The following is a 115,343-nucleotide window of genomic DNA, read 5'->3' on the forward strand; positions in this document are numbered from 1 at the left end:
GATCGCCAGCGACAGCAGCGGGCTGCGCGAAGCAGCTGGCGGCTACATCTCGTCGCGCCTGGTCCCCGCCGGAGACGCGGAAGCGATCGCGGATGCACTCGTCGCTATCGTCGACACCTGGGGAGAGGCAGGCGCAAGCACTCAGGAGGACCGAGCGGAGGCGCTGCGTCGGCATGCACCTTCGACTTACCGCGCGTCCATCGTCTCCGCGGTCCTCGGCGAGGGTCAGCCCCGGCGCTGAGGCTGCTCGATCGAGGCAACATGCGCCTCAGGTCCGCTGTACGCGTCGGCGAACATCGACACGGCGTCCGACAGGGTCCGATAGACCTCGTCGTGCGTGCCGGTGTCCCCGATGTGGGCGTCCGGGATCGCGATTCCGTACTGCGCGCGGAGAGGGGAGAATCGGCGACGGCGGCGGACCGGCGGGAGGTCGACCATCCCGCGTTGCGCGTGCATGCGCGCTGCGAGCTCAGCGAGCGAGATGCCTCTCGCGTCCGCTCCGAGTGTTCGAGCGCTGTGCGCCGCCTCGACGAGTGTGAAGACGCGGGGACGCGCGTATGGGTCGAGGCCAGCGACCGCCGAACGCTCTGCCGCCGAGGCGGTGAGAATCAGATCGGCCGAGGCGACGCTCTCCGCATCGAGACGAGCCGCCCGGTGTTCAGAGGCGAACGCCTCCCCGTCCGGCAGCGCCGAGATACGCTCTTCTGTGAAGCGGCACAGTGGATCGCCGTCTCGAGCTGTTGCGCCGAGACTGCTGACGGACATATCGGGGAGCGCCTGGCTGAACAGAAAGGCGGCGAACGGCGACCGGCAGACATTGGCGGCGCAAACGATCAACAGGGAGCCGTCGGTTGCTTCAGACACAGCGGAGACTCCAACTCGGCTAGAGTATCGACAGGGGATACGGGGCCATCTTAACAGGCCCGTTTTGGAGGGGGATATGACGGTCGGGGACTATCTGCGAGCCATCGTCCGCAGTTGGCTCGTCGTCGTCATCCTGGCGATTCTCGGAGTCGCAGGCGGCTACGGCTTCGCGAAGTTCACACCGGACACCTACCGGTCGACCGGGGCGGTGCTCGTGACGAGCGATCGCGGCGACAGCACCTCAGAGCTCGTGCAGGGCAGCGCCTATGTACAGAACCTGGTTGCCACCTACGTCCTGCTGGCGCGATCGGAACTTGTCCTTCAGCCGGTCATCGACGAGCTCGACCTCGACACCACCCCTCGGGCACTCGCGTCGACGATCACCGCGTCCTCCCCGCTGAACTCGGTCGTGATCGAAGTCAGTGCGACGAGCGGATCGCCCAGGCTCGCGCAGAAGATCACCGAAGCCGCGATCGAGAGTCTCGCGACCGTCGTCTCGAACGACGTCGCCCCTCAGACCGACGGCCAGCCCACGGTGCGGCTCACGGTCATTCAGAACGCCGATCAGCCGCGGTTCCCGTTCGCGCCCAGTACGCGTAACTACGCTCTCTTCGGCGGCCTGATCGGCCTCGGGCTCGGGATCGCCTTCGCGGTGCTCCGGGCTTTCGCATGGCAGACGGTCCGCAGCCGCGCGGACATCGGACGCCTGACGAGTGTTCCGGTGCTCGGAGAGGTCGTCGAGACCCGTCGCGGTACTCGGCTCCCCGCAGCCGTGTTGAAGGACCGATTGGGCATCGAGGCCGAATCCGTGCGAGCGGTTGCCGCGAACCTCAACTTCCTCAAGGTCGACGGCGGTCTGAAGTCTCTCGTCGTGACCTCGGCCGCCTCCGGCGAGGCGAAAAGCTCTCTCGTGATCGCGCTCGGCTTGATGGTGGCCGAGTCCTCCCGTCGCGTTCTGCTCATCGACGCTGATCTGCGCAGCCCATCGCTCGCCGACTACACACAGCTCGACGGCGGCGTCGGGCTCACCAACGTTCTAATCGGAGAGGCCTCCCTCGCGGAGGCCGTGCAGGAGTGGGGCGCCGAGGGCCTTTGCGTCCTCACCAGCGGAGCCGACGCCCCCAATCCGAGCCAGCTCCTCACTAGCCAGCGCATGACGGATCTGCTCGAAGAGGCTCGAGCCGAGTTCGATTTCATCGTGGTGGATTGCGCGCCGTTGCTCGCTGTGACCGATGCCACGTGGCTGGGAAACCAAACGGATGGCGCGCTGCTGACCGTGCTCTACGACAAGACCAGGACACACAATCTCGAGAAGGTCGTGAACGCCGCGAGCGTGGGCGGTCTGAATCTCCTCGGGGCTGTGCTGACGCGAGTGCCCCGCCGCGGAGTGAGCCGCTACGGGGTCGGCAGCTATGGTGCTCGCACACCCTCGGAAGTCGAGCGGCTGCGGCGCAGACTGGACCCGCGCGAGCGCTCCCGCACCACCTCCTGACCCCCTCCCCCCAGGGGACGCACAGCGTTTGTGGAGCCGATGTTCAGGTGTGTCCCCGCGCGATGGTGCTAGGTTCGGCGGTGGCAGGGGGACCCGATATGCGGAACTGCTCAGGAATTTCATGCTCTCTCACACCCATACGTATCCCTTTTTTCGACGCCTCACCCGAATCCCGACCGTCCTAGCCCTGGCGATCGCGGTCATTCTCAGCACCGCAGTGCTGGCCACGCCGGCGCGCGCCGAAACCGGCTCCGACGCCTTCGCCGAGGATCATTTCGATCGGTCGACGAGCGGAGGCTGGGGAACCTCCACGACCGGCGGCGCGTGGTCCAGCAGCAACTCGTCGGCGCTCGGAGCGGATGCCGGGTCGGCGGCGTTCCGCCTGCTTCCGTCGTCATTCGCGGTCAACACCCTCGCCTCGTTCCCGGAACGGGACTCCGCCGTGGAATTCACGTTCTGGCCGTCCACCCTTCCCACGAAGGGGAACGGCGTGACCACGTCCGCCGTGCTCCGTGCCGCCGACGGACACTCGTATCAGGCCCGCGCGAGAATCGCGCCGTCCGGTCGGGTCACCATGACGATCAGCCGCTACGACGGAAGCACCTCGAAGGAGTCCGTCCTCGTCAGGGACACCGTGGTCATCTCCTCCGTCACCGCCTCCGACCGTTTCTCGCTCGAGTTCTCCGCGACCGGCGACTCCCGGGTTCTGCTTGCGGCGCGGGTCTGGAAGACCGGGACGGCTGCGCCGGACTGGCAGCTCACCCACACCGACAGCTCGGCCCAACGTCTGTCCGGAGCGGGTGCCGTAGGAGTCGGCGCGTACCTCTCCTCTGGCACGTCCGCCCTCGACCTCCGCGTCGACGACTTCACGGCGCGCCACGTCAAAGAACCGGCACCGACGCCCGAGCCCGAGCCTCAGCCGAACCCCCAGCCGAACCCGAACCCCCAGCCGAACCCGAATCCCCAGCCGAACCCGGGCCCCCAGCCGGGGGAGCCGACCCCCACCGCTCCCCCGGCATCCTCTGCGGGATCGGCGGCGGTCGGGTCGACGACTTACGCCGTGCCGTCCGACGCCTTGTTCGTCAAGGCCGGAGCGGCGCCGACCGGCTCCGGCTCCTCATCAGCGCCGTACGCCACGCTCGCGCAAGCGGTGGCGAAGGCGCCGTCCGGGTCGACGCTCGTGATCCGCGCCGGCACCTATCGCGAGAGCGTCACGATCCCTCTCGGCAAGAAGCTGACGATCCAGTCCTACCCGGGCGAAGCAGTATGGCTCGACGGCGGCACGACCGTCACGGGTTGGCAGAAGTCCGGCGCGACCTGGGCGGTCAGCGGCTGGAAGCACGCCTTCGACCGGAGCGTCTCATTCAGCAAAGGCCGGGATGACACCTCACGCTGGACCGACTCCACCAATCCGTACGCGGGATATCCGGACCAGGTCTGGATAGACGGGGTCGCCCAGCGCCAGGTGGGCAGCGCCTCGCAAGTGCAGGCGGGTACCTTCTTCGTCGACACCGCTCAGAGGAGACTCGTACTAGGGTCCGACCCGACCGGCAAGACCGTGGAGGCGAGCACCTTGCAGAAGGCCCTGACGATCGCCGGCAGCGGTACGACCGTGCGGGGTCTCGGGATCCGTCACTACGCGACGACCGTGAACCAGATGGGCGCGGTCACGGCGGAGGTGCCGAGGATCACCCTCGAGAACCTCGTGATCACCGAGAACGCAACGATCGGCCTCTACGCCTGGGCGGCCGACCACAGGTTCCGCAACCTCACGGTGACGGAGAACGGCCTCATGGGCATCGGAGCGAACAAAGCAGATCGGCTGTCGCTGACGAACTCGCGCGTCGATCACAACAACGTCGAGCACTTCAAGCCCGCGCCCGTCTCGGGCGGCATGAAGATCACGGCGTCTGCCGACGTGATCATCGAGGACAACTCGTTTTCGCGCAACACGACGGCGGGTCTCTGGTTCGACATGTCGGCCTACAACTCGACGATCATCGGGAACACTTTCGACGGCAACGGCCACTACGGCCTCGAGTACGAGGCGAGCGACAAGGCGGTTGTCGCGGACAATGTCTTCGCGAACGCCGGCCACACGGCGCTGATGATCTACAACTCCGGCAACGTACAGGTGTGGAACAACACCTTCACCGGCAACGCACGAAGTGTGTGGTTCATGCAGGATGAGCGTCGGCAGACTGATTCGTCGCTCGTCTCGCGTATTCCCTGGGTAGTGCGGAACGTCACCGTAAAGAACAACGTCATCTCGTACGGCTCCGGCTCGTGCCCGATCCTCACGCAGGATCTCGAGCGCAAGTGGGACGGGAACGACTTCGGCATCACGATGGACTCGAACATCTACCATCGGGCGAGTTCGACGTCGCCGAGCAACTTCGCCTGCTGGGCGAATGGATCCGCCGGGACGAAGAGCTTCAAGACGCTCGACGAGTTCCGCTCGCATACAGGCGGAGACGCGAAATCCACGTTGCTGCAGGGAACGAGCCCGCTGACGGCGACATTCCAGCTCACTGGCGCCACCGCCGACTTGGCGGCGCAGGTCGCGAGCCCGCTCCCCTCCGCCATCGCCTCTCGGATCGGCGGGGTCCTCGGGATGCCGATCGGGAGGATAGTGATAGGCGGCTGATGACCCCTGCCCGACGGAGAGCCGTCATTGGTAGGCTTCAATCGCCACGCACGAAGCGTGGGACTGCTGGGGCGGTGGGAGGTGATGACCGGTGGCGTCTGCGCCCGTCTTCTCCTCAGCGCCTCCGTTCCTGCCTCGAAATGAGGTTCGATCGCCCGTTGCCCAGGCCGTCGCCCTCGCCGTCACCGTCATCATCGCGATCCGCGTCGATCTGCAGTTCTCGCTGACAGTCGGCGGAGCCGCCGCGCTCGTGCTCCTCCCTCTCTGGTTCGGCACCGCCGTCCGCAACCGATGGGTGCGGCTCATCGCGGTCCTCGCGGTGACCGCCACCGCATCGGGCGTGCTGCTGACCATGATCAATGCGGCGAATCACACGCAAGTCGCATTCGACCTCGCCGCGCGTGCGGTGTCGATCCTCCAGCTGGCCGCGGTCATCGGCTTCCTCGTCTGGGCTCACCACGTGACCTCCCTGGCCAAGACCTCGGTCGCGTTCGCCTTGGGCCTCGCAATCTCCATCCCCTTGCACGTCAGCGACGACCCGAACCTTTGGCGTTTCACGCTCTCGGTGCCGCTCGGCGTATTCGTGCTCGCGCTGTGCTCGCTCACCGATCGATTGATGCTCACGCTCGGCGTGATCGCCGGCCTTGCTGTGATCGGTCTTCTGAACGACTCGCGATCGAACTCCGCATTCCTTCTCCTCACGGGCGTTGTGCTGATCTGGCAGCGCCTATCGGTTGTCGGTTCGAAACGGACACGTGGGTGGGGTGGCGTGCTCTCGATCGCGGCAGCGGGCGGGCTGATCGCGATGCTGCTCCAGAGCGCGATCCTCGAAGGCTACTTCGGTGAGGTGACACAGGCGCGCACGGCCGAGCAGATCCAGCGGGGTGGTAGCGTCGTGGTGGGCGGTCGGCCCGAGCTCGCGGCGAGTCTCGCCCTGATCGCCCGCTATCCGTTCGGGCTCGGCTCGGGAATCAAAGCGAGCTACGACGACATCCAGGCCGCCAAGTCAGCGATGGCCGGCATCGGCTACGACCCCAACAACGGCTACGTCGAGCGTTTCATGTTCGGTAGCGGGATCGAGGTGCATTCCGTCATCGGCGACTACTGGATCTGGTACGGACTCGCGGGAGTCGCCGTCGTGTTGGCCGTGCTCATCCTGCTCGTCTCGGCCATCAAACGCGGCTACGTCGCCGGCGCACTGACCCCTCTGCTCGTGTACCTCGCAGCGCGCGCCTTCTGGGACCTCGCATTCAGCCCGTTCGACTCGGCGCTGCGCTTGTGGCCCCTCACCATTTCGATCGCGATCGCTTACGCGACCTACTCTTTCAGTCACCAGCGCGCCGACCTCGACGTGATCGCCCCGACGAGAGGGGTCCGGTCACAAGCGGTGATGAGCCCGTGAACGCGCAAGCCAAGCCGCGAATCGACTGGGTCGACGCAGGCCGCGGATCAGCCATCGCGCTGGTGGTGCTCTTCCACTCCACGAACTGGCTCGGCGAGGCAGGATTCGGCGTAGCCGGCTGGGAATTCTTCGACGAGACAATCGCGTCGATCCGTCTGCCGCTCTTCTTCACGATGTCCGGGCTGTTCGCCGTGAAGTGGATGCGTGCGAGCTGGGCCGATCTGTGGCGCTCGAAAGTCTCCCTCTTCGTGTGGGTCTTCGCGGTGTGGAGCGTGATCGCGACATTCTCGTTCATGCTGGGGCTCAATGTGCAGGGGGCCGAGGGCAATTATCTGGGCCAGCTGAAGAATTTGCTGTGGGCCCCGTTCCTCCCGCGATTCGAACTATGGTTCATCTGGGCTCTGGCGCTGTTCTTCGTCGTGGCCAAGCTCATGACCCGGCTCCCTCTTGCGATACAGCTAAGCCTCACGGGTGTGCTCTCGATCGTGGCACTCTCGGACGCGTTCGTCGGTAACGCCGGCGTGACGGGGAGTGCGAAGTACTTCTTCTTTTTCCTCTGCGGGATCCTGCTTCGCGATCGCATCATCCGCTGGAGCAACTCGTCTGGGCCGATACCGCTGACAGCAGTGTTCGCCCTCTGGGTCGCCCTGGCGCTCGGCGGTACGGCCCTTGGCCTGCGCGCGTTTCCCGGCTACTACTTCGTGTGCTGCGTCGTAGGCGTCTTCGCCGGTGTCGCGGTCAGCCGGATGCTCGCGCGAATCCCGGGACCGCGGTACCTGGGCACCCGCACGCTGCCGGTGTATCTCACACACACGACGATCATTCTCGTCGTAGTGTGGATCCTGGCGCGCACGCTTCCGATGCCCGAATTGGCGCTCCTCGGCGCGGTCCTGCCACCGATCCTCGCCGCGGTCGCAATCGCGGCCTCGCTGGGACTCAGTCGCCTGGTCTCGCGTGATCGCGTGCTGCGGTACATGTACGTGCAGCCGGCGTGGTTCGCGCGGCGGCCGAGCGACGCGGAGTCGACCGCGCGTCACTGAACGACGGGCTCAGAATCAGCCATGTCGAGGCGACGGCGACGTACGTCGAGTCGCACGTAGACCAGGTTCGGCACCACCTGGCAGATCGCAACCGCGAACGAGACCGCGATGAGGTTGCCGGCCGCCCCGAGCACGGGGATGAGCAACCATGAGCCGCCCAGAGCGATCGGGATCATGACGATCGTCGGAAGCACCTGGAAGCGCAGACCCGCCAGATCCGTCATGTACATGCCGACGGGGTATTTGGCGGACTGCAGAGCCACGAACACGACGAAGGCGGTGATCAACGCCCAGGGCAGATCGATCTGGCCGTCGGAGATGACCGAGGCGAGCCAGGGGGAGATGACGGCCATGCCGCCGGCGATGACGAGTCCTCCTCCGAGGAACCAGAATGTGGGCACCCACGGGCTCTCGACTCGCCCCGCCGCCCGGGCTCGGGCGAAGATCGGCCACAGGGCGACACCTGCAGCCGAGATGGTCTGCAGAGCGATGCCGAAGATCTGGTAGCCGAGGTTGTACGCCGCGAGCTCGGACACCCCGCCGAGATGACTGACGAGGATGCGCCCCGTCTGCATCGCCACGGGTAGGGCCAACAGCTGCACGAGCATCGGCCACGCCATGTTCACCACGGGCACGCCGGGGGCCTTGCGCGGCTGCACGACCTCACGGACCAGGATTCCGAGCTGCGGCGAGATGAGTCGAGCGGCGATGGCCAGAGCGATCGCAGCCACGACCGTGGAGGCCAGGTAGGCACTGACGGCGAGGTACTGATCGGCCGGCACCCCAAACAGCACGCAGGCGCCGATGAGGACGAAGATCAGGGGGGCCGTGATGACCTGAGTCGCGATCTGAGTGGTGTTCCGCCCTAGTCCGATCAGGATCCTCGGCCCAAGCGTGAGGGGGAGACTGATTCCGAAGAGGGCCAGACAGATCCCGGCGACCACATTGCCGCCTGGGAGTAGGCCATCGCCGAGTATCACCGGCCAGGCATCGAGCAGCGTCAGGAGAAAAGCGACTGCGACGACCACCGCGCTGGCCGTCAGCAATAGCCGAACGGTGCTCACTAGCGCGCGCCGCATCTTGGGATCCCGCCGAGGATCATCCGACTCAGCCACCGCGTTGATGACGACAGCCGCGAGACCGAGGTCGGCGAACGGGAGGAGCGTCGGCAGACTGGCGAGCAGACCGTACTGCGCGTAGGCCTCGATGCCATAGCTCTGAATGATCATGCGGCTGGTCACGAGTCCGATGAGCCCGGTGATGCCCATCACGGCGACCTTCACGACCGCCGCCGACCCGACGTTGCGCCACATGCTCACGCGGGCGTCCCCGGACGAACGATCCAGCGTTCTGCCTCAGCTCTGCCATCGTCCTTCGGCAGATCGGCGAGCACCTGCGACGGCGAGCGGTCGCTGTGCAACGCCCTCACCATCGCGGCGGCGAGGTCATTCACGTCAGCCGACGCAGGAACGACATGGTGTCCGTGCTCGCCGAGCCACTCGGCGAGGCCTGTCTCGTCCGAGGTCACGATGAGGCATCCGTTCCCCAGTGCCTCGACGATCGGGAGCCCGACCTGCTCGCGCCAGCGCGGACGAGGTCGCGAGGGGAGGGTGACGACTTTGCTCTCCCGCAGAGTCTCGAAGATGGTCGAACGCGGCGGGTCGATCTCTACCCGCACCCTGCAGTCGCTCGCCCCGAGTGCTCGTGCGACTTCGGCGCCCTCGCCCTTTCCGATCAGCACCAGACGCGCCTCCGGCACGGCCCTTGCGACGACGGGCCACGCCTCGACGACGAGCGGGAACCCTTTGCGTTCCGAGAACTCGCCGAGAAAAGTCAGCACAGGGTTGCGGGGCATGGAGCCGAAGGCGGTGTTCTCAGCCACCGGTAGGGCAGGAATGAGGCGTTGGACGGCACGCGTCTCACCGAGTAGCCGTCGATAGAGCGCCTGCGCCTGCGACGTGCCGAACGCGACGCGATCCAGCCGCGTCCACACGCCGCGTATGAACAACCGTTGAGCCGAGAGCTTCAGCTGTGCCCTGAGCGGCAGGCGCAAGAGGCCTTCGCGCGGGTCCTTGTTCTCGATCGCATACGAGACGACGGCCGTCTTGGTGCGACGGAAGCGGGCACGGATCCTGGCTCCGACGATTGCCGCGAATGATCGCGGAGCCGCTCTCACGAGCAGGGGCTCCGCGATCTCGAGAACATCAATGTCGTGCGTCAGCGCGTACCAGAATGCGCCGACCGTCCCCACCTTGCGGGCTCCGACCTCGGACGCCAGCGCCGCGTCGAAGTCGTAGCGGTGCTGAGAATACAGGATGATGGTGCTCTCGCCCGATCGGACTATCCGTTCGAAGTGGGCCGTGCGTGCCACGTCGTACAGTTGCACATGTCTGACGCGACGCATGGCCTGCTTCTCGAGTCCTTCCCCCGTCACTGTCCGGCGGTCGGGTCCTTGACGGTGATTGAATCGAACGATACCCCACCTCCGGCAGTGGTGCTGGGCACGTAGGTGAACACCGAGATCGCACCGGGGGCCTGCAGCGCGGCGAGCGAGTTCGTTCCTTCGCGCTGCCACGTCGCAGGTTCTGCGTCAGACTGCTTCCACAGCTTCGCCTTCACTGTCGTCGGGTTGGTGCCTGTGACTTCCATGCTCAAGACGTACTTCTCGCCGGGCACGATCGTCACGGGAACCTGCAGCGCCGGTGCGATCGAAGTCGCTCCGTCTTGTAGGAGATAGAGCTTGACCCCGCCGTCGGCCTGCATGCGCAGGCGAGCGATGTAGTTGGTCGTGCCAACGCGACGACCAACGAGCGCGACGTACTGTCCCTCGACGAGCGAGTCGACGCTGAAGACCGAATCGATGCGCGTGTTGGTACTCGACACTCCGTTCAAGTCGGCGTACACCGTGTTCGCCGCGGACGCCGGCAGAGCGATCTTGCCGAGTCCTCCGTTCACCGAGAAGCGGCTCGCGGTTCCCCGAAGCGTCCACGCGCCGCCGAGGTCCGCCGTTCCCCAGCCGTTCGCGACCGTGCGGTCGAAGGCGTCGGAAGCGATGAGGCCCACCACGGTCTGCGCCACCGTCACCTGGGCGTTCTTCGTCGCCGTCGCACCGTCATCATCGGTCACCGTCAGCTTCACCGTGTAGGTCCCTGGCGCACCGTACGTATGCGTCGCCGCAGCCGTCGTGGCAGTGCCGCCGTCGCCGAACTCCCATGCGTACGATGCGACGGTGCCGTCAGGGTCGGTCGACGCGGAGCCATCGACCGACACGGTCAGACCCTGCGACGCGGGAGCGGCGAACTGCGCGGTCGGAGCCTGATTCGGAATAGGCGCCACTGTGACCTGGGCCGTGGTGGACCCCGTCGCTCCGTCGTCGTCGGTCACGGTCAGGGTCACCGTGTAGGTGCCGGCCGCGGTGTACGACTTCGACACCGAAGCGCCCGAACCGGTCGTGCCGTCCCCGAAGTCCCACGCGTAGGAACCGATCGTGCCGTCGCTGTCTGCGCCCGTTCCCGCAAACGCGACGTCGAGTCCGTTGACGCTCGGAGCACCGATGCTCGCCGTCGGCGCGACATTCGGCATGGCGCCGGTCGTGCCCACGTCGTAGTGCGAGCTCACACGTTGCGCCGAGAGAGCCTCGTTGTACACGGCGACCTCGTCGATCGACCCTTCGAACTGCACGCTCGATGGACCGTTCGGCCAGCCCCCGAGGTTGTCGTTCCCGATCCGCCAGTAGCCTTGGTAACCCTGAGCGGTCGTCGTGTCGGTGCGCTGCGCCTTCAGGTCGCCATCGACATACAACTTCATCCCGTCAGCCCCCAGCGTCGCGACGACGTGGTGCCATTGCCCATCACGGTAGGACTGCGATGTGTTGATCGTGCGCACCTCGCCGGGGTACACGCCGAAGTAGATCTGCCCCGAGTTGGACATGTACACCTGACGGTCGTACGATCCGGAGTTTCCGGTCTGCGAACTGCCGAAGCCGATGATCTTGCCGCCGCTAGTCGTGGTGGTCTTGATCCAGCTCTCCACCGTGAAGGTGTTGGCACCCTGCTCCCGCACCGTGGAGTAGCCATTGCCGTCGTTCTGGCTCGCGTTGCTGCTGGTGTTGAAAGTGATCGCCTTGTCCGCGTCGTTGGCGACCGCACCGGACTGCCCCCGAGTCATGCGTCCATCGAGGTTCAGATTGGAGCCGCCGATGAGATCGGCGGATGCGCCGGATGCCTCGCCGAGACGCCAGAGGTGGGCGATGTCGTCCGTGGCGACGTTCTGCAGATAGGGCGACGCCGTCCCGCTCGCCACGGTCGCACTGACCCAGTCCGACTTGAACGTGTTGCCGTACGGGTCACTCACTACGGCTCTGACCTGATGGGACGATCCTGCGGCGAGGCCCGTGATCGTCGCGGACAATGTCTTGTATTGCCAGAACGGCGTGTCGAGCTTGAACTCCTTCACGAGCCCCGAAGCGTTCTCGGTGTCGAGGTACAGGCGGTACGTGAGGTCGGTGTCGTCCCGATCGAACACCGTGGGGAAGGACGCGCGAAGAGCGCCAGGGAGGGCAGCACTCACCTTCGGCGCCCACCATGCACTGAACGACAGGTTCGCGTCGTGCGCCTCTCGTTCCTGCTCCTGAGAGGGGCGAGGGCCCTGTTTGTTCGGCGCGTTGGACTTGACCGTGTAGCGGACGAGTCCCTGCTGATTCCCGCCGTTCACCGACGTGAACTCGCCGCCGTAGACCACATACTGCTCATTGCCGTCCACCGTCCAGACAGCCTGGTTCTTGCCGGTGTAGGTGCCGGACGGTGTGTACGGGAACCAATACGTCAGCTGCGGGTGAGGGGTACCGGGGTGGTCCGGGTAGCCGTACGGATCGGAGGTGTTGGTGCCGGATACCGCCTTGGTCCAGGCCGTGGAGTGATAGAACGTCCAGCCCCCTTGATCGACCTGAGAGAATCCGCCGGAATTGCCGCAGTAGTGGTGGTGGGACGCCGAGTACACGAGATTGCCGACGGACGCGATGTCGTAGTTGTCACCGTGGCAGTCCTCGATCCAGTTGAGATTGCCGCTCGTCCAGTCGATGGAGAAGGCGCCCTCGATCGTGCCGTTGCTGCCCCAGTGCCCACCCGTGCCGTAGGCGGAGGTGCTGTCGGAGGTCAGGGAGAAAATCCACGCGTTGCCGCCGGCGTTGCGCACGGCGCTGTTCGCAGGGAGAGTGATCGCACGGGAGCCGTCGGCCGCGTCGAACATCGCGATGCCGTAGCCCTGTGAATTGCCGTCACGACCATTAGCGACGCTGTATGCGGTGCCGGTTCCGCTCGCGAACGCGGCGCGGGTGAAGTTGCCGGCGGCCATAACCTTCGTACCGTCGTTGTTCACCGTGAGAGCGAGCACCTGGTTGTCGGGGATGGTCGGCTGGCGGACGCCGTCGGCGTCGTTGAATCGGGTGCGGAAGGCTGCGACGATGTTTCCGTTCGTGAGACGGATCGCCCCGAGCCGGGCGCTGCTCTCACCGTTCACGGCACTGAAGTAGCCGCCGACGTACGCAACCGTGTTCGTGAGCGCGACGGTACTCGCAGGGCCGTTGAGCTCCGGTGTCTTGGAAAGGCTGGCGAGTTGCCCCGTCGCCAGATCGAACACCGCGATGCGGTTGCGGGTCTGGCCGTTGACCTGCGTGAAGTTGCCCACGGCGACGAGCTTCGTGCCGTCGGGAGTAACAGCGACGTCTTTGACGACCGCATTGAAGGTCGGTGCGAACGGCAGCAACTCGCCGGTCGTGACGTCGAAGGTCAGGAAGTTGCTGCGGGGCACCTCGTTGACGCCGGGAGCGGCACCGGCGGGCCGGGCGGTGCTGAACTCGCCGACCGCGTACGCGACGTTACCTGAGACCTTGACGCCCCAGATCACGCCGTTGCCGATCTGGACAGTGGGCAGCGCGTCAGCGGAGACCGGCTCCGGCCAGTCCTCCCGGGGGAGCTGATCCACCCAGGTCGCGGCATTCGCGGTGACCGGCACGACTGCAAGCAGCGTTCCGACGAATGTCGCGACGACGACGGTTGCCAATGACTTCCAGAACGGCTTGTTCGCGCGCATGGACGTATCCCCAAATGCCATATAGCCGCTGAGCGGCCAATCCCCAGTAAGAATGCACCATTCCCCAACGGTGCAGGACTGACTCTAGAGCCAGAACTTCCTCTTGTAAAGCTCGGGTTCGCGTGCCAGGACTCCGAGGTTCGGATCAGGCGACGGCACCCTCGAACAGGATCACCGGGAGATCGAGGGACAAGTCGAGTTCGACGAGGATCTGACCGTGAGCATCCGCTGGAACACTGAAGGCGTACACGCCCTCCGCCGTCTCGCGGGGAGCGACGGACAACGGAAGGTCTCTACGCGGTTTGACGAGGATGTTCGCGGGGGTCCGATCGGGACCGTAGTACACGTTCACGATGAGAGTGTCGGTCAGCGCATCCTCGTGGTTGGTGTTCTCGACGTTCACGGTGACCTGCAGGGCTGGCCCGTCGACTTCGCCAGGAACGGACGCCTGTCCTTCGATCGCGGTGATCGACGCGAGTGTCACCCGGATACCCGCTGCAGGCTCGGCGGTCCCGTCCAAGGGCACAGGCGCAGAGGTCTGCCGGGGTTCTGAGGGGGCTGGTGCCCCGTCCTCGGAGTTCGACGCCTCACTCTCGGAGGGGTCAGGAGTTGCAGCGCTCGAATCGCTCGCAAGCGGCGTCGGGCGACCGCCTCGCTCGGAGTCCCCGTCGGAGTTCGCGCCCCAACCCGTGGCCAGGCCGATCGCCACGACGAGGGCGACGACCACTATCACAGCGCCGACGAGCCACCACACCTTCCGGTTCTTCGAAGGATCCCCACCGGTCGTCTCTTCGCTCGTCACGTCTCTCCCTGCCGGTCATCCCACGCGGGACGTCCCTTCCGGAACCTTACCGTCGCCCGAACGGTTCGTCACTGAGGCTGTCGCCTACGCCCCCGCGTCGCTAACGACAAGCGACGACCGTCGCGGACGCCGCGGTAGGCGGCTACAAGCGCCGCCCACGGGCGAAGGAACTGGCGACGCCCTCCGCGCAGGAGAACCTCCCTTGCGGATCTCCATGCTCCGCGCCGCCACCGGCGGACGCCTTCGTCGTCGAGCTGCTTGGCAGCGAACAGTAACCGATTACGGATGTTGAAATAGTAGTAGCCGAACGATTTCGCGCGATCGGAGGGATCGCGTCCCTGAGTCCCTCCCTCGTCGTGCACCGCCGTCGCCTCATGGGCGACGACCAGCGTCCCTCCCGCCGCCACCACTCGACGTGAGAAATCGACGTCTTCCCAGTAGAGGAAGTACTCGTCGTCGAAACCTCCTGTCCGGCGCCAGATCTCGGCCGGGATCAGAAGGCATGCGCCCGACAACCATTCCCAGCGCTCCTCGTCCGGGCGCCGGTCACGTTTGCTCGCGCCCATGGTCCGGCCGTCGGAGAGGTACAGGTCCGCGCCGTCGAACCAAACGTCGCCGGCGCTGTCGACGATGCGCGGAGCCACCACCGTGAACCGCGACTCGGCGACGATGTCCTGGAGTGCGCGAACGGCATCGTGGGTGATCGTCGCATCGGGGTTCAGCAGGAGCAGGTCCTGCGCCCCGAGATCCAGCGCGCGCTCGACACCCGCATTCATCCCGCCGCCGAACCCGAGGTTCGTGGACGGCTCGACCAGGTGCCAGCGCGCTGACTCGGCGAGTAGTCGAACCGATGAGCGCTCTTCGTCAGAGGAGAGGTTGTCGACGACCACGACGATATCGGGATCAACGGAGGCGCAGGTGCGCACGAGATTCTGGCGCAACAGCGCGGACGAGGCGTAGTTGACGACGACGACGGCGAGACGCATCCGCACGTCAGAGACTCTTCATCTCGCGGAACCACTTCACCGACGCGAGCGCGAGGAACGCGAGCGCCGCGAACGCCAGCAGCGCGTACAGGACGATGAAGCCCTCGGTCCAGCCCCAGAGCAGGAAGATCAGACACACCACGCCGAAATCCGTCGGCAGCAGGACTGTCGACCTGAGCAGCGTGCCGCCACCGCGCGAGTGCGTGGATGCCACGCTCCGCGACGCCTTGAGAAGGTCGTTCAAGAGCATCCCGAAGAAGGTGACCGTCGAGGTGGCTGAGAACACCAGCGGAACCAGAAGCCATGCGTTGTCCCGCAACGGCGTGTGCAGCCAGAGCCCCACGAGAACCGCGAGGTGCAGAAGAGAGAGCTTGGCGGCGTCGACGAAGTGATCGAGCCATTCGCCGGCGACGCTGCCGCCTCCACGGAGCCGCGCGACTTGGCCGTCGGCGGAGTCCCAGGCGTAACCGAGGGCGAGGAGCACACCGATCAGCAGGCCGGACCACCACGACGGCGGTAGCGCGACGATGAGCGCGATCCCGACGAACGTGTGCGCCGCGCTGATCGCCGTGACCTGATTCGGGCTCCACCCGCGCGTATGCGCGAACGCGGCGAGCACCCGCCCGATGCGCCGATTGACGTACACCGAGTAAGCCGGTGCGCCTCGCGCATGCCCCTTCTGCGCCGCCTTGAGGCTCGCGAAAGCCTCGCGGAAACTCGTCGACTGCCCCTGCATCCGCCCCACACTCCCTCTGTCCGCGGACTTGTCCACGCCCACCCCCGCGCCGCAGACGGCTAACGGATCCCGCCACCACCGTATAGCTCCCGGGTACGGTTGCCCGCCCCGGCGATACTTCCGCGTCCCCGTGCGCGGGCCTTGGCACCTGTCGCCCTCAGGCCGTCGGCTCGCAAGATCTCCCCCGCGAGACCGCGGACCGCTCCGGCGAGCCAGTGCGCCGCACCGGCAGCGAAGCCCCTGGCACGAACGATCAGTCGTCCCGCGGAGGTATCGGCGAGCGCGAGCTCGACCCTGACCCCGGCGTTCGCCATGCCTGCCGTGCGCTCCACGGCGTGAAGACGCGTGCGCCGCTCGACGGGGAGGTGGTCGAGCACGGTAGCCTCTGCGCACCACACCATGCGTGCTCCTCGACTGTGCAACTGCGAGGTGAAGAGCGAGTCCTCTCCGCCGGTGCGAGCGAACCGCGGGTCGAAGCGGACGCCCGACATCTCGACGAACCGACGGTCGAGGAGGAGATTGTTGGTGGCCGCGCGAGTCACGGACGACCCCGTCGACAGTCCCGCGCGGTGAGCGCGGTCGAAGAAGCCGCCCGCCACCACCCAGGGATCCAGCGGCTCATCCGTGATGGTGCGCACCGGGCCCGCGACGACGTCGGCATCGAATTCAGAGCGCGCAGCGAGTAGCCGTGCCAGCCATCGAGGCTCGGCCGGGGTCTCGTCGTCGTCGATGAAGACGATGACATCGCTGCCCGATGCCTCGTCGAGAGCGCGGTTGCGCACCGCGACGACCCCGCGCTCGCGCTCCACGACGTAGCGGATGTCTAGCCCCGACGCCGCGACGACGGCGCGGGCGCTCTCTGCATCGTCGTTGTCGATCACGATGATCGCGACCTCATCCGCCCGCTCCTCGAGCCGAGCGGATGCGACGACCTCAGGCAGCGTCGCCAGCAGCCTCGAGAGGTCGCCCGGCCTGCGGAACGTCGGTATGCAGATCGCGACAGACACGGCATCCATCGCCCTCTCGCGGCGCGTCGGCATCCGTTTCCCTCCGGCTGTGACCGGGAGAGCCGAAAGCTCTTCCGCGTCGACGGGTATGACTTAGTAGTATTCAACAGGTTCAGGTGCCTGGGGAGGCCGCGAGCCATGGGGACCAACAAGGTAGGGGAGCTTGATGGATTCGGGAGTCCGTCCTGAGGGGCCGAGACGCAGACGTGTGCTGATCGGCGGATATGCGTGCGGGCCCGTCGCCGAGCCGGAGGCGCGAGCGGGATGGGAACTCGCGGTCGCCGCGACCCGCGACCACGACGTCCGGGTCATCACGCGCCACCGCTTCCGCGATGCGATCGACGCGGCACTCGCGGCCGATCCTATCCTCGCCTCACGGTTGCACGTGCATTACCTCGACCTGGCACCGCGACTTCTCAACCGGAAGCGTCACTCCTGGGACCTCTACTGGTACTACGCGCTGTGGCAGCGCGCACTCGGCCGCCGGGCCACTGAGCTCCACGCGAAGCACCACTTCGATGTGCTGCACCACGTGTCCTTCGCCAACGACTGGATGCCGTGCGGTCTCACCGCACTCGCCGACGCCCCCCTCGTGTGGGGTCCTGTCGGCGGCGCCAGCACGCCTCCCGTCTTCAAGATGTCGCGCTGGCTCGGCGTCCGCGGCACCCTCACCGAGATGCTGAGGGGCTCGCTCACCGCTTTGGTGCGATCCGCCGTAGGTGACCGCATCGCCCGTCGCGCCGCACTCGTCGTCGCGCAGAATCAGCAGGGGGCCGACCACTTCAGTCGCAAGAACGCCGCAGTGGTCGTCGAACCGAATGCGACGCTAGACAGGCTGCCGGCACGGTCAGACGAGATCATCCCCCGCCGCGCAGTGTTCGCGGGGCGGCTCATCGCGCTCAAGGGCGCCTCCCTCGCCATCGACGCGATCGCGCGCACCGACGACTGGACTCTCGACCTCTACGGTGCAGGCTATGAGGAGAGACGCCTACAGTCCAGGGTCCGCAGGCTCGGACTCGACGGCCGCGTGCGGTTCCTCGGCCATCAGCCGCGCGACCGTGTGCTGTCGGCGATCGCGAGCGCCGAGGTGTTCCTGTTCCCCTCGATGCGGGACCAGGCGGGCTGGGTCGTGGCAGAGGCCAGCACGATCGGCTGCCCGGTGGTGTGCCTGCCGCTCGGAGGTCCGCCCGCCCTTGCCGGCTCGAACGGGCACGTCGCAGCCCTCGACGGCGACATCGTCGCCAGCCTCGTGGAGAAGCTTCACGAGGCCGCCGAAATCGGCGGACACCCGACCGACCGCTGGTCGATCGCACGCCTCCCGGGCCTGGTGTCCGCATGGTACGACCGCGCGATCCAGACGCAGGGGACGCATCCATGACCGCTCGGGCCGCGCGCCGTCTGCGCATCCTAGAGTCCTTCCGGCAACCCAAGAGCACGACGAACCCGTACATCACGCAGTTGTTCGACTCGCTGAACGAGGTTGCCGATGTGATCGCCTACCGGCCGGCGGCCGCCCTTTTCGGCAGGTACGACGCGGTGCACTTGCACTGGCCGGAGCTTCTCGTCGGCGGTCATAACTGGCGAGGACGCTCCGTGCGGAGAGCCGTCACGTCACTTCTCGTCCTGCGCTGGCGCCTCACCCGAGTGCCGATCGTTCGGACCGTGCACAATCTCGAACGCCCCACGAACATCAACGCTTTCGACAACCGCGTCCTGGATCGGATCGATCGGATGACAACACTCGACATCCGGCTCAACGATCAGACGCCGCCACGTGCCGGCATCGACGGGGTCACGATCCCGCACGGCCACTACCGTGACTGGTTCGCTCCGCACGCGGGAGGGTCAGCGGTGTCGGGACGGCTCGGCTACGTCGGCCTCATCCGGCGGTACAAGGGCGTGGAGGACCTCGTCGCTGCATTCGTGCGCCTCGATGACCCGACGGCGTCGCTGCACATCTCGGGCAAACCGTCGACATCCGAGCTCGTCGCTGTGCTCCACGACGCGTCGAACGGCGACCCTAGAGTCACCATCGACCCCCGCTTCCTCGATGACGAGGAGCTCGTGCACGCGATGACCGAGGCGGAGCTCATCGTGCTGCCCTACCGGCACATGCACAATAGCGGCACTGCGCTCGCGGCTCTGTCGGTGGACCGTCCGGTGCTCGTGCCGGACAACGAAGTGAACCGAGCGCTCGCCGAGGAGGTCGGCCGCGGCTGGGTGCTGCTGTTCGACGGCGACCTGACAGCTGACACGTTGCGGCGAGCGCTCGACGAATCGGCAGCGCGCGCGGGTCGGCCCGACCTCTCAGAGCGCGAATGGTCGGTATCGCGCGACAGGCACCTCGCTGCATTCCAGCGCGCTATCGCGATCGCGCGCCCATCCGGTCGCCGAACCCGTCGCGCAAACAAGACCGTCCTCCGCATCGCCGGCGAGGGCACGACCTCGGCCCCCGCAGAGACGGCGGCCCAACACCAAGGAGCATCGTGAAGCTTTCCGTCATCGGCTGCGGCTATCTGGGAGCGGTTCATGCCGCGGCCATGGCGTCGATCGGCCACGAGGTCGTGGGCATCGACGTCGACGAACGAAAGATCGCCGCGCTCTCGGTCGGCGAGGCGCCGTTCTTCGAACCGGGCCTTCCTGAGATCCTCCAGCAGGGCATCGCCTCGGGAAACCTCCGATTCACCACGGACATGTCCGAGGCACGCGGCGCCAAGGTTCACTTCGTCGGCGTCGGCACCCCGCAGCAGAAGGACGGCTACGCGGCCGATCTCACCTACGTGAACGGCGCATTCGAAGCGCTAGCGCCCTATCTGTCCCCCGGTGATGTGGTGGCCGGGAAGTCCACCGTTCCCGTGGGCACTGCCGCCGACCTCGCCCCGCTCGTCGAGCGCACGGGGGCGACACTCGTGTGGAACCCGGAGTTCCTGCGCGAGGGATTCGCGGTGAAGGACACGATCGACCCCGACCGTTTGGTCGTCGGGGTCCCCCAGGACGAGTCGGGCGAGATCGCAGCAGACGTGCTCCGGGAGGTCTACCACCCCGCGGTGGCGAAGGGCACGCCGTTCCTCGTGACGGACCTCGCCACCGCGGAGCTCGTGAAGGTCGCGGCGAATGCTTTCCTCGCGACGAAGATCTCGTTCATCAACGCGATGGCCGAGATCGCCGAGGCAACGGGAGCGGACGTCACCCAGCTCGCCGACGCGATCGGACACGACGTGCGCATCGGACGCCGATTTCTGGGTGCCGGAATCGGGTTCGGCGGCGGCTGTCTGCCCAAAGACATCCGGGCGTTCGCCGCCCGCGCCGAGGAGCTCGGACGAGGAGAATCCGTCGGATTCCTGCGTGAAGTCGACGCGATCAACCTGCGGCGTCGCGAACGCGCGGTGACCCTCGTTCTCGACGCGCTCGATCACGACATCGTGGGGAAACGGGTCACTGTGCTGGGAGCTGCCTTCAAGCCGCACAGTGACGACATCAGGGACTCGCCGGCACTCGATGTCGCCGTGCGCCTGCGCGGGCTCGGCGCCGAGGTCACAGTGACCGATCCGCAAGCCATCGAGAACGCGCGCAGACAGCATCCGCAACTCACCTACGTCGCGGACCGTGACGAGGCGCTGCGCAACGCAGACGCGGTGATCCTCGTCACGGAATGGGACGAGTACCGCCGCAACCTGTCACCCGAGCACGCGGCGACACTCACCACGGGCAGGATTATGATCGACGGCCGCAACGGCCTCGACGCCGCGGCGTGGCGCGCCGCAGGGTGGACCTACGTCGGGATGGGACGCCCGTGAACGCTTAGAGCTCGCCCGGCTTCATCGCCTCCGCGTCGATCGCCCTGATCACCCGCAGCGTTGCGGTATCCGGCTTCGGCTCGGATGCCGCGTCGGCACCCCTCGCCCGCCTCGGCGCGTAGACGACGAGCGAGTGGAACAGGAACCGCGCGAAGAAGGCGACGATGAGCGAGAGCCCCGTCGCGAGCACGCTCGAGATGTGCCAGGTCTCCACCATGAGCGCCATGAGCGGGATGCGCAGCGCCGCTTCGACGTTGTTGAATCCGAACGACGCGGCGAACCGGAGTCCGAGCGCCCGGGCGTCGGTGCGCATGTCGGCGAAGACGAAGCGCTCCTGCAGCAGGAAGTTGCCGATGATGGTCGCCTCGGCCCCGATGATCGCGGCCCAGATGTAGGGCACGCCGAGGATGGTCAGCAGCCACATGATCCCGAGGTTCGCGACGGCTCCGATAGCGCCGATCAGGGCGAACAGCGACATCTTGCCGAACCGCAGCCGGGCGAGGTGCGCGATGAAGGTGGTGCCCTGGCGCAGGCTGGCCTTGGACGTGCCGTGCCGACGCTCGCCGAACTCCATCGGCACCTCGGCGATGCGCAGGTCCGTGCGAGCGAGGATCTCCAGCAGGATCTTGAACCCCTGCGGCTTCAGCGTCGAGAGGTCGAGGCGGCTGCGGTCGACGAGGAAGAACCCGGTCATCGGGTCGGTGCTGCGCGAGAGACGGATCGGGAACATCGCGCGCGTGAGCCAGGTCGCGGCACGCGAGACGCCGAAGCGCACCGCGGTCCCCAGCCCGCTCGTATCGCCGCCGCCGACGTATCGTGACGCCGCGACGACGTCCGCCCCGCCCTCCGCATGCCGCGCCAGGAGCACCGGGAGCAGCTCGGGCGGATGCTGCAGGTCGCCGTCCATCACGATGCACAGGTCGTGTGCCGCGGCCCCGAGCCCCACGACCACGGCCCCGCCCAGACCACCGGTGTTGTCGTCGCGGTGGATGACCCGCACCGGCAGAGGGGCGTCGGCGGCGACCCGGGCGACCTCGGCGGCGGTGTCGTCGGAGCTGTCGTCGACGAACACGATCTCGGCGTCGCACCCGGCGAGCGCGCCAGCGGTGCGTGCCACGAGCTCCGCGACGTTGTCGCGCTCGTTGAACGTCGGCACGATCACTGTGACCGCTGTATGCACCGGCTCCCCCTTCGACGCGACGGCGTCGCTCTGCGGCATCCATCGTTCCACGGCTTCCTGTGCACAGTGAAACGGCCACCTGCTACACTGCACGAATGCGGCTGTGGGAGTCGCTGGGCGGATGGGGATCCGCCCTCTGGGGAACTACTTGATCTGGGGAGATCATGCAGACGCGCATCGGCTATGCCGTTGGTGCCTTCGACCTGTTTCACGTCGGGCATCTGAACCTTCTTCGTCACGCCAAGCAGCACTGCGACATCCTGATCGCGGGGGTGGTCAGCGACGAGATGCTGCGTCAGGTGAAGGGCATCGAGCCCGTCATCCCGACCGCGGAGCGCGCCGAGATCGTCAAGCACATCTCGTTCGTCGACGACGTGTACGTCGAGACCAGCCCGTCGAAGATGGACTCTTGGCGCGACGTGCACTTCACGCACTTCTTCAAGGGCGACGACTGGCGGGGCACCGACAAGGGCCTGCGCCTCGAGCGGGAGTTCGCCGAGGTCGGCGTCGAGGTCGTGTACTTCCCGTACACCGCGCACACGTCAAGCTCGTCGCTGCGCCGGGCACTCGACGCGATCACGGCCGGCGCCTCCGCGCTGGCCCCGGCGCTCGCGACCGTCTGAGCGCCGCGCTCCCCTAGTTCGCGACGCCGAGCAGGCTTCGCGCCATGCGCGCGACGTGCGGTGGGGTGTGCGGTCCCAGCCAGACGGTCCACTGCGCCGGCGGCTCGGAGCACGTCCACTCCACGCACCAGGAGTGCACCGCATTCGCAAGGCGCTCGCCCTTCGCGTGCTGCCGGATGCCGTCGCCACGCAGCAGCCACCGCACGGAGACCCCTTCGGGGACGTCGATATGGCGGTACTGGATGCGGGCGGCTGCTTCGATGAGGATCACACCCTCGGCGTGCCAGGGCATGCGTGCAGCGATCGCTGCGATAAGTCCTGCATCGGCGGCATCTCCCGCGATGAGCACCGCTCCGTCGATGCGCTCCCAGTCCGGATCCTCGAGGTGCTCGCTCGCTGTCGTCATGCAATCATTCTAAGTAAGGCTTGCCTAACCTCACAAGGACGGCTTCCGTCGCCCTGCGTACACCAGCGGCGCCCGCTCCCCCACGCGGACGTACGCTTGATGCATGACCTCTCCTGCAGCATCCACGATCACGATGTTCGGTGCCGACTGGTGCCGCGACTGCATCCGCACCAAGAAGCAGCTCGACGAGCTGGGTGTCGAGTACACCTACGTCGATCTCGTGGCCGACCCCTCCGCCGCCGACGTCGCGAAGGATATCTCGGGTCGCACGAACATCCCGGTGGTGCTCTACCCCGATTCCTCTCACCAGGTCGAGCCCTCGAACGCCGATGTCGAGACGAAGCTCCGCGAGCTCTCGCTGATCTGATCGCGACGTGACCACTCGCGCGGCGGGTGCGGCGGCTTAGGCTGGAGTCCCGTCCGAAGGAGACGCCGATGACTTCTGCGACCACGTCCGCCTCGCCCGGCGCCGACGCGAAGGCCCCCGACCTCGACGACACCGACCGCGCCCGCCTCGACACCGCGATCGGCGAGCTGCACACGGGTGCCGCCACGTGGTCGGCGCTCACCCTGTCGCAGCGGGTCACCCTGCTGCGCCAGGTGCGGACGAGCGTCGCCGCAGCGGCGGAGGACTGGGCCGTCACGGCGGCCGCGTCGAAGCGCCTCGACGGACGCCATCCGCTGCGTGGCGAGGAGTGGTTGAGCGGCCCATACAGCGTGCTGGGAGCGCTCGATGCGTACATCGATACACTCACCCGCCTCGCTGAGGGTCGCAACGCTCTCGACGGCGTGCGCATGAGCCGCGCGCCGGGCGGTCGCACGCGCGTGCACGCCTTCCCCCTCACCGGCATCGATCGGTTCCTGCTGTCGGGCTTCGCCGGCGAGGTGTGGCTCGAGCCGGGCATCACGCCGAACGGCGCGCGGGCCGGAGCCGGGCTCGCGCAGCGCACGCCCGCGGCATCCGGGGGTGTGGGTCTGGTGCTCGGCGCCGGCAATGTCACGTCGATTCCGGTTCTCGACGTGCTGTACGAGCTGCTGGCCCACAACCGCACCGCGCTGCTCAAGGTGAATCCCACCCAGGATGCCCTGGTGCCAGTGTTCAAGCGCGCGCTCGCTCCCCTGATCGGCCCGGGGTTCCTGCGGGTCGTCCGAGGGGGCCCCGCCGTCGGCGCCTACCTCACCGGTCACCGCGACCTCGCGCACGTGCACATCACCGGGTCCGCCGCGACCTTCGACGCGATCGTCTGGGGAACCGGACCGGCTGCAGCGCGTCGCCGCCGCGAGAACCGCCCGCAGCTGAAGAAGCCGATCACCGCGGAGCTCGGCGGGGTCTCGCCCATCATCGTCGTCCCGGGCGAGTGGACCGACGCCGATCTCGCGTACCAGGCAGAGCACATCGCGACGATGCGCCTGCAGAACGGCGGGCACAACTGCATCGCCGGACAGGTCGTGATCCTCTCGGCTGACTGGGCTCAGGCAGACGCCTTCCGGGCGGCGCTGCGCCGCGCATACGCCAAGGCGCCCGAGCGGCCGATCTGGTACCCCGGATCCGACTCCCGCATGGACGTCGCGACGGCGGACTACCCCGACGCGCTCGTCCTCGGCGATCGACTGCTCGTCGAGATCGACGAGCACCAGGATGCCGCAGCTCTGCAGACCACCGAGTATTTCGCCCCGGTGCTCGGCGTCGTCGCGCTGCCCGGCTCCGGGCAGACGTTCCTCGACGCCGCCGTCGCATACGCGAACGAGAGTCTGCAGGGCACGCTCGGCGCGAACCTGCTCATCGACCCGGTGACGGAGAAGTCGCTCGGCGCCGGTTTCGAGCGAGCGATCGCCGCGCTGCGCTACGGCTCGATCGCGATCAACGGCTGGACGGCGTTCGGATTCATCATCCCGACGCTGACCTGGGGAGCCTTCCCCGGCAACACGATCGACGACGTGGGCAGCGGCCTCGGCATCGTGCACAACGCGCTGCTGCTCGACGGCGTCGAGCGCTCCGTCATCCGCGGCCCGTTCCGTCCCTTCCCGCGCTCCCTGCCGGTGGTCAACGGCGGCGGCCGCTTCACGATCCTCCCGACGCCGCCGTGGTTCGTCTCCGCGCGCACGGGCGCGCGGGTGAGCGAGGGCCTCACGCGGTTCCGCGCCGGCGGCGGCCTGCTCGGACTTCTGAAGACGCTGACGGCGGCGCTGCGCGCCTGACCGCGATAGCGCGCGATTTGTCGTGACGCCCGAGGATCAGAGCTGGTCGCCGGGGATCGTGAGGGGGTCGGCGCAGCTGTCGAGGCCGTTCCGGTAGCCGCTCGCGAACCAGTACTGGCGCTGGTCGCCCGTGCCGTGCGTGAAGCTCTCCGGGTTCACCGTGCCGCTCGACTGCTCCTGGATGTTGTCATCGCCGACCGTGAACGCCGCGTTCAGAGCATCCTCGCGCTCCGCCTCGGTGCTGGGCTGCAGGTAGGGCACGCCGTTCTTGTCCTTCTCCCCCTCCATCTGCCCGATCCACGCACCGGCGTAGCAGTCCGCCTGCAGCTCGATGCGCACGCCGTTGCTGTCGGGACCTGTGCCGTTGTTCGGGTAGCGCTCCATGTCGCCGGTGATGTACTGGATGTGGTGGCCCCACTCGTGCCCCACGATGTACAGCTGAGCGAGGTTGCCCGCCGACGCGCCGAACTGCTGCTGCAGGAGCTGGAAGAACGTCGGATCGATGTACACCGTCTCGTCGGGCGGGCAGTAGAACGGCCCTACCGCGTTCGACGCCGTTCCGCACGAGCTGGCCGTCGCCCCGTCGACGATGATCAGCTGCGGCGGCCGGTAGTTCTCGACGTGGTCCTCCCAGTAGCCGTCGAGGGCGAGCTGCGAGCTGGCGACCCGGCAGTCGACGTTCTCGTTCGCATCCTGCCCGGTCTCGCAGTTCTCGATCACGCTGCCCTCGGAGGGCTCGGCACCGGTGCCGCCTCCGGACCCGCCGAGGAGTCCGGTGAGGTCGATTCCGAGCAGCGGACCGGCGATGAGCGCGATGATGCCGAGCAGGCCCACACCTCCCGCACCGGCCACGACCGCGCCGCGGCCCTTGCGACGGGCGGTGTTGCCGGAGACGTCGGCCTCGGGGTTGAAGGTCATGCCACGAGGGTACTCCGCCCGACCGGCGCCCTCCCGCATCACCGGCGCCCGTCGTAGGCTCGGGACATGAGCACCACGATCACGATCACGGGCGCGGGCGGGCAGATCGGCTACGCGCTGCTGTTCCGCATCGCCGCCGGAGACCTGCTCGGCCCCGACGAGAAGGTGCGGCTGCGGCTGCTGGAGATCCCGCAGGGGATCGGCGCGGCCGAAGGCGCGGCACTCGAGCTGCAGGACGGTGCCTTCGGGCTGCTCGAGCACGTCGAGGTCAGCGACGACGCGGCGGTCGGGTTCGACGGGTGCGACCTCGCGCTGCTCGTCGGCGCGCGCCCCCGGGGACCGGGCATGGAGCGCGGTGACCTGCTCGCGGCCAACGGCGGCATCTTCGGTCCGCAGGGCGCGGCGATCGCCGCGAACGCCTCCCCGGACGTCCGTGTCACGGTGGTCGGCAACCCGGCGAACACCAACGCGCTCATCGCCGCGGCATCCGCCGACGGCGTGCCTTCGAGCCGCTTCACGGCTCTCACCCGCCTTGACGAGAACCGCGCCCGCGCTCAGCTCGCCCAGACCCTCGCGGTGCCCGTCGACACCGTGCGTCGCGTGCCCATCTGGGGCAACCACTCGGCCACGCAGTTCCCCGACGTCTCGCACGCGACCGTGGCCGGCAGGCCGGCGAGCGAGGCACTCGAGGCCATCGTCGGCGACGTGCCCGCCTGGCTCGACTCGACGTTCATCCCGCGCGTCGCCAAGCGCGGCGCCGAGATCATCGAGGTGCGGGGGTCGTCGTCGGTCGCTTCGGCCGCCAGCGCGACGCTCGACCACGTTCGCGACTGGGTGCACGGCACCGACGACTGGACGTCGGCGGGGGTCGTCTCGCAGGGCCAGTACGGCGTACCCGAGGGCCTCGTCTGCTCGTTCCCGGTGCAGTCGATCGACGGAGAATGGCAGGTCGTGGAGGGACTCGAGGTGAGCGACTGGGCGCGGCAGCGCATCGAGGCATCGGTCGCCGAGCTCGTCGAGGAACGCGACGCGGTGACGGCGCTCGGACTGCTCTGACGGGTCACCGTTCGCGTCGCATTCAGGGCAGAATGGATGCCGGAGGTGCGCGATGAGCGAGACGATCGATCCCACGAGGGCGGCGGCATCCGTCGAGGAGCCGCTGACCAGCCCGCTGCACCTGCCGCATGCCGCGGCCGAGTGCCCGAAGTGCTTCACAGAGCTCCAGCAGAACCGGAATTTCTGGCTCGCGCGTCCCGACGGCTCGCGCCTGGTCGGGCTCGTCGTCTCGCGCGACGACATGCCGTCGGTGGTCGAGCAGCGCGACGATCTCACCCGCTTCGGTGTGCCGATCGAGGGCTTCCGCCACCCCGCGCCCGACATCCTGGAGAGCTGGAACGACCGGCTCACGCGTCTCATCGCGACGCTCAACAAGGGCGACGTGCTGGTCGTCGCGAACATCCGAGCGCTCGGTCGTGATGCCGACGAGGGAGCCCGCACGGTCGCCGAGCTGCGCCGCCACGGCATCATCGTCAAGGTGCTCAGCCACAACGCGCGGCATCTGGCCGACGCCGCCGCCACCCGCTGAGTCGGGGCGCGCCGGCACGAGAAAGCCGGCCGCCACCCGAGGGTGACAGCCGGCTGAGGAACTCACCGCGAAGGTGGCGACATCGTCACCAGCGGTTCATGTTCCGGTTCTCGTTGGCCTGGCCGTCGGCCGAGTCCTGCGAGACCTGGCGTCCGATGTCGGTCAGAAGCGCCTTCATCTCGCTCAGCGCCGAGTTCCACTGCGCCTTCGCCTGGAGGTAGGCCTCCGAGGCCGAACCCGTCCAGTTGGCCTGGAGCGGCTTCAGCGCGTCTTCCATGTCGTTGAGCTTGCTCTCGATGTTGTTGGCGCCGCGGACCAGGTCGGTACCCGCCGTGTCGACAGCGCCGAACTGCATCTTGTAACCGTCGTTACCCATAGTGTCTTCCCCTCCGATCTCAGCCGAGACGGCCCATGAACTTGTTCTGAGCCTGCGCCGACGCGTCGTCGGTCTGGGTGTAGGCAGACTGCGAGTCGCGCAGGTTCTGCTCGAACGTGTCGAGCGCGTTCGTGATCTTCCGCGACTTCTCCTGCCACGCCTGGAAGGTCTGCTGGAACGCAGCGGCGCCCGAGCCGGCCCAAGACGCACCGATGCCGGAGAGCTGGCTCTGAATCGAGTTCAGCTCACCGATGATGTCCGTTTTCGAACTGCTGACGATGCTGGCACCTTGCTGCAGGGCACCATCCGCTGCAGAGACTTCTCCTGCCACGGTCACCTCCTGGTCATAAGGGCTCTTGGGCCCCGATTGGTCGGCCCCGGTTGGGGCCGTGACGCCGATGCCCGGCGACAGATATCACCTTACGGGTCCGGTGCGGCGCTGCCCATGGGTAGCTCTGCCCACCTGACGTCCGAACGTCGGAACACCCGCTCAGACGTGGGACGAGGGCGCGTACGCGAGCTGCATCGTCTGCACCCCGCGGTCGCGCGTGATCACCTTCGCCCGTCCCGGCACGGCCGGCGTCGCCTTGACGTTGCCGATGAGCGGCCCTTCGTCGGGGCTGCCCGACAGCAGGATGCCGGGGGACGCCAGGTCGCGCAGCGTCTGCATCACGGGTTCGAACGTCGCACGGGACGCACCGCCGGAGCGGCGCGCGAGGATGAGATGCAGGCCCACGTCGGTCGCCTGCGCGAGCAGCGGCTGCAGGACCGCGATCGGATTCCCCGACTGCGTGTTCACGAGATCGTAGTCGTCGACCAGCACGTAGACCTCCGCCCCCGACCACCAGGAGCGGTCGCGCAGCTGCTGCGGCGTCACGTCCGGGCCCGGCAGCCGACCGCGCAGATACTCCGCGAGCCCAGCGAGCTCCTCAGACGCCTGCTGAGCGGTCGTGTAGTACCCCGCGAGGTACTCGTCCGGGATCTCCGAGAGCAGCGCCCGGCGATAGTCGACGACGAACAGCTGCGCGGTCTTCGGAGTGGTCGTGCGCATGACCTCGCGTGCGAAAGCGCGCAGGAAGCTCGATTTGCCGGACTGGCTGTCGCCGAACAGGTACAGGTGCGGGTTGCGACGGACATCGAACGCCGTCGGTGCCAGCTCCGCCTCGTCGACGCCCAGGAGGACCTGGTTCTCGAGGGGTGTGCCGGCGGCGAGCTGCTGCAGTCGCGGCAGTTCGAGCATCTCGGGCAGCAGACGCAGCTTGGGCGCCTGCGGTCCCTTCCACGCCGCGTTCACGCGCGCGATCAGGTGCTCCACGCCCTCGCCGAGGGTCTCCGGGTCGCCGGATCCGTCTACGCGAGGCAGGGCCGTCAGCATGTGGTGCTTCGAGGGTGCGAGGCCGCGCCCGGGTCGTCCGAGCGGCACGTTGGCGGCCACCTTGCGATCGATCTCGGAGTCGGTGGTGTCACCGAGGCGCAGCTCGAGCTTCGACCCGAACGTGTCGCGGATCGCGGTGCGGAAGTCCATCCAGCGTGTCGTCGTCACGATCAGGTGGACGCCGAAGGTCAGGGCCCGACCGGCGAGCGCCTGGATCGCGAACTCCATCTCGTCGAACTCCGCGCGGATCGTCGGCCAGCCGTCGATGACGAGGAACACGTCGCCGTACCCGTCGTCCGCCTGGCCCCGGGCACGCAGGCGCCGGTAGGTCTCGATGGAGTCGATCGAGTTGGCGGTGAAGTAGCGCTCGCGGGCGTTGACGATGCCCACGACCTCCTGGAACATGCGCCGCAGCACGTCCGGCTGGTTCCTCCCTGCGACGCCCGCGACGTGCGCCATCTTGGCGAACGGCACGAACGTGCCGCCGCCGAAGTCCATGACGTAGAACTGCACCTCCTGCGGGGTGTGGGTCAGAGCGATACCGGTGACCACACTGCGTGCGAGCGTGCTCTTGCCGCTGCGCGCACCGCCCACGATGGCGAGGTGCCCGCCTGCGCCCGTCAGGTTCATGACGAGGCTGTCGCGACGCTGCTCGAGCGGGCGGTCGACGATGCCCAGTGGAATGGTCAGCGGCCCCTGCTGGCGCCAGCGCGGCGAGATCAGACCGAGCTGCGGATCCTCGACCAGATCGCCGAGCATCTCGTCGAACGTGGGCGGCACATCCAGCGGAGGCAGCCACACCTGGTGAGCCGGCACGCTCCGCCCCTTCATGAGCGACACGGCGATGTCGAAGGTCACGCGCTTCTCAGGGGCCTCGACGCTCGCCGCACCGAGAGCGAGCTGCGGCTCTTCGGCGTCCTCCTGCACCACGACGGGGGCGGCGGTGAAGGAACGGGCCTCGATCGCGCGAACCGGGAGGTCGCTCCCCGGGGCGTCCGCGGCGCCCGGTCTGCGCCGCCGCGTCTTCGGCGGCGCGGAGACGTACGCCGCGCGGAACTGGGTGAGGGTCTCGGCATCCGACTTCAGGATCCCGTGCCCACCGCCGCCGGGGAGGGTGAAGGCGTCGGGCACCCCGATCACTGCGCGCGAGTCCGCGCCGGAGAAGGTCTTCAGGCCGATCCGGTAGGACAGGTGCGAGTCGAGACCCCGCAGCTTGCCCTCCTCGAGTCGCTGCGTCGACAGCAGCAGGTGCACCTGCAACGACCGGCCGAGGCGGCCGATCGCGACGAACAGCTCGGTGAAGTCCGGCTTCGCCGCGAGCAGCTCGGAGAACTCGTCCGCGACGATGAGCAGCGCCGGCAGGGGCTTGAGATCGGTGCGACCGCCCTTGCGCGCGGTCTCGTAGTCGGTGACGTTCGCGAAGTTGCCGGCGTCGCGGAGCAGCTCCTGCCGACGCGTCATCTCACCCTGAATGGCATCCTGCATGCGGTCGACGAGCGTGAGGTCATCGCCGAGGTTCGTGATGACCGCGGACACGTGCGGCATGTCGGCCATGCCTGCGAACGTCGCTCCACCCTTGAAGTCGATGAGGACGAAGTTGAGCGCCTCGGACGAATGCGTCATCGCCAGCGACAGCACCAGCGTGCGCAGCACTTCGGACTTCCCCGATCCGGTCGCGCCGATGAGCATGCCGTGCGGGCCCATGCCCTGCTGGGCCGATTCCTTGAGGTCGAGCACCATCGGCTGACCCGTGGAGGTGAGTCCGATCGGCACCCTCAGTCGGTCCCGAGCAGAGCGCGGCTTCCAGGCCACCTCGGGATCGAAGTCGCGCACGTCGGGCAGCGCCAGGAGGTCGGTCAGCTCGGCGCTGATCGTGCGGGCGCCTCCCGCATCCTCGTCCTGCGCTGCCTCACCGAGGCCCGTGAGGCGACGGGCGACGGCCTCCGCCGAAGCGATGCCGAGGAAGTCAGCGGATGCCGCGACCGCGCCGACACCGCGCCGCGCGACCGTCAGCGCCGTGCCCGTCTCGCCCTCGAGGATGAGTCGGATCGTCAGCGGATCGGTCAGCTGATCCCACTCCCGAGGGATGTCCAGGACGGTCACGCCGTCGACACCGCCCTCCTCGTTCAGCAGGTTGCCCGGGGGCAGCTCGACGCCGTCGGTGACCACCAGGACGTGCGGCACGGCTCCGCCACCTCGACCGCTCACCGGGCCGCGAGCGCGGATGTCGGCGATCAGGGGCTCGATGTCCGCCCAGGAGGAGCCGATCCGGCGAGCGCCGCCGACGGCATCCGTCCTGCTCTCGGACTGGGCGTGCGGCAGCCACTTGACCCACTCCCAGTAGGGCAGGTCGACGCCGGACGCGATGACCGCGACCTGCAGGTCTTCGGGAGCGGCGAAGGTCACCAGCTGCGCGATCATCGCTCTCGCGAGTCCTCGACCGCGCACGGTGTCGCCGACCAGCTCGATGCGCGCGCAGGTGGCGATGTTCAGGCCGAACGGCAGGTCGGGAACCTGGTCGTGGGTGAGGACGAAGCGGTGGGCGGCCGAGGCGCTCACCGGGTCGAGCTGGGCGAGCGGCGGGATAGGGGCCTCGTCGAGGGTCATGACGAGCGGCTGCGTCGCCGTGCCCACTCGCGTGACCAGGAACTGCGGGTCACCGACCGGCCGTTCCCACACGCGGGATCCCTCCTCCACGATGAAGGGCAGCGTGTCGGGGGCCGGCAGCATCCATTCCTCGTACCGTCGCTGCCGTGACGCCACTTCGCGAACGGCGTCGCGCGTCTCGGCGAGGTAGGCGAGGTACTCGCGACGGGTGTTCTCGACATTCGTGGAGTGCTGCGCCTTCTGCCGCCACATCTGACCGCCCACCATCGACAGCGCCATGAAGAGGAACAGGCCGCCCATGATGTAGGTGCGTGTGGCGTCGCCGCCCTGAGTCAGCGAGAGCACCGCGACCGACCCCAGACTGCCCACCATCGGCAGCGCCATCATGAGGGTGTTCGAGGCGCCTTCGGGCTTGGGGAGCTCCGGCGCCTGCTGCAGGGTGAGTTGCCCGCCGGCCGGGGGTTTCGGCGCACGGCGATTGCTGGTGGTGCTCACGACTGGCCCTCCTCGCGTCACCTACTATTGTGGCAGGACGCCGAGATGGACCGGTATCGCGCGAGAACTTCGAGGGGCGGGGATGTCAGCGAAGACGATTCGCCTCACCGTCGCCGACGCGAACGGTCGACACGACCTCGTCGTCGCCGCTGACTCCACGGTGTCCGAGCTGCTCGCCGTCGGCGGGGTCGATCTCCGCCGCTATGTCGGCACCACCACCTCCGGAGCGGCGATCGATCTCGACAGCACCGTCTCGGTGACGCCCGGCGACGGCGGGGTGATCTGGCTGTTCGACCGGACGCAGACCGAGGTCGGCCCGACGTCGGGTCGCACCGCGCGGAAGGACGCTCCGCTCGCGCGCTCCCATCGAGACCCGTTGCTGCTCGCACTGCTGCTCCTCATCACCGCCGTTCTGCTGCTCTGCGCGGTGCTCACCCCGACGCCGCTGGTCGTGGGGCTCTCCGCCGTCACGCTGCTGGGCAGCGCCGTGGGCATGCTTGCCCGGCCGGTGAGCGACTCCACGCTGTCGGCGGCGTACATCGCCCCGCTGCTCGGCGGTGCAGCGGGTGCGGTCCTGCTCGCCGGGTTCCACGACCCGGGGGCGATGATCGCGGCGGGGCTGGTGGCCGGTGCCACGATCGCCTGCATCCGCCACGCCCAGGCGCAGGTGGCGGGGACCGTCCCCCGTGCGACGACGGCGGTCATCGCCGTGATCTGGTCGGTGTTCGCGGTCGTCGACACGGCAGCCTTCCTCGCCGAGATCCCGGCGGCGGCGATGACGGCCGTGCACATCGCGTGCGCGATCCCGATCGTCCACTACATGCGCGCGGCGGCGCTCGACGTCGATCCGAACGAGCTGATCGATACCCCGTTCGTGATCCGAGACGCGCAGGGATTGAGATCCGGAACCCCGGTTCCCCCGTCCCCTGTGCACGCCGAAGCGGCCGCACGACAGTACTTCATCGCTCGTCGCCGCTCGGAGGCTGGCATCGTGGCGGCCTGCACGCTGGCGCTGCTGTCGACCCTCTTCGCCGTGCCGACGGCCGTCGACCGTTCGATCGAGTCGTGGTGCGTCCTGGGCGGGTCGCTCGGGGCCGGGTTCTACTTCCTGCTGACGTCGCGAACGGTGCGCAACGGGCTCTCCCGCGCGGCCACCCTCGTCACCGGAGCGATCGTCTCGGCGGTCTCCGCGGCGGCACTCATCCTCTCCCTGCAGCCCAGCGGACTGCTGGTCGCGCTCGGGCTTCTGCTCGCAGGAGTCGTGGTCGGCTGCCTCACCGTGCCGCTCGCACGCGACTGGCGGTCGCTGGGATGGTCGCGCACCGGGGACATCGTCGAGGGCCTGCTGCTCGCGCTCGCTCCGGCTGCCCTGCTGTACGGCTCCGGGATAGCCGGACAGATTCTGGAGGTCTTCTCGTGACAGTCTCCCCTCCCGCCGCGCCGCTGCGATCACGGACGCGGACACAGACGACCCAGGCACCCGTGACGAAGACGCTCGCGACCCCCGCCACGGCCGGCCAGCGCGCTGGTGCGTACCTGATCGACATCGCGATCGTGGCAGCCGCGGCGACCGCGATCTGGTTCACCACGGGATCGCTCGCCCTGGTGGCGGTCACCGTGATCGAGCTGTGGGCCATCGGATGGATCTGGGAGGGGCACACCGGAGCGACACCGGGCAACCTCGTCTGCGGCATCCGGAGCGTGCAGCGCGACACGGACGTCAGCGTCGGAGCGCTTCGGCTGCTCCCCCGCAGTCTCGTGATGGGTCTCGCGCACATCGTCCCCGTTCTGCTCCCCGTCGGTCTGAGCGCCTCCGGTCTGCTCGACGGTCTCGCCGGCGCGCGGGTCATCGACATCCGCAGGACCAGGGTGAGCGCGGCGAGCGGCGCGGGGCGCACGCTGGATCTGACGGCGCGGGTGACCGGTGCCGACTCGTCCACCGCCACCATCGCCGATCAGCCGGGTGTCATCACCCAGACCCCTCTCACGGCGGCACCGGCCGCCATCGTCGCCCCGACGCCCACGGCCGCGCCCGCACCGCACAGCGACGCGGGAACCGTCCCCGCTTTCGTCCTCTCGGACGGCACGGTCATCCAGGCGACCGGTCTGGGATTCATCGGCCGCGCGCCGCGCGCCCCGGAGTCGATCCCCGACGCGATTCTCATCCGGGTGCCCGACAGCACTCGATCGCTGTCTCGCACCCATGCCGCGTTCGGCATCGAAGACGGTCAGCTGTGGGTGCAGGATCTCGGTTCGGCCAACGGCGCATCCGTGCGCCGGCCCGATGGGACGGTCGCCGCGCTCGCTCCCCACGTTCCCAGCTTCCTCGCGCCCGGAGATGTCCTCGTGCTCGACAGCGACGCCGAGCTGGCATTCCGCCGCGTTGCGGCGCGCGGGGGCAGAGCCACCGGGGGCGCACCCGACGCGTCACCGGGACGGGTCGCCGATCCGCAGCCCTCGGCGGGCCAGGCTCTGTCCGACCGGCTCGCAGAGGGAGCGCCGCCCGCACCGCCAGCGCCGGCCCCGACGCCGCCCGCGGCACCGGTGGCACAGGCAGCAGCGGCGTCAGCACCCGCACCGGCGTCAGCGCCAGCGGTCATCGCTCTGCAGTTCCAGGACGGAACCACGGTGCCCATCCATGGCCTCGGCTACATCGGACGTGCGCCTCGTCTGCCCGATGGCGAGCGTACGGATGCCGCTCTGGTCGCCGTGCCGGACGGGGATCGCTCCGTCTCGCGCACGCACGGACGTTTCGGCATCGTCGACGGGCAGACGTGGTTCGAGGATCTGGGCTCGGGAAACGGCTCATCGCTGCGCACGGAAGACGGCCGCACCGGGCCGATGACCCCCCATCAGCGGTTCGGCCTGACTCCGGGCACCGTGCTGCAGCTCGGCGAATGCGTCATCCGGGTCATCGCCGTGTGACGGCGGACCACGGCATCCGACCGGAGGACAGCGAGAAGCCGCTCACCCGCACGGCGGGTGAGCGGCTTCTGCGTCTGGACGGGTTACCAGCCGAGCTCTTCGCGTCCCTCTGAGGTCGACCGCCCCGCGGCTCCGGCCGAGCCGATGTCGGGCAGCGCCTCGTCATCGTCCTGCTCGACCTCGAACGCCATCAGATCCTGTCCACGACGACGCTTGCGCTTCTCCGCACCGCCCGCTCCGCCGGCCATGGCTCCGCCGGCCATGGCGCCACCGCGCCCGCCGGCCGCGGCACCGGACTGCGCGACGACGCCGGTCGCTCCCGGGCCTCCGGCGGCACCGACACCGCCGACACCTCCTACACCGCCGGCGAGAAGACCCGCGCCACCACTGAGGCGGTTCGCGAGAGCCGCACCCCCGGCAAGGCCCGCTCCGCCGACGACACCGCCGACACCCGCGCCGACCGAACCCGTGCCGCCACCGGTGACGCCACCGGGGAATGCACCGCTGCCGCCGGGACCCGCGCCGGGGATCTCACCGCCGATACCGCCGTCGATGCGGGGGTCCTCGTCCCTCGGTCGGGGGAAAGGCGGCTCCTCGATGACAGGCGGGTCGACCGGCGGCTCCCGAATGATCGGCGGACGCACGATGTGGTCCTTGCCACCGCCGTCGTCGTCCCGTCCGCCGGTGCCATTGCCGCCGCCGTCGATCCCCGCACCGCCGTCGACGCCGCCGGTGCCGCCTCCGCCGGCGCCACCACCGCCGTTCACACCGGGGTAATCGATCGGAGCTCGCCCACCGGGACCGTCGCCGTCCTCGGGCTCGTCGGTCGGCTTGTGCTCGTCGTAGTCGCTCGTCGGCATTCCGTCGATGATCTCCTGCAGACGCTGGTCGAGGGCGTCGGCGAGCTTCCGCGCTTCCTCCTCCTGGGCCGCGGCCGCCTGATCCAGGTAGTACTGCTGGGCCTGGGCGGGCGTCATCGTCACCCCGGGAGAGACCTGCACCGGGCTGTCGGTCTTGGCTGCCATGTCGATCGTGTTCTGCTGCTCCGCCGACAGGCTCCCCGGCGGAAGGCCGTGCGACCCGCTCGCCGTCTGCTGAAGAGCCTCGTCGGCTTCCGCGATGGCATTGTTGAGGGCCGCCTGATATTCACCGAAGCTGACCAGATCCTTGCGGATCTTGGTGAGGGCCTCGGCGACGGTCATCCCGAACTTGCCCTCGAAGGCCTCCGTCCTCGCGGCCTTCTGCACGTTCGCTGCCACCGTGTCGACGGCCTCGGTGGCAGCGGCGCGCTGCACGGACTGAGTGCTCCGCGTGACCACGACGGCGAAGTCCGCTCGATTGTTCTGCAGACGGTCGAGTCGCTCGACGTTCTTTCCCATGATCTCTCCCCTCAGACCGCGATCGGCTTGTTCGGCCCGCCCACGGCCTTGTGGAGCAGCGTCTGATACGCGACCTTCTGATCGGCATCGAGCTGATTCGTCTCCTGGATCGCCTTGTCGAGGTTCACGAAGGCGTCGTTCAGCTCCAGCTGGATCGCGTCGAGCCACTTGAGCGCGGACTGATACCTCTCGCCCAGTGCGGCGACGAGGTCGACCGATTTGCCGTCTGCGGTCCAGAGGGACGTCGTCTGACCTTCCGAGAGGTGCTCGAGGGTGGAGCGTGACTGCACCAGCACATCCCAAGCCTCTTTGATGAGGTCGATCTGAGTCTGGGCCGTCTCCTCGTCCATACCGAAGTCTGGAACCATCATGATCATTGCGCTCCCCCTCCGACGATCCTGAGCATCACGATGATAGCCCGGGTCGTCGCTCGTTCTCCATGGGGAGAGCTCCCCATGGAGAACGCGCATCAGCGCTGGGCAATCATGCCCTCAGCGGCCGAAGGCCGCACTCTACGGCTGAGGGTCGCACGTGAGCACCGAATCGGCGATCGCCTTCTCCGCAGCCGCGCGCTCGGACTCGGGCGGGTCATCGCCGACGATGACGAGCCGCAGAGCCTCGTCCGACAGGTCGGAGTCGTACAGGAACTGTCCCACGCACGGATAGAACTCGGGCATGTCGTCGTATGTCGTGATACCACCGGCCCTCAGCGTCGCGGCGAATTCCTCGGCGATCTCCTCCGGCGACGGACGGCTGTCGCTCGCATCGGCCGACGGCGTGGCGGAGGGCGACGGGGCGCTCGTGGCCGGAGCCGTATCGATCGGCGCCGGCGCGTTCGCCAGCAGAGTCACGACGAGGACGACGACCCCGATCACGCCACCGACGACGGACAGGATCATGCCGACGATCGACGGCCACTTCGCCGCGCCCTTCGTGAACAGACCGATCAGCGACACCACGAAGCCGGCGAGCAGAAGGACCACGCCGATCCCGAACACGACAGGGATGCACGCCAGGATCGTGCCGAGCGCGGCCAGACCCAATCCGACGAACCCGAGGACCGGCGATCGGCGCGCTCCGGCGACCGGAGCCGAGGGAGCGTGCGCCTGCGCGCTCGCACCGGGCTGCGGGGAGCCTGCGTCGTGAACGGGCGCGTAGTCGTCGGTCCACCGTGTGCCGTCCCACCAGCGCTGTCGCCCGGAACCGTCGTCGTACCACCCAGCCGGCATGCTCATGCGCTCACCCTCCTCGTCGCTGCGGTCCGCATCACGCGAACACCCATCCTACGGCGGAGCGTCAGCTGACGACGGCACCCTGGGGATCGAACGCCTCGAGCAGTTCGAGATCATCCGGCGTCACGATGCGTGCACCGACGGCGTGCTCGACGAGGCGCGAGCGCACGGCATCCGGCATCCGCCCCTCGGCATCGCGATGCAGGCCGCGGACACCGTGCCGCGCGAACTTGTCGCACAGGCTTCCGGCCCTGCGCTCGAGTTTGGCCAGCGGCCAGCCGAGCCGAATCGCCACATCGTCCATCGGAGGAAGGCGCACTGCCCCCTGCGCTGCCTGTCGGAGCATCGGCTCGGAGAGCGCGGTCAGCACGATCTTCTGCACCGGCGAGAGCAGGCCGATGACATCGGCCTCGTCGGACGCAGATGCCCAGGGGGTCGACACCTGATAGAACGGCGACTCCGTCGACAGCTCGATCTCGTATGTCGTCGGGCCTGCCGTGAACATCACCGTGGTCGCCGGGAACACCAGCGGCGTCGACTCCCCCGGAGCGAGGAGGGACTGCGCCATCCCGTCGGCCGACGCAACCGAGGCCGTCAGCCGCGATCCGACGTTCGACAGCCACCAGACGCCCTCGCGCTGCTCGAGCTCGAGAAAGCGCCGATGCACGTACTGGTTGTCGTCCATCGCGAGATCCGCGCCGCGCCCGATGACGAACGTCGATCCGGCCGGGATGCGCTGCCGCCGACCTCCGAAGTCGAGGTCGATCGCCGCGCCGACCGGGCCCGTCCCGCTCTCCGCGCGTCCGAGGTCCTCCATGGTCACGCCGTGTGCCGGGGCCACGCCCCGCCAGGGAAGGCGCTGACCGCACCGAGCTCGTTCGTGACCTGGGTCATGAAGTCCGCCGCGGCCTGGTTGGCGGTCAGGATGATGTTGACGAGGTTCACCACGTCGGCGATGAACGACACGACCTCCAGGATGATCGTGGCCACACCGCCCGGCGCACCCCAGACCGAGACGATCTCCGCGATGCCGAGTCCGACACCGACCGCGGTGGTCAGCGCCGCGATCGAGAACGCGACCCAGAAGTCCACGATCGCATCCGCGAACGTGTTCAGCTGCTCGTCGATCATCGTGCACTTGGCGTAGATGCTGTCGGATGCCGGCTGCTGCAGCTCCACCCGGGCCGAGTAGGCGTTGTACGCCGCACCGGACCAGTGACCGGTGCTCGGAAGCGACGACAGGACGACCGAGGAGGTCGCGACGGTCGCCGGCGTGCCGACGTTCTGGACCCAGCTGATCCCCGCCTGACGGAGCGTGGTCGGGCTGCCGACGTACGCGAAGATCTCCGCGGTCTTCGAGATCGCCTCGTTGACCTTCTCGAACATCCGGCGGATCAGGTCGTTGATCCGATCGATCAGGTCGCCGATGAGCGGGATGTGACCGGCGAGTTCGAGGATGCCGTTGATGAGATCGACGACCGAGCTCGCACCGTCGACGAATTCGTTGAACTTGGATCGCGAGCGGTCGACGTCTCCGGCGTTGTCACCACCGCCGTGCGGGGTGCTGCGGCCGGAGGGTGCGTCAGGACCGTCCCCGTGCGGGGTGGTGCGCCCGACCGGCGCATCGGGACCGTCCGGACGCGGACGCGGAGGCGAAGGGATTCTAACCATGATGACGTCTTCTTCCAGTCGTGAAAGTCTGCGATCAGCTGTTCAGGCGGGCTTGCCAGGCGGTCGCCGCGGGTTGCGGCTGGGGTGACAGCGGTGTGCCGAGCAGGTCGTCGGGCGTGGGGTCAACGGTGCCGGCGCCGTCGTCATTCGAAGTCCGGTCGTCGCCCTCCGTGCCGGCAGCGCCGTCCGCGCCGCCCTCGACATCCGTGCCGTCGTCGGCAACGGGGTCGGGTGCCTCGCCGGCCGCACCGTCGGTCGCGTCCGCCGGGACGTCTGACGGGTTCTCCGCCGGCTCGTCAGCGATGACGCCGGCGTCACCGGAGTCATGATCGCCGTCGACGCCGCCGTCGACCGCTCCGTCGATGTTCGCCTCGTCGCGGATCTCTGCGACACCGCCACGGTCTCCGTGGTCGAGGCCGGTTGCCTCGTGATGCAGATCGGCCGCCTTGTCGCGCAGTTCGGCCGCCTTGTCACGCAGCTCCGCAGCATCCTCCCTGGCGTCCGTCATCTCTTCGGCGGCGTCGTCACGACTCTCCGTCAGCTGCTCGATCCGCTCGCGGATCTCCGCGGCCTCCGCACGCTGGGCGGAGGCGTCCGCGCGCAGCGCGGCCGATTCCGTGCGGGTCTGCAGCGCACCGGCGTCGTCGCCCGCCGCCTCCTGCTGGGTCGCCTTCAGGTCGAGTTCGGTCGCGCGGCGCTCACCGTCCGTCGCGCTGCGGTCGAGTGCGGCCGCCTGCTCCTCCAGCTCGTCGATCTGCTTGTCGAGCGCCTCGACCTGCTCCTGGGCCTTGTCGGCGTGCTGGTCGGCCTGATCGGCCTGCCTGTCGAGCGCATCCGCTCGCGCATCGAGCCGGTCGGCTTTCGCGTCGGCCTCGGCACGCGCCTCGTCGTCGCCGGTCTCGCCGTCGAGCGAGCCGTCGACGCGAGGGTCGTCGACCGAGGGGGTGCCGCCGCCCGCGCCACCGCCGACGGACCCGCCGCCGCCCGACGAACCTCCGCCGCTGCCGCCGCCGCTTCCACCGCCACTCCCGCCACCGGGCTCGTTGTAGTCCGAATCGACGTCGCGCGTCTGGTTGCCGGCCGACTCGACGTCGGTCGCGTCGTACGCGTCGGCGGTCAGTCGGAGCGAATCCGCGAAGCCCGTGAGAGCGGCGGGGGCGGTGCCCAGGAGCGCGACCATGGTCGCCTGGAACGTGTTGTACGCGCTCGCAGCCTGTCCTCCGATGAACGAGAAGGCCGCCGCGTCGATCGTCAGGCCCTGGGCCGCCGAGGTGATGTCTCCGTATGAGCCTGCGGCGGCGTCGAATGCGGACGCGTCCTTGCGCAGGTACTGGGTCTCGACGTCAACCTCGCCCTCGGGTCCGAAGGTCGAGGCGGAGGGCTGCGGCGTCGGATCAGGCAGGACCGACTCGCCGGGTGCGACGTTCATCGGGGCCGGGTTCGCCGGCTGGATGCCGCCCGAGCTGCTCACCCCTCCCCCACCGCCGAGCAGATGACTGCCCGCGCTCACGACCTCGTCCAGCGGGGTGGCCGCGTCGAGCACGTTGCCCGCTGCGCCGAGGAGGTCCCCCTGCGCGACGTTCTGACCGAAGTCGACGATCTCGTCGATCGGGTTCACGGCGTCGACGACATCGCCGAACGCATCTCCAAGTCCCATTGCGTCTCTCCCTGGCTCAGCGGATGGCGCCCATGCGGCGCATCAGCTCGTTCGGGTTGTGGGCGATCTTGCGCAGCTGCTCGATCGCGGGAAAACCCTCGTACTTGTTCTCTCGCTCGCGGGCCGACATCGCCATCACGTTGTTCAGCGCTCGCACGATCTCCTTCTCGATCACACCGTCATTGGTGTTCCTGACCCAGCGCTCGTCGAGCTTCACCGCGGTGATCGTGTCGCCCTCGCGCGTGACGGTGATGGTCCTGGCGGAATTCACACCGTCGCGAGGCTCACGAGCACGCTGCGCGCGGTGTGCGAGGAAGTCCGCCTGCTCGGCGTCGGCGGCCGCATACATCTCGCGCAGCCGCTCGCGTCCTTCGATGCCCCAGGTCGAGCTCGGGTCGCCCAGCTCCACCGGCTCCGGCGCCGCCACCGGCGATGCGCCCTCGTGGTCGGTCGTCTCGGAGTACGCCTTCAGCCACTGCGCGGCGCGCTGCTCGATGGCGGACTGGTAGCACGCGCTCACGGCGAGACCGAGCGACTCCTCACCGATGGTGTCGCGCCAGTCCTCGTCGAGGGCGAGCGACTGCACGGCGCCGTTGGCGGCGAGGGTGAGCTCGACTGCGCCCTCCTCGTCCTTCACGCTGATGGGCGCCAGCTGCTCCGACGCGTAGGCGAGCGCACGCAGTTCGCGCTGCAGCTCCCCTGCCGTCTGCTGCAGCTCTGCCATCAGACGGTTCGCGTCCGCCATATCCAAGCTGACCATGGGCTCCCTCTTCCGTAGACCGTTGACGCAATCCTACGAAGTGCCGTCCGAGGGCCATAGGGGGAGAAGTGCCCATCCGTCCCGTCAGGCGCGCAGGCGCCGCGTCCGCCCGCGCGCCAGGAGCAGCACGACGACGGAGATCGTCGCGGCCGCGCCGAATCCCCACCCGACGATCTCCCTCGCCGGGCCGAGCGGGTCGGCACCGGGTTCGACGGAGACCGTTCTGGGTTCCTCCGGCTTCGGTTCCGGCGCCGCGAACGCCGGCGACGGAGGGCCGGGAAGCGTTCCGTCGTCGACGAGCGCGAGCGCCTCGGCGGGGCGCACCTCGCCCCACCCGACGGTGTCGGACGCTTCCGACGGAGCGACCCGCATCGCCGACTGCGTGAGGCGGAACGCCCACTGGTCGGGCGTCTCGTCGGGGTAGCGCGCTGCGACGAGCGCCGCGGCACCCGAGACGACTGCGGTCGCGTAGCTCGACGACGCGGAGTCGCCGTTGAAGACGCAGTCGCCGCCGGAGATGTACGCCGACGGCATGGACTGGCCGGGCGCCGCGATGTCGACGTGCGCTCCGGCATACGACGAGTCAGCGCTCCAGCTGCCGTCCTTCAGCACCGCTGCGACCGCGAGCGCACCCGCCAGCTCGCCCGGGTAGAAGTTCACGGGGTCCGGGAGGTTGGAATCGGCGGTGTTGCGGTTGCCCGCACTCGCGATCACCAGCGAGCCGCGCGCATGCGCGTAATTCACGGCATCCGCGTAGAGATCGACGGATCCGTCGTCCGACAGCGAGACGTTGATGATCTGGGCGCCGTTGTCGGCGGCGAACCGGATGCCGGCCGCGACCGACTGCGCGCTCGGGCCGACGACGTCCCTCGAGGACTGTCCATCCTCCGGCGCTGACTCGAAGGCGCGCACCGGCATGATCTTCGCGGCCGGTGCGATCCCGACGACGCCGGATCCGTCGACCATCCGCGCTGCGATGATGCCGGCCACCGCGGTTCCGTGACCGAAGAGATCGTCGTCGGGTCGCGCGGATCCGTCGCCGAACGTGCTGCCGCCCGACACCAGCGCGTCGGCGAAGTGCACGTTGTCCGCGTCGATGCCCGAGTCCACGACGGCGACGGTCACGCCCTGCCCCCGGCTGAACTCCCAGGCCGCCTCGAGGCCGAGCCGCTCGACGAGATAGCTCGACGACGACACGAACGCCCTGTCGTCCGGGGTGCACTGCTGGCGCGCATCCACGACAGGACTCGACGCCGACGCTCCACCTTCCGCGGCAGCGGAGGGTACGGCGAGACCCGCAGCGCCCAGCAGCGCGGCGCTCCCGAGAGCGGCCGCGACCGTGCGCGCGATGCGCATCCGCATCAGTCCTCCCCCTGCCCCGATGCGGTGGTGCGGGCGATCGAACGACTGAGGGTCGGACCCTGCTCGAGCAGCTGCGTCCAGGTGGCAGGAACGGTCACCGACTGCTCGGTGGTGTACCCGAGCAGCGCGAGGTCATCGGCGGACTCCACCGGGAAGTAGACCCCCGCCTCGGAGACGAAGCCGTAGGTGGAGCCCTGACCGGTCGACCGCGACGTGATCGACGCCCCGGCACCGGGAGTGACCCGCGTCCCCGGTTCCAGGTCGTCCGGAGCGGCTGCCACCGAGACCACGGGTCCGTCGGCGGTGGGCGTCATCTGCAGGCAGGCTGCGGCCGGATCCGTCGAGCCGGTCGGCACGTTCTCCGGCCAGTCAGCGGGGATGGCCTCCGAGTTGACGTCGACCAGATCGGTCGCCTCGGCCACGGTCATGACGACGGGATCCACGCCGACGTACGCCGTGAACAGCTGGCGCGCGAAAGGCGTGGCCGGCACGAGCCGTCCGTCTCCGTCCACGACGTACTCCGCCACGACGTTCCCGTCGGACTGCGTCTGCACGACCTGGCCGATCCGGAGGCCGGCGGTGTCGGCATCCTCCCCCAGTTCGCCGCCCAGGTCGACCGCCAGGGGCGAGCCGGGCGAGACGAGGTTCAGCCACAGCCCCGAGACCGTCGGGACCGACTCCACGTCGTCGATCCCGAGGAAGACGCTGGCCACGACCGCGACGTTGTCGTCGCCGACCGCGTACCGCCGATCGCCCTGGACGAACCAGTACCGATCGCTGTCGTCGCGCACGAGAGCGCCCTGGTCGGCAGCCCCGATCTCGTCGTCCAGCAGACGGGTCGAGATCTCGAGAGGGTTCTCGGCGACCACGCAGCTGAGCCAGGGGTCCTCGTACTGGCGATCGGGAGACGGAAGGTAGTCGGGCGCCCCGTCGATGCCGACCGGCGAGGGATCACGGCTGATGCCGTCGAGCTTGCTCGCAGGTACCGAGGTGATCTTGACCGAGCCGACCAGCAGCCGGGCGCTGGCGAGGTTCTTGACCGGGTACAGCGTGCCGTCGAGGGCCACGTAGCGCGATCCCTCTCCCTGAACGACGATGATCGCGCCGTCGCGCCAGTCCTTCGGCAGGCTCCCGGTGAACGTGCCGATCAGCAGCGAGACGATGACGGTCAGCACGCCCAGCGCAACGCTCACCACTACGCCTCGCAGCGGCTTTCCCGGAGGCAGTTCGCGTCCACCGGGGGCGCCGCTGACGAAGGCGCGCTGAAGGCGGCGGCGATTGAAGGCCTGCGCCTGCAGGAGCTCGGATTTGGACGCCATGGATCAGAACCAGCCGCCCGCGATGATGGCCAGGGGCAGCAGCAGAGCGATCGTCGCCCACTCGGCGAAGTCGGCGAGACGCGTGAGGCCCAGTCTCGTCCGCGGGTTCAACAGCACCACGACGATGATGCAGACGGCTGCGGCGGCGAGGCCGATCACCAGACCCGCGATCCAATCGGGGTGGGTGAGGATGGCGGTGACGACGCCCAGGGCGACGCCGGAGAGCACGCCGGCGGCGACCGCCACGATGTCATAGCGGGAGTACACCTGACGGGTTCCGAGGAACATGCCGAGGTACGCGACCGTGCACAGCAGCAGACCCCAGAAGCCGGAGGCCACCACCGGCACCGTCGCGACCAGGACGATCACGCAGAGCGAGATGCGCAGCGACACCTGATAGCGGTGAGCGCGGCTGTAGAGCTTCGCGACCTCCTCCGGGGAGATGTGGGAGGGCGCGTCGTACACCTCGGACTCCTCGCGCGCGGAGACGACGCGCAGAGGCACGGATGCGAGCGCCACCCACGGCGCACCGAGTCCGGCGATGCCGGCGATCGCCATGGCGGCCGCGAGCGTTCCCGCGACCGGAGCATCGATGAGGGCGACGATGGCCCCGATCACCAAAAGGGCTCCGCCGACGGCGATCGGGATGACACCGTACTCGCGCAGTGCCCGCAGGGCGAGGAGGGAGACCACTCCGAACACGAGCGTGGCCGCGCCGCCGATGACCAGAGGCAGACCCCATGCCGGCCCGCCGGGGAGGAACGTGTACCCGGCGACGCCGGCGTACACCGACGACACGAGCGCCAGAGCCATGGTCGCCTGCGAAGGAGCACCGGTGCGGGCCATCACGAGTGCGCAGATCAGAAGCACCACCGCTGCCGCGCCCGTACCCGCGGCGGTGACGATCGTCCCGCTGCCGACCCAGGCCCACACGGCCGGGACGATCGCGAGCAGCAGCAGCACGGCGGCCACCACCGTCGCCGTCGTGACCGAGCTCTGCGTCGACCACCTAGGTGCGTTCGTCTCGACCGCGTCGGCGACCGCTTCGACCAGATCGTCGTAGCGCTTGGCCAGCGCCGCGGAAGCGCCCTGCTCCAGCACGAGGAAGTCGCCGTCCTGCACCCCTTGCGCAGCGAGGGTGCGATCACCGTCGAGGGGCGTGCCGTCGGCGTGGACGAGGCGGAAGCCGGAGGACGCGGAGTGGCTGTCGAGCATCCGCAGGCGGCGTGTGAGCGACGGGAGCACCTCGGCGACCGGCACACCTCCGGGGACGCCGACGTCGATCCGCTCCGACTCCCACTGCACCGAGAGGCGTATCAGTTGCGATGATGCGACGGCTGTCGTCTGAGGCGACATGGAACCCCCTGCTTTCGATGAATACGCGCGTTCACACTATCGCGCGGGCCACCGGATCTCGGTGCCGCGCAGCGGGGCGCTACACCTCGTCGTCGTCTTCCGCATCCCCCTGCGGCGCGTCGAGCAGGGCGAGGTCGTCCTTCGTCACCAGGCGGCTCGACACGGCGTACTCGACCAGGCGCGCCTTGCGATTGACGGCGTTCCGCCCCTGCCCTCCGCGCATGCCCTGCACCCCGATGCGGTCGAACTTCTCGCACACGTTGTCGAGCTTGCGGTTGAAGCGCGTGCTCGTCCACCCGAGTCGCGCAGCGGCCTCGGACGAACTGGGAATCTCACTGATGCCGGCGCCCTCGCGCCGGAGGGCCGGCTCGGCGAGCGCGAGGATGAGGAGCTTCTGCCGCGAGGTCAGCGGCACGTGCCCGATCGTCGACTGCCCACCGTCCGCACCGCCTGTCGAATCGATGCGGAGGGCAGGGCCCTGCGAGTGGATCGTGAACTCGTACGTCGTCGGCCCCGCGGTGAACACCACGGTGGTCATCTCGAAGACGAGCGGCAGCCGCGCGCCCGGCGCCAGCCAGGCGTTGACGCCGCCGGTGGAGTCGGTCACCGTCGCCGTCAGCCGCGCCCCGATGTTCGAGAGCCACCACAGCCCGTCGATGCGCGAGATCTCGAGGAAGTGCCGGTGGAGGAAGAGGTTGTCGTCGTCCAGCTCCAGATCGCCCTGACGCCCGACATAGAACGGCTCGTCCGGTTTCGGCGTGAAGTACTCTCCTGCGAACTCGACCGTGATGTCCATCGATCCCACTTCCCCCCTGATCGGATCGCTCATTCGACGCACCCTCGCACCGGCTCCGAGGCCCGACCGTCGTCGCGACGCAGCATCACGTCGATGCAGACCGCGCCCGGATCGGCGGCGAACTGCGCGCTGGTCTGATCGGTCTGCTGCGGATCCACCTCTCCCGACACCTTGACCACGTTCCAGATGTAGGAGTCGCCCTCGAGAGGATCCGCGTTGGTCCAGGTGAACGAGACCTGATCGCCGTTCCGCGTGCCTGTGAGATCGCCGACCTTCGGCACGACGTCCGACAGGACGTCCTGCGGGCTCGGGGTGTCCGTCGTCTCCGGCGTCGTCTCGACGCCGGAGACGAACAGGTTCAGGAGCACGATCCCCCCGACCACCACGACCGCGGCCGCGGCGGAGAGGACGATCCACAGACCACGGCGACTGCGCGGCTTCCCCGGCGTCTCGACGGGGGATGCCACGCCCGGCGCGAAGGCGGGTGCCGGCGACGGGGCGGATGCGGGGGCGTCGGGCGTCACCACCCGGGGCCCTCGCACGATCGTCCGGTCGTCGTCGGCTCCCGGATCGGGAGCGGATGCCGGCGAGGAGGGAACGCGGATCTGAGTCTGCTCGACTGACGAGGGCGGCGGGGAATCGAAGCGCGGCACGTCGGGGACGGGAACGGCTGGACCCTTGCGCTCGGTCGTCGCCGACGGACGGGTGAACGCCGCGACATCCGGATCGATGCTGACGATCTCGCGGACCCTCGTCAGGCCGTCGCCGTCGTCGTCGAGCTCTTCCGCCGGGGCGTGGTCGTCGACGATGTCGATGGGTGTCACCGAGTGCGACAGCTCGATCTGCACCTTCTGCAGCGCGCGTGCGAACGCGACCGCACTCGGGAAGCGGTCGTCGGGGTTCTTGGCCATCGCCCGCTCGAGCAGCCGCTGCAGGCTCTCCGGGGAGTCGGGTCGACCGAGCGGCGGCAGCGCCGCGCGCTCGATGCGCTCGATGAGATCCGCACTCGAGTTGCGTTGGCCGGCCCGCTCGAACGGCGAGCGTCCGGCGAGCAGCGTGTACAGCGTCGCTCCGAGGGCCCACACATCCGTCCGCGGGCCGCTGCGCGGTGGGTCGGCGAACGACTCCGGCGGCGACCACGGGACCGACATACCGCTGGCCTCGCTGGTCGCGCCCGTGGTCGAGGCGATGCCGAAGTCGGTGAGAGCCGGCCGGTTGTATTCGGTGACGAGGATGTTCGCGGGCTTGATGTCGCGATGCAGGACACCCGCGCGATGCGCGGTCTCCACGGCTCCGGCGACCTGGATGCCGACGCGCAGCGCCTCGGCGACCGAGAACTGCTCCTTGCGCGTGCGCACCTGCAGATTCGGCCTCGGGCAGTACTCCATGACGAGGTACGGACGCCCGTCGCCCGCGACCCCCGCCTGATAGATGGTGACGATCGCGGGATGGGTCGAGAGCATGGCCATGACGTTCGCCTCGTCGGCGAACTCCTGAGCCGCGTTGCTCGACAGCCGGTCGGCGAGCAGGACCTTCACCGCGACGCGACGCCGAGGCATCTGCTGCTCGTAGAGGAACACGTCGGCGAAGCCGCCGGTCCCGAGGGGCTCGACGTAGGTGAACCCCGGCAGCTGAGGAGGCGGCGAAGGTCGACGACTCACGGAAGATCCTCGAATGCGACGGTCACTCCGTCGCCCAGATCGACGACATCGCCGGACAGGACGAGCGTCTGCTCGCCCGGGTGCAGACGAACGGGATCGGCGCCAGGGCGCAGCAGGGTGGAGCCATTGGTCGTGTGGAGGTCGACGACCACCACGGTGTCGGCATCCGGGCGGACCTCGAGATGGCTGCGCGAGATGTCCTGCTGCGGGCTCTCGACGGCGACGAGATGAGGAAGGTTCTCACCGCTCGCGCGCTGAGAGCGTGGACGGCGGCCGATGATCACGGTGCGGTCCAGTTCGACCACCTGGCCGGTGGAGACACGGATCCGCCCGGATCCGGCCGGCGTCACGGGGATCACCTGCGTGGGTGCATCGTTCCCCGCCGGCGCCTGCTGCCGGAGCGCGCGCATCTCGGCGGCCGAGATGGTCGCGCCGTCGTGGTCGCCTTCCACGACGGGCGGAATCGGGGGCTGCGGTTTCGCGTCCACAGGCACGGGAGCGGTGTGCACTGTCGGTGCGAACAGCTGCTCGAACTCGTCGATCTCGCTCGGCGCGATCGTGTCGTCGGACGCGCTCGGCGGGGCGATCGTGTCCTCGATCCCACTCGACCCCATGACCTCGCCCGGCACCAGGGTGTTCCCATCGACCGCGGCATCGTCCTCGGGCTCGGGCTCGGGCTCGGGCTCGGGCTGGGTCTCCGGCTCCGGCTCGGGCTCGGGCTCGGGCTCCGGCTCCGGCTCCGGCTCCGGCTCGGGCTCCGGCTCCGGCTCCGGTGAAACACCGACGCCCTGCTCGGAGTCCGCAGCAGGCTCGAGCTCTGCCTCCGTGTCGGCGGCAGGCTCTGCTTCCGACTCGGCGGATGCTGCCTCGGCGACCTGAGCGGCCGCCCCTGCGGTGCCCGCGCCGAAGAACGCCAGAGGCGGAGCGGGAACGGCACCCAGCGCGGCCGCTGACGCTCCCGCAGGCGCGGAGTCGATCATCGGCACGGGACCGAGCACCGCCACGATGGGCTCGGCGTCTGAGGCCTCGAGTTCGGCGCTGACGGCCGCCGCACGGACGACGCCGCTCTGCACGGGGAGGCCGGACGCGGCATCGGTCTCCTCCACCGTGATCTCGATGCGGGTGGCGCCGCCGACGAAGCGCTCGCTCCACGTGGTCACTTCGGCTCCGGTGAACTCCTGCGCATCGTCGGCGCCGCTGCTGACACGTGCGACCACACCGCCGCGCAGAGCGATGCGCACGTCCTTACCCTCGGCGACCGCCGCCGCGAAGGGCGGGAGCGAGGCGAACGAGCCGACCTCGCCCGAGGTGAGCACATCCACGACGCACGACAGCGTCTTCTCGGCCGGCAGGCGATCCCAGAGGCGCGCGACGACCTGGCTCGACACGTCGGGCGGCAGCGCGACGAGCGCGCCGGGAACGACGATCAGATACCACTGACCCGGTCGATAGATCGTCTGCATCAGCGAACCCCTCCTGCTGTCTCGCGTGGGCGAGTGTCCATGTCGATATCGGTCTCGAGCAGAGTGCCGGGGCGCGACGCCACCGATACCGCATCCGCGATGACGACCGTGATGTTGTCGCGCCCGCCGGCCTGGAGCGCCTCGGCGACGAGGGCCTCGGCGGCCTCTTGAGGATCGCTCGTCGTCAAGAGGATCTCTCGGATCCGCCAGTCGGACAGCTCGGAGGTCAGTCCGTCCGAGCACACGACGATGCGGTCGCCGAGCTCTGCGGGGAACAGCCAATAGTCGGCGTCCCCGGTGCTGCTCGCGCCGATCGCCCTGGTGATGATGTTGCGCCGTCGATCGGTCGACGCGTCCTCGGGGGTGAGCTCCCCCGCCTCGATGAGCTCCTGCACGACAGAGTGGTCGACTGTGATCTGCTCGAGTTCGGCGTCGGCGAACCGGTAGGTGCGCGAGTCGCCGATGTTCACCGCGAGCCAGTACCCCATGCCGTCGACCGAGGCGATCACGACACCGCTCAGCGTGGTTCCCGCACGACCGTTGCCAGACGTCGACAGGTGCTCGACACCCTCGCGTGCTCGCTCCAGCGCGAAGCGGACGTCGTCCAACGCGAGCGAGGTGCGGCCGATGAACAGCGCGAACTCGTCGATGACGGTGGCGCTCGCGCGTTCGCCGGCCTCGTGGCCGCCCATGCCGTCGGCGACGACGAACACCGGCGAGCTCGCGAGGTAGGAGTCTTCGTTCAGGGCCCGACGCAGCCCGGGATGCGTCGCGGAACCGGTGTGGACGACAAGACCCGGCCTCATGCGTATCCGCCCACGGTGACGATGCGGTCGCCGATCTCGATCGCGTCGCCGAGTCGCACCGGAACCCGCTGGCCCGCCGGGCACGCGAACCGCTGCCCGTCGCGCACGATCGTCATGCCGTTCGTGGAGTGACGGTCGAGCACCCAGCCGCCGGACGCTTCGGATGCCGCCTCGAAATGCGTCTTCGACAGCGAGAGCGTCTCATCGCGCACCGGAACGAGGACCGCACCGTCCTCGGGGGCGGGATTGCGGCCGAAGATCGTGCGGCGGGAGACGGGGACCCTGGTGCCGTCGTCCCACGTGAAGATCAGGCGGTGGCCGGGCACGCTGATGCGGGTCTGCTCGAGCTCGGCCTCCTCGTCGTAGTCGGCGTCGAACGCGGGTGTCGTCGTGGGCTGGCGGGCGTCCGGCCCGGGCCCGGCGGATGTGGAAGCGGCGGACGAGGGCGCCTCCGGTGCAGACGCGGCGGGCGGAGGCACCGCCGGAGCCGAGACGGGCAGCGCGGGAACGGGCGGCATCGCGGGAACCGGCGGGATCGACGATGCGAGCGGATCCGCCGGCGCAGAGGGCGTGACGGGGTCAGGCGCGATGGGACCGGATGCGGAGGTGTCGGACGCGGCGGGCTCGGGAGCGCTCGGGCGCTGGACGATGGTCTCGTCGAGTCCGGGGTCGAGATCGGAGACCGGTTCCGGCGCGGGACTCGGCGGCGTCGGATCGACCCTGGAGGGCGGACCGGGCTGGGTGACCCCGGGGACGAAGGCGATCAGCGATGACTCCCCGGCCTCGGGCACGGGGGGCTCGAACGGCACCGGCGGCCGGGGCGGCGCCGCGGGAGTGCCGAACGCGGTCGGAGCAGCAGACGCCGCCGGAGCAGCAGGCGCCGGGGCGGGCGCCGCCGGGGCAGCGGGCGCCGGAGCGGGCGCCGACTCCCCGGGCACCGTGAATGCACTCCGCGCGGGCGCGGGGAACGGTTCCGGCGCGGAAGGCGCGGGCGGCGGGGTGAAGCCGCCCGAGGCCTGCGCTGCGGGCAGACCGGGGATCGCGGGCGCGATCCCGCCGGCGGAACCGTGGAGGGCACCGCCGGCGATCGTGACCTCCGGATCCGTCGTCGTGGGAACGGACGCGGGCGATACCCGGGCGTCGAGGATGAGCGCGTTCGCGACCTTGTCGTGCCAGCCCTGGAAGCGCCCTGATCCGTCGAACAGCGGCGTGAAGTATCCGACGACGATCCCCGCGGCCAGACCGAAGATCACGTTGCGCAACAGCGCTCGGCCGAACCCGAGGTTCGAGCCGTCGACCGCCGACACGAGGCGCAGACCCTGAGCCCGCATCCCGATCGATCCCTTGCCCGCCTGCATCAGCGTGTAGACGACGAACCAGCCGAGCAACAGGAGCGATACGATCGGGCCGCCGATGAGGAGGGTGGTGAGTCCGGCCTCGATGCCGCCCGAAAGGCTGACGGCTGCGATGAGCACACCGTAGAGGACCACGGCGATACCGGCGGCGATGGCCGCATCGATGAGGTAGCCGATCGCGCGGCGGTTGATCGGCGCGATCGGCGCGAACGCGGGCTGCGTCATGAGGTCTCGCTCTCGGGTGCGGACGGTGTCGATGTGCTGCTCTCGATAGTGCCAGGTTCACGCCGGACCCGCGCGACGGCGGCGTCGCGGAGCCCCTGCAGGCCGTTCGAGATCGCCGACCCTCCCAGCAGTGAGCGCAGGCTGAGTCGGGCTTTGATCCGCTTCCAGAAGCCCGCCTCGGCGCCGAGACCTCCCACGATCGTGTCGACCTCGCTCCAGAAGGCCTCGACGTCCTCCGGGGTCGGATCGGTCGGCCCGAACACCTCGGCATCGGCCCGCCGTGCCAGCGTCGTGACCTGCGGGAGCGTCAGAGTCGCGGCCACGGTCGCGGCTTCCTCCGACCGGGTTCCGCCCGGCGGGATCCGCGCGCCATAGTCGACCGCTCTGTCGGTGAGCTCGTCCCATCCGCCGCTGATGCGGTCGGAGGTTCGGGCGGCGGAGCGCCGCGACCGGCGCTTCGCGGCCTTCCACGCGCCGATCACGATGAACGGGGAGGCGACCAGCGCGAGGATCGACAGCGAGATTCCGCCGATCACGAGGATCGTGCCGATGATGCCGAGGAGATTGAGCGACTCGTCGTCGCCCTTGCGGTCGTCAGGCAGGGTCGGCGGCAGGTCGACCGGCTCCTGCGGCGGCGGCGGCGGCTGCAGCACCTGCGGCTTGGGGTCGACCTTCGGCTTCGTGTTCTGGTCGTTGGGGACCTTGTCCTCGGGAGGCGTCGGGTTGAAGGTGAGCCACCCGAGCCCCTCGAAGTTCACCTCGACCCACGCGTGCACGTTGTCGCCGGTCGCCTCGAAGACCGCGTCGCCGGCATTCTCCTCGTCCGGATAGAACCCCATGACGACGCGGGCGGGGATGCCGACCTCGCGGGCGAGCAGAGCCATGGCGACCGAGTACTGCTCGTCATCGCCGATCATCTGGTCGCCGCCGATGAGCGTCGTGATGCGCTCGGCGGTGTGACCGGCCCGCGACAGCACCTCGCCCTCAAGGCCATGGCTGAAGAATCCTCCATCGGCGAGGAAGGTCTCGAGCGCCCTGACCTGCTCGATGGGAGACTCGGCGCCGGATACCGTCTCGGCGGCGAGCGAGGTCAACTCCTCCGGCACGTTGCTCTGCTTCGGCAGCGGCACCTTTCCGAAGCCGACGTCGGCGAGCTGCGTGTCGTCGAACTCGTTCGGGATGACGGTGTCGACGGTGTAGCTGTCACCCTCCGTGAGCCTCGACGTCGCTACGGCGGTGCCGGTCCCGGTGTTGTAGTAGGTCGACCGGCGCAGCTCATCGGCGCGCGCGCCCGCGAAGTCGATCTGCGACACCTGACCGGCGTCGGGCACCCACACCCCGCGATACTCCTCTATCTCGACCTGCAGCGTCACAGGGATGCCCTCGGCGTCCGGCGACATGTTCGCGCGGACCGGGGTGAACGCGCTCGACGAGTCTGCGCCGCCGTCGGTGACGTTGTAGACCATGCCGTCGTACTGATCCATGACCGCGATGCGCATCCGAGCGCCCTTCGGCAGGCCGTTGACGGTGAAGAGCGTGTCGCCGGCCTCGTCGCGGACGTTCTTGCGAAACGCCTGCAGCGGGCTCGGATAGTCGCGGATGTTGAAGGGAGGGATGATCACGTCACGGAACACGTGCCGCGGCTGCACGGGGGCGGCGATCGCGCTCGTCGCGACGCCAGCACCCCCGGCGACGGCGAGCACCGCCACCCCCGCGAGCAGGCGGCGCAGCCGCATGTGCGCGGCCCTCGACGGATCGACCTCGCTCACCGAGACGGCAGCGTTCTGCGGCGCCCACAGCTGGCGGAGCGCGAGCCACGCGGTCGCGAGCACCGCGAACACGAGACCCTGCACCACCGGGAAGGCCGGCTCCGGGGTGCCGAGCGCGATCACCAGCATGAGCATGACACCGGCGGGCAGCAGCGCCCACGCCACGTTCGGCAATCGCAGCGCGAACGACGTCGTCAGCACCGTGATGACGAGGGTCAGCAGGAACGGCACGAGAAAGTGCCCGTCGGTCCCCGACACCGGGGCGACCGTCGTGAGCAGCTGCTTCCACGCCGTGACGGTGCCGACCGCGAGCTTCTCCAGCGTCTCCAGCGACGGGATCACGCCCAGGATGGTCGTGTGCGGCAGCGCGAGCGCACCGCCGAAGACGAAGTACACGGCGACCGTGAGCCCGGCGACGATGAGGATGCCCCAGCGCTGCCACGTCGAAACGACCGCGATCGCGAGGCCGAGGAGCAGCGCGCCGACCGCAGCGGGGAGGTACGACGGTCCGGCGAACGTGGGCCAGAAACCGACGATCGACACCGCGATCAGCAGCGCTGAGGCGGCGAGGTCCAGAATCCAGCGGCGCACCGGCATCCCGGCGAACTCCTTCGCGAGAGCGGTCGACACGGCGGTCATGCGAGTACCTTCTGCAGCGCGAGGGGGACCTGTTCGAGGGCGCCGATCGTCACGACGTCGGCCTCGCCGATGCGGCGGAGAGCGGGCGCGGCCACGCTGCGATCGGCGACGACCGCGAGGACCTTGGCGCCGAACGGGAGCCGAGCGCACGCGACGCGCAGGTCGTCGGTGTCGACCTTCGAACCGCACACGAGCACCACGACGCTCGCGAGCGGCATGGTGCGCGAGAGCACACCGGCGAGCTGGTCGATGCCGCCGTCTCGGGGCTTGGAGTACTCGACGCCCGACAGCGAGTCGAGCAGCTGCTTGCCGGTGCCTGCGGCGAGCTCGCGCCCCTGCACGCGCACGTCGACGCGCTGCGAGTCGCGGATCGCGCGGAGCCCGATGGATCCGGCGGCCGAGATCGCCAGCTCGAAATCGTCGTCCGTGGCGTAGTCCCCGGCCGAGCGGGAGAGGCCGATCACGAAGTGCGACCGACGGGTCTCCTCGTACTGGCGGACCATCATCGTGCCGGTGCGGGCGGTCGAGCGCCAGTGCACGTGGCGCAGGTCGTCGCCGGGCTGGTACTCGAGCAGGGCGTGGAACGAGACGTCGTCGCGCGAGAGATCGGCCGCCGGGAGACCCTCCAGGTCGCGGAGGTAACCCAGCGACTGGCCGTCGAAGAGCACGGTGCGCGGGTGCACGTACAGATCGACGGGCTCGTCGCGACGGTGCGCGCGCTCGAACAGGCCGAGCGGATCGCCGCGCACCACGCTGACGGGGCCGACCTTCACGACCGCGCGCTTCTGCGTCGGGATCGCGAACAGCTCCTCCGCCTCCTCGCCGGGAGCGAGTCGCTGGATGCTGAACTCGCCGCGACCCGATCCGACGGGCAGCACGACCCGGGAGGGCAGGATCGCCCTGGCGCCGCGGTTCGCAAGGGTGAGGGCGCCCACTGCTCGCTCCCCGACGACGACGCGGGTGCGCGCGAGGTCGAGTGAGACGTCGTAGGCGGTGCGACCGATGAGGAACAGCGCGCACAGTCCGACAGTGATGGCGATCACTACGGCGGCGACCGTGAACTCGGCCCACCCCGCGATCTGACCGACGATCCAGAACCCGACCGCGAGCGCCATCAGCACCCACGCCAGCGGACGGATCGCGCCGGCGACGAGGCGGAGGCGACTCAGGATGCGCGCGCCGATGACCGCCGCGACGTCGCGCCAGCCGGCGTCTCGGTCGGTCGGCGCGGTCGCAGCCGGGAGTGCCTCCGTCGTCATCAGGCCGCCGCTCGTGCCTGCGGTGCCGCGACGGCATCCAGGACGCGCGCGATCACGGCGTCGCTGGAGGTTCCCGCGAACTCCGCCTCGGCATCCAGCAGCAGGCGGTGCTGCCACACGGGACGGGCGAGCGCCTTGATGTCGTCGGGGAGCACGAAGTGCCGGCCCTGCGATGCCGCCCACACCTTCGCGATGCGGATCATCGCGATCGCGCCTCGTACCGAGACGCCGAGACGGATCGCCGAGTCCTCGCGGGTGGCCTCCGCGATCTCGGCGACGTACCGCAGCACGGCGGGCTCGACATGCACGGAGGCGCCGAGGTCGGCCATGTCGGCGACGGCGCTGGTCGTGATGATCGCCGAGAGGCCGGCCGACGGGTTGCGGTCCGAGGCACCCGCGAGGATGCTCTCGGTCACCGAGATGTCGGGGTATCCGATCGAGGTCTTGATGAGGAACCGGTCGAGCTGCGCCTCGGGGAGCTTGTAGGTTCCCGCCTGCTCGATGGGGTTCTGCGTCGCGATCACGAGGAACGGGCGGCCGGTCTCGTGCGTGACGCCGTCGACCGTCACGCGAGACTCCTCCATGACCTCGAGGAGGGCGGACTGCGTCTTCGGCGAGGCGCGGTTGATCTCGTCGGCGAGCACGATCGACGCGAAGATCGGACCCTTGTGGAACTCGAACCGGTGCTGCTGCTGGTCGTAGATCGTCACACCCGTCACGTCGGAGGGCAGCAGATCGGGCGTGAACTGGATGCGCGTGCTCGTGCCCTGCACGGTCGCGGCGAGCGCCTTCGCGAGGCTCGTCTTGCCCGTGCCCGGTGCGTCTTCGAGAAGCACGTGGCCCTCGGCGAGCATCGACGCGAGCACGAGGCTGACGATCTCGCGCTTGCCCTGCACGGCCCGGTCCACGTTGTCGACGAGGCGCTGGAAGGTGCCCTGGAACCAGGCGGCCTGTTCGGGGGTCATGGTCATGAGTGTGTCGGTTCCTCGTTCTGTGAAGGGTCGTGCGGCGCGACTCGGGGCGGGTCGCGCTAGTACCAGCTGATCGCGTCGGCGTAGCGGTTGAGCTCGACGATGTAGACGCGGATGGAGCGGCCGGGGTTTCCGTAGAAGCAGCCGAGCTGCACGGTGCCGTTCTCGGGCACGTAACGCGCCGAGTTGCCGAACTGGCCGCCGTCATCGCACCGCAGGGTGTAGTTGCCCGGGCTCCGGAAGTTCTGCACCGTGAGGGTGACGTACGCGCACGACGAGTGCGTGCACTCGCCCGGCCAGTTGCCCGAGGCGCCCTTGCCGGTCTTGAGGACCTCGGCCGGACGGTCGTTCGTGCGCGCGGAGTCGGACGCCTCCGGCGACCATCCGCCCTCTGATGCGTGAGCGCGCACCTTGATGCTGTGCGTCTGCTCGTAGCCGTTTCCGACGGTCTCGGACCCGTTCGCCGAGACGTTACGCCACCCTCCACCGTCGATGCTGATCTGGACCTGGTCGATCGGTCTGCCGTTGTCGGAGTTCCTCGCGTCCCACGACACTCTCACCGACTGACCGAGATTCTCGGCTCTGGCCACGGGTGGCTTGGGCTGTCCGAAAGGCACGACCTGTGCAACGTTCGACGCGGCACCCGCATAGGTCGTCCCGTCGACGGTCGCGACCGCACGAATCTGCAGGTTGTAAGTCTGGCCGTTCGTCAGCCCGCCGATCGAGTTGCCGTTCAGCGCCTGCCAGCTGCCGCCGCCGTTGAAGGTGTACTGGTAGCTGAGCTCGCTCGACTTCGCACCGTTGCGGGCGCCCTCGTTGTACGAGATGTTCACGATCGACCGGTCGGCCGCCTGGCCGCGCAGCCCGGTGGGCGCACCGGGCGCGTTCACGCCGCGGCGCGGCGCCGACAGATCGGACCACTCTCCCCACCCGGCCTTGTTCTGCGCGCGGATGCGGTAGGTGTAGGGCGTCTCCGACGTCGGGACCTTGACGGCCTGCGAGGTCGCCCCGGCGCCGGGAGTGAGCGTGTTGACGACCGTGCCGCCGTTGCGCACCTCGAGCTGGTAGCTGGCGATGGCATCGCCGTTCGAGTTCGGCGCACTCCAGTTGACCTGCATCTGCGCTTCGGTGCCGACCGATGCGAGCTGTGTCGTCGTCGGCGCGCCGGGCTTCAGCGGGGGTCCCGCCGGAACCTCGGATGCCGACCAGTTGCTCCAGCTCGACGGATCCGGCGCCTTGTTGTGCGCCTGCACCCGCACCTGGTAGTTGCCGCCGTTCTCGAGGCCCTCCCAGGTGAGCGAGTTGCCGGTGACCTGCTTCTGCGCGACGCCCGATGGCGGGGCGGGCGAGATCTCGAGCGTGTAGCTCTCGACCGGCGAACCGGGGGTCGAGGGGGTCGTCCAGCTGACGGCGAGCGACTTGTCGCCGAACTTCAGCGTGGGCGGGTTCGGGGTGTCGGGGCGCGCGTCGGGCCGGGCGACGGCCGACGTGCCGGAGGGCTTGCCCTCGCCGACGCGGTTCGTCGCAGTGACTTGGAACGTGTACTCGACGTTGTTGGTGAGTCCGTCGAGCGTGCACGTGGTCGAGCGGCACTCCTTCGAGTAGGCGCCGCCGCTCACCGACTTCACGGTGTACTTGGTGATCTCGGCGCCGTTGTTCGACGGAGCGCCATACGACACGACGACCGTGCGGTCCTGCACGCTCGTGACGATCGGCGCGCCGGGAGCCTCGGGCACGCCCTGCACGGTCACCACGACCTGGCCGTTGACCTCGCGGTCGGGGTCCTCGGTCGCATCCTGGATCCGGTAGCGCACGACGAGCGTGCCGACGAACGTCGCCGCCGGCGTGACCGTCAGCTGATCGCCCTTCTGCGAGACACTGCCCATTCCGGCCTCGACCACGGCCGAGACGACCTTGAGCGGCGTCTCCGGGAACGGGTTGAAGTCGTTCGCGAGCACGTCGACCGTGACCGGCTTGCCCTGATCGGCCTCCGACACCGTGTCGGTGTTGGCGGCCGGCATCGCCCGGGTGGATGCCGCGACGAGCACCGTCACGGTACCTTCGACCGGTTCCGTCTGCCCGTCGGTGATGCGGATCTTGAGCGTGAGGGCCGTGCCCTTCTTCGCGCTCGACGACGCCTGCACGAGCAGCTGCGGGCCGTCGACCTTCGCGGTGACGCCCTTGCCGTCGCCGCCGACGAACGTGTACTTGTGCTTGCCCTCGTCCTCGGGGTCGGGGTCGGTGGTGAGCGCGGCGAGATCGAGTGCTGTCGCGTCCTCGCCGGGTGCGACCTGCATCTGGCTGTTCACGAACACGGGCTGCTGATTGTCGGGAGGCAGCACGTCGATCGGGATGGTCAGAGTCGCCTTGCGCCCCTCGGGGTCGTCGGGGCCGTCGCCGTCGGTGACCTCGAACGTGATCGCGTCCGGGCCGAAGTAGCCGGCGGCCGAGGTGTAGACGAGCGACGTCTCGTCCTTGACGAGGTCGGAGCCGTCCGCGTGCACGGCGGTCACCTTGGCGTGCTCGGTGATGCGGGCGGTGCCTCCACCCGCCACCGTCACGTACTCCGACAGAGGCAGCGCCTTGGTCTCGCCGCTGATGACCTCGACGGGCTTGGTGACGTCGACCGTCGGGCGGAGGCCCGATTCTCCGGGAACGAAGATGAAGGCGGAGGCCTCGAGGCCGTCTCGGTCGGTGAGCGTGTAGCGGATGAGCTGCTGCTCCTCCTGCACCGTCACCCGCACGAGACCGTTGTCGAGCTGTGTCGCACCGGCGCCGAGCGTGACGTCGAGCGCATCGGTCGTTCCGTCGGGGTCCTCGTCGTTCTTGAGGATGTCGACCTCGGCGGTGAGGCTGTCGTCCTTGAGGTCCTCGGGGCGCACGCGGTCGTCACGCGCGACGGGTGCCTGCAGCGGCACGTCCTCGTCGACCGTGATCTGCAGCACGGCCGAGGCGGTCGCGCCGCGGGAGTCGCGGATCGTGTACTGCAGCGACGTCTCGAGCGACCGGTTCGGCGCCTGCACGAGCACGCGGTCGCCGGAGACCCGAGCGGAGAGTCCCTCGATCTTCGGGACCTCGAGGCCGCCGTTCTTCTCGCTGACGAGGGTGATCTTGTCGCCCTCGGGGTCGGAGTCGTTCGCCAGCACCGGCACGGCGATCTCACGGCCTGGGCGCACGACGACGGCATCCTTCACCGCGTACGGAGACTGATTGACGTCCTCGGCGGGGGCGATGCCGACGCGGATGGTGGCGACACCCTCTTTGCCGAGGCGGTCGCGCACGCGGTACTTGAAGGTGTCGACGCCTGCTGAGTCGTCGAAGGCCTCGTAGGTGAAGTAGTTCGCACCCGTCTCGACGATGCGGCCCTTGGTGGGGCTCGAGGTGATGTCGAGCAGCTCGACGGAGTCGCCGTCGGCGTCGATGCCGTCGAGCGGCACCGCGATGCTGACCTCGGTGCCGGCGAGCGCGCGCGACACGATGTCCTGCGGACGGGGCGCCGCGTTGGTCTCCTCGTCGATCGGCAGGATCTGGATCGTCACGAGCGCGGCGGCCTTCTGCTGTCGCGAGTCGACGGCCTCGTACGTGAGGTAGACCGTCTTCGCCTCCGGGCCTGCCTTGAACCGCACGGCGTCCTGCGAGACGAACGCCTCACCGTCCTCCGGCTCGGGCGACTCGATGAGCTCGGGCGAGACATGCATGACGTCGTCGTTCGGGTGGGTGTCGTTGTCGAGCACGGGGATCGTGACGACGTCGCCCGCGCGCACGGTCGCGGTGTCGGGGTTGGCGACCGGCTGCAGGATCTCGTCCGGGGCCGGGATCGGGATGACGACGACTTCACCCTCCGCGGACTTCGAACCGTTCGAGATGCGGTACTTGACGCGCACCTGGTCGGTCAGCGCGCCCTGGTCGGTGATACGCAGCGTCTCGTGGTTGATGACGGACACCGAGATGCCGGAGCTCGGCTCGACCGACACGGACTGCACGACGAGGATGCCGCCGGCGGGGTCCATATCGTTCGCCAGCACGCCGACGAGCACGTCGCCGCCGCTGGGGAGGAGGGCGACGTCGCGCACCGCGATGGGCGGCAGGTCGTTGTCGCTCTCGTCCTGCACATCGACGCGGACCAGTCCCTGCGCGTTCTTCGGGCCGGCGGTCGCAAGGTATTGCACGTAGTACGTGCCCGGAGCCGCGGCGGAGAACGTGAAGGTCTTGTTGGGGTAATCGGGCAGGATCGTCGCGCCCGGAGACTCGTCGACCCGGCCGAGCCTCAACGGCTCTCGTCCCGAGCTCGTGTCGTTCGCGAGCGGCGCGACGGCGACCTGCTCTCCCACGCGGGTGACGACGTGGTCGGCATTCGTCTTGGGGTCGGTGGATCCTTCGGGGCGCACGTCGAGCGAGATCGTACCGACGTAGGTCTCGCCGAATCCGTCGGCGACCGTGACCTGCACCTCCTTGCGACCCTGCAGGCTCGCGGTGGCCTTGTAGGTGATCTGGCCGTCGGTGGTGAAGTCGACCTCGTCGCCGGGAGCCGGCTCGACGCCCTTGAGGTAGATGTCGTCGCCGTCGGGGTCGATGAAGTCCGGGAGGATGTTGTACGACACCGTTCCCCCGGACTCGACGACCAGGGAGGTCTTGCGCTTCGGGGTCGGGGCGGCGTTCTGGTCCCAGGGGTGCACCGTGAGGGTGACGTTCGCGGTGTCCTTGCCGTTGCGGCCGTCGTTCGCCTCATAGACGAAGGTCGTCGAACCCGTCGCCTCTTCATCGACGGCGATCTGGAGCGACCCGCCGTTCTGCACGGGCTGCACGGTTCCGAGCGACGGCTGTGCTTCGGCGAGCGTTGCGACGAGCACGTCGCCGTCGGGATCGTTGTCGTTGTCGAGCACCGGGAGCAGGGTGGTGGCACCGGGGCGGACACCGAAGTCGTCGTCCTCGGCGACCGGAGGCGTGTTCTCCTCCTTGCGATCGGGGAGCGTCGTCTCGACCGTCTCCTCCGTGGTGTTGTCCTCGTCCTGCGTCTCCCCCTCGGGCGGGGTGAGGTCGTTCCAGTTGTCGACGCGCTGCAGCGACTCGTTCGCCATCCAGGCGGCACCGCCGACGGCGTCGTTGAGGATGATGACGTCGCGGTTCACGCGGAATGTGAGGGTCTTCGACTGCTCGGCGCCTTCGATGCGCTCGTTGACGTCGTTGGCGTCGCCGGGGCATTCGCGCAGGAACTTCGCGGAGCCCGCCCATGCGGCGTACGTGCAGCCGCGCAGCGAGATGGGCGCGGCGGGCGTGCCGTTGCCGCCGACGTCGGTGACGACGGGCTCGCTGCCGTCGAGGGGGACGCTGACGAGTGCGGATTTGGTGGCGAGCGCGACGGACGTCGTCTCGGCGGAGGCGGGCTGCAGCACGGCATCCGCGACGTCGGCGACCTCGGTGCGGAAGCCACCGGGTGTGGTGACGACGCCGGCGGCCGCGTCGAGTACGACGGGGGTGCGGCCGACGGCGGTGATGCTCGGCGCTCCTGTGTCGTCGATCTCTCCGAGCGACGCCGCGGACGGTTCGAGGGGCTCGCCCTCGTTGTCGACGGGGATCGTGACGACCTCGCCGCGGTCGGCGGAGAGGCCGAACACCGTGCCGTCATCGGCGACGACGACGTCGGCGTTGGCTCCGAGTTTGGCGGCGGGCTCAGCGCCGTCCATCTTGAACGTCGGGATGCCCCGCACGGGGACGACGAAGAGGTTGCCGGACTTCTTGTCGAGGATGGCGGTGGTCTGGTGACCGAGCGCGACCTTCGACGACGAGGGGATGCGGGCGGAGTCGCCGAGCGAGACGCGGGCGGGGTCGACCGCCGTGACGGTGGCGGCGCTCTCGTCGACGACGAGGATCGTGGTCTCATCCTGCAGGATGTCGAAGTTCTCGCCGGTGGTGCGGAGCCCGCCGTCGAGCACGGTGGACTCGTGGTTGAAGTGGCCGACGAGCAGGCTCGAGGCCTTGGTGATCCAGACGCCGCCGTCGTTGAGATCGACCTTCGTGGTCGGGAAGCCCTGATAGTTGATCGCCATCGTGGTCAGGGCGATCACGCCCACCGTCACTCCGGCGGCGGACGCCAATGTCTTCGGTCGTGACCGCATCCACGACAACGCCTTCATACCCGGTTCCCCCCAGGGTCTCGCTGAACAAGACTCTCCCTATCGCGCACCTGGCCGGGCACGATACACCCGATCATCCTAACCGGCCGGAATACCGCGCACGATGGGGAGAATTGTCCAGATCCGGACGGGTGATCAATTCACCGCAGATCGGCGGCGCGCCAGCAGCCCTCGATGTGGTCGTCGACCATGCCTGCGGACTGCATGAGGGCGTACATCGTGGTGGCTCCGACGAAGCGGAATCCGCGGCGCCGAAGCTCCTTGCTGAGGGCGGTGGATTCGGGGGTGACGGCGGGGACGTCAGCGAAGCTCGCCGGGCGGGCATCGGTGGCAGGAGGGGCGAACGACCACATGAGCTCGTCGAGCTCGCCCTCGGCCATCGTTCTGACGATGCGGGCGTTGCCGATGGTCGCCTCGATCTTGGCCCGGTTGCGGATGATGCCCGCGTCGCCCATGAGACGCTCGACGTCGGTCTCATCGAACGCAGCGACCGCGTCGGGGTCGAATCCGGCGAACACCTCGCGGAAGCGAGGGCGCTTGCGGAGGATCGTGATCCACGACAGGCCGGCCTGGAATCCCTCGAGTGCCATCTTCTCGAACAGCGCCCGGTTGCCGTGCAGCGGGGTGCCCCACTCCTCGTCGTGATAGCGGCGGTACTCGGCGTCGTCTCCGACCCAGGCGCAGCGCGCACGTTCGTCGGGACCGATGAGGAGGGAGGACATGGGATGACGCTATCGCCCGGCACCGACACTCTGCTCACTGCACACTGCTCATGCGATCTCTGTCCTGCGCACCGGAGCAGAGCTCCGACGCACGCCGAGCGAGCCCGCGCTCAGTCCGCGAAGGTCGATCCGTCGATCACGAACCGGTAGCGCACGTCCGACGCGAGTACGCGCTCATAGGCCTCGTTGATCTGCGACGCCGGGATGACCTCGACCTCCGCCGCGATGCCGTGCTCGGCACCGAAGTCGAGCATCTCCTGGGTCTCCTGGATGCCGCCGATGTTCGATCCGGCGAGCGACCGGCGCCCGCCGATCAGCGACATCACCTGCACCGGCAGGGGCTCCGCCGGAGCACCAACGCACACCATCGATCCGCCCACGTCGAGCAGGCTCAGGTACGACCGCAGGTCCACGACCGCGCTCACGGTGTTGAGGATCACGTCGAACGACGAACGGAGGTTGCGGAACGTCTCGCGGTCGCTCGTCGCGTAGTAGTGGTCGGCCCCGAGGCGCAGCCCGTCGTCCCTCTTGGTGAGCGTCTGCGACAGCACCGTGACCTCGGCACCGAGCGCGTGCGCGATCTGCACGGCCATGTGGCCGAGCCCGCCGAGTCCGACGACGGCGACCCGGCTGCCCGGTCCGACGTTCCAGTGCCGCAGCGGCGAGTACGTCGTGATGCCGGCGCAGAGCAGCGGGGCCGCGGCATCCAGTTCGATGCCCTCGGGGATGCGAACGACGAACGACTCCGTCACGACGACCTGCTCGGAGTACCCGCCCTGCGTGACCGAGCCGTCCCTGTCGACGCTCCCATAGGTCAGAATCGTCCCGTTCGTGCAGAACTGCTCGTCGCCTCGCTGACAGTTGCGGCACTCGCCGCACGAGTTCACCATGCATCCCACGCCGACCCGGTCGCCGACGGAGTGACGCGTGACGTCCGATCCGACGGCCGAGACGGTTCCGGCGATCTCGTGGCCGGGTGCGAGCGGGTACTTCTGCGGACCCCAGTCTCCCCGCACCGTGTGGATGTCGGAGTGGCAGATGCCGGCGAACGCGATGTCGATCAGGACGTCGTGCGGACCGAGCTCGCGTCGGTCGATGACGGTCTTCTCAAGAGGAGCGGCTTCGCTGGGGGCGGCGTAGGCGTGGACGCGGGTCATCGGGACTCCTCGAATAGAACGGCCCCTTGAGAATACCCATGCGCGGCCCCGCCTACGCCGCCCGCCGCGCTACATGACCACGGTGGTGAACGGCGTGCAGGACCAGAGGACCCACCCACCGCCACCGGCTCCCATCCATCGGAAGATACCGATCCTGTCGGTCCCCTCGATGTTCGAGTACGTCTCGTGCCCGATGTAGTCACCGTCTCCCAAAGGATCGGCACTGGCCGGTGCGGCGAGCGCGATGCTGCCCACTGTCATGGCCCCGATAACCGCGGCGGTCGCGACGATGCGATGCATTCGCTTCACGATGATTCCCTTCTTTGGCGCCCCAGCGCGTTGATTGAACGCGGCCACGGTACCGCCGCGGTGTTCGCACCTCGGAGGGCATCGGTGAACAGCGGTGCTCAGCGCTTCTTCGCCTTGAGCGCCTTCTCCTGAACGGGCGCCTCACCGGATGCCGCGAGCGCAGCGTAGTACGCACGGGCCTCGTCTTGACGCTCCTTCTCCGCGCCTGACGCGATGGGGGCGCGCACATGCTCCGCCTCGTAGCCGAACGCGTCGACGAGGTCGAGCGCGTGCGGACGAAGCCGGGCACACAGGCGATCGATGTAGCTCGAGACCGCCGCGGCACGCTGCATCGACAGCCGACCGTTGATGAGGTGCCAGGCGAGGTGCTTCTCGATGAGCTGCAGTCCGAACAGGTCGCGCAGCCAGGTCAGCACCTTCTTGGTGTCGGCGTCCTCAACCCGGTGCACGGCGTCGGTGAACGCCTCCCATTGCAGCAGCTCGCCATGCGCGCGGGCCGCCTCGATGAGCTCGGCCTGGTTCTCGTTGAACAGCCGCGAGCCGAGCGCCTTGTCCTTCGCACCGGGGCGCAGACGAGCCGCGATGTCGGCGACCATCTGCTGCACGCGCTCCGCGAGCAGGAGGTGCTGCTGCTCCTCGCGCAGGCCGTTCTCGACTGACCGCGCGACCTGGCCGAAGTCCGCGACCGACTGGCCGAACTGCCGCAGGCCGGCGCCGTGGAACAGCTTGCCCGCGGTCTGGCCGACGGCGAACTTGGCGAGGGCCGCGGCATCCTTGCCTGTGAACTGCTTGGCGTAGTCCGTGAGCAGGCGCTTGCCGACGAGCTGCAGCAGCACGTTGTTGTCGCCCTCGAACGTGACGTAGATGTCGAGATCGGCACGGAGTCCTACGAGACGGTTCTCGAACATGAAACCGGCGCCGCCGCACGCTTCGCGAGCCTCCTGCAGCGTGTCGAGCGCGTGCCAGGTCGACAGCGGCTTGAGTGCGGCCGCGAGGGTCTCGAGGTCTTCGCGGTCGGCCGGAGTGTCGGTGCGGCCCGAGAAGACGCCGTCGAACTTCTGCAGGAACTCGTCGTGCGCGAAGATCTGCGCGTACGTCGTCGCGAGACGGGGCAGCAGGCGACGCTGGTGCTTGCCATAGTCGAGAAGCACGACCTCCTGGCCGTCGATGCCGTCGAACTGACGGCGCTGCGTGGCGTACGTGATCGCGATCTTGAGCCCGAGGGCCGACGCCCACGACGCCGCTCCGTCGAGAGAGACGCGCCCCTGCACCAGGGTGCCGAGCATCGTGAAGAAGCGGCGCCCGGGGCTGTCGATAGCGCTCGAGTAGGTGCCGTCGGGGGCGACGTCGCCGTAGCGGTTCAGCAGGTTCGTGCGTGGGATCCGCACGTGATCGAATGACAGGCGACCGTTGTCGATGCCGTTGAGTCCGCCCTTGAGTCCGTCGTCCTCGCGGCCGATGCCGGGAAGGTCGACGCCGTCCTCGCCGCGCAGCGGCACGTAGAAGCAATGCACGCCGTGGTTCACGCCGTTCGTGATCAGCTGCGCGAAGACGGTGGCGGCGATGCCGTGCAGGGCCGCATTTCCGAGGTACTCCTTCGTCGCCCCGCGGAACGGGGTGTTGATGACGAACTCCTCGGTGTCCGGGTCGTAGGTGGCGGTCGTGCCGACGGCGGCGACGTCGGATCCGTGACCGATCTCGGTCATCGCGAACGCGCCGGGGATCTCGAGGCTCATGATGCCGGGCAGCCACCTGTCGTGGTGCTCGGCGGTGCCGAGCTGCAGCACGGCGGAGCCGAAGAGCCCCCACTGCACGCCCGACTTGATCTGCAGGCTCGGATCGGCGGTGACGAGCTCCTCGAACCCGGCGATGTTCGCCCCGTTGTTCTCCTCGCCGCCGAGGCGCTTCGGGAACGCGCGGTGCACCGCCTTGTTGTCGACGAGCAGGTGCAGCTGGCTGAGCACGCGCTCCCGGTGCTCGTCCTTGCCGAGCTCGTCCTTGCGCCAGAACGCCGAGTCCTTGATCATCTCGCGGGCCTCGCGCCGGGTGTCGGCCCAGGTCCCTAGCAGCAGCTCGGTGACCGCGTCGACGTCGAGCCGCACGTTCGCGGAGGACTCGTTCGACTCGGCGGGGGTCGTGTTCGGACGGACGGCGGCGTCGACCATGGCGCGTTCCTCTCAGGAGAAGATCGGGAATGTGTCAATGGTAGGTGTGCCACAACCCACCACGAAGTCGCCTGTATGGTTTCGCCAACCTGTCTCGACCTCGTCGCCGGAGCGGATTGTCGTCAAGCCACAGTCAGACCGTAGTCAGGCGAGGCCGGCCGGGCTCGCGGCACCCTTCCGGTCACGCCGCGGCCGGCGTGCGCGGAGGCGGTGCAGACTTCGCGTCGTTCCACCGGCGCATCACGCCGGCGCTCATCCGCGACCAGGTGCGGTCTCGGATGAAGATGGAGTCGATCGCGATCATCGTGAGGGAGAACCAGGGCAGCCCCATCAGCACCGCGATTCCGATGTGGAACGACAGGATGCCGATGAGTCCGATCAACCGCGTGGGCCGGGTGAGCAGCATGAGCGGGAAGGCCACCTGCAGGATGATCGATCCCCAGCTCGCGGCGACGACCATCGGACCCCAGGTCGTGACGAGATCGCTCAGCACCGGCCACGTGCCGAACCTCGCGGTCTGCAGCGGGTTGTAGACCGCGTACCCCTCTTTCCACGGATCGCCGCCGGCCTTGAACAGCGCACCGGACGCGTAGACGAAGCACACCTGCGCGGTGAGCGCCACCAGCGCGAGGTTGTGGAAGACCGTGCCCAGCAGCGCCGGTTGGCTGCCCGGCGGGAACCACTCCCCACTCTTCGCCCGCCGACGCGCATCGAGCGACCACCGCGCAGCGGGGTCGGCGAAGAACAGCAGCAGCAGCGCGATGCGGAACATGTTGTCGCCCTGGTCGCCCACCATGTCGTTGGCTTCGATGAATCCGACCCACAGGCAGAAGAAGACGGGCAGCACGATGCGGAAGCGCCAGCCGAGCACGAACAGCACGGCGAGCACACCGAGGAAGAGGTACAGCGCCGTGTACAGCGCGTCATTGCCCATCGCCGTGTGGAACGCGCTGAAGACCCAGATGGTCGGGAAGTCGCTGACCGGCTGCGCGAGCTCACCGTTCCACGCCGACCCCGATCCGAACGTGTAGAGGCGGGTGCTGAAGTTCGAGGCGAGGAGTCCGATCGCCGTGACTCCGAACAGGATGCGAGTGACCGCCAGCCCGTACAGCGCCTTCTTGCCGTGGAAGAGCCAGTCGCCGACGAACGCCGAGATGCGGTCGATCGCCGACACGACCATGGCCCAGAACCCCGCGACCATCGACGACGCGAACGTCAAGAGCCGCACCGGGAACGACACCTGTGTCTCCCCTGATCGCGGCCCGGGCGTGAACGGCGGAGCGGATGCCGGAGCGGATGACGGCGCAGGCTTCGGCGGTGCCGGCGATTTGACCGGTGCGGGAGCGGTGGCCGTCGCGGCCGGGCGCCGTCCGCGGGTCTTCGCGGGGGCGCTCACTTCTGGGTCCTCTCGAACTGGCTGCGGAAGGTGTTCGCGAAGTTCTCGCGACTCTGCCCTTCCTCTTCTATAGGGAGACGCCATCCCGTCGTCGAGAACGTGGGATCCGGACGCTGGGCGCCGGGATCGTTCCGCTCGGCGTAGGGCACGACGTTCTGCCTGCTCACCCGGTACTGCACCTCGACGACGGCATCCGCTCCCCAGATCGCGTAGGCGACCTGGGTGGCGTACGCGGTCGACAAATGCTCCTCGGCCATGTATGCGGCGGTCGACGGATTGTCGCCTTCGAGCTCGTCGAAGGAGCGCACCATCCACTCCTCCCACCCGTCCTCGGTGTAGTCGAGAGCCACGACCGCCTGCTGCTGCTCGTTCAGCTTGTTGTAGGCATTCATCTGACCGCTCGCGACCTCGCTCGACTGGATGCCGGCGCGCGGCGGGAAGAGGTTATAGCGGATCATCGACAGCTCGACGTCGGTCGCGCTGACCCACCCGGTCTCGATCTGCTCGCCGTCCTTCTCGATGACGGCGCGCACGTTGAAGTGGTAGTCGCCGTTGATCGGCTCTGGAGCGAAGACGCTCCAGGACTGACCGAACATCGGCAGCATGTACCCCGCGAGCACCTCCTGCGTGGGGATCTCCCGGAGCGCGGAGTACGGGGCGATCCAGAGGAACGACGCTCCGACGTGCCAGAGGGTGAGAAGGCACGCGCCGAAGGCGATCAGCTTCACCCACCACGCGGGCCGCGGTCTCGCCGCGCCCGCGGGCTCGTCCGTGATGTCGGATTCGGATGACGTCTGTGATGTCGTGGTCATTGTGCGCACCTTCCTGACCGCCGAGAGGTGTCGGGGGCGGCGGGGGGGGGGGCCCCCGACGAGGGTGTCGCTACTCGACCATGCGGTCGTTCGCGACGGTCTGCGCTCGGCGCCGGCCGAACCTGACGGCTCCGAGACCGAGAACCAGCATCAGCGCTGCGAGAGCGATCCAGCCGCCCTGCACCTGGCCGCCCGTGGTGGCGAGGCCGGAGGCCACCACCTGGAACGTCGCCGCCACGCTGCCGGAGCTCGCGCCGGTGAGCGTCACCGTGTGAGTGCCCAGGTCGTAGCCGGCCGGGATCGTCCAGGTGAAGGTGACGGTGCCCTGCGCGTTCGCCACCTGCGTGCCCAGTGCGAGCGGCGCGGACGTCATGACGCCCGTGACCGTCTCGCCGGGGGCGAAGCCGGTGCCGACGGCGGTCTGCCGATCACCGCGCTCGAGCACCGGGGCGCTGAGCGTGATGCCGAGCTTCGCACCGGGATCGGCTGCCGCATCGGCCGAGGCCGACGCCTGCGCGGTGGCGGATGCCGAGGCTTGCGCGGTGGCGGATGCCGAGGCGTCGGCCGCCGCCGTGGCAGAGGCCGTGGCCGAGGACGAGGCGTTCGCCGCCGCGGCCGCCGAGGCGTTCGGGTCCGCGTCGGCCGAGGCCGAGGCGTCCGCCGCACTCGTCGAGGTCGCGTCGTTCTGCGCCGCCGCCTGGGCCGCTGCCGCCGCCGAGGCGTTGGCGGTCGAGGTCGCGGTCGTCGAGGCGTCCGACGAGGCGTCGGTGGTCGCCGCGGCCTGGGCCGCTGCCGCCGCCGTCGCATCAGCCGCCGCCGAGGCGCTGCTGGTGGCGTCTGCCAGAGCCGCCGCCACCGCTGCGGCCTCCGCCGCCGCGTTGCTGTCGTCGTCGGCCTGAGCCGAGGCCGCCGCCGACGCCGAGGCGTTGGTGTTGATCTCGGCCGAGGCGTCGGCCGAGGCCACGGCATCCGACGAGGCGTCCGTCGACGCGGTGGCGATCGCCGCCGCGCTGGCGTTGGCCGCCGCGCTCGTGCTGGCATCGGACGTGGCCGAGGTGTCGGCCGCCGTGTTCGACGAGGCATCCGCGAGGGCCGCCGCCTGCGCGGCGATCGCCGCACCGGCGTTGGCCGACGAGGTCGCGTCGGCCGTGGCCGCGGTCGATGCGGTGGCGGTCGCCGCCGCCTCCGATGCCGCCTCCGCCGCGGGGTCGGCCGCAGCGGATCCCTCGGCGGTCGCGTCGGCGTAGGCCGCAGCCTGGGCCGCCGTCTCCGCCACTGCGGCGCTCGACGCGTCGGCGTTCGCGGATGCGGATGCCGAGGCCGCCGCATTCGCGTTCGTCGACGCCTCCGACGAGGCGTCGGTGGACGAGTCGCTCGTGGCCGCCGACTCCGACGAGGCCGCCGAGTTGGCGTCCGCGGCGGTCGAAGCCGCCGCGTTCACGTCGTCGGAGGCGTCGGCCTGAGCCGCCGCCTGTGCGGCGACCGCCGCCGCCGCGTTCGCGGTCGCGGTCGAATCGGCCGAAGCCGTCGTCGACGCGTCAGTGGTCGCCGCCGCCACGGCCGCTGCCGTCGCGTCAGCCGTCGCTGCCGCGGATGCCGACGACGTCGCGTCCGCCAGGGCAGCCGCCTCGGCCGCCGCCTGCGCCGACGGGTCGCCGTCTGCGGTCGCGTCGGCGGATGCGGACGCGGATGCCGCGGCGTTCGTGTTCACGTCGCCCGGATCGCCGGCCGTGACCTCGGTGGTGTCGGTCGCCGTGATCGCGCCGGCCGTCGCGGTCAGCGTATAGCCGGTGCCGGGGGTGGTGCCGGCGGGGACCGGGTAGTTCGCGGTGAACGCGCCGAACGCATCGGTGGTCGCGGTCACCGGACCGCCCACGTTCGCCCCGCCGCCCGGTGCTGTCAGCTGCAGCGACACGGAGGAGCTCACGGGCCAGCCGCTGCCGGTCACCGCGAGGTTCGTCCCGGCCGGGACGGTGGGTGCCGCATCGACGACGACCGGAGCCGCCGTGACCTCGGTCGTGTCGGTCGCGGTCTGGGTGCCCGCCGTCGCGGTGACGGTGTAGCCCGTGCCCGCCGGAGTACCCGCCGGGACCGGGTACGCCAGGCTGAAGCCACCGAGCGGTCCCGTCGTCGTGGTCACCGGGGCACCGACCGCGGCTCCGCCCGGGGCGGTGAGCTGCACGGACACCTCCGTGTCGGCCGGCCAGTTCGCGCCCGTCACCCCGAGGTCGGATCCCGCCTCGACGGTCGCGTCGGCATCCACCGTCGCCGCCGCCGTGATCTCGGTGGTGTCGGTCGCGGACTGCGCTCCGGCCGTCGCGGTCACCGTGTAGCCGGTACCGGGCGCCGCGGTGGCGGGCACGGGGTAGCCGAGCGTGAACGCACCCGCGGGGTCCGTGGTCACGAGCACTGGATCCGAAACGGGGGTGCCGCCGGGGGCGGTGAGCTGCACCGAGACCTGCGAGCTGGCAGGCCAGCCGGTGCCCGTCACGGGGAGGTCGGTCCCTGCCTGTGCGGTGTCAGCCGCGTCGACCGCAGCAGCCGCCGTGATCTCGGTGGTATCCGTCGCGCTCTGCGCGCCCGCCGTCGCGGTGACCGTATAGCCCGTGCCGGGCGTCGCCGAGGCGGGAACGGGGTAAGCGAGCGTGAAGCCACCGCTGGGATCGGTCGTCACGAGTTCCGGACCGCCGACGACGGCACCGCCCGGCGCTGTCAGCTGCACCGACACCTGCGTGTTCGCCGGCCAGTTCGCACCGGTGACCGCGAGGTCGGTTCCCGCCTGCGCGGTGTCGGCCGCGTCGACGGACGCTGCGGCCGTCACCTCGGTGGTGTCGGTCGCGGTCGCCGCGCCGGCGGTCGCCGTCACGGTGTAACCGGTACCGGGCGTCGCGGAGGCAGGCACCGGGTACGCGAGCGTGAAGCCGCCGTCTGTGTTCGTGGTCGCAGTCTCCGGACCACCCACGTTCAGGCCGCCCGGCGCCGTCAGCTGCACCGAGACCACCGTGTTCGCGGGCCACCCTGCACCGGCCACCGGGAGGTCGGTGCCGGCCTGCACGGTCGCCGCGGCGTCCACCGTCGGCACCGGCGCATCGGTCACCTCTGTCGTGTCGGTCGCGATCTGGGTTCCTGCCGTGGCCGTCACGGTGTATCCGGTCGCAGCGGGGGTGCCGGCCGGGACGGGGTAGGCGATGGAGAAGAATCCGGTGGGGTCGGTGTTCGCGAGCACCGGGCCGCCGATGGGAGTGTCGTCAGGGGCGGTCAGCTGCACCGATACCTGTGAGCTCGCGGGCCAACCGGTGCCGGTGACCGCCAGATCGGTGCCGGCCTGAACGGCCGGCGCGGCATCCACGGCGGCAGCCGCCGTCACCTCGGTCGTGTCGGTGGCGCTGACCGCTCCCGCGGTCGCCGTCACCGTGTAGCCGGCAGCGGGCTCGGCTGATGCGGGAACCGGGTAGGCCAGCGTGAAGGCGCCGGTCGCGTCGGTGGTCACGGTCTCGGGGCCGCCGACGTTCGCGCCACCGGGGGCCGTGAGCTGCACCGACACCTCGGTGTTCGCGGGGTACCCGGAACCGGTCACGGCCAGATCGGTACCCGCCTGCACGGTGTCTGCCGCGTCGATCGTAGCAACGGCGGCCACAGCCGACTTCACGGTCGACGAGCCGAGGTCGAGCGACACTCCTCCCCCGACCGCGGGGAGCAGGTCGACTGCGAGCGCGCGCACCGTGAAGCTGTCGGCGCCGAGGTCGCCCGTGGTCGGCTGCTCGTTGATCGTGATGGTCGCGATCTGCGACAGCACACCCTGCAGAACCGGGTCGAGCGTTGCGAGCAGCGGCGTGGTCAGCGCGGCGAGTGCCGGCTGCACGAGCGGGATGACGCTCGTGAGCGCCGTGTTGACGAGCGGTCCCGTGGTCGTCGCGACCGCGGAGGTCACGGCCCCGATCACCGGGTTGAGCAGCACACTGAGGTCGAGCCCGGCGAGCGTGATGTCGGTCGTCGTCGTCGGCGCCGGCGTCGCCGTGCCCGCGAACTGCGCGAGCGTTCCGGCGACCGTGATGGTGCCGGACGTGAGCGTGATGCCGGTGAGCGGGTTGGTGAGGGTGACACCGACGTTCACCGTGGCCTGCAGGTCGTTCAACGTCGCGGCGAGCACGGAGGTGACCTTGCCGTTGAGGCTCTCGGGGTGCGTCCCCGTGAGGGCCGAGGTGATTCCCTGCTGAATGGCCGAGATCATCGTCGCCGAGAGCACGGGAGTGTTCGCCGGAAGCGTGTTGAGGTCTGCTCCGGCACCCGTCTCGACGAGCAGCTGCGCGAGGTTCACGGAGATCGTGCCGTCGGCGAGGTCGACGAGCACCGATCCGGTGGTGTTCTCCAGCGGCTCCTCCAGCAGCTCGGTCACAACCGTCTGACCGACGGTGGCGAGGCCGGTGATCGAGGCGGTGCCTCCGGTCGCCGCGAAGTTCGCGACCAGCGGCACGTCGGGAATGGCGTTCACGGTACCGACGAGGGTCGTCGCGAGGGCGGTCAGCGCGCCGCTCGGTCCGACGAGGTTGCTGACCGGCGTGAGCGTGCCCTGGATGGCCGCGCCCAGAGTGGTGGACAGTCCGGCGACGAGGTCGCTGTGCAGGTCGAGGCCCAGGTCGGCGATCCGGTACTCGGACGTCGCCGCATCGGTGTTCGACTCGGCCCGGGACGCGAGCGCGCCGATGCCGACCGAGGCCTCGTCGAGGACCGCGTCGGTGAGACCGGCCACATCGAGCTGGTCGAACAGGCCTGTGAGATCGAGGGTGCCGGGGGTGACGCTGCCGTCGATCGCGCCGGCGTCGATGGCACCGCCCGAGGTGATGGTGCCGGACGACGCGATCGACTGGGTCTGGGTCGGCGAGGAGCTGAAGCTCTGCGCGCTGCCGAGGTCTCCCAGCTGAAGCAGACCCGGCGTCGTGCCGTCGGTCAGCAGCGGGACGTTGAGAGAACCCACATCGATGCTCAGGGCGTCCAGCGCGGTGAGGTCGAGACCTCCGAGCTCGGGCCCAGGCGCCGACGGATTGCTCGTCAGCGTGTGCCCGAGCGTCGCGATGTCCAACCCCCCGAGCAGGTCCGCCGGCAGCTGGATGATCTGCCCCTGCGCAGCCGACGGATCCGTGGGATCCGCCGCGTCGAGGGCGTTCGCCGCCGTCGGTACCAGTGCACTCGCGAGGATGACCGCGGCGACTGTTCCGCCTGCGATTCCCCCTCCGATGACCCTGCGTCGCCGCAGAGTCCTCCCCTCCGAAATGTCCATTCGCCTCTCCCGTGATGCAGATTCTCCGCGTCATGGGCCCTCCCCAGGTGCCGAAGACATCAACGGCCGAGCGCATGTTTGGAAGACAGTATTCCGGTGAGAACGGATTCATGTCCAGGTTTTGTCCAGCTTTCGCGCGGCTCGCAGCCCACGGCGAGACATTCTGTTCGGGCACCGATATTTTGGGTGATCCATACGCTCAATTGAATGACGATTCAGTCAACAATCTGCGCAACACGCCGACCGGTCGTTCTGCGCGGCGCACCGGACGGCATGGCTGACGCCCCGCGACCGAGTGGCCTGCGGGGTGTTCGCTGTGCGCGTGAGCGGCTAGAGCGAGAGGGTGCCCGAAGCGGAAGAGCGGGTCGGCGATGTCGAACGACACATCCGGGCGAGCGTTATCTCGACCGCCGCCATCGACCGCGGCAGGTTGAAAGGCAGACGTCCCTCCGAGGGAGACACGTCGAGCCGCCCCTTCAGACGGATCCGTCGGCGACCAGCTCGAGCAGCAGCTCCGCGCAGTCCTCGCCGCCGGGAAAGTGCTCGGTCACGGTCGCCACCGAGCCGGGACCGGACGACGAGCCATGGAAGCCGCGGGGATATATGCCGCTCCAAGAATACCCGCCCGTTCAGCGGCCTCGCCGAAGGTCGCGGTCTGCCGCGCCCAGCGGGGTTCCGTCCCGGGATCCACCTGCGGGTGCAGGGCAACGCGCAGACCGACGCCGGTGTATTCCCTGCGGGCGATGTCCGCGAACCGGTCAACCAGCTCGGGGTCGCGAGTGGCTGCGAGACCCAGGGTCTCCCGCCACCGCCATCCCGAGCACGAGGCCGTCTGGCTCGTCGCCCTGTGGGACGGTCTGCAGTATCAATGGCTGCACGACCGGGATGCGGTGGACATGGCGGCGCACCTGCGGGCGCACCTCGACGACGAGCTGCCGCCTCACGGCTGAGGCGACGGCTATCGGGTCAGGCGTTCGCGATCACGGCGATCACGTCCTCGCCGTAGGCCTCGCGCTTCTTCTCGCCGATCCCGGTGATGCCTTCGAGGTCGGCGAGCGAGGTCGGGCGGTGCTCGGCGAGCGCGCGGAGGGTGGCGTCGCCGAAGACGACGTAGGCGGGCTTGCCCTGCTCACGGGCGACACCGGCGCGCCAGGCGCGGAGCGCCTCGAAGAGGCCGCGGTCTCCGGCATCCAGCGCATCCGCCGCGCTCGCTTTGCGGGCGCGAGTCGACGACGACGGCCGTCCGATCGTGTCCTTCCGGAGCGGCACAGCCGTCTCGCCCTTCAGCACGCCGGGCGCCTCGGCACCGGGGGCGAGCGTGCCGTACTCCCCCTGAGCAGCGAGGATGCCGCGGGCGAGGAGCTGGCGGATCACGCTGCGCCAGTCCTGCTCGCTGAGGTCGGAGCCGATGCCGTATGTCGCGATCTTCTCGTGGCCCTGCTGGCGGATGCGCTCGGTCGACGCTCCGCGCAGGATGTCGATGAGGTGCCCCGCACCGAATGCCTGATTGCGCTCGCGCTTGAGCCGCACGATCGTCGAGAGCAGCTTCTGCGCCGGGATCAGCCCGTCGAACGTGTCGGCCTTCTCGAGGCAGGTGTCGCAGTTGCCGCACGGCTGGGAGTCCTGCCCGAAGTACCCGAGCAGGTTCTGCCTCCGGCACTGCACCGTCTCGCACAGCGCGAGCATGGCGTCGAGGTGCTGCCCCATGCGCATCTTGAACGTGCGGTCGCCGGGGCTCTGGTCGATGAGCCGACGCTGCTGCACGACGTCGCCCAGGCCATAGGCCATCCACGCGATCGAGGGCAGACCGTCGCGTCCGGCGCGGCCCGTCTCCTGGTAATACCCCTCGACCGACTTGGGCAGGTCGATGTGCGCGACGAAGCGCACGTCGGGTTTGTCGATGCCCATGCCGAACGCGATCGTCGCGACCATGACGACGCCGTCCTCCCGGAGGAACCGCGATTGGTTCGCCGCGCGGACCTCGGGTGGCAGCCCCGCGTGATACGGCAGAGCGTCGAAGCCCTGCCCCGAGAGATAGGTCGCGGTCTGCTCGACCGACTTGCGGCTCAGCGCATAGACGATACCGACCGCCCCTTCGGGTTGCTCGCGAATGAACGCGACGAGCTGCTTGCGGGGATCGACCTTCGGCACGATGCGGTACTGGATGTTGGGACGGTCGAAGCTCGCGACGAAGTGCTTCGCCGCCGGTGCGCCGCCGGTGCCGTCGAGGTGCAGCCGCTCGGTCAGCTCCTGATGGGTGGCACGGGTCGCGGTCGCCGTGAGCGCCATGCGCGGGACACCGGGGAACCGCTCGCCGAGATCGCCGAGCGCCAGGTAGTCGGGCCGGAAGTCGTGGCCCCACTGCGACACGCAGTGCGCCTCGTCGATCGCGATGACGCTGAGGGTGCCACGCTGCAGCAGTGCGGTCGTCGCGGGGCTGGACAGACGCTCGGGCGCGACATAAACGAGATCGAGCTCGCCGGCGACGTAGGCGCGCTCGACCTCGCGGCGCTCGTCGATCGACTGCGTCGAGTTGAGGTACGCGGCCCGCACGCCGTTCGCGCGCAGCGCGTCGACCTGGTCGTGCATGAGAGCGATGAGGGGACTGATCACGAGGCCCGTCCCCTCGCGCACGAGCGCGGGCACCTGGTACGTGATGCTCTTGCCGCCGCCGGTCGGCATGAGCACGACGGCATCGCCGCCGGCGATGACCTGCTCGACGATCGCCGCCTGGTCGCCGCGGAACTCCTCGTACCCGAACACCGTGTGCAGCGCCTCACGCGCGGTCGCGAAGCGGCTCGGCGTCGCTCGACGGAGCGGCGGGGCGGATGCCGTCGCCACCGGAGTCGCGGGCCCTGGACCCCAGTCGAGCGGCGGCTCGAAGCCGGCGCCCTGCGGCTCCCAGTCGAGGGGCTCCGGCGGCTCTGCGGGCTCCCAGCCACCCTCCCAGTCGTCGCGAGGCGGCTCGTCTGCGAACGGCAGATCCTCGTACGGGTCACGGGGAGTCTGCGGCATCCCTCCAGCGTAACGACCCCCGCCGACACCCGGGTGCGTGTGCGGCCCCGGCATCCGGTGCCCCCGTCGGGAAACCCAGAGTTACGAAGCCCCGGCCGGCGAGTCCCGCCCCGACGCGCCGCTCACCACCCCGCTGGTCTCCGTTTTCCATGTCGGTGACGCCGGAAACGCCGAGCGTCGGTCTGACGTCAGGGCAACAGGTCCACTATGCCCGGTCGCGCCTTCATCGCATGGATGACCAGCTCGTTGCCGCTGTCGAAAGTGAGCACCACCGTCGCGGCCAACTCGCCGCCTGGATAGCGTCGGCCTCGTCAATGCCGTGCTTGAGCGCGGCTACACGGACCTTCACGCGGCAGCCGCGGCGAGAGCTTCCCGGATCACATCGGAACGCGACTTGCCTTCGCGGGCTGCGCGCTCGTCGACCTGCGCCAGCTCATCGGCGGTCAACCGCAGTGCGACGACTTGCGACGGCTCTGCACCTCGTCCGGGACGACCGCGCCCTCGCTTGCGCAGAGCGGTGACGTCAAAACCCGCCTCCGCTTCCGCGGACCAGGCTGCGATCTGCTCGTCGGAGACGGGCACTCCGTCGATGGTCTCCTTCTCGTCCATGTGATTGATGTATGACGTTAATCGGCGACTGTTCATCATCTCCTCACCGCCCTCCCGACGCCAGGCGGGGTTAGGTTGGACGCAGACGCCCGAAGGAGCATCCGATGACCGACTTCACCGTGACCCGCAACGACGACGCCTCGCGCTACGAGATCCACTCCGGCGACACGCTCGCCGGGTTCGCCGAGTTCCAACTGCGCCCCGGTGCGATCCGCTTCATCCACACCGAGATCGACCCGGCGTTCCAGGGGCAGGGGCTCGCGAGCGTCCTCGCGAAGAACGCGCTGACGGATGCCGCGGCCACCGGAGACGCCATCGTGCCGCTGTGCCCCTACATCGCGAAGTACCTGACGACGCACGACATCGAGGGCGCCGAGATCCGCTGGCCGCAGCGGCCGTCCCCGATCGCGGGCACCGACGCCACGGAGGCGTGATGATCGGCGAGCGCCGCATCGTCCTGGAGCCCCGCGACGTGCCGCTCGGCGGGGTGCGCGGCATGAACGTGCTGCGCCTGCTGCCGCACCGCAACCTGCCGACCATCGGCGCGTGGTGCTTCCTCGACCGGTTCGGCCCGGCCGAGACGCGCATGCGCGTCGAACCGCATCCGCACATCGGTCTGCAGACCGTCACCTGGCCGCTGGTCGGCGAGATCCGCCACCGCGACGCCCTCGGCAGCGACGTCGACCTGCGTCGCGGCCAGCTCAATCTCATGACCGCCGGCAACGGCATCTCTCACTCGGAGTACTCGGTCGGCGACGATCCGGTGCCGCTCGACGCCCTGCAGTTCTGGGTCGTGCTGCCGGAGAGCGCCCGACACGGCGCCGGTGGGTTCGAGCAGCACACCGAGCTTCCCGGCGTGCGGCTGCCGGCCCTCGAGGGAGCGGATGCCGCGGCCACGGTCGTGCTGGGTGAGTTCGCCGGCATCACCTCCCCGGCCTCCGTGCACACGCCCATCGTCGGTGCCGAGATCGTCGTCGCCGCCGGGAGCACCGTGCGGCTGCCGCTGCACACCGGCTGGGAGCACGGAGTCATGCTCGTCGACGGGGATGCCGTCGTCTCGCAGCATCCGATGGAGCTGAACGACATGCTCTACCTCGGCGACGAACGGGATGCCGTCGAGGTGTCGAGCGCGAACGGGGCGCTGCTTTTCCTCCTCGGCGGTGAGCCGTTCGAGAGCGACATCGTCATGTGGTGGAATTTCGCCGGCCGCACGCACGAGGAGATCGTCGAGGCGCGGGAGGACTGGGAGGCGGCATCCGACCGCTTCGGAACCGTCGAGGGCCACGACGTGCGCATCCCCGCGCCGCCGCTGCCCGACGTGCGGCTCATGTCTCGCGGTCGCAGGATCTGACGCCCGCGCTCACCGGTCCTCGATCGACCGGTACTCGATCGAGCGGTCGTCGAGCGACCGGTCGTTGAGCGACCGCAGCGAGACGAAACGCGGTGAGGTCCGTCCGACTCCCACCGCGTTTCGGCTCGTCGCTGCGCTCCTCGCTCAACGACCGGGCGCGTCTACTCGGGCTGGTCGGTCGGCGGAGCCTCCGTCGGCGGGGCTTCCGTCGGCGGAGCCTCCGTCTCCGGCGCATCCGTCTCCGGCGCGTCGGCATCCGGCACGTCCGCCGCGGCCCCGGTCTCGACCGTGACGATCGTCCGCACCGCCGAATCGCCGTACTGCACGAGCCCGAGATAGCGGGTGCCGGCCTCGAGGCCGCTCCAGCTGAGGTCGTAGCTCGTCTTCTCGCCGCGCGCGGCGGGAACCGGGTTCGGGTTCGCGGTGAACGCGCCCTCGCCCTCGGGCTGCACCGCGGCGTAGGTCATATCCCACGTCATCGGCGCCGAGGTCGCATACACGTTCGCCACGACCAGGTAGGTGCCCGCGGTCGGAGCCGCGACCGTGACCTGCTCGTCAGCCGATCCGGTGGCCGACTGCCACTGCTCGTAGTACCGCAGGTCGTCGGGGCTCACCACCCGGTACACGGTGAGGTCGAGGTCGCTTCCGGTGTCGTCCGACGAGTCGAGGTCGAACCGGGCGAGCGTCGTGCCCTCGGGCACGTCGACGATCCACGACACGTCCTTGTTCTCGTCTCCCGAGGACTCATCGCCCGAGTGACCGGTGACACGCCCGTCGGGGTCTTCCAGCAGCGTGAACGGCGTGAGACCCGAGAGGCGCAGCGCGAGGTCGCCGTCGATGCCCGGCGTGATCTCCACCGTGGTCGATCCGTCGACACCCGTACCCGACACCTCGGCCGGAGCATCGGCCGTGACCGGGAACACCGCGATCGGCGACCGCACCGTGTTCTTCTTGCTCGTCCAGGTCAACGAACCGGTCGCCCACTGCTCGACCGGCGCGCTCGCGTTGTCGAACGTGACGGTGTAGCTCGCGGTCTGGCCCGCACGGTCGAATTTCAGCGTCGAGGGCGACACCGTGACGTTCACACCGGGCACATCGACGGATGCCGTGAACGTGCCCTTCTCCGTGGAGGTCACCGTGCGGGTGACGGTCTGCGCGCTCGCGAGCGATCCGATCGAGATCGACGCGACGTTCAGGTCGCTGCCGTCGATGGGGTCGCCCGGGAAGTCGGCGAGGCCCTTGCCCTCGAGGTAGGCCGTCCAGTCGGCGACGTCGTTCAGGTACAGCAGACCTGGGTTGAAGTACCGCTTCGGGTCGACCTGTCCCGCACCCTGCTGGAACGGGTCGCGGTTGGGCGATCCGTCGGCGTTCACGGTGTCGTACGCCGTGGTCATCATGGCCGACTTGATCTCAGCGGGCTTGGCGTTCGGCCGCTCGCCGAGGTAGAGGGCTGCGAGGCCGGCGATGTGCGGAGACGCCATCGAGGTTCCGGAGAGGATGCCGAAGGTCGGCGCCTCGTCGGGGTCGTTGTTCGTCGCGGCGAGGATCGCCACACCGGGGGCGGCGATGTCGGGCTTCATGATGTCGCTGCCGTCGGCCAGCATCGGTCCGCGGCTCGAGAATCCGGCGATCTGCGGCACCGGGGTGGTGACGCCCGTCGTGTTCTCACCCACGAGCGAGATCGGGCGATCGGCGCCGCCCTGCACGTAGGCGAGCACGGCCGCGCGGTACGCGGAGGCGAGGTGCACGGTCGGCACGGCGTGGAAATCGTTGTCGAGCGAGTCGGATCCGCCCGGCACGTTGACGAGCACCATGCCGATGCCCCCGGCATCCTTCACGACCTGCGACTTCTCGGCGCGCGCGTTGTTCCCTCGATCGCAGACGACGATGTGTCCGGCGGCCTTCGCGGCGTCGAGCGTGCCGGGAAGGCAGAGCGCGGCATCCGCACCGGAGGCACCGGATGCCGCGATGTCGCCGGCGTACACCGACGGGCCGGTCACGGTCTGGCCGAACGGCACGCTGACCGAGGCTCCCGCCTGGGCGAAGCCGTCGAACTGCACCGTGCCCTCCCACGTCGGGATGGTCGACGCGGCGACGGTCGTGTACCAGGGCGAGGCGTGGTCGGCGGTCACCGGGTCGGGTCCGTCGTTGCCCGCGCTCGTCGCGACGAAGACGCCGGCGGCGGCCGCGTTGAAGAACGCGATGTCCTCGGGGGCGAGGACGGTGGATGCCGCGCCGCCGCCGATCGAGTAATTGATGACGTCGACGCCGTCGGCGACGGCCTGGTCGATCGCGGCGATGAGATCGCTGCCGGCACAGATGTCGTCGGTCGTGACCGCGGGATCGGGGCCGACGTAGCAGGCCTTATAGGCGGAGACCTTCGCCCCGGGTGCGACACCCGAGATGGTGCCGAGGTCGACGCCCTCGACGGTCGCCTTCACCTTGAAGTTGCCGGCCGCTGTGCTCGCCGTGTGCGAGCCGTGTCCGTCGCCGTCGCGCGGCGAGAGGTAGTCGTACTGAAAGTCGAATCCGGCGGCGGCGGCGCCCGAGGAGAAGTACTGAGCGCCGATCAGCTTGCTGTTGTAGTCGCTCTTGTCCCACCCCTGACCTTCGACCATCGTGGCCTGGAAGCGCCCGCCGTCGGACTTGTCGAAGTAGACGGTCGTGCCGTCGGTGTAGGGCTGGCTGCCCTTGTGGCGGTTCTTGTCCTTCTTCTGCTGCTTCAGCTTCTTGCCCTCGAACGAGGGGTGCTCGGGCGCGATGCCGGTGTCGATCACACCGACCACGACGCCTTCGCCGGCCTTGTCGACGCCGCCGGTCTGCTGCCAGACGCCGCCCTTGCCCTTCTTGTCGTCGCCGAGTCCGAGGAAGCTGGTGGAGGACTGCGCGTCGGGGTGGCGGATGAAGTCCGGGTACACGCCGTAGACGTCCTTCGACGCGCGAAGCTTGTCGACCTGCTCGCCCGAGAGCTGGGCGCTGAACCCGTTGAGCACGACCTGATAGGTCGTGTCGGGTGTCACGCCGGCCTCCTGCGCGACGGTCTGCTGCTCGGCCTCGAGATGCTTCACGTAGCGCAGCGAGTCCTGCGACTCGGGCTCGAGCTGCTCGCCTTCCGCGGGCTTCGTGGCCTGGATGCCGTCGACTCCGCCCTCGTAGCTGGCGAGCGGATCGGCCTTCATCACGACGATGTACTGACCGGGCGTCCCCTCGATCGGGGTGGGTGCGTTCACCTCCTCGACGCCTGCGTATCCTGCGGTTGCCGTCGACGCGACGAACAGCACGGCCAGGCTTGTGGCCGCCGCCATCCAGGGGGTGTTCGACCCATGTGACTCTCCGATGATCACCTGCGGCCTCGTGCCGCAATGCCGATCAAAGTAACCCGGACTCACACGGGATTGCCAGGTTCGGGGCCGAACCCTAGACGAATGGCCAGTGCGGGACCGTGCCGATGGTCAGGTGCGGGAGACCGGTTTCGGAGTTCGACGAAGTCCGCCGTTGTGGTCACGCACGGGCCGCGAGCTGCACGAGAGCTACGCCTGCGCCGAACATGAACCACAATCCGAACATGACGAGCAATGCCCCGACGACGCGAAGCGCGCGCGGCGACGACTTTCCCGCGGAAAGATCCGCGATCCGCTTCCCCAAGAGCATCCGCTGTTGGTTGTAGATCGCATCCCTGGCCCGCCGGGAGTTCACGGCGACCCATACTCCGATGACGATGATCAGCGGGCCAACGATGAACCCAGGGATGATGATTCCTGGATCTATCACCGCATTACTCCTCCATCGGTCTCGTGCCGGTCTAAGCCATGTCGTTCAGAATACTGATCCGGTACGTATCTATATCCGTGACCTGCGGGTTAAGCTGTGGTCGGCGCCGGCGCGGCATCCCCGTCCGCGGAGAACAAGTACCTGACGGTGGATGCCGGAGCAGCACCCGCGGGGTCGGTGGTGCGGGACACGATCCGCCCCGTCGCGTCCCGGGCAATGCTCACGGTCCATTGAAGGAAGCTCCCGACGAGAATGACCCTTCAATTGAGGCTTTCGGCCCGACTCCCACACGAAAATGATCATTCGCGACCTCGCCGCAAATAACAAGGAACATGTCCCTGAATGTCGTTCCGCCCCCGCCGGGGCTGACGAAGTTTCCACAGATGATGAGCCCGTTGCTCGCTTTGCTGCAGTCAGCCTTTTTCGGGAGGAGCGTGTCGCGTTAGAGGCGGGTCATGGCCGGGGTGGCCTTCTTCCGGCCGAGAGGAAACGAGCCTACGGTGGCAGTCGGACAAGCTCGCGCCGCGCGCGGTGCTATCGACTACGAGCTCGCATCGCCAGGCGCCTTGTCGCGTTGGAGACCGTCAACGTCCCAACGATGACCTGACCTTCGCCACGGCATCGGCGATCTCGGCATCCGTCGGTCCGCGCAAACCGGAGCCGGTCTGCGGCGACGATGTGAACGAAAGCTCCTCGCCGGAGGAAAGCACGATGACTGGGCCTCCGTAAGACGTGCTTGTGGTCTCTCTTGCGTAGATGTTCAGTATGAGCTCGGACGGGATTTCCCTGCGGTGGACAGAACCGCCGAGACCGGAGGGCGATGGGTTGCAGCGTAGCTCGACGCGATCCGCATATAACAACCCCCATCCGGACCCGAAGTGTTTCATCGGTCGCCCCTCGGTGCCACCTGATTGCCCTTGTATGAAGACGAACGCGCCGATCGACGCGCGGTCCCGGACTTCTCTCTCAGCGCGGGCGACGTTCCACCGCCAACGAAACGCGTTGAAAACGAATGTCGCGATGAGTACCGCACCCCCGACCGCGAAAAACACGACGCTGGGAAGTGCCACGCCCTGTGACGCTGGCACAACCAAGAAGACAACCCCCGCTAGAGCCGCGACAGTCGTCGCGACGTTACGCGCAACTATCGTCGTGGGTCCATACGGTGCGTGCAAAACGCTATACACGAGCACTCTCACTTCACCAATCGATTTCCGGCCGCCGTGCGGCGCCCGGCATAGAAGTCAAGAATGACGCTACCTGTAAGTGTGCCAAAGATGCCGCCTGCCAGGGTGCCGCCAACGGGGCCTGCAAGGACTCCGATGACGTTGCCCGCGACCATCCCGGCGAACCCGAGGCCGCAGAGTGCACCAAACTTGTGCGCGACGCAATCGGCCGCTATCCCAATGGTTCCAAACGCAGCCGAGGCCCAGCCTGTGAGAGTGGAGAGAGCCGCAAGCGGCGCGGAGACATGCGGAACCTTCGCGGTGAACGCACCGAGAGCTAGTCCGGTGCTCACCAGCCCTGCGACGAAAGAGGCTTTGTTCATCGCATCGCCCAAGCCCGAAAAGATGGTGTACCCCCATCGAACTGGCTTCGGCTTACCCGCAGACGTGCGAACGGATTTCCGTTCCACGACTACAGCCTTCTTTGCGGTGACTTTGACCGGGCCTCCGAGGTCTGCTGCTGGCGCGAAACTTCGAGCTTTCCCGCTGAGGTCGTCACCGTTGATGGGGTCGGGTGGCCACACGTAGTCGTTGTCGACACCACCCTCGATCGGGTCGACCTGCAGGAATCTCCCCAGGGCGGGGACATACAACCGCACCCCCATCTCGATCACGAGCGTCGACCCGGCCGACTCGGCAGGTTTCAACGCTCCCTGGTGCCAGAGCGTGTTCCCGGCGACCTGGTTCGTGTCATCCGCCGCGGTGGTCCCGATCGCGAACGTGGCAGGGTCCACGGGCTGCCCGAACGGGTCCCACAACAACAACGCACCCGTCGTCCCACCAGACCTTTGATGAGGCCGTGGCCGCCGAGGCCGGGGAACGACCAGGTGAGGGTACCTGCTTGGTTCGTCCACGACACCCCACCGGGAAGTCCGATGCTGCGGGTGAGGTCAGTGCCGGCCTTCTGCCCCCACGCCACATCCCCACCCGCCGCGAATAGATACCGCGTCGTGGATGCCGGAGCGGCACCTGCCGGGTCGGTAGTTCGCGACACGATCCGCCCCGTCGCATCCCGCACGATCGTTACCGTCGTGCCGTCGTCGTACGTGGTCCCCACATGCCTGTTCGCCGCGTCATAGCTGAACCGCATAGCCGCGAGACGGGTCGTGTTGCCCCGGGCGTCGTGGACGATCTCCGATGCCGCGACACCGTCGGTCACGCTCGACGCCCCCGGGATCGCCCCCGTCACCGTGGAAGACAACAACCGGTCGGCCCAGTCATAGCAGTACGCCGTCGACGTCGTCACCGGAGCCTGCCCGGGCGCGGTCCACACATCCGTGAGCCCGGTCCGGTTCCCCGCGGCGCCAGCGGAGGTGTTCGGACCGGACCCACCGGACACTGCCGACCATCCTCGCGCCTACCCTTAGGCCAGCTCATTCAGGATGCTAATGAGATACGTTTTCATGCCGCGCACTTCGGAGCGCCGGAGTATTTCGCAACTCGCAGTTCCGGCCACCGAATCTGGAGATAACGAAATGACACGAGCAACAAGAACGCGAAGAAGTTTTGGCCGTACCAGCAGATGGACTCGCCCACGGACGCTCGTTGAGCCCACTATGCGCGAGCACCCACGCAACGAAAGCGAACGCCATAAGCAACCAGAGGAAAATTGCGCGGATAACGAAGAGTACGAACGCCGACATCCCCCGGATGCGTCGCATGCGATCCTCTCCGGATTCAACCGCTGAACGACCTGATCTTATGGCGCTCGCGGAGTGCGCGTACTACCTCTACCCGCTCTGATCGCAGACGACCGGAGCCACCGTAGCCTGCAGAGCGATGAACGTGCACGCATGGTTACAGTCCACCGTATTCTCGCCACGGCTCGGCCGAGTGTTCGGGCACCGTTGCCGAAGCAGGAACGATAGAGAATGATAGACCAAATGCGGCGAGATAGAACGACAGCGAGTCTAACAACCCAGCATGCTCATGGACCAAACTACGCATCTCGGAAATGGTGAATCTTGAGCCGGAGGCAAACGTCTTATGGCTCTCGGTCGCCATTCTCTCGAGCATCGCGAGACGATACTCGAGCGACATCGAACCGTAAAAACGACCTGTGCCATCCCAAACGGATGGCGTTCGGTCAATTGGAGGATGTGGAGGGAACAGCGAGATCCGAACTCTGGAGGCCCAGGGCTCCGGAACTCTCTCAGCATTTAGTAGGCTGAGGAATTCCCTGTCACCAGGAGAATCCATACTTATTGAGACGATGTCTTCCGGAAAGATATCCTCGGACTCAATGATTCCTGCAAACGCAAGGTCCCAGTACTCACTATCCACCCCGCCGGTCGCGATGGGGGTTGCTCTTAGGTATAGCCCTTCGGCTGGTCCTGAACGGCAGTATCCGATGATTTCTCGGCGGCAGCTGTGCATGAGTTCTATGAATTCCATTTGATCACTCCGCCCATAGGTGAAGAGAGGGTCTTTTCCCCCTCATGCCAAGATTGACCTTCGTACGTCCGTCCGCCTGAGGATGCCATCGAGCAGTATTTCCGTTTCGACCCGTCAGCATATGTCCATGATGCGTTGTAGCACTGCGAGTGGGATTTCGCCCGACCCACTTGTTAGTGGCACGAACCGCCACCTTCATGCTAGTGCTTTGGAACCCTGGACTCTTCCCCGTTCGTTGGACGACCCTCGCCATTTGAACCAACTTCGACGCTTCCCTCTCAACGTTTATCGCAGCCTTGATCACCTTCGGCGCACTCACAAGCAAACGAGCGCCGATGGTGACGCCCTTGATCGCCAGTCCCGCTGCGGTGCCGACACCCGGAATGAACATGATGGCAGTGGAGACCACGTCGAGCGCGAGGAGCCAATCGAACTCGCCGGTCAGGTCGTTGCTGTTGATGGGGTCGGTGGGCCACACGTAGTCGTTGTCGACACCGCCTTCCACGGGATCCACTTGTAGGAAGCGACCGAGGGCGGGGACATACAACCGCACCCCCATCTCGACCACGAGCGTCGATCCGGCGGACTCCGCAGGCTTCAACGCACCCTGGTGCCAGAGGGTGTTCCCTGCGACCTGGTTCGTGTCATCCGCCGCCGCGGTGCCGATCGCGAACGTGGCGGGGTCGACGGGCTGCCCGAACGGATCCCACAACAACAGCGCACCATTCGTGCCACCACTCCGCGTCATGAGCCCGTGCCCACCGAGACCGGGGAATGCCCACGTGACGGTCCCGGCCTGGTCCGTCCACGACACCCCACCCGGCAACCCGACGCTGCGAGTGAGGTCGGTACCGGTCATCTGCCCCCACGCCGCATCCCCACCCGCCGCAAACAGGTACTTCACCGTGGATGCCGGAGCAGACCCTGCCGGGTCGGTCGTGCGGGACACATTCCGCCCCGACGCATCCCGAAGGATGCTCACGGTGGTGCCGTCGTCGTACGTGGTCCCCACATGCCGATCCGCCGCGTCGTAGACGAACCACATGTCGCCCAACCGGGTTATGTTCCCGCGGCCGTCATATGTGATCTCCGACGCCGCCGCACCATCGGTCACACTCGACGCCCCCGGAATCGCCCCGGTCACCGTCGACGACAACAACCGGTCGGCCCAGTCGTAGCAGTACGCCGTCGACGTCGCCACCGGCGCCTGCCCCGGATCGTTCCAGACATCCGTGAGCCCGGTCCGGTTCCCCGACATGCCGGCGGACGTGTGCTGCCCGCACCCACCCGACCCCGCGAACGCATACGTCAACTCGAGGCCGGGAATCTTCGCCGCCACCAACCGTTCGGCCGCGTCATCGCCATCAACACAAGCGGGTTACTACTCTTCCAACCATGATCGCTTCAAACGGTCTTCGAGGGATAGACCGTCACGCGAGACGCTACGAACAGACCATGGCGCTCCGCTCGCGATCCACCGAGCACGATACTTCGCAGTCGATTCGAACCCCGTGTCCTCGTATCCCCATTGGACGCCGCAGCAAGGACAAATATCGAATGATGGGAGACTCCCGGACTCGCCCCATGGTGGGTCTCCTGCGTCATAGCCGCAGACCCGGCAATGTCGCTGGTCAAAATTGCGCATAGAAGTAGTCCGAAGCTACCTGAACGGGTCCCACTGGAGCAGCGCACCGTTGCTGGCACCGGACCTGGTGCTGAGCCCGTGGCCGCCGAGCCGCGCGAACGACCACGCGACGGTCCCTGCTTGGGTTGGCCCTCGACGTCACCGCCCCTGGCGTACTTTGCGCCACTGTAGGCATTTGCGCCATCACGCCACGTGCCTTGATCACCTTTCCGGCGCTCCCGGGCCTTCGCGTCAGGTTCTATACAGGAATTGCCACGGCATCGACGGATCGAAGATCCGAATATCGCGCGCTCCGGCACCGAAAAGCCGCTCCTCCGCCGTCGAACGAAGACTCACTGGGCAGAGCTCGACGCGAAACTCGATCAAAAACTCCTCGATCCATCGCTCAACTTCGGATACTTTTCCCCAATGAAGGACAACATCCGTGGGGTCAATGCCTCCCAGATCAACATACTCCGGGTTGAACGTCATCTCGATCAGGAGGTCGCTAGATCTGTGAATGGTATCGAACAAAACATAAAACGATGCGTCGCGACCGCGGTCAACAAAACCGACCGCCCCATCATTCAGGATCATTCGGATGTTCGTAGAGTTTGACTCGTGACGCATTTACTACTCCAGCCAGACATGAAAATTCTGTCGTACGTGGTTTCGACCGAAGTTCACCTTTGGACGTCCACTCTGTGATACTCCGGGCCCACGAACCCATCGACCGCTGGGCCCGGTACGCATCCGAGTTCCATGACTCGAAAGACGCTCACTTGCTCTGCTCCCTTGCGACCACACACGGCCAGCCCAATTCGCAGCTCGAGGGGATGCCGTTATCTCGCCCACCGCGCCACGAACACCGCGAGTATAACGGGATGCTTTCACAAGGATCTGTCCGGCCTTCACCACGTCAGCAACGAGCTTCACAGCGCGAGCCGCCAAGGACGCGGTCCTCGCAACCATAATCGCCCCAGCGACCGGCGCGCCGACCCCGGTCGCAATTAGAGCAACTGAGAGAACTGCGAGTCCAATGTCGAGGGTCAGGCCCCAGTCCCATTCTTCGCCTGTGAGATCGTGTCCGTTGATGGGGTCGTTCGGCCAGGAATAGTCATTCGCCCCACCACCCTCGACCGGGTCGACTTGCAGGAACCTGCCGAGGGCGGGCGCATACAGTCGCGCGCCCATCTCAACGATGAGCGTCGATCCGGCCGACTCGGCGGGTTTGAGCGCGCCCTGGTGCCAGAGGGTGTTGCCGGCGACCTGGTTCGTGTCATCCGCCGCGGTCGTGCCGATCGCGAACGTGGCAGGGTCGACGGGCTGCCCGAACGGGTCCCACAGGAGCAGAGCCCCGGTGGTGCCGCTGGTGCGGGTGATGAGCCCGTGCCCACCGAGCCCGGGGAACGACCACGTCACCGTCCCGGCCAGGTTCGTCCACGACACCCCACCCGGCAACCCGATGCTGCGGGTCAGGTCGGTACCGGTCATCTGCCCCCACGCGGCATCCCCACCCGCCGCAAACAAGTACCGGACGGTGGATGCCGGGGCAGTGCCTGCGGGGTCGGTGGTGCGGGACACGATCCGCCCCGACGCATCCCGCACGATCGCCACGGTGGTGCCGTCGTCGTACGTGGTTCCCACATGCCGGTTCGCCGCGTCATAGCTGAACTGCATATCCGCGAGACGGATCGTGTTGCCCCGGGCGTCGTACACGACCTCCGACGCCGCGACCCCGTCGGTCACACTCGACGCCCCCGGGATCGCCCCCGTCACCGTCGAGGACAACAGCCGGTCGGCCCAGTCGTAGCAGTACGCCGTCGACGTCGTCACCGGCGCCTGCCCAGGTGCGGTCCACACATCCGTCAACCCGGTCCGGTTCCCCGACAACCCGGCGGACGTGTTCGGCCCGCACCCACCGGAAGACGCGAACGCATACGTCAACTCGTGCCCGGGAATCTTCGCCGAGACCAACCGTCCGGCCGTGTCATACCCGTACGTCGACGAATACGACGCCGACCCGGACGCCGAGGTCTGCTGCACCACCCGCCCCGACTGCGACCTGACAACCGCATCCGATACGGTCTGCCCGCCGACAGACCACTCCTGCGACACCACCCGCTCAGCCCGGTCACGGCCGACCTGGGTCAGCGCGGACCCGTCCGGATACGTCACCTGCGCCAGCCTCTGCACCGCGTCATACGTCACCCCCGCCAACGGGGTCCCATCGACCGTGACCCTGAGGACCTTCCCGTCCGCGTCATACGAGTACGCCGTCACCGACGCCACCCCACCCGCCGGCGTCGTCGAGATCTGTGTCACCCGACCCGACGCGGGGTCATACGTCGGGGTGGTTACGGTGCCCCACACATCCGTGTAACTCACCGTCCGACCCAACAGGTCCGTCTGGGTGGTGATGGTCGACCCGTTCGGCGACCCCGCGACCGCCACCCCCGACGTCACGACCGTGTACCCGCCGCCGACTGCCCGGACGCTCCGCGTGGTCGTGGTCGAGATCGTCGCCACCCCCGACGGACCTACCACCGACGACGCCACGGCCTCTCCCCGCTCATCGAACGTCGTGCAGGACCAGTCCGTATCCGCCGACGTCTTCGTCCCGACCGTGCGACCCACGCGTCATACGCGAACTGCGTCGTGATCGCCGAGCCACCCGCCGGCGTCGGGCCCGTGGTTGACTTCACCATCCCGGCCTGCTTCGTCCCCGCAGGAATCCCGCACACCGCCGGCGCATTCTCCAGATCCCCGTAATACGCCGACGTCGTCTGCGCCGACGCCGGAGCCCGTTTGAGAACTTGCGGGAACGTTACCGCTCCCGGCACACTTCGAATTACCTTCAGCGATCGCACCATAACGCCGCCACCACGTCAGTCGTGCTTCATGACGTCTTTTCCCGGTGGTCGGCGCGCGGCTCGCGACGCTGCCACCGCTCGGAGATCACTCCATCCAGCCTCGATGGCTTCATCAAGGCGTCTCGCATACTTCTCGGGAGACTTTTCGGACCGTGGAAGCGGGGCGAAGAGCCTTAGCATGCCATATTTCTCATCGAGCCCGTAGTCCTCAAGCGCGTCCTCGACGAGAGATGGTGGATCGGCTTCGGACAACCACTCAGTGCGAATCTGGCTCAGCCGAAGGAGCAGTAAGGTCTCCCGTTCGACATCGTTTAGCGGGTAGGGATCAGGTAGTTCGCTGAGAATTTCTTCGACCTGATCAAGCTCGTGCGAAAGAAGGAGTGCGATTCTCTCTTCCGTGCGTGAGAGGTCGTCACCGATCCGCAACCGCGCGAGCTCGCTTTCGACAACGTCAGAAGAGTCGATAGAGCCCCGACGATAGAGCTCGAACACCAGCCCTGATGTTCGAAGAAAGGGACTGATGCCGTCAAGAACGTGCCTACTCATCGCCCTCTCCAGAACGAGTGTGTGAGGTTGCCACCTCGTACGAACCACTCCTGAGTTCCTGGTCTGCCGTTGACCGACATCGGTACACGCACGAACGTCGTTCGCACGCCATCACCGCCCCGACCTCGCGTGACAGTTGCACTTGTTCGAATCGATCCGCGGACAAGCGGGGACTTGCCCGCGCTGTGCCACTTGTCGTTCTTCAAAGCACTTCCCACAGGTCTCGCCCTGATCACTGATTGGTAACCATACTCGCGCAGGACTCGAGTCTCTGCTCGACCTATCGCGGCAGCTGCCCTGGTCAGCTTCACGGCTTGTGCGCCCACTCTCGCCGCCCCCAACACGAGACGCGCGGCGAGCAACGTTCCCTTGATGGCGAGTCCCACACCCGTGCCGACGCCCGGGATGAACATGACGGCGGTCGAGACCACGTCGAGCGCGAGGAGCCAGTCAAACTCTCCCGAGAGGTCGGCGGAGTTTACGGGATCGGGCGGCCAGACGTAGTCGTTGTCGACGCCACCCTCGATGGGATCGACCTGGAGGAAGCGACCGAGGGCGGGGACATACAGTCGCGCCCCCATCTCGACCACGAGCGTCGACCCGGCGGACTCCGCAGGCTTCAACGCACCCTGGTGCCAGAGGGTGTTCCCGGCGACCTGGTTCGTGTCATCCGCAGCCGTGGTGCCGATCGCGAACGTGGCGGGGTCGACGGGCTGCCCGAACGGATCCCACAACAACAACGCACCATTCGTGCCACCACTCCGCGTCATGAGCCCGTGGCCGCCGAGTCCGGGGAATGCCCACGTGACGGTCCCGGCCTGGTTCGTCCAGGACACCCCACCGGGGAGTCCGATGCTGCGGGTGAGGTCAGTGCCGGTCATCTGGCCCCACGCCGCGTCCCCGCCCGCCGCGAACAGGTACTGCACGGTGGATGCCGGAGCAGAACCTGCCGGGTCGGTCGTGCGGGACACGATCCGCCCCGACGCATCCCGGACGATGGACACGGTCGTGCCGTCGTCGTACGTGGTTCCCACGTGCCGATCCGCCGCGTCATAGACGAACCGCATATCCCCCAGCCGGGTCGTGTTCCCTCGGCCGTCATACATGATCTCCGATGCCGCGACACCGTCGGTCATGCTCGACGCCCCGGGGATCGCGCCGGTCACGGTCGAGGACAGGAGCCGGTCGGCCCAGTCGTAGCAGTACGCCGTCGACGTCGTCACCGGAGCATGCCCCGGAGCCGTCCACACATCCACAAGCCCAGTCCGGTTCCCCGAGGCACCGGCCGACGTGTTCGGACCGCACCCACCCGACCCCGCGAACGCATACGTCAACTCGTGCCCGGGGATCCGTGCCGTCACCAACCGGCCCGCACCGTCATAACCGTACGTCGACGAATACGACGTGGAGCCTGTCGCGGACGTCTGCTGCACCACCCGCCCCGACTGCGACCTCACCACACTGTCAGTCACGACCTGCCCGCCCACAGACCACTCCTGCGACACCACCCGCTCAGCCCGGTCACGGCCGACCTGGGTCAGCGCCGATCCGTCCGGATACGTCACCTGCGCCAGGCGCTGCACCGCGTCATACGTCACCCCCGCCAACGGGGTCCCGTCGACCGTGACCGTCAACACCTTCCCGTCCGCGTCATAGGTGTACGCCGTCACCGAAGCCGCCCCGCCCGCCGGCGTCGTCGACACCTGCATCACCCGACCCGACGCCGGGTCATACGTCGGGGTGGTGACCGTGCCCCACACATCCGTGTAACTCACCGTCCGCCCCAACAGATCCGTCACCGTGGTGATCGTCGACCCGTTCGGCGAACCCGCCACCGCCACCCCCGACGTCACGACCGTGTACCCGCCGCCGACCGCCCGGACGCTCCGCGTGGTCGTCGTCGAGATCGACGCCACCCCCGACGGACCCACCACCGACGACGCCACGACCTCTCCGCGCGCGTCGAACGTCGTGCAGGACCAGTCCGCATCCGCCGACGACTTCGTCCCCACCGTGCGACCCCACGCGTCATACGCGAACTGTGTCGTGATCGCCGACCCGGCCGCAGGCGTCGGGCCCGTGGTCGACTTCACCATCCCGGCCTGCTTCGTTCCCGCAGGAATCCCACACACCGCCGGCGCGTTCTCCAGATCCCCGTAGTACGCCGAGGTCGTCTGCGCCGACGCCGGAGCCCCCGCCACCGTCGCCCCCGGCAGAGCACGCGTGAGACGCCGCAACCACCCCGACCCACCCGGCTGCTCGAACGTCGTCGCCGTCTTCAACGCAAGACCGTCGGGGTCGACGGTGGATGCCGTCGCCTGCCCCAACCACGGATGCTGATACGTCATTGTCGCCGTCGTCGTGGGAGCCACCGCACCCGACACGGCCGTCGAGTCATCCGCCACCGTCTTCGTCACGAGACCGTAGTCCGGACGCAAAGCGCTCCCCGGCACGACCGATGCCGTCGTGCCCGACGACGGGGTGCGCCACTTCAGCTGAAGAGTCGCCGCTCCGGTATCTTCGCGGTACTCGACTCGGATGCGTCGGGTCTCACCCGCAGCGACCGTGATCGGCGTGCCCACGCGTTCGATCGAACCGGTCTCCCATCTGTCGACGACGATGACATCTCCCACCCAGACACGAGCTCCGTCATCGCTGTTCGCGACGAACGTGTACTGCCCTGCCTCGGGGAAGGTGACAAGACCGGTCAATCGAAGCGACCAGTTGTCGACCGGGATGCCGGCGCCCGGTGACGCCGTGCTCCATGCCCTGTCGATCGTTGCCGCCGCACCACCGACGCCATGACCGATCAGCGACGGCTTACCCGCGAGATGCGGATTGGCGTAGTACGTCGCCTGAAGCCCCTGCATCCCACCGTCGTAAGTCGTGGAGGTGTGCGCCGGGAGAATCCCGCATCCGTTCGTTCCGACCGGGTCGGTCACTGGCCGCCCGTTCGATTGGAAGCACGCTGCCGGTGCCGCGCCGTACGTGTCCGTCGCACGGTCGGTCGCGGCGTCGTAGACGGTCGTCGATCTCATGCCGAGCGAGTTCGTCGCCGACAGCACCAGGTCCTTCGTGGGGTGCCACTCCTGTGTCGTCGTGACCCCCAGCGGACTCGTCGCCGAGGTCTGCCGCCACACCGCGTCGTAGGCAACGGTGCTCGTCGAATTCGCGACCCCTGCGACCGACACCGCGGACGTGCGGGCCGCAAGGTCGTAGGCGTAGGTCTTCTTCATCCGCGGCGCAGGGCCGCCGTCCGGTGACGGGAGCTCGACGGCCGAGACCCGCCCGTCGGAGTAAGTGACCGTGGTCTCCGGCGGGTCATAGTCGCTCGACACCGGCTGGGCGAGCAGATAGTCGTTCGCAACGGAGTCCCGCACCGACGTGAGCACGTTCGCGCTGTCGTACCCGAAGACGGTGCGCTCGTTGCCCGGGTCTTCGATGATCCACAGCTGATCTCCCGCGTAGTACAGGTTGGTCACCGGCGCCGGCTCCGATCCGAGCGCCGGATAGACGATCTGGCAGAGCGACCCCGCGCGCGCCGGCAGGTGATTCGGCGGCAGCGTCGGGCACGCGTTCTGCGCCGCATTCTGATAGACGAACGACAGCTTGCGGTGGTACGTCGAACCGTCCTTCGACAGCGGATCGACGATCTCCTTCACGGTGCCGTCGCCGTTGTAGATCATGATCGGCGCAGCGGGCTTCTGCCCGTCCGCGACCGAGGTCGCGGACTCGACGGTGCCGTTCGCGGCGAACTGATAGACCGTGCCGCCCTCATCGGTGAACACGACGCGACCGGAATTGTCGAGCGACACCACGCCGTACTCCCCCGCCGGCGGAGTGTATCCGCCCGACGACGTTCTCGAGTAGGTGTGCGCGCCGCCCGTGACATCGGTGAGCACGACCGCCTGCGGCTCGATCGTCGCGCGCGACCACGCTGTCGCGTCCCCCGCGATGGGCGTCGACGCCGTCCACCCCTGGCGCAGCGGCGAGCGCTGCGTCGTGAACCAGGACGCAGGAACGATGACGGGGCCTTCGTCGTCAGCGAGGTCGTCGGCCCATAGCTCGACGTACGCGGCGCCCGTAGCCTCGAGATAGTCGAACTGGATCGGGACCTCGGCGGTCGACAGGTTCTGGTTCCCCGACCACGCGACGACCCCTGCCAGCGTTCCCCATCGGTCGAGAACCGAGGTGTTGTTCACGCGAAGGCGTACGCCGTCGTCGTGTCGAACCCCGAATCGCCACTGCGAGGATGCGTGAGGGACACGGATGAAGCCTGTCCATTGCGCCATGAAGTAGTCGTTCGCAAGAGCCGGTCCCGGCGACGAAGCGGACCAGTCGAACGAGACGGCCGAGTCGGTCCGGACCATGAGGGGTGTTTTGCCTGCGAAGGTGAATCCGGCCGCAGAGGTCGGCACGTTGCCCAGCGAATCCTTGGCGTCATAGTACGAACCGGTGAGTCCGCGGTTGACGACTCCCTCCGAGCGGGAGTTGTAGCTGAACGACATGCCCATGGGCCCGCCGAGTGTGCTGACGAGCGGCGAGGAGAAGGAGAGATTCGCATTGCCGTTGGCAAGATTCACCGTGACCGGCCCCGACGTGTCGAACGGCGAGGGGCCCGACGACCCCAGACGCAGATCCACTTTGAGCCGCTTCACCCACGCCGGGTTCGTGTTCTTGCTGGCCCCGTATGCGGGCTGCACGATCCACGAGTAGATGTTTCCGTCACGAAGCGTCCCCGGCGGCACGGTCCACCGCACCTTGCCGTCCGGGTCGGCGGAGACCAGCCCCGACGTGAACACCGCTCCGGATTTCGCGTCTGCGCCCGTCGCGATCTTGAACTCGTACTTCACCTCCCCGCCCGCGGGGAGTCCCGCGGGCGCGGCGACCGCATCGACCTGCAGCGTCGGTGTGACCGTCACGATCGTCTCGGGAACGCCCGTCGTGTTGCCGGGGCTCGCCGTCGCCTCCGGCGGGGTCGGCGGAACGAGCTGCGTGGTCAGCGTGCGGATCGCGGTCGTCCGCTCTGTCGACTGCCCCGCCCACCCGTGATGAGCATCGTGGACCTTCCCCCGCCAGTAGTACGTCACCCCGGGTTGCAACTTCCCCTCGGGAACGGTGGCCTGGGTGTTGCTGATCCACCCGGAATCCCAGACCGGAGCACTCATGTCGGCGTTGGCAGACACGGTGAACGCGTACGCCATGGCCGGCGAGTGCGGAGAGGAATTCGTGGCGCTGAGCGCGAGGGTGGGCCTCGTGGACTGATTCGTCGCGCCGTTGGCCGGCGACACCTGCGAGACCGTGGGGTAGGGCCAGTACTCCATGAGGTACGAAAGGCCCAGGCGTTTGTGGCTGTAGACCGCTGTCTCGTTGCCGGTCAACATGAAATACGCGGTCGAGAGATTGGACTGCAGGTAACCGACGGTGTTCGCGGCGACCCCATCGCCGGCGGTCCAGGCACTGTTGTTGCCCATGGAGAAATCAGCCAGCCAGACACCGCTGCAGGTGAAGCACTCGCCCGTCGCCGAATACACGTTGCCCGGTTGAGTGGTCGTCGTCCCCTCGCCGCCGTAAGCGACGTTGATCTGGGCCGTACCGACGAACTGACCGGCCGCCGCACTGGCGTCGAACCCGGCCACCGCGCGCCAGAACACGTTCTGGTTGCTCTGCCGAGTGTTGCCGATGTGCAGCTGACCGTTCATCACGGCACCGTCGGACTTGAACGATCGCGAGTAGGACGCACCCGTGAGAACCGTCGGGTCGACGTAAACGGGGTACGCGCGCTCAGACGCCTTCAGCCACGTCGGGTCCACCTGCAGTGTGTACCTCCACGCTCCCCCTTCGGCCGGCTCCAGACCCACCCGGGGATTGACGAGAGAATCCGACCGCTCCCCCGTGGATCCGGACGAGTCCCAGGCCACGGGGGCGGGGATGTGCATGACGACCTCGCCCGCGTCGTCGCGAAGCTCGACCATGCCGCCTTCCGCCAGTGTCGGTTGGAGTCCGCCCGCATTCATCGTCCACGCGAATGTCGGTGCCACACGCGGAGCTCGGTGAAGCACCAGAGTCTCCTTCACACCTCCGCGCAGCACCTCGTATTCGAGGTCGATCCCGGGCGCCACGCCTTCCATCCGCAACGTGTCGTCGACCTCCGAACCCTCGGACTGCACCGCAACGGCCTCGACCGCATCGACTCCCTGCAACGTGAAAGACACGGTGGCGTCGTCACGCGTCACCGACACGCCCTCTGCTCCTCCCGAGGTCTCGGAAAAGGTCGGGGCCAACGGATGACGGTCTACGGACCACCGATCGCGTCGCCTCGTCAGTTCGGTCGAGATCTCCTCCCACGTGCCGTCATCGAGCACGTTCAGCGGCTGGTCCGACTGTTCGGTGACCAACGAACCGGACTCCGTCGCATAGGTCGTCACGAATTCCTCCCGCGCAACAACCGGCAGGTCGTCGGTAGCCTCCGCCAAGTCCTGATCCGAGGGTCTCACTGGAGACGAGTACACGAGACCTGATCGACGGCCATCCGCCGCAGGCAGGGCGTCGGGGATCTTCTGCTCGTCGGCGAGCGACGAGAAGTCGCCCTGGGGCATCTCCGCCAGCTGCTCGGCTGGGGCCTCGGGCTCACCGCCGAGCCGCTCGACGTCTTCCGCGGTGAGTTCGCCGTTTTCGGGAATGTCGCGTGTGGCGGGCACCGCGGTGACCGGAGTGGCCGCGCGCACGAGGACGTCGGCGACCGCCGACGCCTCCGGGGTGACGACGGCGAGAACCGCCGCCAAGACGCAGGCAAGCACAGCAGCAGAGACACGACGCACCGCAGTTCCTTTCGGAAGGGACCTGCGGACCTCATCGCCGCATAGCTCAGAGATAGCGGATGGATAGCACTGAAGGCGAGTCACGTCTCGGTAACGGCGTCTCTACCTTCCCGAGATTCCGGAGGTTGCCTGGCATTGAGTTCCGGGATACTGCTCACTCGCCCGTCAGATCCGCTCCGGCGAGTGCACGCGCGCGAGGAACTTCGCCGTGCGCGGCGTCGGGCCGCGCGGGTCGAGCAGCGACACGACGACCGTGACCGCGGCCGCCAGCGGGATCGTCCAGGCGGCGGGCTGAGCGAGGTACGGAGCGGAGACGCCCACTCCGCCGATCGCCGCATGCACCAGCAGAGCCAGGCCCGCCGCGAGGCCGCCGGACAGCATCCCCGCGACCGCCCCGCGGGCCGTGAGGCCGCGCCACCACACGCCGAGGAGGATCACCGGAGAGAGCGTCGACGCGGCGATCACGAACACGACTCCGACGCTCGATCCGAGTCCCGCCGGCGCGGTGAGAAGCGCGACCGCGAGCGGGACGAGTGCGCACAGCACGGCCGACAGACGGAAGGAGCGCACGGATCCGGAGAAGACGTCCTGGCTCACGACCCCCGCGAGCGAGACCACGAGTCCGGCCGAGGTCGCGAGGAACGCCGCGAACGCACCGGCGACGATGAGTGCCGTGAGCAGCTCGCCCGCGATGCCGGGGAACACCCGCGAGGGCAGAAGCAGCACGACCGTGTCGGCCACCCCCGGCACCGCGAGGTCGGGGGCAGCGATGCGGGCGAGCAGGCCCATCGTGCTCGACACCGCGTAGAACGCGCTCACCATACCGATGACGATCACGGTGGTTCGGCGCGCCGAGACCCCGGTCGGACTCGTGTAGAAGCGAACGAGCACGTGTGGCAGACCCATGGTCCCGAGCAGGAGGGCGAGGAGCAGGGATGCCGTCTCATACGCGTCGAACCCCGACGGTCCGGCCTCGGCGGGGAACACGAGTGCCGGGTCGACGTCATGCGGCCCGCCGCTGAGCGCGAACGCGATGCAGACGACGGGCACGAGCAACGCGGTGAGCTTGAGCCAGTACTGGAACGCCTGCACGTAGGTGATGGCACGCATGCCTCCGGCCGCGACCGCCGCCGCGACGAGCACCGCAACGAGCACCGCGCCCACCCACTCGGGCAATCCGGCGACGACCAGCAGGGTGATGCCGGCGCCGTGCAGTTGCGGCACGATGTACAGCCAACCGATCACGAGCACCGCGACGCTCGTCACGCGTCGGGCCGCTCTCGACTCCAGCCGAGCTTCCAGGAAGTCGGGGATCGTGTACGCGCCGCTGCGACGGAGCGGAGACGCGACGAACACGAGCACGAGCAGGTATCCCGCTGCGTATCCGATCGGGAACCAGAACCCCCGCGCGCCGTCGAGCAGCACGAGTCCGGAGAGTCCGAGGAACGTGCCAGCCGAGAGATACTCCCCGCTGATCGCCGAGGCGTTCCACACCGGGCGCACCGTGCGCGAGGCCACGAAGAAATCGCCCGTGGTGCGCGAGATACGCAGTCCGTAGACGCCGATGAGCAGCGTCGCGACCACGACGAGCGCGATGCCAACGAGGTCGAGGACGGCGTTCACTCGCGGTCCCGCAAGGCGCGGAACCGGCGTTCGTTGCGGGCGGCCGTGCGCACGTATAGCACCGCGAAGACGACGATGATCGGATAGAACGCGTAGGCCTGCAGCAGCCACGACAGCGGCAGCCCCCACACCACGAGCTGATCGATCTCCGGGATCAGGGCGATCGCGAGCGTCAGAGCGATCACCACGAGCACGAACCCCGCGACCGTGCCGAGGGCGAGCCGCAGCTGGCTGCGCATGAGCGCGCGCGTGAAGACGGCATCCGCTTCGTCGACCGGCGAGCCGGGCAGGCCGATGCCGCGCGTCAGCGGCGCTGGGCCTCGCGGCGGCGCATCGGCGGTGACGCGCACGCGCTTCGGCGTCTCGGTCACGGCGCCTCCTCGACGCGCAGAAGGGCGTCGCGCACCGCGGGGACGAGGCGCCTGCTCACGGGCAGCACCGCGGCATCCACGACGACCGCTGGCTCAGCACCCGACAGACGCGCCTCCGTCACCGCCGCCGTGCGGACGAGGGTGGAGCGATGGATGCGCAGGAACCCTGCATCCGCCCATCGGGTCTCGAGCTCGGAGATCGGGATGCGGACGAGATGCCCGCCGTCTGCGGTGTGCAGTCGCGAGTAGTCGCCCTGGGCCTGCACCCAGCGCACGTCACTGCGCCGCACGAACCGTACGGTCGATCCGATCGTCACCGGCAGCGTCTCGTCGTCGCCCGGCACGGCGACCTCGCCCCGCTCGATCACGCGATCGACGGCCTGCCGCAGCCGCTCGACGCGCACCGGCTTCAGCAGATAGTCCGCCGCCCGCAGCTCGAACGCCTCGACCGCGCGGGCCTCGTCGGCGGTGACGAACACGACCGCCGGCGGCGCCGCGAGCGTGAGCAGCGACCGGGCGAGATCGGTGCCGAGCAGACCCGGCATGTGAATGTCGAGGAACGCGATACGCACGGCGTGCTGCGACAGCACCCGGAGCGCGTCGCCTCCTGAGGACGCGGTGAGCACCTCGCCGATCCGTGGGTCCAGCCGCAGCAGGTGCACGAGCTCGTCGAGCGCCGGCTTCTCGTCGTCGGCGACGAGGACGTCGATCGTGCCTGGGTCGGTCATCGATTCAGTCGCCTTCGGGGTCGTGCTGCGGCTGCGACTTCGGCACCCGCATGCGCACCAGGGTACCCGCGCCGGTGTTGGTCTCGACCACGAGTCCGCCGTCCGCGCCGTAGAGCTGACGCAGCCGGGTGTCGACGTTGCGCAGGCCCACGTGCGACCCGTCGTCGGCGGCCGTGAGGGTGGCGCGGAGCGCGTCCGGGTCCATCCCGACGCCGTCGTCCTCGACGGTGACCTCGGTGTGCGTGCCGTCGTCGCGCGAGACGATGCGGATCTCGCCCCCACCCTCCCCGGGTTCGACGCCGTGGCGCACGGCGTTCTCGACCAGTGGCTGCACAGAGAGGAAGGGGATGACGGTCGACAGCGTCTCCGGCGCGATCTGCAGGGTGATGCGCAGACGCTCTCCGAACCGCGCGCGCTCCAGTTCGAGGAAGGAGCGGATGCTGTCGAGCTCCTCCGCGAGCGTCGTGAACTCCCCCTGCCGCCGGAAGGAGTACCGCGTGAAGTCGGCGAACTCGAGCACGAGATCGCGCGCGCGTACCGGGTCGGTGAGGATGAACGACGCGATCGCGGTGAGGGCGTTGTAGATGAAGTGCGGCGAGATCTGCGCGCGCAGAGACCGCAGCTCGGCCTCGGCCAACTGCGTGCGCGAGGCATCGAGGCTGCCGAGCTCGACCTGCGCGGCGCACCAGTCCGCGACCTCCTCCGCAGCGCGGACGAGCGCCGCACCGACGGGAGCAGCGAACGCGACGACGGCGCCGATGACCTGCCCGTCGACGACGATCGGCGCGCCCACCGCTTCGAGGGCGTCGGTGTGCCCATGGGGCGACCGGAAGACCTGTCGGCGCCCCGAGGACCGCACGTGCTGGGCGATGCGCACGGCTGACGACTCCAGCCCGTCGGACGGTCCGTCGAAGGACAGCGCGTCGTCGTCGCCGACGATCGCGACCGCCGCGCTGCCGAGCAGCACCCGGAGGTGCCGGGCCGCCTTGACCACGTCGGGACCGGTCAGCCCCGCGCGCAGGTGCGGCGCCGCGAGGCTCGCCTGATGCAGGGCCTGCAGCGCGGCCCGCTCGGCATCGCTGCCGAGGTCGGCCGATCCTCGCGCCAGGCGTCTCGCGAGCAGGAGCAGCACCGTGAGCACGACGCCGCCGACCGCGCCCAGGACCGCGGCGAGGACGACGTCGTTCATGCCCTCAGCCTAGGCATCCGGCATCCGGTCTTCATCGTGACGCTTCCCACTCGTCAACTTCTGCGGCCATCGTCACGTTCTGCGGCCCGCGGGACCGACTCTGGCCGCAGAAGTCGCACAAGGCCGCAGAACGTGAGCCCGGCTCGTCGACTCCTCAGCAGCAGCGGGCACCGGGGTTGCGGTCCTGGTCGTCCATGCGCTGCCGCCAGAACTGCCGCTCGCTCAGCGGCTCCTCGTCGGGGTGATGGCGACGGTGATGGGCGACATAGGTCGCGTACGCGGTGTCGCCCATCAGCGTCGTCATGTACCAGCGGATGCCGCGGCCCACCCGCCCCGTGGCGCACCAGAGTGCCCGTAGGGCGGTGGTCGCGGCATCCGTCCGATTCATCGCGTCCGTCATCTCAGTGCGTCGATGCCTTGCGCTCGTCGGCGAGGATCGGCTCCCACTGCTTCTCGAGCTCGCGCTCATCAGCCGTCGGGAGGAAGCCCGCGGGAGCGTACCGACGTGACGCGACCGGCTCGTCCTCGCTCTTCTCGCCGCCGCCGTTGCGGATCGCCTTGACGGTGGCGATGACCGCGGCGATCATCACGACGATCGCGAGGGTGACGAAGATGATCGACAGCGTGCCCTGCACCGCGGTGTTGCGGATGACGGCCTCCAGCACCTTCGCCTCGCCGAGCGACGTGTCGCCCGAGCTCAGGGCCTCGCGGTAGCGGAAGTGGTTCGCCCAGTATCCGATCGCGGGGACCGGCGACAGGATCTTGTACAGCGACGCCGTGATGGTGACGACGGCCGTGAACGCGAGCGGCAGACCGATGATCCACAGCCACTTGACGTAGCTGCGCCCGCGCTTCGCGACGATCGCGAGCACCACGGCGAGCGCGATGGCGGCGAGCAGCTGGTTCGCGATGCCGAACAGCGGGAAGAACGTGTTGATGCCGCCGAGCGGGTCGGTGACGCCCAGGATGAGGATCGCTCCCCAGCCGGCCACCATGATCGCGGTGCAGATCCACACGCCCGGCCGCCACGAGACGTCGCGGAACTTCGGGAACCAGGCGCCGATCGAGTCCTGCAGCATGAAACGGGCGACGCGTGTTCCGGCATCCACCGCGGTGAGGATGAACAGCGCCTCGAACATGATCGCGAAGTGGTACCAGAACGCCATGAGCGCCTGACCGCCGAGGGCCTGCTGCATGATGTGCGCCAAGCCGAGCGCGAGGGTCGGGGCGCCACCGGTGCGCGACACGATCGACTCCTCTCCCACCGCCGCGGCGGTGCCCGTGAGCATGTCGGGTGTGAAATTCACCCCCGTCAGGCCCAGGGAGTTCACGAAGGCGACGGCTCCCTCGACGGTGCCGCCGGTGGCGGCCGTCGGCGCGTTCATCGCGAAGTAGATGCCCTGGTCGATCGAGATCGCGGCGACGAGCGCCATGATCGCGACGAACGACTCCATGAGCATGCCGCCGTAGCCGATGAAGCGTGTCTGGCGCTCCTTCTCCACGAGCTTCGGTGTCGTGCCCGAGGCGATGAGCGCGTGGAACCCCGACAGGGCCCCGCAGGCGATCGTCACGAACAGGAAGGGGAAGAGCGGACCGGCGAACACCGGACCCATGCCGTTCTCGCCGAAGATGCTGACGGCGGGGACCGAGATCTCCGGACGCACGAGCACGATCGCTCCGGCGAGCATGACGATCACGCCGATCTTCATGAACGTCGACAGGTAGTCGCGCGGAGCGAGCAGCAGCCAGACCGGCAGCACCGCGGCGATGAAGCCGTAGATGATGATGCCCCAGGCGATCGTCGTACGGTCGAGGTGGAAGATCGCCTGACCCCACTCGGTGCCGGCGACCCAGCCGCCCGCGATGATCGCGGCCATGAGCAGCACGAAGCCGATGATCGAGACCTCGGTGACCTTGCCCGGACGCAGGTAGCGCAGGTACACACCCATGAACAGGGCGATCGGGATGGTCATCGCGACCGAGAACACACCCCACGGGCTTTCGCCGAGCGCGTTCACCACGACCAGCGCGAGGATCGCGACGATGATGAGCATGATGAGGAGGGATGCCACGATCGCGGCCGTGCCGCCGATGCGGCCCAGCTCCTGGCGCGCCATCTGGCCGATCGTGCGGCCGCCGCGGCGCATCGAGAAGAAGAGGACCGTGTAGTCCTGCACGGCGCCGGCGAGCACGACGCCGACGATGATCCAGATCGTGCCGGGCAGGTAGCCCATCTGCGCGGCGAGCACCGGACCGACGAGCGGACCGGCACCGGCGATCGCGGCGAAGTGGTGGCCGTAGAGCACGCGGCGGTCGGTGGGGACGTAGTCCTTGCCGTCCTGCTTGACCTCGGCCGGGGTGGCACGACGGTCGTCGGGGCGGGTGATGTAGCGCTCGATGACCTTCGAGTAGAAGCGGTAGCCGATCAGGTAGGTGCACACGGCGGCGAACACGAACCAGATCGCGTTCACGGTCTCGCCGCGGACGATGGCGAGCATCACCCAGGCGACACCGCCGAGCAGGGCGATGGCGGTCCAGAGCAGGATCTTCGGCAGGGTCCAGCGGTTCGAGCGCTCGTGGTGCTCGTCGGTCAGGGCGACCGGCGGCAGCGTCGGGTCGGTGACGATCACGGGGTCATCGTCGGTGGTCGCGGCGCCGCGGCTGTGCGGCGAGGATGCGGTCATGGGGTTCTCCTCGGGATGCGCGTCATTGCGTTCATCCACGGTAGAGGTCGTCGATGGCCGGAACACGGCGGTCGGCCGGACCGTGCGACGAGCGGCGCCGACCGTGCGACGAACGGATGCCGAGGGGCATTCTCACGCGCTTTTCCACGGCCGCTCGCGACCGCCGCGGCATCCCTCCGCAAGTAGTCTGGAGAGGTGGCCCGCACCCCTCTCCTGTCGACGCGCGTGCTGCTCGTCTGCGCCGCGATCGGCGTCGCGACCGGCATGCTGGGCGGCATCGCCGGCCTCATCACGCCGGGCGTTCTGATCCTCACGCCGTACCTCTACGGCCTCGTGCTCGGCTCGCACGTGCTGCCGGGGATCATCGCGCAGGAGGTGCTGCGCCGACCGCTCGTCGCGCTCGTCACGCACGTGATCGCCGCGCTCATCTCGAGCGCCTTCAACCCCGCGTGGGCGCTGCGCTTCATCGGCACGGCGCTGCTGTTCGGCGCGATCCAGGAGGGCATCGCCGCGCTGACGCGCTACCGGACCTGGGGCGCGTGGCGGTTCTTCCTGTCGGCGGGTGTGATCGGCATCCTCGTCGCCGTGGTCGTGTTCTTCGCCGCGCACCTCGGAGCCCTGCCGCTGTGGGCGCAGATCGCGTACCTCGTGGTGTCGGTGCTCGGCCCGGTGGCCTGGACCGCGGTCGGGCTCGCGATCGGCACGGCGCTCAGTCGCGCGGGCGTCGCGCGGCGCTGACCTCGCGCGGCTGCCCCGTCTCTGCGCCGAGACCCACCACCCGCGTCCAGACCCATCACCCGCGACGGCGGTGGCGGTGGGTTTCGACGCGCCCGGTGGGTTTCGGCGTCAGGGGGCCGGACCGAGCGGGCATCGCGAGTCAGGTAAGGCTGGGCTAAGTTGGAGAGGTACCGACCCGCGATCCGAGGGATGCCGTGCGCTCTTCCGCACCTCTGCTCCGCGTGCGCGACCTCTCGATCACGCACGCCGATGCGGCGCGCCCCTCCCCCGCCGACGTGACCTTCGACATCCGTCCCGGCGAGGTCGTGCTGCTGCTCGGCCCATCGGGATCGGGCAAGTCCACGCTCACCCTCGCCCTCAACGGCCTGATACCCCATGCGGTGCCGGCGACCATGACCGGCCAGGTCGTCGCGGGCGGCCTCGACACGACCGAGGCGCTGACAGCGACACTGAGCACCCGCGTCGCGATGGTGTTCCAGGATCCCGATGCGCAGATCGTGACCGGCACCGTGTACGACGAGGTCGCCTTCGGACCGGAGAACCTGCGACTGCCGCTCGACGAGGTGCGTGCGCGGACGGAGGGGGCGCTGCGACGCGTCGGCCTGTGGGAACGGCGTGCCGAGAACCCCGATCGACTGTCGGGTGGCGGGCGCCAGCGCCTCGCGATCGGCTGCGCCCTCGCGATGGGGTCGCCGCTCATCGTGCTCGACGAACCCACCGCGAACCTCGACCCGCAGGGCATCGACGACGTGTACGCCGCACTCGCCGATGTCATCGCCGCGGGTGACCGGGCGATCCTGCTCGTCGAGCACAACCTCGACGCTGCCATGTCGTTCGTCACCCGCACCATCGTGCTCGACCGCTCGGGACGCATCGCATTCGACGGAGCGCCCGCCGACGTCATCCGCGAGCATGTCGACGAGCTGGTCACGATGGGCGTCTGGCTTCCGGCGGCCACGATCGCTGCGCTCCGGATGCGGGATGCCGGCGCCACGCTGGATCCGCTGCCCCTGACACCGGACGAACTCGCCGCGGCCCTCGCCGCGGGCGGGTCCTCTCCTGGGCCGCCCCGCGAGGAGCGCAGCGACGCCTCCTCCCGGTCGTTGAGCGAGGAGCGCAGCGACGAGACGAAACGCGGCGAGACTCGCGGAATACCTCACCGCGTTTCGTCTCGCTCCGCTCGCTCAACGACCGAGGAGAGGGCGACGACCGCGGCGGCGCAGCCGATCGTCCGCGCACACGGGCTGACCGTCCGGCGCGGGAGGACCGAGATCCTGCACGGAATCGACCTCGACATCGCACCCGGCACCTTCACGGCGATCGTCGGCACCAACGGCGCGGGCAAGACGACCCTCCTGCAGGCGCTCGCGGGTGTCGTTCCTCCCCCGAAGCGTCAGGTGGTCGTCGACGGCGTCGACCCCGCTGCGGCATCGCCGCGCGACCTCGCGAGCCGGATCGGCTTCGTCTTCCAGAACCCCGAGCACCAGTTCATCGCCCACACCGTGTTCGACGAGCTCGCGCACGGCCTGCGGCTGCGGCACCTGTCGGATGCCGAGATCACCGAGCGCGTGCAATCGATGCTCGCGCGATTCGGCCTCGAGGCGAAGGCCGACGTGCACCCCTTCCTGCTCTCCGGCGGCGAGAAGCGCCGTCTCTCGGTCGGAACGGCGTTGATCACCCGACCCGGAGTGCTGGCTCTCGACGAGCCGACGTTCGGGCAGGACCGCGCGAGGGCCGCCGAGCTGCTGACGCTCCTCCACGATCTCCGCGCTGAGGGCACCACGATCCTCATCGTGACCCACGACCTGCAGCTCGTGGCCGAGCACTCGACGCACACGATCGTTCTGCGCGACGGACGCATGCACGCGGCCGGCACCACCGCCGACCTGTTCCGCAGCGAGCGGACGTTCACGGAGGCCGGGCTGCGGCTCCCTCCCCTGCAGCGCGTGCTCGCGGCATCCGGATGGGCGATCGCATGACCCTGATCGTCGACCCGTATGCAGCCCTGGCGCCGACCTCACGTCGCCAGTTCCTGTACGCGCTCAATCCGCTCGCGAAGATCGTGGGCGTCGTGCCGGCGATGGTGCTGCTGATCTTCGTGCGCGATCTCGCGACACCCGCCGCCTTTCTCGTGCTCGCGCTGGCGATGATCGCGGTCGGCGCGCGCCTCACGGCCCGCACGGCGGCGCTGCTCTTCGGAGCGCTGCCGCTCGGCATCCTCGCGATCGGCGTCGGCTTCTCGCTGTGGGTGGATGCCTCTCTCGTCGCCGACACCCCCGCCGTGGTGCAGATCGGGGGATGGACCCTTCACCAGGGCGCTCTCGCGATCGGCTTCGCGACCGGACTGCGGCTGGGCGCGATCATCGCCCTCGCGCTGATCGGCGGGCTCACGACGACCGGCCCCGACCTCGTGCGCGCGAGCGTGCAGCAGCTGCGGGTCCCGTATCGCGTCGGATACACAGCGCTCGCGGCGTTCCGGTTCGTGCCCCGCTTCGGATACGAGCTGTCGGTCATCCGCGCCGCCCATCGGGTGCGCGGCCACCACGGCGGACGCGGACCGTTCGCGCGGATCGCTCGCGGGTGGGGCTACATCGTGCCACTGCTCGCCGGAGCGATCCGCCATGCCGAGCGCGTCGCCCTCGCGATGGATTCCCGCGCCTTCGGCGCCCACCCGACCCGCACCGAACGACACCCGGTGCCCTTCCGCGCACGCGACGCCGTGTTCGTGGTCCTGTGCCTCCTCGTCTCCGCCGCGGTGCTCGCGGCGTTCTTCCCCTGGCAGCTGCCCTGAAAGGCGTCCCCATGGCATACAGCAAACTCGTGAAGCCCGAGTCGTCCGAGCTCCTGCACCTCACCGTGCTGCGCACGGAGCGTCTCGCCCCACATTGGATCAGGGTGACGCTCGGCGGCGGCGAGATCGCGAAGTTCCGCCCGATGGGCTTCGACCAGTGGTTCCGTCTGTTCCTGCCGATCGGAGGGGATGCCGGTCTCGACCGCGTCCCCGCCAAGGCGAACAAGATGTTCGGGTACCTGAAGTTCCTGCGGATCCCCGACGGCGAGCGACCCGTGATGCGCAACTACACGGTGAGTGCGTACCGGCCCGCGACCGCTGAGGGCGGCGCCGAGATCGACGTGGACTTCGTCCTGCACGGCTCCGCGGCCGACGGGACGGCCGGACCGGCGTCGCGCTGGGCGGAGACCTGCACGCCGGGCGAGAACGTGCTGATCATCGACGAGGGACTGACCTTCAACCCGCAGCGCGGGACGGACCGGGTCGTGCTCATCGGCGACGAGACGGCGCTGCCGGCCATCGCGTCGATCTGCGCATCGCTCCCCGAGGGCGCGACGGGCACGGCGATCATCGAGGTCCCCTCCGACGAGGATGCCCTCGACTTCCCGCATCCTGCAGGCGTCGACATCGTCTGGCTCACGCGTCCGCACGAGTTCCCGCCGGGATCGCGCGCGCTGTCCCAGCTGCACGACTTGGCACTGCCGGAGGCTCCGTTCCACGTGTACGCCGCCGGAGAGCAGTCCCTCGCCTCGGGTGCGCGCAAGCACCTCGTCGGCGAGCGCGGCGTCGACAAGAACGCCGTGAGCTTCTGCGGCTACTGGAAGGTCGGCGCCGCGTCGCCGGCATCCAAGGCCGCTCGGGATGCCGCGGCCGAGCCGCTCGCGTAGACGCCGGCGCCCCGACGCGCCGGCGAGTGCAGACCCCGTCACAGAGCCAGATGCAGGCGCAAGGCCTCGTCGATCTCCGCGACGAGTTCGACAGGAACCCACCCCACGGGTCTGACGATCCGGTCGACAGCGATCGTTCGTATCTGCTCCGCTTGCGCCTTCGAATCGCGGTCAAGACCGGTGGCCTCTGCGGGGAGCAGCACCTGAAACGGGCGCACCCGCGCTACGTTCGACGTCAGCGGCACTATCGTCACCGTCGCCCGGGCCGACCGCGCAGCCGCACCATTGGCGGTGTTGTTACTCACGAGGACCGCAGGTCGCGTCTTGCTCGCCTCCGACCCCACCGCGGGATCGAGGGAAACGAGCAGAATCTGCCCTCGGCGCAGAAGCGGCAGCGCATCTGCGCTCATGCGCTGGCGAGTCCGTCCTCGTCGGCCGCATCCCAGGCGTCGTCGTAGTCCTCGGCATATGCCTCGGCGTAAGCGTCAGCCAGTCGGCTCTCCCGGAGCAATCGCACGGCATCCTGCACCGCCGCTGAGCGCGAGGAGTACCGTCCACTCAGCGCCTCCAGATCGAGGAACGCCACGTCCGCTGTGCTGAGACTGAGGCTGATCTTGGTATTACCCATGCCGTCGATGCTACTCCGGTAGCAATACTCTTGCTACCGATCGCCGCACCGGGCCGACCGGTATGCAGCAGGTGCACGCGAAAGCCCCGGGCGAACCCGGGGCCCTTCGGCGTACGGCTCAGCGCTTGCCGGCGATCTGCCGCCCGACGATCTCGCGCATGATCTCGTTCGTGCCGCCGTAGATGCGGTGCACGCGGGCGTCGAGGAACGCGCGGGCGATCGGGTACTCGGTGATGTAGCCGTAGCCGCCGTGCAGCTGCACCCCGGCGTCGAGCACCTCCCACTCTCGCTCCGTCGCCCAGAACTTGACCTTCGCGGCCTCTTCCGCCGAGAGCTTGCCCTTCGAGTAGGCGAGCAGCGCGCGGTCGATGTAGGCCCAGAGGGCATCGACGGTGGTCGCCATGTCGGCGATCTGGAAGCGGCTGTTCTGGAAGTCGATGATCCGCTCGCCGAACGCCTCGCGGTCCTTCGTGTAGGCGACGGTCCAGTCCAGAGCTGCCTGCGCGGCCGCCGCACCGGCGACGCCGATCGACAGGCGCTCGAGCGGCAGGTTCATCATCAGCTGGATGAATCCCTTGCCCTCTTCGCCGCCGATGAGGTTCTCGTCGGGTACGAACACGTCGCTGAATGACAGCTCCGCGGTGTCGTGACCCTGGAAGCCCATCTTGTGCAGCTTCTTGCCGTGGTCGAAGCCCTCCATGCCGTTCTCGATGAGCACCAGGCTGAACGCGTCGGGGCGGTTGCCCTCGCCGGTCTTCACGAAGGTCACGACGAGGTCAGCGGTCGCGCCCGAGGAGATGAACGTCTTCGCACCGTTGACGATGTAGCCGCCGTCGGTCTTCTTCGCGGTCGTCTTGATGCCGCGGAGGTCCGAGCCCGCACCCGGCTCGGTCATCGCGAGAGCGCCGATCACCTCACCCGTGGCCATGCGCGGCAGCCACTTCTCCTTCTGCTCCTGCGTACCCATGTGCACGAGGTACGGGACGGCCAGGTCATCCTGAATGCCGAAGGCTCCCGCGAGCGAGCCCGCTCCGGCGGCGATGACCTCCTCGTTGACGATCGCGCGGAAGCGGTAGTCCTGCAGCATGCCCGCTCCGCCGAACTCCTCGGGCACCGATAGTCCGATGATGCCGGCCTCTCCGGCGGCGAGCATGGTCGCGCGGTCGACCTCGCCGTCGGCGTCCCACTTCTCGATCGCCTCGTGCGTGACGTGGCGCTTGACGAAATCCTTGACGAGGTCGCGGAATGCCTCGTGATCCTCTTCGTAGATGTCGCGTTCCATGCCGTCCTCCCGAACGTCTCGTGCGTCGTTGCTCCGGCGATCATATGCCGGTAGGACGGGGAGAACACAGTGCGTTGTGAGAATGCATCCCACTTCCGGTGAGACTGGGTACCGCGATTGTCGGATGCCGCCAGGCGGCCCCGCGTGGGGTCAATGCGGGTACTCGGGCGCCGCCGGGAGGCCGAAGAACTCCTCGAGCGTGTGATAGCCGCCGTGATGATAGGCCGCCGCGAGCTCGCGCCCCAGATAGCGCAGATGCCATGGCTCGGGCTTGTAGCCGGTGATGCCGGAGCCCACCTGCTCGTAGCGCACGATGAAGCCGTACTCCCAGGCGTTCTCGGCCACCCACGCGCCCTGCGGTGTGCCGCCGAACGCGTCGATCTCACCGCACCCGGGGCTGCACGCGACGACGTCGAGCGCGAGTCCGGTCTGGTGCTCGCTGTGCCCCGCGCGAGCCGACGCGGCATCCGCCCCCGCCTGGCCGCTGTTGCGCACGTGCGAGGCATGCGTCGACACCTGCAGGTCGTACGAGCGGTACCCGTTGTTCGCGCCGATCTGCCCCGCGCCCTCCGCGACCGCCGCGGCGGCCATCTCACCCACCGCGGCGGACACATCCGTGCGGGCCTGACCCGACGGTGTCGTCATCTCGAGGGGCATGTCGGCGAGCGACGTCGGCGCGAAGGTGACCGGATTCAGCGGTCGCGTCTTGTTCACGACGACCCACACGTGCGCCGGGTCGTCGAGAGCGATGCACGGCGCATTGCCCGCCACGACCGCGTTGCGGAAGCTCGCTCCTCCGCCGAAGCCGGCGATGATCGCGGCGTCGTCGGCGACGGCGATGGCCTCGAGCACCGACGGCTCCGAGCACGGATCGGCCGCCGTGGTCGCGCCGACCTGCACCGCCGGTACCTCGGCGACGACCACCGGCTCGGGCATCGGCGTCTGCGGCTCCGCGGAGTCCTCGACGGGCGCGCCGGCGATCGACAGGAGGATGCCGACGGCGGTCACCGCGAGGCCGATGGGCAGTGCTGGTCCGCGAATCGGGGAGCGCGGCGCCGCATGCCGAGGCTGCGGCGTGGAGGTCATCCCTCCATTGTGCCGCGCATGGCTGGACGCCGCATGCCGTGACTCGATCGGTCTCGACCCTGCGCCGCCGTGATTCCGTAGGCTGAGGGCATGCACGCGCGCGCGGTCGATCCCCGGCTCTGCCCGACCTGCGGCGAATCGCTCGCGTTCGAGATCCTCGACGACGAGCGCTTCCTCGTGGTGTGGTCGTGCGTGGAGTGCGGGGTGATCCGGGCGACCGAACCACCCGGATGATGTTCGTCTCTTTCTTCGAATCTCACTTGCCATTCATTCGTCTTCATGTTCGAATGAGACTATGCGGTGGCAGGGACAGAAGGTCGGCGAGACGGATGCCGCTGCGCTCCCCGGGCTCGAAGATCGATCGAGCGTGCTGCGATCGGTGACGACGCCCGAGTTCGCCGGCATGACGTTCCACGAGGTGCTGTCGAAGTCGGCGCTCAATCACGTGCCCGGCGCGTCGCGCATGCCCTTCGCCTGGACGATCAACCCCTACCGCGGATGCAGCCATGCCTGCGTGTACTGTTTCGCCCGGGGCACGCACGAGTACCTCGACCTCGACGGCGGTGCGGACTTCGACTCGCAGATCGTCGTGAAGACCAACGTCGTCGAGGTGCTGCGGCGGGAGCTCCGCAAAGGGAGCTGGCAGCACGAGACCGTCGCACTCGGCACGAACACCGACCCGTACCAGCGCGCGGAGGGTCGGTACAAGCTGATGCCCGGAATCATCGAGGCGTTGGCGGAATCGGGTACTCCGATCTCGATCCTCACCAAGGGCACCTTGATCCGCCGCGACATCCCCCTGCTCGTGAAAGCCGCGCAGCGCGTTCCGGTCGACGTGCAGATGTCGATCGCGATGTACGACGACGAGTTGCAGAAGGCGATCGAACCCGGAGCGCCGACGACGCAGGCGCGACTCGACACCGTGAAGGCCCTGTCGGACGCCGGGTTCCCGGTCACCGTGTTCCTCATGCCGATCATGCCGCACATGACCGATTCGGTCGAAGCAATCGACATCGCTCTGAAGCGGATCAAGGATGCCGGAGCGCGGCGCGTCATATACGGGGCACTGCATCTGAGGTCCGGCGTGAAGCCCTGGTTCATGCAGTGGCTCGGCGAGGCACGGCCGGATCTCGTGTCGTCGTACCTCGGGCTCTATCCCGGGGTCGCGGCCGAGGCGCCGAAGGGGTACAGGCAGTGGCTCGCCAAGCGCGCTCGACCGCTGATCCGGATGCACGGGCTCGACGGTCGCGACGAGAACGACTACCCGCAGCGGGGCTCGCGGTCGGGCGAGGGCCACGTCGGCTCGATCTGGCGTCAGAACGAGCCGCAGGGTGGGGCTCGGGCGACGACAACCGTCGGGTTCCGGACGACAGGACCGAGCAGGGAGGCACCCGCGCAGCCGATGCTGTTCTGACGGTCGCGGTCGGTATCCGTCCGTCCGGCACGCCGCGTCGCAGCCCGTAGGCTCGAGGACTATGGCGATCGGCTCGACAATCCACACGTTCGACGTGCAGCTCGCAGACACGGATCGCGGCGTCTACGAGGACTACTCCCTCCGTGCGGCACGGCATCCGTCCGAGACCGACGCCTATCTGCTCACGCGCCTGCTCGCACACGGACTCGAGTACGCCGAGGGTGTTGCCTTCGGCGGCAGCGTCTCCGACACCGAGGAGCCGGCTGTCGTGGTGCGCGATCTCACCGGCCGCATCACCGCGTGGGTCGAGGTCGGAGCGCCAGATGCCGAACGCCTGCACCACGCCACGCGTCTCGCCGACCGCGTCGTGGTCTACACGCACCGCGATCCGGCCAAGGTCATGGCGCCGTGGGCTGACAAGCGCATCCACCGCGCCGATGACGTGCGCGTGTTCAGCTTCGATGCGGGATTCATCGATTCGGCCGCG

General features: G+C 68.6%; 87 protein-coding genes and 1 pseudogene (2 of these 88 running past the window's edge). 26 read left to right on the forward strand and 62 right to left on the reverse strand.

Annotation, left to right across the window (positions count from 1 at the left end; all coding sequences use genetic code 11):
• A protein-coding gene (locus M3195_RS00285) for a glycosyltransferase family 4 protein (RefSeq protein ID WP_251584038.1) crosses the window boundary here: on the forward strand, positions 1-241 show its end. The gene continues 887 nt to the left of window position 1, outside the view; only the last 241 of its 1,128 coding nucleotides appear in the window; the start codon falls outside the window, past its left edge; the stop codon is at positions 239-241.
• On the opposite strand, the gene M3195_RS00290 is transcribed toward M3195_RS00285, so the two are convergent.
• Positions 226-864: an arsenate reductase/protein-tyrosine-phosphatase family protein gene (locus M3195_RS00290; RefSeq protein WP_251584040.1), complete on the reverse strand. Its 639-nt coding sequence runs from the start codon at positions 862-864 to the stop codon at positions 226-228. The two genes, M3195_RS00285 and M3195_RS00290, sit on opposite strands and share 16 nt — an antisense overlap.
• 76 nt (positions 865-940) lie before the next feature.
• Between M3195_RS00290 and M3195_RS00295 the strand changes: the two genes are divergently transcribed.
• From M3195_RS00295 to M3195_RS00310, 4 genes are all read left to right on the forward strand, one after another.
• Complete coding sequence (locus M3195_RS00295) at positions 941-2,356, forward strand: polysaccharide biosynthesis tyrosine autokinase (RefSeq protein WP_251584048.1); 1,416 nt, start codon at positions 941-943, stop codon at positions 2,354-2,356.
• 121 nt (positions 2,357-2,477) lie between these two features.
• Positions 2,478-5,003, forward strand: a complete 2,526-nt coding sequence (locus tag M3195_RS00300; RefSeq protein WP_251584050.1) for a right-handed parallel beta-helix repeat-containing protein — start codon at positions 2,478-2,480, stop codon at positions 5,001-5,003.
• A 91-nt stretch (positions 5,004-5,094) separates the two neighbouring features.
• Positions 5,095-6,405 carry a hypothetical protein gene (locus M3195_RS17010; RefSeq protein ID WP_251584052.1) on the forward strand — a complete coding sequence of 437 codons (1,311 nt, stop codon included), beginning with the start codon at positions 5,095-5,097 and terminating at the stop codon, positions 6,403-6,405.
• The gene (locus M3195_RS00310) at positions 6,402-7,445 is read left to right on the forward strand and encodes an acyltransferase family protein (protein WP_251584054.1); all 1,044 of its coding nucleotides are present in this window, start codon (positions 6,402-6,404) and stop codon (positions 7,443-7,445) included. The genes M3195_RS17010 and M3195_RS00310 overlap by 4 nt, the downstream gene beginning before the upstream one ends.
• On the opposite strand, the gene M3195_RS00315 is transcribed toward M3195_RS00310, so the two are convergent.
• The 7 genes from M3195_RS00315 to M3195_RS00345 form a co-directional block, all read right to left on the reverse strand.
• A complete protein-coding gene (locus M3195_RS00315) occupies positions 7,439-8,758 on the reverse strand; it encodes a lipopolysaccharide biosynthesis protein (RefSeq protein WP_251585308.1) in 1,320 nt (439 codons plus the stop codon). The genes M3195_RS00310 and M3195_RS00315 overlap by 7 nt on opposite strands.
• Before the next feature lie 2 nt (positions 8,759-8,760).
• Complete coding sequence (locus M3195_RS00320) at positions 8,761-9,849, reverse strand: glycosyltransferase family 4 protein (RefSeq protein ID WP_251584056.1); 1,089 nt, start codon at positions 9,847-9,849, stop codon at positions 8,761-8,763.
• A gap of 26 nt (positions 9,850-9,875) precedes the next feature.
• Entirely contained in the window at positions 9,876-13,535 is a 3,660-nt protein-coding gene (locus M3195_RS00325) for a PKD domain-containing protein (protein WP_251584058.1), read from the reverse strand.
• Positions 13,536-13,680: 145 nt separating this feature from the next.
• Complete coding sequence (locus tag M3195_RS00330) at positions 13,681-14,019, reverse strand: hypothetical protein (RefSeq protein ID WP_251584060.1); 339 nt, start codon at positions 14,017-14,019, stop codon at positions 13,681-13,683.
• A 386-nt stretch (positions 14,020-14,405) separates the two neighbouring features.
• The gene (locus M3195_RS00335; RefSeq protein ID WP_251584062.1) at positions 14,406-15,323 is read right to left on the reverse strand and encodes a glycosyltransferase family 2 protein; all 918 of its coding nucleotides are present in this window, start codon (positions 15,321-15,323) and stop codon (positions 14,406-14,408) included.
• A gap of 7 nt (positions 15,324-15,330) precedes the next feature.
• Positions 15,331-16,059: a CDP-alcohol phosphatidyltransferase family protein gene (locus tag M3195_RS00340; RefSeq protein WP_251585309.1), complete on the reverse strand. Its 729-nt coding sequence runs from the start codon at positions 16,057-16,059 to the stop codon at positions 15,331-15,333.
• Between the two features lie 59 nt (positions 16,060-16,118).
• On the reverse strand, positions 16,119-17,099 hold the full coding sequence (locus M3195_RS00345) for a glycosyltransferase family 2 protein (RefSeq protein ID WP_251584064.1): 981 nt from the start codon (positions 17,097-17,099) through the stop codon (positions 16,119-16,121).
• A 133-nt stretch (positions 17,100-17,232) separates the two neighbouring features.
• On the opposite strand from M3195_RS00345, the gene M3195_RS00350 reads away from it, so the two are divergent.
• The 3 genes from M3195_RS00350 to M3195_RS00360 are packed head-to-tail and all read left to right on the forward strand — an operon-like array spanning position 17,233 to position 20,863.
• Positions 17,233-18,444 carry a glycosyltransferase family 4 protein gene (locus M3195_RS00350; protein ID WP_251584065.1) on the forward strand — a complete coding sequence of 404 codons (1,212 nt, stop codon included), beginning with the start codon at positions 17,233-17,235 and terminating at the stop codon, positions 18,442-18,444.
• Complete coding sequence (locus M3195_RS00355) at positions 18,441-19,556, forward strand: glycosyltransferase (RefSeq protein WP_251584066.1); 1,116 nt, start codon at positions 18,441-18,443, stop codon at positions 19,554-19,556. The genes M3195_RS00350 and M3195_RS00355 overlap by 4 nt, the downstream gene beginning before the upstream one ends.
• Positions 19,553-20,863, forward strand: coding sequence for a UDP-glucose dehydrogenase family protein (locus M3195_RS00360; protein ID WP_251584067.1), 1,311 nt, complete (start codon positions 19,553-19,555; stop codon positions 20,861-20,863). The genes M3195_RS00355 and M3195_RS00360 overlap by 4 nt, the downstream gene beginning before the upstream one ends.
• Before the next feature lie 4 nt (positions 20,864-20,867).
• Here the strand turns inward: M3195_RS00360 and M3195_RS00365 are convergent, their stop codons facing one another.
• Positions 20,868-22,082 carry a glycosyltransferase gene (locus M3195_RS00365; RefSeq protein ID WP_251584069.1) on the reverse strand — a complete coding sequence of 405 codons (1,215 nt, stop codon included), beginning with the start codon at positions 22,080-22,082 and terminating at the stop codon, positions 20,868-20,870.
• Positions 22,083-22,207: 125 nt separating this feature from the next.
• Here M3195_RS00365 and M3195_RS00370 point away from each other — a divergent pair, with 125 nt between their 5' ends.
• Complete coding sequence (locus M3195_RS00370; protein ID WP_251584071.1) at positions 22,208-22,666, forward strand: adenylyltransferase/cytidyltransferase family protein; 459 nt, start codon at positions 22,208-22,210, stop codon at positions 22,664-22,666.
• A gap of 13 nt (positions 22,667-22,679) precedes the next feature.
• On the opposite strand, the gene M3195_RS00375 is transcribed toward M3195_RS00370, so the two are convergent.
• Positions 22,680-23,072: an SIP domain-containing protein gene (locus M3195_RS00375; RefSeq protein ID WP_251584073.1), complete on the reverse strand. Its 393-nt coding sequence runs from the start codon at positions 23,070-23,072 to the stop codon at positions 22,680-22,682.
• A gap of 103 nt (positions 23,073-23,175) precedes the next feature.
• Here M3195_RS00375 and M3195_RS00380 point away from each other — a divergent pair, with 103 nt between their 5' ends.
• A complete protein-coding gene (locus M3195_RS00380; RefSeq protein ID WP_251584075.1) occupies positions 23,176-23,439 on the forward strand; it encodes a glutaredoxin family protein in 264 nt (87 codons plus the stop codon).
• A gap of 68 nt (positions 23,440-23,507) precedes the next feature.
• The gene (locus tag M3195_RS00385) at positions 23,508-25,271 is read left to right on the forward strand and encodes an aldehyde dehydrogenase family protein (RefSeq protein ID WP_251584077.1); all 1,764 of its coding nucleotides are present in this window, start codon (positions 23,508-23,510) and stop codon (positions 25,269-25,271) included.
• A 36-nt stretch (positions 25,272-25,307) separates the two neighbouring features.
• Here the strand turns inward: M3195_RS00385 and ypfJ are convergent, their stop codons facing one another.
• Positions 25,308-26,189, reverse strand: a complete 882-nt coding sequence (gene ypfJ, locus M3195_RS00390) for a KPN_02809 family neutral zinc metallopeptidase (protein ID WP_251584079.1) — start codon at positions 26,187-26,189, stop codon at positions 25,308-25,310.
• Between the two features lie 66 nt (positions 26,190-26,255).
• On the opposite strand from ypfJ, the gene M3195_RS00395 reads away from it, so the two are divergent.
• Both M3195_RS00395 and M3195_RS00400 read left to right on the forward strand, forming a co-directional pair.
• Positions 26,256-27,245 (forward strand): malate dehydrogenase, encoded by a 990-nt coding sequence (locus M3195_RS00395; RefSeq protein WP_251584081.1) that lies wholly within the window; start codon positions 26,256-26,258, stop codon positions 27,243-27,245.
• 52 nt (positions 27,246-27,297) lie between these two features.
• A complete protein-coding gene (locus M3195_RS00400) occupies positions 27,298-27,774 on the forward strand; it encodes a recombinase family protein (RefSeq protein WP_251584083.1) in 477 nt (158 codons plus the stop codon).
• A gap of 85 nt (positions 27,775-27,859) precedes the next feature.
• On the opposite strand, the gene M3195_RS00405 is transcribed toward M3195_RS00400, so the two are convergent.
• The 3 genes from M3195_RS00405 to eccCa all read right to left on the reverse strand — a co-directional run bounded on the left by M3195_RS00405 (position 27,860) and on the right by eccCa (position 32,627).
• Positions 27,860-28,150, reverse strand: coding sequence for a WXG100 family type VII secretion target (locus M3195_RS00405; RefSeq protein WP_251584085.1), 291 nt, complete (start codon positions 28,148-28,150; stop codon positions 27,860-27,862).
• A gap of 19 nt (positions 28,151-28,169) precedes the next feature.
• Positions 28,170-28,487 (reverse strand): WXG100 family type VII secretion target, encoded by a 318-nt coding sequence (locus tag M3195_RS00410; RefSeq protein WP_251584087.1) that lies wholly within the window; start codon positions 28,485-28,487, stop codon positions 28,170-28,172.
• 153 nt (positions 28,488-28,640) lie between these two features.
• Positions 28,641-32,627 (reverse strand): type VII secretion protein EccCa, encoded by a 3,987-nt coding sequence (gene eccCa, locus M3195_RS00415; RefSeq protein ID WP_251584089.1) that lies wholly within the window; start codon positions 32,625-32,627, stop codon positions 28,641-28,643.
• An 82-nt stretch (positions 32,628-32,709) separates the two neighbouring features.
• Between eccCa and M3195_RS00420 the strand changes: the two genes are divergently transcribed.
• Together M3195_RS00420 and M3195_RS00425 are read left to right on the forward strand one after the other, a co-directional pair.
• Positions 32,710-34,047, forward strand: a complete 1,338-nt coding sequence (locus M3195_RS00420) for a hypothetical protein (protein WP_251584091.1) — start codon at positions 32,710-32,712, stop codon at positions 34,045-34,047.
• A 62-nt stretch (positions 34,048-34,109) separates the two neighbouring features.
• Complete coding sequence (locus M3195_RS00425; RefSeq protein WP_251584102.1) at positions 34,110-35,552, forward strand: FHA domain-containing protein; 1,443 nt, start codon at positions 34,110-34,112, stop codon at positions 35,550-35,552.
• 83 nt (positions 35,553-35,635) lie between these two features.
• On the opposite strand, the gene M3195_RS00430 is transcribed toward M3195_RS00425, so the two are convergent.
• From M3195_RS00430 to M3195_RS00560, 27 genes and pseudogenes are all read right to left on the reverse strand, one after another.
• Positions 35,636-36,931: a hypothetical protein gene (locus tag M3195_RS00430; RefSeq protein ID WP_251584104.1), complete on the reverse strand. Its 1,296-nt coding sequence runs from the start codon at positions 36,929-36,931 to the stop codon at positions 35,636-35,638.
• A gap of 11 nt (positions 36,932-36,942) precedes the next feature.
• The gene (locus M3195_RS00435; protein ID WP_251584105.1) at positions 36,943-37,281 is read right to left on the reverse strand and encodes a hypothetical protein; all 339 of its coding nucleotides are present in this window, start codon (positions 37,279-37,281) and stop codon (positions 36,943-36,945) included.
• Positions 37,282-37,443: 162 nt separating this feature from the next.
• Positions 37,444-38,166, reverse strand: a complete 723-nt coding sequence (locus M3195_RS00440) for a DUF2510 domain-containing protein (protein WP_251584108.1) — start codon at positions 38,164-38,166, stop codon at positions 37,444-37,446.
• A gap of 61 nt (positions 38,167-38,227) precedes the next feature.
• Entirely contained in the window at positions 38,228-39,004 is a 777-nt protein-coding gene (locus M3195_RS00445; RefSeq protein ID WP_251584110.1) for a hypothetical protein, read from the reverse strand.
• Positions 38,983-39,834, reverse strand: a complete 852-nt coding sequence (locus M3195_RS00450; protein WP_251584112.1) for a hypothetical protein — start codon at positions 39,832-39,834, stop codon at positions 38,983-38,985. Before M3195_RS00450 ends, M3195_RS00445 begins: the two co-directional genes overlap by 22 nt.
• A 34-nt stretch (positions 39,835-39,868) precedes the next feature.
• Positions 39,869-41,491 (reverse strand): type VII secretion target, encoded by a 1,623-nt coding sequence (locus M3195_RS00455; RefSeq protein ID WP_251584118.1) that lies wholly within the window; start codon positions 41,489-41,491, stop codon positions 39,869-39,871.
• 16 nt (positions 41,492-41,507) lie between these two features.
• Positions 41,508-42,251, reverse strand: a complete 744-nt coding sequence (locus tag M3195_RS00460; protein WP_251584119.1) for a hypothetical protein — start codon at positions 42,249-42,251, stop codon at positions 41,508-41,510.
• 84 nt (positions 42,252-42,335) lie between these two features.
• Positions 42,336-43,607, reverse strand: coding sequence for a S8 family serine peptidase (locus M3195_RS00465; RefSeq protein ID WP_251584120.1), 1,272 nt, complete (start codon positions 43,605-43,607; stop codon positions 42,336-42,338).
• Positions 43,608-43,612: 5 nt separating this feature from the next.
• Complete coding sequence (gene eccB, locus M3195_RS00470; protein ID WP_251584123.1) at positions 43,613-44,932, reverse strand: type VII secretion protein EccB; 1,320 nt, start codon at positions 44,930-44,932, stop codon at positions 43,613-43,615.
• 3 nt (positions 44,933-44,935) lie between these two features.
• Positions 44,936-46,288 carry a type VII secretion integral membrane protein EccD gene (gene eccD / locus M3195_RS00475; protein ID WP_251584130.1) on the reverse strand — a complete coding sequence of 451 codons (1,353 nt, stop codon included), beginning with the start codon at positions 46,286-46,288 and terminating at the stop codon, positions 44,936-44,938.
• Positions 46,289-46,367: 79 nt separating this feature from the next.
• Entirely contained in the window at positions 46,368-47,117 is a 750-nt protein-coding gene (locus tag M3195_RS00480) for a hypothetical protein (protein WP_251584131.1), read from the reverse strand.
• On the reverse strand, positions 47,114-48,745 hold the full coding sequence (locus tag M3195_RS00485) for a serine/threonine-protein kinase (protein WP_251584132.1): 1,632 nt from the start codon (positions 48,743-48,745) through the stop codon (positions 47,114-47,116). The genes M3195_RS00480 and M3195_RS00485 overlap by 4 nt, the downstream gene beginning before the upstream one ends.
• The gene (locus M3195_RS00490) at positions 48,742-50,208 is read right to left on the reverse strand and encodes an FHA domain-containing protein (protein WP_251584138.1); all 1,467 of its coding nucleotides are present in this window, start codon (positions 50,206-50,208) and stop codon (positions 48,742-48,744) included. The genes M3195_RS00485 and M3195_RS00490 overlap by 4 nt, the downstream gene beginning before the upstream one ends.
• Complete coding sequence (locus M3195_RS00495) at positions 50,208-51,014, reverse strand: PP2C family protein-serine/threonine phosphatase (protein ID WP_251584147.1); 807 nt, start codon at positions 51,012-51,014, stop codon at positions 50,208-50,210. Before M3195_RS00495 ends, M3195_RS00490 begins: the two co-directional genes overlap by 1 nt.
• On the reverse strand, positions 51,011-52,594 hold the full coding sequence (locus M3195_RS00500) for an RDD family protein (protein ID WP_251584148.1): 1,584 nt from the start codon (positions 52,592-52,594) through the stop codon (positions 51,011-51,013). The genes M3195_RS00495 and M3195_RS00500 overlap by 4 nt, the downstream gene beginning before the upstream one ends.
• The gene (locus M3195_RS00505; protein WP_251584149.1) at positions 52,591-55,002 is read right to left on the reverse strand and encodes a transglutaminase family protein; all 2,412 of its coding nucleotides are present in this window, start codon (positions 55,000-55,002) and stop codon (positions 52,591-52,593) included. The genes M3195_RS00500 and M3195_RS00505 overlap by 4 nt, the downstream gene beginning before the upstream one ends.
• A complete protein-coding gene (locus M3195_RS00510) occupies positions 54,999-56,261 on the reverse strand; it encodes a DUF58 domain-containing protein (protein ID WP_251584150.1) in 1,263 nt (420 codons plus the stop codon). The genes M3195_RS00505 and M3195_RS00510 overlap by 4 nt, the downstream gene beginning before the upstream one ends.
• The gene (locus M3195_RS00515; protein WP_251584152.1) at positions 56,261-57,232 is read right to left on the reverse strand and encodes an AAA family ATPase; all 972 of its coding nucleotides are present in this window, start codon (positions 57,230-57,232) and stop codon (positions 56,261-56,263) included. Before M3195_RS00515 ends, M3195_RS00510 begins: the two co-directional genes overlap by 1 nt.
• A gap of 59 nt (positions 57,233-57,291) precedes the next feature.
• Positions 57,292-63,348, reverse strand: coding sequence for an Ig-like domain-containing protein (locus M3195_RS00520; protein WP_251584156.1), 6,057 nt, complete (start codon positions 63,346-63,348; stop codon positions 57,292-57,294).
• Positions 63,349-63,506: 158 nt separating this feature from the next.
• On the reverse strand, positions 63,507-64,088 hold the full coding sequence (locus tag M3195_RS00525; protein ID WP_251584157.1) for a DNA-3-methyladenine glycosylase I: 582 nt from the start codon (positions 64,086-64,088) through the stop codon (positions 63,507-63,509).
• 110 nt (positions 64,089-64,198) lie between these two features.
• Positions 64,199-65,245 (reverse strand): NAD(P)-dependent alcohol dehydrogenase, encoded by a 1,047-nt coding sequence (locus tag M3195_RS00530; RefSeq protein ID WP_251584159.1) that lies wholly within the window; start codon positions 65,243-65,245, stop codon positions 64,199-64,201.
• Positions 65,246-65,314: 69 nt separating this feature from the next.
• Positions 65,315-65,602 carry a hypothetical protein gene (locus M3195_RS00535; protein WP_251584160.1) on the reverse strand — a complete coding sequence of 96 codons (288 nt, stop codon included), beginning with the start codon at positions 65,600-65,602 and terminating at the stop codon, positions 65,315-65,317.
• A 50-nt stretch (positions 65,603-65,652) separates the two neighbouring features.
• A complete protein-coding gene (locus M3195_RS00540; RefSeq protein ID WP_251584164.1) occupies positions 65,653-67,719 on the reverse strand; it encodes an acyl-CoA dehydrogenase family protein in 2,067 nt (688 codons plus the stop codon).
• 181 nt (positions 67,720-67,900) lie between these two features.
• Positions 67,901-69,115 (reverse strand): HTTM domain-containing protein, encoded by a 1,215-nt coding sequence (locus M3195_RS00545; RefSeq protein WP_374209295.1) that lies wholly within the window; start codon positions 69,113-69,115, stop codon positions 67,901-67,903.
• Complete coding sequence (locus tag M3195_RS00550; protein ID WP_251584165.1) at positions 69,112-69,927, reverse strand: DUF5819 family protein; 816 nt, start codon at positions 69,925-69,927, stop codon at positions 69,112-69,114. The genes M3195_RS00545 and M3195_RS00550 overlap by 4 nt, the downstream gene beginning before the upstream one ends.
• A gap of 70 nt (positions 69,928-69,997) precedes the next feature.
• Complete coding sequence (locus M3195_RS00555) at positions 69,998-75,205, reverse strand: choice-of-anchor G family protein (RefSeq protein WP_251584166.1); 5,208 nt, start codon at positions 75,203-75,205, stop codon at positions 69,998-70,000.
• Between the two features lie 527 nt (positions 75,206-75,732).
• A pseudogene (locus M3195_RS00560) lies at positions 75,733-76,016 on the reverse strand (glycoside hydrolase family 3 N-terminal domain-containing protein); the annotation flags it as partial.
• Here M3195_RS00560 and M3195_RS00565 point away from each other — a divergent pair.
• A complete protein-coding gene (locus M3195_RS00565) occupies positions 75,985-76,155 on the forward strand; it encodes a hypothetical protein (protein WP_251584169.1) in 171 nt (56 codons plus the stop codon). The pseudogene M3195_RS00560 and the gene M3195_RS00565 sit on opposite strands and share 32 nt — an antisense overlap.
• Before the next feature lie 16 nt (positions 76,156-76,171).
• Here the strand turns inward: M3195_RS00565 and recQ are convergent, their stop codons facing one another.
• Positions 76,172-78,220 carry a DNA helicase RecQ gene (gene recQ / locus M3195_RS00570; protein WP_251584179.1) on the reverse strand — a complete coding sequence of 683 codons (2,049 nt, stop codon included), beginning with the start codon at positions 78,218-78,220 and terminating at the stop codon, positions 76,172-76,174.
• Between the two features lie 345 nt (positions 78,221-78,565).
• On the reverse strand, positions 78,566-78,829 hold the full coding sequence (locus M3195_RS00575) for a ribbon-helix-helix protein, CopG family (protein ID WP_251584181.1): 264 nt from the start codon (positions 78,827-78,829) through the stop codon (positions 78,566-78,568).
• Between the two features lie 104 nt (positions 78,830-78,933).
• On the opposite strand from M3195_RS00575, the gene M3195_RS00580 reads away from it, so the two are divergent.
• The gene (locus M3195_RS00580; protein ID WP_251584183.1) at positions 78,934-79,263 is read left to right on the forward strand and encodes a GNAT family N-acetyltransferase; all 330 of its coding nucleotides are present in this window, start codon (positions 78,934-78,936) and stop codon (positions 79,261-79,263) included.
• Positions 79,263-80,180 carry a pirin family protein gene (locus M3195_RS00585; RefSeq protein ID WP_251584190.1) on the forward strand — a complete coding sequence of 306 codons (918 nt, stop codon included), beginning with the start codon at positions 79,263-79,265 and terminating at the stop codon, positions 80,178-80,180. Before M3195_RS00580 ends, M3195_RS00585 begins: the two co-directional genes overlap by 1 nt.
• Positions 80,181-80,341: 161 nt before the next feature.
• Here M3195_RS00585 and M3195_RS00590 read toward each other — a convergent pair whose 3' ends face one another.
• The 7 genes from M3195_RS00590 to M3195_RS17015 all read right to left on the reverse strand — a co-directional run bounded on the left by M3195_RS00590 (position 80,342) and on the right by M3195_RS17015 (position 91,583).
• Positions 80,342-83,485: a S8 family peptidase gene (locus M3195_RS00590; RefSeq protein ID WP_251584192.1), complete on the reverse strand. Its 3,144-nt coding sequence runs from the start codon at positions 83,483-83,485 to the stop codon at positions 80,342-80,344.
• 196 nt (positions 83,486-83,681) lie between these two features.
• The gene (locus M3195_RS00595; protein ID WP_251584194.1) at positions 83,682-83,951 is read right to left on the reverse strand and encodes a hypothetical protein; all 270 of its coding nucleotides are present in this window, start codon (positions 83,949-83,951) and stop codon (positions 83,682-83,684) included.
• A gap of 584 nt (positions 83,952-84,535) precedes the next feature.
• On the reverse strand, positions 84,536-85,021 hold the full coding sequence (locus tag M3195_RS00600; RefSeq protein WP_251584195.1) for a hypothetical protein: 486 nt from the start codon (positions 85,019-85,021) through the stop codon (positions 84,536-84,538).
• Positions 85,022-85,146: 125 nt separating this feature from the next.
• Positions 85,147-85,911, reverse strand: a complete 765-nt coding sequence (locus tag M3195_RS00605; RefSeq protein WP_251584196.1) for a hypothetical protein — start codon at positions 85,909-85,911, stop codon at positions 85,147-85,149.
• 1,664 nt (positions 85,912-87,575) lie between these two features.
• Positions 87,576-88,910 (reverse strand): hypothetical protein, encoded by a 1,335-nt coding sequence (locus M3195_RS00610; protein ID WP_251584197.1) that lies wholly within the window; start codon positions 88,908-88,910, stop codon positions 87,576-87,578.
• A 537-nt stretch (positions 88,911-89,447) separates the two neighbouring features.
• Positions 89,448-89,792, reverse strand: coding sequence for a hypothetical protein (locus M3195_RS00615; RefSeq protein WP_251584198.1), 345 nt, complete (start codon positions 89,790-89,792; stop codon positions 89,448-89,450).
• Positions 89,793-89,828: 36 nt separating this feature from the next.
• Positions 89,829-91,583, reverse strand: a complete 1,755-nt coding sequence (locus tag M3195_RS17015; RefSeq protein ID WP_251584199.1) for an RHS repeat-associated core domain-containing protein — start codon at positions 91,581-91,583, stop codon at positions 89,829-89,831.
• A gap of 25 nt (positions 91,584-91,608) precedes the next feature.
• Here M3195_RS17015 and M3195_RS00625 point away from each other — a divergent pair, with 25 nt between their 5' ends.
• Positions 91,609-91,857: a hypothetical protein gene (locus M3195_RS00625; RefSeq protein WP_251584200.1), complete on the forward strand. Its 249-nt coding sequence runs from the start codon at positions 91,609-91,611 to the stop codon at positions 91,855-91,857.
• A 226-nt stretch (positions 91,858-92,083) separates the two neighbouring features.
• Here M3195_RS00625 and M3195_RS00630 read toward each other — a convergent pair whose 3' ends face one another.
• The 8 genes from M3195_RS00630 to M3195_RS00665 all read right to left on the reverse strand — a co-directional run bounded on the left by M3195_RS00630 (position 92,084) and on the right by M3195_RS00665 (position 106,030).
• The gene (locus M3195_RS00630; RefSeq protein WP_251584201.1) at positions 92,084-92,560 is read right to left on the reverse strand and encodes a hypothetical protein; all 477 of its coding nucleotides are present in this window, start codon (positions 92,558-92,560) and stop codon (positions 92,084-92,086) included.
• Positions 92,561-92,610: 50 nt separating this feature from the next.
• A complete protein-coding gene (locus M3195_RS00635) occupies positions 92,611-99,435 on the reverse strand; it encodes a PA14 domain-containing protein (protein WP_251584203.1) in 6,825 nt (2,274 codons plus the stop codon).
• A gap of 165 nt (positions 99,436-99,600) precedes the next feature.
• Positions 99,601-101,058, reverse strand: a complete 1,458-nt coding sequence (locus tag M3195_RS00640; protein ID WP_251584205.1) for a sodium/solute symporter — start codon at positions 101,056-101,058, stop codon at positions 99,601-99,603.
• Positions 101,055-101,429, reverse strand: coding sequence for a heavy metal transporter (locus M3195_RS00645; RefSeq protein WP_251584207.1), 375 nt, complete (start codon positions 101,427-101,429; stop codon positions 101,055-101,057). Before M3195_RS00645 ends, M3195_RS00640 begins: the two co-directional genes overlap by 4 nt.
• Positions 101,426-102,157, reverse strand: coding sequence for a LytR/AlgR family response regulator transcription factor (locus tag M3195_RS00650; RefSeq protein ID WP_251584208.1), 732 nt, complete (start codon positions 102,155-102,157; stop codon positions 101,426-101,428). The genes M3195_RS00645 and M3195_RS00650 overlap by 4 nt, the downstream gene beginning before the upstream one ends.
• A 4-nt stretch (positions 102,158-102,161) precedes the next feature.
• Positions 102,162-103,346, reverse strand: coding sequence for a sensor histidine kinase (locus tag M3195_RS00655; RefSeq protein ID WP_251584218.1), 1,185 nt, complete (start codon positions 103,344-103,346; stop codon positions 102,162-102,164).
• Positions 103,347-103,500: 154 nt separating this feature from the next.
• Complete coding sequence (locus tag M3195_RS00660; protein WP_251584219.1) at positions 103,501-103,746, reverse strand: YbdD/YjiX family protein; 246 nt, start codon at positions 103,744-103,746, stop codon at positions 103,501-103,503.
• Position 103,747: 1 nt separating this feature from the next.
• Positions 103,748-106,030: a carbon starvation CstA family protein gene (locus M3195_RS00665; RefSeq protein WP_251584220.1), complete on the reverse strand. Its 2,283-nt coding sequence runs from the start codon at positions 106,028-106,030 to the stop codon at positions 103,748-103,750.
• A gap of 195 nt (positions 106,031-106,225) precedes the next feature.
• On the opposite strand from M3195_RS00665, the gene M3195_RS00670 reads away from it, so the two are divergent.
• From M3195_RS00670 to M3195_RS00685, 4 genes are all read left to right on the forward strand, one after another.
• Positions 106,226-106,768: an ECF transporter S component gene (locus M3195_RS00670; RefSeq protein WP_251584221.1), complete on the forward strand. Its 543-nt coding sequence runs from the start codon at positions 106,226-106,228 to the stop codon at positions 106,766-106,768.
• Positions 106,769-106,962: 194 nt separating this feature from the next.
• Positions 106,963-108,747: an ABC transporter ATP-binding protein gene (locus tag M3195_RS00675; RefSeq protein ID WP_251584222.1), complete on the forward strand. Its 1,785-nt coding sequence runs from the start codon at positions 106,963-106,965 to the stop codon at positions 108,745-108,747.
• Positions 108,744-109,559: an energy-coupling factor transporter transmembrane component T gene (locus M3195_RS00680; protein ID WP_251584223.1), complete on the forward strand. Its 816-nt coding sequence runs from the start codon at positions 108,744-108,746 to the stop codon at positions 109,557-109,559. The genes M3195_RS00675 and M3195_RS00680 overlap by 4 nt, the downstream gene beginning before the upstream one ends.
• Positions 109,560-109,570: 11 nt before the next feature.
• A complete protein-coding gene (locus M3195_RS00685; protein WP_251584224.1) occupies positions 109,571-110,446 on the forward strand; it encodes a siderophore-interacting protein in 876 nt (291 codons plus the stop codon).
• A gap of 38 nt (positions 110,447-110,484) precedes the next feature.
• On the opposite strand, the gene M3195_RS00690 is transcribed toward M3195_RS00685, so the two are convergent.
• From M3195_RS00690 to M3195_RS00705, 4 genes are all read right to left on the reverse strand, one after another.
• Positions 110,485-110,856 (reverse strand): type II toxin-antitoxin system PemK/MazF family toxin, encoded by a 372-nt coding sequence (locus M3195_RS00690; RefSeq protein WP_251584226.1) that lies wholly within the window; start codon positions 110,854-110,856, stop codon positions 110,485-110,487.
• Positions 110,853-111,074, reverse strand: a complete 222-nt coding sequence (locus M3195_RS00695) for a ribbon-helix-helix domain-containing protein (protein WP_251584228.1) — start codon at positions 111,072-111,074, stop codon at positions 110,853-110,855. The genes M3195_RS00690 and M3195_RS00695 overlap by 4 nt, the downstream gene beginning before the upstream one ends.
• Positions 111,075-111,192: 118 nt before the next feature.
• Positions 111,193-112,356, reverse strand: a complete 1,164-nt coding sequence (locus tag M3195_RS00700) for an acyl-CoA dehydrogenase family protein (RefSeq protein ID WP_251584230.1) — start codon at positions 112,354-112,356, stop codon at positions 111,193-111,195.
• A gap of 150 nt (positions 112,357-112,506) precedes the next feature.
• Entirely contained in the window at positions 112,507-113,442 is a 936-nt protein-coding gene (locus tag M3195_RS00705; RefSeq protein WP_251584231.1) for a M15 family metallopeptidase, read from the reverse strand.
• 90 nt (positions 113,443-113,532) lie between these two features.
• On the opposite strand from M3195_RS00705, the gene M3195_RS00710 reads away from it, so the two are divergent.
• The 3 genes from M3195_RS00710 to M3195_RS00720 all read left to right on the forward strand — a co-directional run.
• Entirely contained in the window at positions 113,533-113,676 is a 144-nt protein-coding gene (locus tag M3195_RS00710) for a hypothetical protein (RefSeq protein WP_251584232.1), read from the forward strand.
• A gap of 61 nt (positions 113,677-113,737) precedes the next feature.
• Entirely contained in the window at positions 113,738-114,856 is a 1,119-nt protein-coding gene (locus M3195_RS00715; RefSeq protein ID WP_251584233.1) for an Rv2578c family radical SAM protein, read from the forward strand.
• 61 nt (positions 114,857-114,917) lie between these two features.
• On the forward strand, positions 114,918-115,343 hold the 5' portion of the coding sequence (locus tag M3195_RS00720; protein WP_251584234.1) for a YaeQ family protein. Its footprint extends 114 nt past the window's final position; 426 of the gene's 540 nt are visible here — the first part of the coding sequence; its start codon is at positions 114,918-114,920; the stop codon falls past the right edge of the window.

Origin of the sequence: Microbacterium hydrocarbonoxydans, from assembly GCF_023715885.1 — a bacterium.
Classification (GTDB): Bacteria; Actinomycetota; Actinomycetes; order Actinomycetales; family Microbacteriaceae; genus Microbacterium; species Microbacterium hydrocarbonoxydans_C.

Excerpts from the sequence above, each read along its gene's own strand:
- M3195_RS00295 (WP_251584048.1), top strand. The coding sequence starts at position 941 with ATGACGGTCGGGGACTATCTGCGAGCCATCGTCCGCAGTTGGCTCGTC.
- M3195_RS00300 (WP_251584050.1), top strand. The coding sequence starts at position 2,478 with ATGCTCTCTCACACCCATACGTATCCCTTTTTTCGACGCCTCACCCGA.
- M3195_RS00315 (WP_251585308.1), bottom strand. The coding sequence starts at position 8,758 with ATGTGGCGCAACGTCGGGTCGGCGGCGGTCGTGAAGGTCGCCGTGATG.
- M3195_RS00320 (WP_251584056.1), bottom strand. The coding sequence starts at position 9,849 with ATGCGTCGCGTCAGACATGTGCAACTGTACGACGTGGCACGCACGGCC.
- M3195_RS00325 (WP_251584058.1), bottom strand. The coding sequence starts at position 13,535 with ATGCGCGCGAACAAGCCGTTCTGGAAGTCATTGGCAACCGTCGTCGTC.
- M3195_RS00335 (WP_251584062.1), bottom strand. The coding sequence starts at position 15,323 with ATGCGTCTCGCCGTCGTCGTCGTCAACTACGCCTCGTCCGCGCTGTTG.
- M3195_RS00340 (WP_251585309.1), bottom strand. The coding sequence starts at position 16,059 with ATGCAGGGGCAGTCGACGAGTTTCCGCGAGGCTTTCGCGAGCCTCAAG.
- M3195_RS00345 (WP_251584064.1), bottom strand. The coding sequence starts at position 17,099 with ATGCCGACGCGCCGCGAGAGGGCGATGGATGCCGTGTCTGTCGCGATC.
- M3195_RS00350 (WP_251584065.1), top strand. The coding sequence starts at position 17,233 with ATGGATTCGGGAGTCCGTCCTGAGGGGCCGAGACGCAGACGTGTGCTG.
- M3195_RS00355 (WP_251584066.1), top strand. The coding sequence starts at position 18,441 with ATGACCGCTCGGGCCGCGCGCCGTCTGCGCATCCTAGAGTCCTTCCGG.
- M3195_RS00365 (WP_251584069.1), bottom strand. The coding sequence starts at position 22,082 with ATGCCGCAGAGCGACGCCGTCGCGTCGAAGGGGGAGCCGGTGCATACA.
- M3195_RS00370 (WP_251584071.1), top strand. The coding sequence starts at position 22,208 with ATGCAGACGCGCATCGGCTATGCCGTTGGTGCCTTCGACCTGTTTCAC.
- M3195_RS00375 (WP_251584073.1), bottom strand. The coding sequence starts at position 23,072 with ATGACGACAGCGAGCGAGCACCTCGAGGATCCGGACTGGGAGCGCATC.
- M3195_RS00380 (WP_251584075.1), top strand. The coding sequence starts at position 23,176 with ATGACCTCTCCTGCAGCATCCACGATCACGATGTTCGGTGCCGACTGG.
- M3195_RS00385 (WP_251584077.1), top strand. The coding sequence starts at position 23,508 with ATGACTTCTGCGACCACGTCCGCCTCGCCCGGCGCCGACGCGAAGGCC.
- ypfJ (WP_251584079.1), bottom strand. The coding sequence starts at position 26,189 with ATGACCTTCAACCCCGAGGCCGACGTCTCCGGCAACACCGCCCGTCGC.
- M3195_RS00395 (WP_251584081.1), top strand. The coding sequence starts at position 26,256 with ATGAGCACCACGATCACGATCACGGGCGCGGGCGGGCAGATCGGCTAC.
- M3195_RS00400 (WP_251584083.1), top strand. The coding sequence starts at position 27,298 with ATGAGCGAGACGATCGATCCCACGAGGGCGGCGGCATCCGTCGAGGAG.
- M3195_RS00405 (WP_251584085.1), bottom strand. The coding sequence starts at position 28,150 with ATGGGTAACGACGGTTACAAGATGCAGTTCGGCGCTGTCGACACGGCG.
- M3195_RS00420 (WP_251584091.1), top strand. The coding sequence starts at position 32,710 with ATGTCAGCGAAGACGATTCGCCTCACCGTCGCCGACGCGAACGGTCGA.
- M3195_RS00430 (WP_251584104.1), bottom strand. The coding sequence starts at position 36,931 with ATGGGAAAGAACGTCGAGCGACTCGACCGTCTGCAGAACAATCGAGCG.
- M3195_RS00435 (WP_251584105.1), bottom strand. The coding sequence starts at position 37,281 with ATGGACGAGGAGACGGCCCAGACTCAGATCGACCTCATCAAAGAGGCT.
- M3195_RS00440 (WP_251584108.1), bottom strand. The coding sequence starts at position 38,166 with ATGAGCATGCCGGCTGGGTGGTACGACGACGGTTCCGGGCGACAGCGC.
- M3195_RS00450 (WP_251584112.1), bottom strand. The coding sequence starts at position 39,834 with ATGGTTAGAATCCCTTCGCCTCCGCGTCCGCGTCCGGACGGTCCCGAT.
- M3195_RS00455 (WP_251584118.1), bottom strand. The coding sequence starts at position 41,491 with ATGGGACTTGGAGATGCGTTCGGCGATGTCGTCGACGCCGTGAACCCG.
- M3195_RS00460 (WP_251584119.1), bottom strand. The coding sequence starts at position 42,251 with ATGGTCAGCTTGGATATGGCGGACGCGAACCGTCTGATGGCAGAGCTG.
- M3195_RS00465 (WP_251584120.1), bottom strand. The coding sequence starts at position 43,607 with ATGCGCATCGCGCGCACGGTCGCGGCCGCTCTCGGGAGCGCCGCGCTG.
- eccB (WP_251584123.1), bottom strand. The coding sequence starts at position 44,932 with ATGGCGTCCAAATCCGAGCTCCTGCAGGCGCAGGCCTTCAATCGCCGC.
- eccD (WP_251584130.1), bottom strand. The coding sequence starts at position 46,288 with ATGTCGCCTCAGACGACAGCCGTCGCATCATCGCAACTGATACGCCTC.
- M3195_RS00480 (WP_251584131.1), bottom strand. The coding sequence starts at position 47,117 with ATGAGCGATCCGATCAGGGGGGAAGTGGGATCGATGGACATCACGGTC.
- M3195_RS00490 (WP_251584138.1), bottom strand. The coding sequence starts at position 50,208 with ATGCAGACGATCTATCGACCGGGTCAGTGGTATCTGATCGTCGTTCCC.
- M3195_RS00495 (WP_251584147.1), bottom strand. The coding sequence starts at position 51,014 with ATGAGGCCGGGTCTTGTCGTCCACACCGGTTCCGCGACGCATCCCGGG.
- M3195_RS00500 (WP_251584148.1), bottom strand. The coding sequence starts at position 52,594 with ATGACGCAGCCCGCGTTCGCGCCGATCGCGCCGATCAACCGCCGCGCG.
- M3195_RS00505 (WP_251584149.1), bottom strand. The coding sequence starts at position 55,002 with ATGACCGCCGTGTCGACCGCTCTCGCGAAGGAGTTCGCCGGGATGCCG.
- M3195_RS00510 (WP_251584150.1), bottom strand. The coding sequence starts at position 56,261 with ATGACGACGGAGGCACTCCCGGCTGCGACCGCGCCGACCGACCGAGAC.
- M3195_RS00515 (WP_251584152.1), bottom strand. The coding sequence starts at position 57,232 with ATGACCATGACCCCCGAACAGGCCGCCTGGTTCCAGGGCACCTTCCAG.
- M3195_RS00520 (WP_251584156.1), bottom strand. The coding sequence starts at position 63,348 with ATGCGGTCACGACCGAAGACATTGGCGTCCGCCGCCGGAGTGACGGTG.
- M3195_RS00525 (WP_251584157.1), bottom strand. The coding sequence starts at position 64,088 with ATGTCCTCCCTCCTCATCGGTCCCGACGAACGTGCGCGCTGCGCCTGG.
- M3195_RS00530 (WP_251584159.1), bottom strand. The coding sequence starts at position 65,245 with ATGACCCGCGTCCACGCCTACGCCGCCCCCAGCGAAGCCGCTCCTCTT.
- M3195_RS00540 (WP_251584164.1), bottom strand. The coding sequence starts at position 67,719 with ATGGTCGACGCCGCCGTCCGTCCGAACACGACCCCCGCCGAGTCGAAC.
- M3195_RS00550 (WP_251584165.1), bottom strand. The coding sequence starts at position 69,927 with ATGACCACGACATCACAGACGTCATCCGAATCCGACATCACGGACGAG.
- M3195_RS00555 (WP_251584166.1), bottom strand. The coding sequence starts at position 75,205 with ATGGACATTTCGGAGGGGAGGACTCTGCGGCGACGCAGGGTCATCGGA.
- recQ (WP_251584179.1), bottom strand. The coding sequence starts at position 78,220 with ATGCCGCAGACTCCCCGTGACCCGTACGAGGATCTGCCGTTCGCAGAC.
- M3195_RS00575 (WP_251584181.1), bottom strand. The coding sequence starts at position 78,829 with ATGGACGAGAAGGAGACCATCGACGGAGTGCCCGTCTCCGACGAGCAG.
- M3195_RS00580 (WP_251584183.1), top strand. The coding sequence starts at position 78,934 with ATGACCGACTTCACCGTGACCCGCAACGACGACGCCTCGCGCTACGAG.
- M3195_RS00585 (WP_251584190.1), top strand. The coding sequence starts at position 79,263 with ATGATCGGCGAGCGCCGCATCGTCCTGGAGCCCCGCGACGTGCCGCTC.
- M3195_RS00590 (WP_251584192.1), bottom strand. The coding sequence starts at position 83,485 with ATGGCGGCGGCCACAAGCCTGGCCGTGCTGTTCGTCGCGTCGACGGCA.
- M3195_RS00615 (WP_251584198.1), bottom strand. The coding sequence starts at position 89,792 with ATGATCCTGAATGATGGGGCGGTCGGTTTTGTTGACCGCGGTCGCGAC.
- M3195_RS00650 (WP_251584208.1), bottom strand. The coding sequence starts at position 102,157 with ATGACCGACCCAGGCACGATCGACGTCCTCGTCGCCGACGACGAGAAG.
- M3195_RS00655 (WP_251584218.1), bottom strand. The coding sequence starts at position 103,346 with ATGAACGACGTCGTCCTCGCCGCGGTCCTGGGCGCGGTCGGCGGCGTC.
- M3195_RS00660 (WP_251584219.1), bottom strand. The coding sequence starts at position 103,746 with ATGACGGACGCGATGAATCGGACGGATGCCGCGACCACCGCCCTACGG.
- M3195_RS00665 (WP_251584220.1), bottom strand. The coding sequence starts at position 106,030 with ATGACCGCATCCTCGCCGCACAGCCGCGGCGCCGCGACCACCGACGAT.
- M3195_RS00680 (WP_251584223.1), top strand. The coding sequence starts at position 108,744 with ATGACCCTGATCGTCGACCCGTATGCAGCCCTGGCGCCGACCTCACGT.
- M3195_RS00685 (WP_251584224.1), top strand. The coding sequence starts at position 109,571 with ATGGCATACAGCAAACTCGTGAAGCCCGAGTCGTCCGAGCTCCTGCAC.
- M3195_RS00690 (WP_251584226.1), bottom strand. The coding sequence starts at position 110,856 with ATGAGCGCAGATGCGCTGCCGCTTCTGCGCCGAGGGCAGATTCTGCTC.
- M3195_RS00695 (WP_251584228.1), bottom strand. The coding sequence starts at position 111,074 with ATGGGTAATACCAAGATCAGCCTCAGTCTCAGCACAGCGGACGTGGCG.
- M3195_RS00700 (WP_251584230.1), bottom strand. The coding sequence starts at position 112,356 with ATGGAACGCGACATCTACGAAGAGGATCACGAGGCATTCCGCGACCTC.
- M3195_RS00705 (WP_251584231.1), bottom strand. The coding sequence starts at position 113,442 with ATGACCTCCACGCCGCAGCCTCGGCATGCGGCGCCGCGCTCCCCGATT.
- M3195_RS00710 (WP_251584232.1), top strand. The coding sequence starts at position 113,533 with ATGCACGCGCGCGCGGTCGATCCCCGGCTCTGCCCGACCTGCGGCGAA.
- M3195_RS00715 (WP_251584233.1), top strand. The coding sequence starts at position 113,738 with ATGCGGTGGCAGGGACAGAAGGTCGGCGAGACGGATGCCGCTGCGCTC.